At 44.6% G+C, this 115,343-nt stretch carries 92 protein-coding genes, 3 tRNA genes and 1 pseudogene (1 of these 96 running past the window's edge); 60 read left to right on the forward strand and 36 right to left on the reverse strand.

The genetic code is table 11. From position 1 onward, the window contains the following. From LU351_RS06235 to LU351_RS06250, 4 genes are all read left to right on the forward strand, one after another. The coding region (locus LU351_RS06235) for an IS256 family transposase (protein ID WP_232593202.1) at window positions 1-805 on the forward strand (805 nt) is incomplete at its 5' end. Between the two features lie 542 nt (window positions 806-1,347). Continuing rightward, on the forward strand, window positions 1,348-1,893 hold the full coding sequence (locus tag LU351_RS06240) for a GbsR/MarR family transcriptional regulator (protein WP_232593203.1): 546 nt from the start codon (window positions 1,348-1,350) through the stop codon (window positions 1,891-1,893). A gap of 1 nt (window position 1,894) precedes the next feature. Beyond that, window positions 1,895-2,428, forward strand: a complete 534-nt coding sequence (locus tag LU351_RS06245; protein WP_232593204.1) for a DUF4166 domain-containing protein — start codon at window positions 1,895-1,897, stop codon at window positions 2,426-2,428. A gap of 18 nt (window positions 2,429-2,446) precedes the next feature. Next, window positions 2,447-2,905 carry a thiol-disulfide oxidoreductase DCC family protein gene (locus LU351_RS06250; protein ID WP_232593205.1) on the forward strand — a complete coding sequence of 153 codons (459 nt, stop codon included), beginning with the start codon at window positions 2,447-2,449 and terminating at the stop codon, window positions 2,903-2,905. 77 nt (window positions 2,906-2,982) lie between these two features. Here the strand turns inward: LU351_RS06250 and rarD are convergent, their stop codons facing one another. Continuing rightward, window positions 2,983-3,888, reverse strand: coding sequence for an EamA family transporter RarD (gene rarD / locus LU351_RS06255; RefSeq protein ID WP_232593206.1), 906 nt, complete (start codon window positions 3,886-3,888; stop codon window positions 2,983-2,985). A 269-nt stretch (window positions 3,889-4,157) separates the two neighbouring features. Here rarD and LU351_RS06260 point away from each other — a divergent pair, with 269 nt between their 5' ends. Continuing rightward, on the forward strand, window positions 4,158-4,529 hold the full coding sequence (locus LU351_RS06260; RefSeq protein WP_232593207.1) for a VOC family protein: 372 nt from the start codon (window positions 4,158-4,160) through the stop codon (window positions 4,527-4,529). Between the two features lie 54 nt (window positions 4,530-4,583). On the opposite strand, the gene LU351_RS06265 is transcribed toward LU351_RS06260, so the two are convergent. The 6 genes from LU351_RS06265 to mnmC1 all read right to left on the reverse strand — a co-directional run bounded on the left by LU351_RS06265 (window position 4,584) and on the right by mnmC1 (window position 12,113). After that, window positions 4,584-4,895 carry a hypothetical protein gene (locus tag LU351_RS06265; RefSeq protein ID WP_232593208.1) on the reverse strand — a complete coding sequence of 104 codons (312 nt, stop codon included), beginning with the start codon at window positions 4,893-4,895 and terminating at the stop codon, window positions 4,584-4,586. 1 nt (window position 4,896) lies between these two features. Continuing rightward, window positions 4,897-5,442: a hypothetical protein gene (locus LU351_RS06270; protein ID WP_232593209.1), complete on the reverse strand. Its 546-nt coding sequence runs from the start codon at window positions 5,440-5,442 to the stop codon at window positions 4,897-4,899. 39 nt (window positions 5,443-5,481) lie between these two features. Beyond that, on the reverse strand, window positions 5,482-5,808 hold the full coding sequence (locus LU351_RS06275) for a hypothetical protein (protein WP_232593210.1): 327 nt from the start codon (window positions 5,806-5,808) through the stop codon (window positions 5,482-5,484). Window positions 5,809-6,038: 230 nt separating this feature from the next. Then, window positions 6,039-8,999 carry a TonB-dependent receptor domain-containing protein gene (locus LU351_RS06280; protein ID WP_232593211.1) on the reverse strand — a complete coding sequence of 987 codons (2,961 nt, stop codon included), beginning with the start codon at window positions 8,997-8,999 and terminating at the stop codon, window positions 6,039-6,041. A gap of 374 nt (window positions 9,000-9,373) precedes the next feature. Continuing rightward, on the reverse strand, window positions 9,374-9,772 hold the full coding sequence (locus tag LU351_RS06285; protein WP_232593212.1) for a late competence development ComFB family protein: 399 nt from the start codon (window positions 9,770-9,772) through the stop codon (window positions 9,374-9,376). Window positions 9,773-9,869: 97 nt separating this feature from the next. Further along, complete coding sequence (mnmC1, locus tag LU351_RS06290) at window positions 9,870-12,113, reverse strand: FAD-dependent 5-carboxymethylaminomethyl-2-thiouridine(34) oxidoreductase MnmC1 (protein WP_232593213.1); 2,244 nt, start codon at window positions 12,111-12,113, stop codon at window positions 9,870-9,872. Window positions 12,114-12,427: 314 nt separating this feature from the next. Between mnmC1 and lepB the strand changes: the two genes are divergently transcribed. From lepB to tsaA, 13 genes are all read left to right on the forward strand, one after another. Then, window positions 12,428-13,099 (forward strand): signal peptidase I, encoded by a 672-nt coding sequence (lepB, locus tag LU351_RS06295; RefSeq protein WP_232593214.1) that lies wholly within the window; start codon window positions 12,428-12,430, stop codon window positions 13,097-13,099. A gap of 251 nt (window positions 13,100-13,350) precedes the next feature. Then, window positions 13,351-14,982: a CTP synthase gene (locus tag LU351_RS06300; protein ID WP_232593215.1), complete on the forward strand. Its 1,632-nt coding sequence runs from the start codon at window positions 13,351-13,353 to the stop codon at window positions 14,980-14,982. A 120-nt stretch (window positions 14,983-15,102) separates the two neighbouring features. After that, window positions 15,103-15,957, forward strand: coding sequence for a 3-deoxy-8-phosphooctulonate synthase (gene kdsA / locus LU351_RS06305; RefSeq protein WP_232593216.1), 855 nt, complete (start codon window positions 15,103-15,105; stop codon window positions 15,955-15,957). 240 nt (window positions 15,958-16,197) lie between these two features. Beyond that, on the forward strand, window positions 16,198-17,490 hold the full coding sequence (eno, locus tag LU351_RS06310) for a phosphopyruvate hydratase (protein ID WP_232593217.1): 1,293 nt from the start codon (window positions 16,198-16,200) through the stop codon (window positions 17,488-17,490). A gap of 179 nt (window positions 17,491-17,669) precedes the next feature. Then, window positions 17,670-17,954, forward strand: coding sequence for a cell division protein FtsB (gene ftsB / locus LU351_RS06315; protein ID WP_232593218.1), 285 nt, complete (start codon window positions 17,670-17,672; stop codon window positions 17,952-17,954). Between the two features lie 198 nt (window positions 17,955-18,152). Next, on the forward strand, window positions 18,153-18,899 hold the full coding sequence (gene ispD, locus LU351_RS06320; RefSeq protein WP_232593219.1) for a 2-C-methyl-D-erythritol 4-phosphate cytidylyltransferase: 747 nt from the start codon (window positions 18,153-18,155) through the stop codon (window positions 18,897-18,899). 81 nt (window positions 18,900-18,980) lie between these two features. Continuing rightward, complete coding sequence (ispF, locus tag LU351_RS06325) at window positions 18,981-19,454, forward strand: 2-C-methyl-D-erythritol 2,4-cyclodiphosphate synthase (protein WP_232593220.1); 474 nt, start codon at window positions 18,981-18,983, stop codon at window positions 19,452-19,454. 51 nt (window positions 19,455-19,505) lie between these two features. Next, complete coding sequence (truD, locus tag LU351_RS06330; protein ID WP_232593221.1) at window positions 19,506-20,618, forward strand: tRNA pseudouridine(13) synthase TruD; 1,113 nt, start codon at window positions 19,506-19,508, stop codon at window positions 20,616-20,618. Window positions 20,619-20,740: 122 nt separating this feature from the next. Beyond that, window positions 20,741-21,382, forward strand: a complete 642-nt coding sequence (locus LU351_RS06335; RefSeq protein WP_232593222.1) for a protein-L-isoaspartate(D-aspartate) O-methyltransferase — start codon at window positions 20,741-20,743, stop codon at window positions 21,380-21,382. 161 nt (window positions 21,383-21,543) lie between these two features. Then, window positions 21,544-22,485 (forward strand): polyprenyl-phosphate transporter, encoded by a 942-nt coding sequence (locus LU351_RS06340; protein ID WP_232593223.1) that lies wholly within the window; start codon window positions 21,544-21,546, stop codon window positions 22,483-22,485. 226 nt (window positions 22,486-22,711) lie between these two features. Further along, the gene (locus LU351_RS06345) at window positions 22,712-23,563 is read left to right on the forward strand and encodes a peptidoglycan DD-metalloendopeptidase family protein (protein ID WP_269783327.1); all 852 of its coding nucleotides are present in this window, start codon (window positions 22,712-22,714) and stop codon (window positions 23,561-23,563) included. A 145-nt stretch (window positions 23,564-23,708) separates the two neighbouring features. Continuing rightward, window positions 23,709-24,740 carry an RNA polymerase sigma factor RpoS gene (gene rpoS, locus LU351_RS06350; protein ID WP_232593224.1) on the forward strand — a complete coding sequence of 344 codons (1,032 nt, stop codon included), beginning with the start codon at window positions 23,709-23,711 and terminating at the stop codon, window positions 24,738-24,740. 168 nt (window positions 24,741-24,908) lie between these two features. Next, window positions 24,909-25,646 carry a tRNA (N6-threonylcarbamoyladenosine(37)-N6)-methyltransferase TrmO gene (tsaA, locus tag LU351_RS06355; protein ID WP_232593225.1) on the forward strand — a complete coding sequence of 246 codons (738 nt, stop codon included), beginning with the start codon at window positions 24,909-24,911 and terminating at the stop codon, window positions 25,644-25,646. A gap of 141 nt (window positions 25,647-25,787) precedes the next feature. Here tsaA and fdxA read toward each other — a convergent pair whose 3' ends face one another. Both fdxA and mutS read right to left on the reverse strand, forming a co-directional pair. Then, on the reverse strand, window positions 25,788-26,111 hold the full coding sequence (fdxA, locus tag LU351_RS06360) for a ferredoxin FdxA (RefSeq protein ID WP_232593226.1): 324 nt from the start codon (window positions 26,109-26,111) through the stop codon (window positions 25,788-25,790). Between the two features lie 307 nt (window positions 26,112-26,418). Beyond that, window positions 26,419-29,103, reverse strand: coding sequence for a DNA mismatch repair protein MutS (gene mutS, locus LU351_RS06365; protein WP_232593227.1), 2,685 nt, complete (start codon window positions 29,101-29,103; stop codon window positions 26,419-26,421). Between the two features lie 336 nt (window positions 29,104-29,439). Here mutS and LU351_RS06370 point away from each other — a divergent pair, with 336 nt between their 5' ends. The 4 genes from LU351_RS06370 (at window position 29,440) to LU351_RS06385 (ending at window position 32,524) form a co-directional block, all read left to right on the forward strand. After that, complete coding sequence (locus LU351_RS06370; protein ID WP_232593228.1) at window positions 29,440-30,006, forward strand: CinA family protein; 567 nt, start codon at window positions 29,440-29,442, stop codon at window positions 30,004-30,006. A gap of 124 nt (window positions 30,007-30,130) precedes the next feature. Further along, the gene (recA, locus tag LU351_RS06375; RefSeq protein ID WP_232593229.1) at window positions 30,131-31,162 is read left to right on the forward strand and encodes a recombinase RecA; all 1,032 of its coding nucleotides are present in this window, start codon (window positions 30,131-30,133) and stop codon (window positions 31,160-31,162) included. A 152-nt stretch (window positions 31,163-31,314) separates the two neighbouring features. After that, window positions 31,315-31,911: a regulatory protein RecX gene (locus LU351_RS06380; protein WP_232593230.1), complete on the forward strand. Its 597-nt coding sequence runs from the start codon at window positions 31,315-31,317 to the stop codon at window positions 31,909-31,911. A gap of 187 nt (window positions 31,912-32,098) precedes the next feature. Continuing rightward, window positions 32,099-32,524, forward strand: coding sequence for a CBS domain-containing protein (locus tag LU351_RS06385; RefSeq protein WP_232593231.1), 426 nt, complete (start codon window positions 32,099-32,101; stop codon window positions 32,522-32,524). Between the two features lie 151 nt (window positions 32,525-32,675). On the opposite strand, the gene LU351_RS06390 is transcribed toward LU351_RS06385, so the two are convergent. Further along, window positions 32,676-33,656, reverse strand: a complete 981-nt coding sequence (locus LU351_RS06390; protein WP_232593232.1) for a YheT family hydrolase — start codon at window positions 33,654-33,656, stop codon at window positions 32,676-32,678. Window positions 33,657-33,899: 243 nt separating this feature from the next. On the opposite strand from LU351_RS06390, the gene LU351_RS06395 reads away from it, so the two are divergent. The 7 genes from LU351_RS06395 (at window position 33,900) to LU351_RS06425 (ending at window position 40,486) form a co-directional block, all read left to right on the forward strand. After that, window positions 33,900-34,784 carry a M23 family metallopeptidase gene (locus LU351_RS06395; RefSeq protein ID WP_232593233.1) on the forward strand — a complete coding sequence of 295 codons (885 nt, stop codon included), beginning with the start codon at window positions 33,900-33,902 and terminating at the stop codon, window positions 34,782-34,784. 95 nt (window positions 34,785-34,879) lie between these two features. Next, on the forward strand, window positions 34,880-35,086 hold the full coding sequence (locus tag LU351_RS06400; protein ID WP_232593234.1) for a Trm112 family protein: 207 nt from the start codon (window positions 34,880-34,882) through the stop codon (window positions 35,084-35,086). Window positions 35,087-35,158: 72 nt separating this feature from the next. Next, complete coding sequence (locus LU351_RS06405) at window positions 35,159-35,512, forward strand: histidine triad nucleotide-binding protein (protein WP_232593235.1); 354 nt, start codon at window positions 35,159-35,161, stop codon at window positions 35,510-35,512. A gap of 84 nt (window positions 35,513-35,596) precedes the next feature. Further along, entirely contained in the window at window positions 35,597-38,233 is a 2,637-nt protein-coding gene (gene alaS, locus LU351_RS06410) for an alanine--tRNA ligase (RefSeq protein WP_232593236.1), read from the forward strand. Between the two features lie 156 nt (window positions 38,234-38,389). Further along, on the forward strand, window positions 38,390-39,613 hold the full coding sequence (locus LU351_RS06415) for an aspartate kinase (RefSeq protein ID WP_232593237.1): 1,224 nt from the start codon (window positions 38,390-38,392) through the stop codon (window positions 39,611-39,613). Window positions 39,614-39,859: 246 nt separating this feature from the next. Next, window positions 39,860-40,045: a carbon storage regulator CsrA gene (gene csrA, locus LU351_RS06420; protein ID WP_232593238.1), complete on the forward strand. Its 186-nt coding sequence runs from the start codon at window positions 39,860-39,862 to the stop codon at window positions 40,043-40,045. 350 nt (window positions 40,046-40,395) lie between these two features. Continuing rightward, a tRNA-Ser gene (locus LU351_RS06425) sits at window positions 40,396-40,486 on the forward strand. A gap of 414 nt (window positions 40,487-40,900) precedes the next feature. On the opposite strand, the gene LU351_RS06430 is transcribed toward LU351_RS06425, so the two are convergent. Further along, a complete protein-coding gene (locus LU351_RS06430) occupies window positions 40,901-41,317 on the reverse strand; it encodes a hypothetical protein (RefSeq protein WP_232593239.1) in 417 nt (138 codons plus the stop codon). A 263-nt stretch (window positions 41,318-41,580) separates the two neighbouring features. Between LU351_RS06430 and LU351_RS06435 the strand changes: the two genes are divergently transcribed. The 6 genes from LU351_RS06435 (at window position 41,581) to LU351_RS06460 (ending at window position 44,895) form a co-directional block, all read left to right on the forward strand. Next, window positions 41,581-41,657, forward strand: a tRNA-Arg gene (locus LU351_RS06435). Window positions 41,658-41,727: 70 nt separating this feature from the next. Then, window positions 41,728-41,804 (forward strand) — tRNA-Arg (locus LU351_RS06440). 239 nt (window positions 41,805-42,043) lie between these two features. Then, window positions 42,044-42,673: a glutathione S-transferase family protein gene (locus LU351_RS06445; RefSeq protein WP_232593240.1), complete on the forward strand. Its 630-nt coding sequence runs from the start codon at window positions 42,044-42,046 to the stop codon at window positions 42,671-42,673. Between the two features lie 106 nt (window positions 42,674-42,779). Then, window positions 42,780-43,088: a BolA family protein gene (locus tag LU351_RS06450; RefSeq protein WP_232593241.1), complete on the forward strand. Its 309-nt coding sequence runs from the start codon at window positions 42,780-42,782 to the stop codon at window positions 43,086-43,088. A 188-nt stretch (window positions 43,089-43,276) separates the two neighbouring features. After that, window positions 43,277-44,227, forward strand: coding sequence for an oxygen-dependent tRNA uridine(34) hydroxylase TrhO (gene trhO, locus LU351_RS06455; RefSeq protein ID WP_269783329.1), 951 nt, complete (start codon window positions 43,277-43,279; stop codon window positions 44,225-44,227). A 293-nt stretch (window positions 44,228-44,520) separates the two neighbouring features. After that, a complete protein-coding gene (locus tag LU351_RS06460; protein ID WP_232593242.1) occupies window positions 44,521-44,895 on the forward strand; it encodes a hypothetical protein in 375 nt (124 codons plus the stop codon). A 95-nt stretch (window positions 44,896-44,990) separates the two neighbouring features. Here the strand turns inward: LU351_RS06460 and LU351_RS06465 are convergent, their stop codons facing one another. The 3 genes from LU351_RS06465 to LU351_RS06475 form a co-directional block, all read right to left on the reverse strand. Then, the gene (locus LU351_RS06465) at window positions 44,991-45,560 is read right to left on the reverse strand and encodes a hypothetical protein (protein ID WP_232593243.1); all 570 of its coding nucleotides are present in this window, start codon (window positions 45,558-45,560) and stop codon (window positions 44,991-44,993) included. Between the two features lie 416 nt (window positions 45,561-45,976). Then, the gene (rdgC, locus tag LU351_RS06470; protein ID WP_232593244.1) at window positions 45,977-46,891 is read right to left on the reverse strand and encodes a recombination-associated protein RdgC; all 915 of its coding nucleotides are present in this window, start codon (window positions 46,889-46,891) and stop codon (window positions 45,977-45,979) included. Between the two features lie 140 nt (window positions 46,892-47,031). Beyond that, on the reverse strand, window positions 47,032-47,622 hold the full coding sequence (locus LU351_RS06475; RefSeq protein WP_232593245.1) for a DUF4202 domain-containing protein: 591 nt from the start codon (window positions 47,620-47,622) through the stop codon (window positions 47,032-47,034). Window positions 47,623-48,263: 641 nt separating this feature from the next. On the opposite strand from LU351_RS06475, the gene LU351_RS06480 reads away from it, so the two are divergent. Then, window positions 48,264-50,255 carry a carbohydrate-binding module family 20 domain-containing protein gene (locus LU351_RS06480; protein ID WP_232593246.1) on the forward strand — a complete coding sequence of 664 codons (1,992 nt, stop codon included), beginning with the start codon at window positions 48,264-48,266 and terminating at the stop codon, window positions 50,253-50,255. Between the two features lie 54 nt (window positions 50,256-50,309). Here the strand turns inward: LU351_RS06480 and LU351_RS06485 are convergent, their stop codons facing one another. Next, window positions 50,310-51,845 carry an amidohydrolase family protein gene (locus LU351_RS06485; protein WP_232593247.1) on the reverse strand — a complete coding sequence of 512 codons (1,536 nt, stop codon included), beginning with the start codon at window positions 51,843-51,845 and terminating at the stop codon, window positions 50,310-50,312. 843 nt (window positions 51,846-52,688) lie between these two features. Here LU351_RS06485 and LU351_RS06490 point away from each other — a divergent pair. From LU351_RS06490 to LU351_RS06510, 5 genes are all read left to right on the forward strand, one after another. Beyond that, window positions 52,689-53,576 carry a hypothetical protein gene (locus LU351_RS06490; RefSeq protein WP_232593248.1) on the forward strand — a complete coding sequence of 296 codons (888 nt, stop codon included), beginning with the start codon at window positions 52,689-52,691 and terminating at the stop codon, window positions 53,574-53,576. Window positions 53,577-53,742: 166 nt separating this feature from the next. Next, window positions 53,743-54,603 (forward strand): HAD-IIB family hydrolase, encoded by an 861-nt coding sequence (locus tag LU351_RS06495; RefSeq protein ID WP_232593249.1) that lies wholly within the window; start codon window positions 53,743-53,745, stop codon window positions 54,601-54,603. A gap of 178 nt (window positions 54,604-54,781) precedes the next feature. After that, on the forward strand, window positions 54,782-56,017 hold the full coding sequence (locus tag LU351_RS06500) for a glycosyltransferase family protein (protein WP_232593250.1): 1,236 nt from the start codon (window positions 54,782-54,784) through the stop codon (window positions 56,015-56,017). Window positions 56,018-56,119: 102 nt separating this feature from the next. Next, window positions 56,120-57,880 carry a sugar phosphorylase gene (locus LU351_RS06505; RefSeq protein WP_232593251.1) on the forward strand — a complete coding sequence of 587 codons (1,761 nt, stop codon included), beginning with the start codon at window positions 56,120-56,122 and terminating at the stop codon, window positions 57,878-57,880. 230 nt (window positions 57,881-58,110) lie between these two features. Continuing rightward, the gene (locus tag LU351_RS06510) at window positions 58,111-59,889 is read left to right on the forward strand and encodes a sensor histidine kinase (protein ID WP_232593252.1); all 1,779 of its coding nucleotides are present in this window, start codon (window positions 58,111-58,113) and stop codon (window positions 59,887-59,889) included. A gap of 146 nt (window positions 59,890-60,035) precedes the next feature. On the opposite strand, the gene LU351_RS06515 is transcribed toward LU351_RS06510, so the two are convergent. Further along, complete coding sequence (locus LU351_RS06515; protein ID WP_232593253.1) at window positions 60,036-62,003, reverse strand: hypothetical protein; 1,968 nt, start codon at window positions 62,001-62,003, stop codon at window positions 60,036-60,038. A gap of 955 nt (window positions 62,004-62,958) precedes the next feature. Between LU351_RS06515 and LU351_RS06520 the strand changes: the two genes are divergently transcribed. Then, window positions 62,959-63,936, forward strand: a complete 978-nt coding sequence (locus tag LU351_RS06520; RefSeq protein WP_232593254.1) for a fasciclin domain-containing protein — start codon at window positions 62,959-62,961, stop codon at window positions 63,934-63,936. A gap of 277 nt (window positions 63,937-64,213) precedes the next feature. Further along, window positions 64,214-65,524, forward strand: coding sequence for an HD-GYP domain-containing protein (locus tag LU351_RS06525; RefSeq protein ID WP_232593255.1), 1,311 nt, complete (start codon window positions 64,214-64,216; stop codon window positions 65,522-65,524). A 173-nt stretch (window positions 65,525-65,697) separates the two neighbouring features. Here LU351_RS06525 and LU351_RS06530 read toward each other — a convergent pair whose 3' ends face one another. The 8 genes from LU351_RS06530 to gltA all read right to left on the reverse strand — a co-directional run bounded on the left by LU351_RS06530 (window position 65,698) and on the right by gltA (window position 77,525). Further along, window positions 65,698-67,002 carry a glycerophosphodiester phosphodiesterase family protein gene (locus LU351_RS06530; protein ID WP_232593256.1) on the reverse strand — a complete coding sequence of 435 codons (1,305 nt, stop codon included), beginning with the start codon at window positions 67,000-67,002 and terminating at the stop codon, window positions 65,698-65,700. 213 nt (window positions 67,003-67,215) lie between these two features. Further along, window positions 67,216-68,544: a hypothetical protein gene (locus LU351_RS06535; RefSeq protein WP_232593257.1), complete on the reverse strand. Its 1,329-nt coding sequence runs from the start codon at window positions 68,542-68,544 to the stop codon at window positions 67,216-67,218. 192 nt (window positions 68,545-68,736) lie between these two features. After that, entirely contained in the window at window positions 68,737-69,021 is a 285-nt protein-coding gene (locus LU351_RS06540) for a DUF1244 domain-containing protein (protein ID WP_232593258.1), read from the reverse strand. Window positions 69,022-69,129: 108 nt separating this feature from the next. Then, window positions 69,130-70,347 (reverse strand): molybdopterin molybdotransferase MoeA, encoded by a 1,218-nt coding sequence (locus LU351_RS06545; RefSeq protein ID WP_232593259.1) that lies wholly within the window; start codon window positions 70,345-70,347, stop codon window positions 69,130-69,132. Beyond that, the gene (gene moaB, locus LU351_RS06550) at window positions 70,344-70,868 is read right to left on the reverse strand and encodes a molybdenum cofactor biosynthesis protein B (protein WP_232593260.1); all 525 of its coding nucleotides are present in this window, start codon (window positions 70,866-70,868) and stop codon (window positions 70,344-70,346) included. Before moaB ends, LU351_RS06545 begins: the two co-directional genes overlap by 4 nt. A 259-nt stretch (window positions 70,869-71,127) precedes the next feature. After that, entirely contained in the window at window positions 71,128-72,633 is a 1,506-nt protein-coding gene (locus tag LU351_RS06555) for a hypothetical protein (protein ID WP_232593261.1), read from the reverse strand. A 74-nt stretch (window positions 72,634-72,707) separates the two neighbouring features. Beyond that, window positions 72,708-75,845, reverse strand: coding sequence for a TonB-dependent receptor (locus LU351_RS06560; RefSeq protein WP_232593262.1), 3,138 nt, complete (start codon window positions 75,843-75,845; stop codon window positions 72,708-72,710). 402 nt (window positions 75,846-76,247) lie between these two features. After that, window positions 76,248-77,525, reverse strand: a complete 1,278-nt coding sequence (gene gltA / locus LU351_RS06565; protein WP_232593263.1) for a citrate synthase — start codon at window positions 77,523-77,525, stop codon at window positions 76,248-76,250. Between the two features lie 1,054 nt (window positions 77,526-78,579). On the opposite strand from gltA, the gene sdhC reads away from it, so the two are divergent. From sdhC to sucD, 9 genes are all read left to right on the forward strand, one after another. Next, window positions 78,580-78,954, forward strand: coding sequence for a succinate dehydrogenase, cytochrome b556 subunit (gene sdhC, locus LU351_RS06570; RefSeq protein WP_232593264.1), 375 nt, complete (start codon window positions 78,580-78,582; stop codon window positions 78,952-78,954). After that, on the forward strand, window positions 78,948-79,316 hold the full coding sequence (gene sdhD, locus LU351_RS06575; RefSeq protein ID WP_232593265.1) for a succinate dehydrogenase, hydrophobic membrane anchor protein: 369 nt from the start codon (window positions 78,948-78,950) through the stop codon (window positions 79,314-79,316). Before sdhC ends, sdhD begins: the two co-directional genes overlap by 7 nt. A gap of 4 nt (window positions 79,317-79,320) precedes the next feature. Then, window positions 79,321-81,093, forward strand: coding sequence for a succinate dehydrogenase flavoprotein subunit (gene sdhA, locus LU351_RS06580; protein ID WP_232593266.1), 1,773 nt, complete (start codon window positions 79,321-79,323; stop codon window positions 81,091-81,093). 16 nt (window positions 81,094-81,109) lie between these two features. Next, entirely contained in the window at window positions 81,110-81,814 is a 705-nt protein-coding gene (locus LU351_RS06585; protein ID WP_232593267.1) for a succinate dehydrogenase iron-sulfur subunit, read from the forward strand. A 970-nt stretch (window positions 81,815-82,784) separates the two neighbouring features. Continuing rightward, window positions 82,785-85,625 carry a 2-oxoglutarate dehydrogenase E1 component gene (locus LU351_RS06590; protein ID WP_232593268.1) on the forward strand — a complete coding sequence of 947 codons (2,841 nt, stop codon included), beginning with the start codon at window positions 82,785-82,787 and terminating at the stop codon, window positions 85,623-85,625. A gap of 131 nt (window positions 85,626-85,756) precedes the next feature. Next, window positions 85,757-87,274 (forward strand): 2-oxoglutarate dehydrogenase complex dihydrolipoyllysine-residue succinyltransferase, encoded by a 1,518-nt coding sequence (gene odhB, locus LU351_RS06595; protein WP_232593269.1) that lies wholly within the window; start codon window positions 85,757-85,759, stop codon window positions 87,272-87,274. A gap of 119 nt (window positions 87,275-87,393) precedes the next feature. Next, complete coding sequence (gene lpdA / locus LU351_RS06600) at window positions 87,394-88,836, forward strand: dihydrolipoyl dehydrogenase (RefSeq protein ID WP_232593270.1); 1,443 nt, start codon at window positions 87,394-87,396, stop codon at window positions 88,834-88,836. A 249-nt stretch (window positions 88,837-89,085) separates the two neighbouring features. Then, entirely contained in the window at window positions 89,086-90,252 is a 1,167-nt protein-coding gene (gene sucC, locus LU351_RS06605) for an ADP-forming succinate--CoA ligase subunit beta (RefSeq protein ID WP_232593271.1), read from the forward strand. Beyond that, window positions 90,253-91,125, forward strand: a complete 873-nt coding sequence (gene sucD, locus LU351_RS06610; RefSeq protein WP_232593272.1) for a succinate--CoA ligase subunit alpha — start codon at window positions 90,253-90,255, stop codon at window positions 91,123-91,125. Between the two features lie 92 nt (window positions 91,126-91,217). Here sucD and LU351_RS06615 read toward each other — a convergent pair whose 3' ends face one another. Beyond that, window positions 91,218-91,838, reverse strand: a complete 621-nt coding sequence (locus tag LU351_RS06615) for a hypothetical protein (RefSeq protein ID WP_232593273.1) — start codon at window positions 91,836-91,838, stop codon at window positions 91,218-91,220. A gap of 448 nt (window positions 91,839-92,286) precedes the next feature. Here LU351_RS06615 and LU351_RS06620 point away from each other — a divergent pair, with 448 nt between their 5' ends. Together LU351_RS06620 and LU351_RS20885 are read left to right on the forward strand one after the other, a co-directional pair. After that, complete coding sequence (locus LU351_RS06620) at window positions 92,287-92,871, forward strand: chalcone isomerase family protein (protein WP_232593274.1); 585 nt, start codon at window positions 92,287-92,289, stop codon at window positions 92,869-92,871. Window positions 92,872-93,265: 394 nt separating this feature from the next. Then, window positions 93,266-93,859 (forward strand): helix-turn-helix transcriptional regulator, encoded by a 594-nt coding sequence (locus LU351_RS20885; protein WP_232593275.1) that lies wholly within the window; start codon window positions 93,266-93,268, stop codon window positions 93,857-93,859. Window positions 93,860-93,931: 72 nt separating this feature from the next. Here LU351_RS20885 and LU351_RS06630 read toward each other — a convergent pair whose 3' ends face one another. Beyond that, window positions 93,932-95,542, reverse strand: a complete 1,611-nt coding sequence (locus LU351_RS06630) for a glycoside hydrolase family 43 protein (protein WP_232593276.1) — start codon at window positions 95,540-95,542, stop codon at window positions 93,932-93,934. 241 nt (window positions 95,543-95,783) lie between these two features. Here LU351_RS06630 and LU351_RS06635 point away from each other — a divergent pair, with 241 nt between their 5' ends. The 4 genes from LU351_RS06635 (at window position 95,784) to LU351_RS06650 (ending at window position 102,195) form a co-directional block, all read left to right on the forward strand. Next, window positions 95,784-98,129, forward strand: coding sequence for a YgiQ family radical SAM protein (locus LU351_RS06635; protein WP_232593277.1), 2,346 nt, complete (start codon window positions 95,784-95,786; stop codon window positions 98,127-98,129). A 260-nt stretch (window positions 98,130-98,389) separates the two neighbouring features. Next, complete coding sequence (locus tag LU351_RS06640) at window positions 98,390-100,669, forward strand: serine/threonine-protein kinase (RefSeq protein WP_232593278.1); 2,280 nt, start codon at window positions 98,390-98,392, stop codon at window positions 100,667-100,669. A 48-nt stretch (window positions 100,670-100,717) separates the two neighbouring features. Continuing rightward, complete coding sequence (locus tag LU351_RS06645; RefSeq protein ID WP_232593279.1) at window positions 100,718-101,434, forward strand: hypothetical protein; 717 nt, start codon at window positions 100,718-100,720, stop codon at window positions 101,432-101,434. Window positions 101,435-101,655: 221 nt separating this feature from the next. Further along, window positions 101,656-102,195 carry a carboxymuconolactone decarboxylase family protein gene (locus LU351_RS06650; RefSeq protein ID WP_232593280.1) on the forward strand — a complete coding sequence of 180 codons (540 nt, stop codon included), beginning with the start codon at window positions 101,656-101,658 and terminating at the stop codon, window positions 102,193-102,195. 116 nt (window positions 102,196-102,311) lie between these two features. Here LU351_RS06650 and LU351_RS06655 read toward each other — a convergent pair whose 3' ends face one another. The 6 genes and pseudogenes from LU351_RS06655 to thiC all read right to left on the reverse strand — a co-directional run. Next, complete coding sequence (locus LU351_RS06655; RefSeq protein WP_232593281.1) at window positions 102,312-102,932, reverse strand: jacalin-like lectin; 621 nt, start codon at window positions 102,930-102,932, stop codon at window positions 102,312-102,314. A gap of 122 nt (window positions 102,933-103,054) precedes the next feature. After that, a complete protein-coding gene (gene thiE, locus LU351_RS06660; RefSeq protein WP_232593282.1) occupies window positions 103,055-104,641 on the reverse strand; it encodes a thiamine phosphate synthase in 1,587 nt (528 codons plus the stop codon). Between the two features lie 71 nt (window positions 104,642-104,712). Then, window positions 104,713-105,492 (reverse strand): thiazole synthase, encoded by a 780-nt coding sequence (locus tag LU351_RS06665; protein ID WP_232593283.1) that lies wholly within the window; start codon window positions 105,490-105,492, stop codon window positions 104,713-104,715. 1 nt (window position 105,493) lies between these two features. Then, complete coding sequence (gene thiS, locus LU351_RS06670) at window positions 105,494-105,697, reverse strand: sulfur carrier protein ThiS (RefSeq protein ID WP_232593284.1); 204 nt, start codon at window positions 105,695-105,697, stop codon at window positions 105,494-105,496. After that, complete coding sequence (gene thiO, locus LU351_RS06675; RefSeq protein WP_232593285.1) at window positions 105,697-106,896, reverse strand: glycine oxidase ThiO; 1,200 nt, start codon at window positions 106,894-106,896, stop codon at window positions 105,697-105,699. Before thiO ends, thiS begins: the two co-directional genes overlap by 1 nt. Before the next feature lie 30 nt (window positions 106,897-106,926). Continuing rightward, window positions 106,927-108,660, reverse strand: a pseudogene (gene thiC, locus LU351_RS06680) (phosphomethylpyrimidine synthase ThiC); the annotation flags it as partial. A gap of 864 nt (window positions 108,661-109,524) precedes the next feature. Between thiC and LU351_RS06685 the strand changes: the two are divergent. Both LU351_RS06685 and LU351_RS06690 read left to right on the forward strand, forming a co-directional pair. After that, entirely contained in the window at window positions 109,525-110,370 is an 846-nt protein-coding gene (locus tag LU351_RS06685) for an AAA family ATPase (protein WP_232593286.1), read from the forward strand. Window positions 110,371-110,396: 26 nt separating this feature from the next. Next, the gene (locus LU351_RS06690) at window positions 110,397-111,572 is read left to right on the forward strand and encodes a vWA domain-containing protein (RefSeq protein WP_232593287.1); all 1,176 of its coding nucleotides are present in this window, start codon (window positions 110,397-110,399) and stop codon (window positions 111,570-111,572) included. Between the two features lie 106 nt (window positions 111,573-111,678). Here the strand turns inward: LU351_RS06690 and LU351_RS06695 are convergent, their stop codons facing one another. The 4 genes from LU351_RS06695 to LU351_RS06710 all read right to left on the reverse strand — a co-directional run. Further along, complete coding sequence (locus LU351_RS06695; protein ID WP_232593288.1) at window positions 111,679-112,608, reverse strand: hypothetical protein; 930 nt, start codon at window positions 112,606-112,608, stop codon at window positions 111,679-111,681. A gap of 335 nt (window positions 112,609-112,943) precedes the next feature. Next, window positions 112,944-114,050 (reverse strand): chorismate synthase, encoded by a 1,107-nt coding sequence (gene aroC, locus LU351_RS06700; RefSeq protein WP_232593289.1) that lies wholly within the window; start codon window positions 114,048-114,050, stop codon window positions 112,944-112,946. A gap of 106 nt (window positions 114,051-114,156) precedes the next feature. After that, window positions 114,157-115,089, reverse strand: coding sequence for a 50S ribosomal protein L3 N(5)-glutamine methyltransferase (gene prmB / locus LU351_RS06705; RefSeq protein WP_232593290.1), 933 nt, complete (start codon window positions 115,087-115,089; stop codon window positions 114,157-114,159). A gap of 152 nt (window positions 115,090-115,241) precedes the next feature. Next, window positions 115,242-115,343, reverse strand: the 3' end of a protein-coding gene (locus LU351_RS06710) for a DUF4892 domain-containing protein (RefSeq protein WP_232593291.1). 894 nt of this gene lie beyond the right edge of the window; only the last 102 of its 996 coding nucleotides appear in the window; the start codon falls outside the window, past its right edge; it ends in the stop codon at window positions 115,242-115,244.

Here is a 115,343-nt window from a genome sequence, read left to right on the forward strand (position 1 = left end):
CAATGCTGTGACCGATAAACTGTTGCCGGAACTGCAAGCCTGGCGTGAACGTGACCTAGACCCTATTTACCCCATTGTTTGGCTTGATGCGATTCATTACAAAATTAAGGAAAATGGACGTTTTGTCAGTAAGGCCATTTACACGATTTTGGCCCTGAATATTGAAGGAAAAAAAGAGCTTCTCGGTCTCTATTTATCCGACGCTGAAGGTGCTCATTACTGGCTGGGAGTCCTAACAGATCTTCAAAATCGCGGCGTTAAAGATATTCTTATCGCTTGTGTGGATGGGCTGAAAGGCTTTCCTGAGGCCATTGAATCCATTTATCCTGAGACCGAAGTTCAATTGTGTGTGATTCATCAAATTCGCAACTCGATGAAGTATGTGGCGTCGAAAAATCAAAAAGCATTCATGAGCGATTTAAAAAAGGTTTACAAAGCCGCCACGAAAAATGCAGCGGAAATAGCATTGAATGACTTAGAGGCAAAATGGGGGAAGCAGTACCCTGTTGTTATTCAATCATGGCGAAACAAGTGGGACAACTTATCGGTTTACTTCAAGTATCCGGAGGATATCCGTCGAGTCATTTACACCACTAATGCGGTTGAGGCAGTGCATAGGCAATTTCGAAAATTAACCAAGACGAAAGGTGGCTTTGCAAATGAAAATAGTTTATTGAAGCTGCTGTATGCTGGCATTTTAAATGCCACTGAGAGATGGACACACCCGGTGCAAAAGTGGAACCTCGTATTGTCTCAAATGGCCATTCACTTTGAAGACCGTTTACAAGGATTTTTAGATCTGTAATGCTAAAATGTCGCTGCGATATTTTGTGCGAGCTTGACTCGCATAAAATTCGTAGCAATCAAGCGAAGCCAATCTGCTTCGCATGACACAGAATTTTGAACAGCCTCGTTTTATTCTCGCTTTTCGAAGTTATTTAATGTTCTGTGTATTTCATATTCTAGATGTTGATCATTTATTATTTTTATTTGTATTTGTATTACAAAGCTCTACTTGACGAAAAAATTATTTATGGTGTGCTAGTTTGATGAGCTATGTTTTTTATCATTAAAAATGATTTTCACGCCATTATGCTGGCAACAATATAAGTTTGATGAAAGAAGTTCAACTCTTTGAGGGCAATTTTTTGTAGAAAGTAACAGAGTATTTGCCTTCAGAATGTTCGTAGTTTCTGTTTACATCATCCTCTTGTGTTGTATCCATTATTCAGCAGAGTGACCAATAGCGTTTTTATCGAGTTCTGAAGAAATTCACTTCTGTTGACAATGATAAATGTCATCTATACAGTAATTTCTGTATTAACAGAAATTACTGAAATTAAAGATATGATAATCACACCATTGATGGAAAAATACATTCTCCACTGGGGGGAAATGGGAACTCGATGGGGGGTCAATCGGACAGTTTCGCAAATACATGCCCTACTCTACCTTTCTTCTGAGCCTTTACACGCAGAAGACATATCCTCTCTGCTGTCTGTGGCCCGCTCGAATGTCAGTACGAGCCTGAAAGAATTACAAAGTTGGAATCTGGTAGAGGTTTCTCATGTAATGGGGGATCGTCGTGATCATTTTCGAGTAAAAGGTGATACTTGGGAAATGTTGTTGACCATCATTGAGGAGCGCAAACGCAGAGAAATTGATCCAACTTTGACCATGTTACGCCAATGTGAGCTGGAAATGGACGATGACAAGGAAACGCCAAACAGTGTGAAAGAAAAAATCCGAAATATGAATCAATTTATTTCGACGCTGGCCAGTTGGTATGAACAAGTCAGTTCACTTCCCAAAAGCACCTTGATTACGTTAATGAATATGGGAGCCAAGGTAGCCAAGTTGATTCCGGGGCGATCCAAAAAGAGGAGGGAATAATGTGAACAATTTATTCAAAGATTGCCTTGGCGAACGATTTAATGAATTGGCGCCAGTGGTGCAACAAGCTCATCATGGTTCAACACGTTTGGAGGGGGAGGCGAGCGTACATCGTGGCAATAGGCTAGCTCAGTGGATTTGTCATCTATTTGGTATGCCGCCAGAAGCCAAGGCTTGTCGCTTAATCGTTACGGGCCACCATGATGCCAACATAATGTTGTGGAATCGGTATTTTGATGATTACCCGATGAATTCTTATTTCTACAAATGCGGTGACTATATCATAGAGCGCTTAGGGCCGATTCATTTATTGATGAAGTTGGATGTTAATGAGGGTGCCTTGACTTATTCCCTTGAGAAAACCCGTATTTTGGGTATACCCATTCCACGTTGGATGGCACCGCGAGTTTATGCCGTGGAGCAACAAGTGAACGATAAATATCGTTTTTCTGTGGATGTCTCGATTCCTTTGGTTGGACATTTAGTGGGTTACTTGGGGGATTTAAGTGTAGAGACATTAGCCTCTCCCTCTTGAGTATTCATAGGTGTTGAAATGACAGTCGATGATCAATCTCGTTATCTAAATGAAACGTTGAAACTTGAAATACTATCAAATTATAAACACATCATCTTATTTGATGGTTTATGTCACTTATGCTCTGGATGGGTTCAGTTTTTGATTAAAAGGGATTTTCAAAAAAAGTTTTCATTTTGTTCTGTGCAGTCTGATTTCGGGCAGAGTATTTTGAATGCCATAGGGCTCTCTTCCGAGAATATTGAAACCATGGTGTATATACGCAATGGGGATGTTTACATTTATTCAGATGCATTTTTTCAGGTGATAAAAGTATTACCTAAGCCGTGGCCTTTACTTTCTATAGGATTGATTTTTCCAAGTGGATTGCGAGATACCGTTTATCGTTTCGTTGCGAAAAACCGATATCGTATTGCAGGTAAGAGGGCTTCTTGTTTCCTGCCTTCCTCCGAGCTAAAAACTCGTTTTTTAGGTTAATCGAGTCTGAAAATTCTAAAATGATTAGCCCTAGACCGAATAGGGCTAATGCTGGTGGTTAGGTATTGGGTGTTAGCTTAATCCGAGGGTTTTCTGTGCTGTTGTTTAAGAAATTGTCTGACCGAATGGGACACCAACAACAACAGTGCAATCCAAATGATGGAAAAGGTGGTGACTTTTTCCGCAGAGAACGTTTCCCCATAGACCAATACAGCGAGAATAAACATACCTGTTGGGCCGATGTATTGGAAAAAGCCTAGCGCTCCTAAACTGATGCGATTAGCGGCGGCAGAGAAACAAAGCAGTGGCAGCATACTCACAGGGCCTGCTAAAAACAGCAACATATTCGTTTGCCACTCATTATTGATTAAGCGTGCGCTGTCGTTAGGGCTTAGTAGTATGTAGCCAATCGCCAGTGGGCATAACAGTCCGGTTTCTACGGCCATACCCACAAAGCTATCCACGCCTAGCCTTTTTCGAATAAGGCCGTACAGCCCAAAAGAAGTAGCAAGAAATAAAGCAATGTAAGGCACACTACCAAAACGCACAATTTCTAATACAACGGCGAAAAGGCAAAGAGCAATAGCGATCTTCCGAACAAGATTTAATCGCTCTCCGAGAAACATCATTCCCAAAAATACGCTAATAATCGGATTAATGTAATAGCCAAGGCTGGCACTGAGTATTCGGTTCTCTTGAATCGCCCAAATAAAGACACCCCAATTAAGCGCAATGATGGTAGTAGACGCCAATAACCCAAGAGCTGTGCGACGCTGAGAAAGGGCGCTTAAAATCGCTCTATGTTTACGTAATGCAAACAAAATAGCGAAGGTTAAGAGAAACGACCAAATCACTCGGTGTGCCAACACATCCAGTGCAGATACGTTATTGAGTGCTTTAAAGTAAATAGGGGCAAGTGCCCACATTGAGTAAGCGCTTATGGCGAATAGAACACCTTGTTGAGTGCGAGATAAACCAGTCACTGAAGAGAAGCCCTTTCTTTAAGGAGAATGGATAAATTAGTGGCCGATAACCATACTGAATTATAACAACTTTGGCACTAATATAATTTTGAGTGCACGCCTTTTGTGTTGGACGCAATCGAAGTTATCTCTGCGGCACTCAGTCACACAGAGTTCATGTTTTCAACGGTTGCTTATGTGTTCTGTTTTAATATACAGTTGTTGGCTCAGGCGTTCGAGAAGTTTTTCACTACTACTTTAACCTCATTAACAATGAAAGGAATATTGGCATGATTGGATACGCGTTGGTCGGTACGAATGATTTGGAACGCAGTGTTGCTTTTTATGACACTTTGTTGGCAGAAATGGGTGCGCAGCGATATATGGAAGTGGAGGGCTACTTTGTGGCTTGGTCAACTGGCGAAAACCAAGCCGCTTTTTGTGTCACGAAACCTTACGATGGCAACCCAGCTACAGTCGGTAACGGTGTGATGATTGCCTTATTGGCAGAGAGCCCAGAGCAGGTGAATAAATTATACGCAAAAGCCATAGAGCTTGGTGCTACCGATGAAGGTGAGCCCGGTCCAAGGAGTGAAAATTTCTATGCTGGATATTTTCGGGATTTGGATGGGAATAAATTGAATTTCTTTTGTGCGACGTAGTTGTTTTCTGTAAATAATAGTAAAAAAGCCGCAGTACAATAGCGGCTTTTTTTATTATGCCTCGTCAGAAACCTTCTCCCACTCTTCCTCGTAGCCAGAGTTTGAAAGGTATCCGCTGATTATATTAAGTAGCCTCTCCATCCAATATTGCAGCCCGATTTCACCTAAAACTTCTTTCTTCTTTTCGTAATCGTCTATGGATGCGTCAAGCATATCCCAGTAAAATTTAGCGAGTTTTATAGCGGTTTTTTTGCTATCTACGCTCCGATTATTTTTAATTATTTCAATGACTTCTACTTCGTTAAATTGATTTGCATAGTGTAATGCAATTAGTTGTGCTTTTTGATCATTTCCGCTGAAGTCCATCTTAGTTTTCTCCAAAAGTTAAATCTTTGATAATAGACATTTTATAGGCAATAAGTTGAAGGTTTTTAACTAATGTATTGATGTGCATTCTCTCTGTTACTGCTAGGAAGTAATGATGTTTATTCTTTGGGTCCTTGGTAAATGCCATGCCTTGTGGAAGATCTCTATCTTCGAGAATCCACCAAGCTATATGAGCGGGGCCAGGATTGTTTTTACCTTTTGCATGGCGACTTAGCATTTTTCTAGTGCTTTTTAGGTGTGAAAAAGTTTTAGAAAAAGAAAGCCCCATTGTTGGATCAGGTATTACCCATTCCAGTCCCGTTGATTTTTCAAATTTATAGTCACAAACCCTAACTCCTTCTGTAAGTTTATAAGGACCTTGATGGCCTTCTTGATAAGATGTTGGTTTGTTTGGTGGAACCACTACTCTAAACATTACGCCAAGCGTTCCATTTTTAGCATCTCGATGATCATTGATTAATTTGTTGACAATATCACCTAAATCTTCAATGGTCTTAAATTGACCAATATATTGTGTTTCATCCATTTATTTGTCCTTTAGATCATTGGTGTAAAATCTAGATTTTTATTTATGTTCGTATTTAAACCTATGTAATATTTCTAAGCGCTCTTCATCTGAAAGTAGGCACGCAAACGGGCTGCTTTTTCGATTGAAGTCCATTTCCTCACTTTTTTTACAAATAAGATCAGCAACCTGTGAGGCGCTTAAATCTCTTATAAGGCCTTGCCATTTTTCAGCCCAGCCTTCCGCTTGTGAGCCAGATAATGTTCTCCAATGTTCAAGTATTTCATAAATTTCTATAAGGCGGCCTGGTTCCTTTTTCAATATCTCTGCTGCTTTTTGGTGATAAGCATAAGTTCGGAGGTCGGGTATATGTGGAGGGTTAAGCATTTCTAAACCTTTTTCCGGTTGCTTGTGTTTCTTTGGGTTGCACTAACCAGTAGCAACTCTTTTTAACACTGTTATAGCATTTTGATCTTGCAACTAAAGTTAAATTTCTTCAGTTTTATACGTTTTTCTTGAGTCTAGAATAAGCTATCTTTTCCACGAAGAGAAATAAAAAAGCCCAAGCAATTGCCTGGGCTTTTTTTAACTGCGCTTAAGTGCAGGGTTTGTCAAAATTACATATCAACCGACAAACGCAAATACGCAACGGTGCCTGGTAAATCGTGTACAACTGGGCTCATGCTGGTCGAGCCGCAGGCGTCATCACAAACGGAAGGGTCGTTGTCGAAGATATTGTTTGCCCCAACGGTAATGGTGACTTCTTTCGATGAGGACAAGGTTGGGCGGTATTGTAATTGTAAGTCGGTGTAGAACTCAGATCCTAATTTCACACCTCGAGTTTGTCCTTCTCTCACAATGGGCTGCGTCATTTGGTCAACGTAACGGAAGGTAATGCCTGCAGTCCAATTTTCGTAATTCCAGTCTACGTTACTGGTGTAACGCCATTCTGGGAAAGCTCTTTGGAAGGTCTCATCTGTGATGAGACCGGTGAAATCCGTTTTACTGAAAGAACCATCGGGGTTTTCTGTTTTTTCGGTGTAGTCAGATAAGTGAGTGGCGTTAAAACGTAAGCCAAATTGGCCAAAGTCTGACATTGGGCTTAAATAACGCAATGCGATGTCATAACCAGAGGCTTCTACCGCACCGATATTATTCAGTGGTGTGTTCACAAAATTCACTACACCAGAGGCGGCACGTTCAACAGAGTTACAATAAAAAGGATCCAAGGTTTCAACACAGGCGGCAATGGTATCTCCTGGGTTTGGTGCTTGAATTGCATCGTCAATTTCCAGTTCATAAAAATCGACAGAGGCGGTTAATGATTCCATCCAGCTTACATTATCTACCCAAGAAGGACTGTAGACGATCCCGAAGGTAAAAGAATCTGAGGTTTCAGGTGAAAGCTCTTCGTTACCAAAAGAGATGGAAGACAATTGTGGGTTAGGTTGGCTCATGCCTGCAGGAACGCCCAACGCGGCACAATTATTAATAAGGTCTTCTGAGGAATCGGCGGTTAAACCAGAGCACGGATCCGTGAAGTTAAAATCTGAACGAGCATTACCGCCAAATAATTCACCAATACCCGGTGCACGAATGCCGGTAGAAACGGAGCTGCGTAAAGACACATCGGCAATCGGTCTCCACAATGCACCGACTTTATAGGTGCTTTCATTACCAAAGTTACTGTAGTCGGAATTTCGTAACGCGAGGTTTAATTCCAAATAATCCGCACCCGCAACACCGGCAAGAATAGGCACGTTTAATTCGGCGTAATATTCTGTTACATCAAAACTACCGGCGGTGGCACCTGCAGGAATACCGGCGGTTTCACCACTGGCGGCAACCGGGTCGGGCTGGAAGCTGCCTTTGTGTTTACGGAATTCAAAACCCGATGCAAACGCTAAGGGGCCTGCCGGTAAAGACGCTAATTCACCGGTAATATTGGCAGAATAATCAATTAAGGTTTGCTCACTGTAGTCACGTTGGGTGAAACCAATGAAGTCCAACATTTCTTCGGTAATGGAGCCGGTGCCGTCTGGGCCTTGGCCGCCGAATAAATTGAATGGTACACAACCTGGCACCGCTGCACAGACAGCGGGGTCACCTAATGCGATGGCAATACGTGCTGCATTGTGGGCACCGCGTTTTTGTTGGAAACCACTGTTTTCACCGTAACTGGCGGTGGCATCCCAATAAAAAGTACGCTCGGCGAATTCAAATTCGCCCTCTAAACCACTACTAATAAAATAGGTATCCACGTCTTGTTCAAAAATTCGTGGGCCGGATTCTAATGGGCGGCGTCCGAAGAAATCCAGAGTGCCGTCGGCAACCGATAGGTCGACACCGAAAGGGTTGTAAATTTGGTCAGCGTCGATGACGATATTTTCCATAATGGCGTTGCCACAACCGTTACCAAAACACAAAGGTTCTGGTGCGCCTTGGGTATTGGATTTACGGTTTGTATAAGAGGCTTTAGTACGCCAACTGAAGGTCTCTGAAAAATCGTGAGTGACTTCGGTGTAAAGGTTTATACGCTCATTGGGTGTTTGTAAGTAATTGAAGTTTTCACCGTTAAAATTAAATCGATCGGCGTTAGTGAATTCATGGAAGTCACCAGCGGTAGGATTATTGGGGTCGAAAGAAGGTATATTGCCTGCGCCGTCATTGAGTACGCCGTCATTGAGAGCTAAGTTGGCGCCACCCAATTCTGGCCCAAGAATAAATCTTCCTTGCGGCGTAAAGGAAGAGCATCCACCGGCTTCACAGCTGGTTGCAAAGGGGCTTGGAAAAGCGGATTGGTCACGATCTGAGGTGAGCACGGCTTTTTCTTCGGCGTAATTCGCACTGAAAACAAAATGTGTATCTTCGGATTTGCCACCCCATAAAAAGGAGTGTTCGCTGGTTTCACCGTCACCTTCTGATAAGTATTCACCGGTTTGTGTAGAGAAACGAACGCCTTCAAAATCAGAATGGGTAATAATATTGATGACACCACCAATGGCGTCAGACCCATAAATTGCAGAGGCGCCATCTTGTAACACTTCTACGCGCTTAATAACATTACTGGGAATGGTATTTAAGTCTACGGCATTGGGAACACCAGACGCCGACGCACCGGCAACCCAACGTTTACCGTCCACCAAAATTAGAGTGCGTTTTGCGCCCACATTTCGTAAAGAAACCTGCACGGCACCGGCGCCAATACCGGAACCATCGGCGGGAAAGCCAGAATTACCCGGTACGTTAAATTTGGCATTAATAGCGGAACCGGTCATAGGTAATTGTTGCAACATGGAACCAATATTGGTGAGGCCTGTGCGCTCTAAGTCGGTTTCGGAAATGTCCATGACCGGAGCAGGATCATTTAATGGGTTTCGTAAAATACGAGAGCCGGTCACCATGACCTCTTCCATAACTTGTTGGCCATCCTCTTGCGCCATCGCGATTTCAGAGCCGCAAAATACAGTAGAGGCCGCAGCAATGGCTATGGAAAGCCAACGGCGATTGGGTGCAGCAGAATGGGTTGCTGCACACTTTTGAGCTGTCTGTGCCGGTGGGAAAAGGTTGGTCTTCATAATGTCACCCTTAAAATTATAAAAAATCTTTTAATAAGCCGGTTGTCAGGCCCATCCTCTGTTGCCACGATTTGTTAACTGAATCAGTAAAAAAGTTGTTAATAAAAGTTTCAAATGAAACCTTGTAAATAAAACAGAATGAAAATGTTCTATTGGGGTTGGGAAAATGAATGACACAGAGGAGTGAGCGCTTTTAGGCGAGTTTTAAATAAAAACGATCGGCTAAAAGCAAAAAGTTAATTCCCACAGAAAAGACGGATGAAAAAAAAATTTCCGCCACAGGAGATGAGTTTTTTAACAAAATTGGCGAGATTTTATTTTTTGTTTTTTAAATTTTAATTTTAAATGACAAAATTCTTTTTTAAGATTTTTATTTAATCTTTTTCTTGGGTTGATTCTTCTGAGTTATTTACATCGGTGGGAGACGGATCAGAGCTGGCAGTAGAAACACTCTCTGTTGGGTGATCGCTTAACGTGGACTGGTCTCGTTCAGAGACGTATTGAATCGCGTAAGCGACGGCCTTTTTAACTTTATCGAGCATTTCTTGTTGCTCGGCGGGGGAAAGAAAGAATGTCATATCGACGTCGTGGCGAATATAACGTGGGGGTAAATGATTGAGGCTAACACAAGCCACATCTGCCAGAAATTCCAAGTCATTCATGGCGCGTGAGCTGCTTTGTCGGGCCTCTTCGATCACTAAATTTTCATAATAATTATGAATAGAGCCGATACTTTCTTCGGCTGAGGCATGGGGATGAACCGATAACAACATACTCACACTCCTAACAGTGTTTTATCAGACAGTTTTTTTGGCCAGCGTTGATAATTTATTAACCTCTTTTTTGTCAGTGTAGCAGGTTCCCTTTTTCTCAACTTTTCCGACGCTTGATGTCTCGAATGAGAAAGCGTGCGGGGTGTAGGGCATCACTGGTGGGTTTACCAATAGGGTTGGGCTCACCATTAATGTACGCCGCGATCAGTTCGGCACAAATTGGGGTGTAGGCCAGCCCTCTGGAGCCGTGGCCGACATTCATGAATAAACCTGGGTAGTAGGCGCCGGTGAGCGGGATTTCGGCACGAGCATTTTTACTCATCAGAGCAAAGCGGGTTTTGAATTCATCAGAAATGGGAGCGGGACCGACCAGTGGTAAGTAGTCGGGAGTAGTGCAACGGAAGGCGACACGGCCCTCGCCATTGCAGGTTAAGCTTTCGGCAAGCTCGGGGCTTGAGGTGTGTAAGTTGTCCCAGTTGCGTTGGTGATCTTCCGGGCGTACTTGAGGGTCGGTGCTTTTCAGGTCAAAAGTGGCTCCTAAGCAATGAATACTGTCTATTGCATCGGTGTGCTGACCGGAGGCGTTTATGGATTGAGCTGGGGCGATATAGCCATCACCGCACAATACGGTTTTCAGTGCAGCGCTGGTGGGCGAGGCATTGGCCATGCTGACTTGTCCTCGAATCGGTTTCAGTGGCAAGTCAGCGGCGAAGGGAAAGAACGGAGTCTGATTCGCCGTCGCCACAACTACGATGGCTGCAGTAGCAATAGGGTTGGTGAGTTTATCTACGATTTGCCAGTGATGGGTATGATTCGACTTTTCTTTTGTTTCGAGTCTTTGTATAGAGCGGATGTTCTGTGAATATCGGGTGCGAATATTTGGGTGGCATAAGAGGCTTTCGCACAAACGGGGAGGCGATAGCCAGCCAGCGTATGGGAAATACAATGCAGCGTGTTCTAAGGGGATACCGGCGATGCGAGAGGCTTGATTGGCATCGACCCACTCCAATAAATCTTGATGACTCCCGTAGTAGGCCGCTACTTGCTCATACAATTGATGCAGTTTGTCGGAATGGGCTAGGTGTAACACGCCGCAACGCTCTCCGAAGTATTGCTGAGTATCTGCCCAAAAGGGAGTGTAGAAGCGTTCGGCGAACTGCAATGCCTGTGTATTGAATTGAGCCAGCGTTTCTTCTTTGTGTGAGGGCTTGGTGTACAACACGCCTTGGGGGTTGCCACTGGCTTCTGCACCGGGGGCGGCGTGTTGTTCGAAGACGTCGACGTTAAATCCTCTTTCGGCTAACGCTCTGGCGGTGGTTGCACCGGCAAGCCCTGCGCCAATAATCGCGACGGTGCAGTCTTTAGGGGCGGCGTATTGGCTTGTACTTAAATGCTCAGTGCTGGTTTTATCCAAGTCCATCCAGGGGATGGGGTTGGCGCTGCTGTAGGCCGCTTGTTTGAATGTTTCCGCCGCTGGGCGGGCGGGGGGCTCTGTCATAAAGGCCGTTAGCATCTCACGCTTGCGGCCAAAACCCGGTACTTTTTTCAGGGTAAAACCGGCATCAGCCAAGCCTCTTTTGACCACTCCGGCTGCAGTAAAGGTGGCTAGTGTGGTGCCTGAATGGCTGAGGGAGGCGAGGGTAGAGAACAGTTCGGGTTGCCACATTTGCGGGTTTTTGGCAGGCGCGAACCCATCCAAAAACCACGCATCTACCGCTCGTCCAGCAAATGGCCCGATAAACGCTGGGTGTTCGTTAGCCAACAGGGCTTTCAGGCCGGAAATGGCGTCATCCACAATTAAAGTAAGGGTCACTGAGCGATGGCAATCGGAGAGGTTTAATCGATGGAAACCTTTGGCGAGGTAACGGGGGTAGTGCTGGATTAGCACTTGGCTGAACTCAGAGAGCTCAGGCCACAATGCGCAGGCTTTGAAGAGGTCTTTTTTGGGTAATGGGTATTTCTCGACACTGACAAAGTGCAAGTGTGCGTCAGCAGGTGCATGATTTTGCCAGCACTCCCAGGCCGCCAAAAAGTTCAGCCCGGAGCCAAAACCGGTTTCTCCAACCACAAACGAATCCCCCGGTGAGAGTTCGGAGAGTCGCTCGGCCAGCCGGTTGTGGTGCAAGAATACCCACCGTGTTTCTTCCAATCCCGACTCTTTCGAGAAGTACACATCATCGAAGAGAGTGGAAAGTGGCTGCCCTTGCTCGTCCCACTGGAGTTGCGCGTGGCTTGCGGTAGGGGGAAGGTGAATTTCCTCGACGCGAGCTTCAGAGGCAGTCGGTGTGGTATTGGATGTGGTATCGGATTTACTGTCAGGGGATGTTGGGTTGTTGGTCATACGAAGAGTCAGTTGTGATGAATCGTAAAAGATGGGCCTTAATCAGGCGAGCCGTAATAATAAGATGAACCCGAATAAGATGAACTCGAATAAAATGGTCGTGATGAAAGAACGATGGATAAAAAGTGTGTTTGAAAACAGTTAATCTATCTTGTTGTTGTGTTTTTTCCAGTCTCTATTCGAAAACGGTTCTTGTTGATGCCATGGAACTACGGGATTATCTGCGACTCTAGTCTTTAGGTTGCTTTACGTCTAGGGCAGTTTACGTAAGCCGAACTGACATCTTGATTTTATTAATGAACAGGCATTTATTCATGAATATAAAACTGCGTAATGTGTGGCAGGAAAATAAACAGTTTGTGTTGTTTTTAGCATTGATGTTCTTTTTTCGCAGTGCCATTGCCGATTGGAATGAAGTGCCTACAGGCTCCATGAAGCCGACAATCATTGAAGGCGATCGTATTTGGGTGGATAAGCTTGCTTACGATGTACGTGTGCCCTTTACCAATATTTCTCTGTACCACCGTGCCGACCCTGTTGTGGGGGATATCGTGATTTTTGAATCCGCAGCGGCAGGCAAGCGACTGGTGAAACGGGTGATTGGTGTGCCAGGTGATCAGATCGTCATGGTGGACAATCGCTTGGTGATTAACGGCAACCCTTTGCAATACGACGACGGCAAGGCTCCTACGCAACATACACCAGAATTGGCAGAGCACAATCGCTTATCCGAAGCACTAAAGGGTAAACCCCACGAGGTATTTGTGGCCCAGTCTCAGTCGATGATGTCAAACTTTGGGCCGGTAGAAGTGCCTAAAGGGCATTATCTGGTGTTGGGGGACAATCGTGATCACAGCGCTGATTCCAGAGTCATTGGTTTTGTACCCCGTGACGAAATTATTGGCAAAACCGAGACCGTGGTTTTATCTCTTAATTACGACAATTTCTACCTGCCACGCTGGGGACGCTTTTTGGAAACCATTTAATTTTCTCTCCTTGTTGTTTCTTTAGTCGAATCTGTTGGTCATCTATGTGTATTAGATGATCAGCCGCTATTCAAAAGTGGACTGATCTTCGTTAAACGACTTTCGCATAGGTGAGTTGATTGAGCCGTTAGGTCATTTCTGATAATCTGGCGTCCCATCTTGAGATGGGTATGCACTCCGCCAAATTCTTTCACTTTTTGGCTTTCGCTACTCTCCTTCTTAATCATTTCTTTTTATACACAAGGCATTACATGACACGTTACATATTCGTGACCGGCGGTGTGGTTTCTTCATTGGGGAAAGGCATTGCCTCTGCTTCGTTGGCGGCGGTTTTAGAATCTCGCGGCCTTAAAGTCACCATTATGAAACTGGACCCGTACATCAACGTGGACCCAGGCACCATGAGCCCTTTCCAGCATGGTGAAGTCTTTGTTACGGAAGACGGTGCAGAAACCGATTTAGATTTGGGTCACTATGAGCGTTTTGTGCGCACTAAGATGTCTCGCCGGAATAACTTTACCACGGGCCGAGTATACGAAACGGTGCTGAGAAAAGAGCGCCGAGGGGATTATCTTGGTGGTACTGTGCAAGTGATTCCTCACATCACCGACGAAATCAAACGTCGAATTTTAGAAGGTGGACATGAAGCGGATGTGGCGTTGGTGGAAATTGGCGGCACCGTGGGTGATATCGAATCTCAACCCTTCTTAGAGGCAGTTCGCCAATTGAAGGTGGAGTTAGGGTCGAGCCGTGCGCAATTGATGCATTTAACCCTCGTACCCTACATTGCCACTGCCGGTGAGACAAAAACCAAGCCCACCCAGCATTCAGTGAAAGAACTTCGTTCAATTGGTTTACAGCCTGATATCTTGCTGTGCCGTTCCGAAATTGAAGTTGACGAAGATTCCCGCCGAAAAATTGCCTTGTTTACCAATGTCGAGCAGCGCGCTGTTGTACCGCTGGCGGATGCGAAAACGATTTATTCCATTCCTAAGGTCTTGGTGGAGCATGGTTTGGATCAAATTGTTCTTGAGAAATTTGGCCTAGACACACCCGCAGCAGATTTGAGCGAATGGGATGCGGTTGTTGATGGAAAATTGAATCCAGAACATGAAGTCACCATCGCCATGGTGGGTAAGTACATGGATTTATTGGATGCCTATAAATCCCTTATCGAAGCGCTAACTCACGCGGGCATTCATACGCGTACTAAGGTCAATATTCGTTACATTAATGCTGAAGATGTCGAAGAAAAAGGCCCGGAAATGCTGGCTGGCGTGAGTGCGATATTGGTGCCTGGCGGATTTGGTGAGCGCGGCCTAGAAGGAAAATTACGCGCTGTTCAATACGCTCGTGAAAATAAAATTCCTTACTTAGGAATTTGTTTGGGAATGCAGTCGGCCGTGATTGAGTTTGCCCGAAATGTGGTCGGGTGGAGTGATGCCAACAGTTCAGAGTTTGACCGCCAAACCAAACATGCCGTCATTGGTTTGATTACGGAGTGGGTGGATGCTGAAGGTAATATTGAGACGCGAGATGAGTCTTCCGATTTAGGGGGCACCATGCGTTTGGGTGCACAAGAGTGTCGTTTAGTTCGTGGAACCCGAGCGCACGACGTTTATGGTAATGATGTCATTGTGGAGCGTCATCGTCATCGTTATGAAGTCAATAATAACTTTGTAGATCAGTTACAAAAAGCCGGTTTGAAAATCGGTGGCTGGTCGGCTGACGATACCTTGGTTGAAATGGTCGAAATTCCAGACCACCCCTGGTTTGTGGCCTGTCAATTTCACCCCGAATTTACCTCGACTCCCCGAGATGGGCACAAGTTATTTACCAGTTACATCAAAGCCGCGTTAGAATATCAACAAACACAGTCTTGATTTGTGTAAATAAGAGCACTATCTACTGGTAGTGCAAAACCGTGTGTCATACAGAACAGTGTGCAATACATAGCAGTGTAGCGAATCGTAAACCGTAAAAGAGTGTATTAAGGGTGTAGAATGGCTGAACAAAAAGTCGTCAATGTAGGAAGCATTGAAGTTGCCAACGATAAACCAATGGTCTTATTTGGTGGCATGAACGTTTTGGAGTCTCGTGATTTGGCCATGGGCGTGGCGGAAAAATACGTAGAAGTGACTCAAAAACTCGGTATTCCTTACGTTTTTAAGGCGTCTTTTGATAAAGCCAATCGCTCTTCTATCCACTCTTTTCGTGGCCCAGGCATGGAAGAAGGGTTAAAAATTTTTGAAGAGATTAAATCCACCTTCAATGTGCCTGTCATTACGGACGTACACGAAATCGAACAGTGTCAGCCTGTTGCGGATGTGGTTGATATTATCCAGCTGCCGGCATTCTTAGCCCGTCAAACCGATTTAGTGACGGCGATGGCAAAAACCGACGCCGTCATTAATATTAAAAAACCTCAATTTGTGTCTCCATCACAAATGAAAAACATCGTGGACAAATTTGCCGAAAACGGCAACACCGATGTCATTTTGTGTGAGCGTGGCAGCTGCTTTGGTTACGATAATCTCGTTGTCGACATGCTGGGCTTTCGCACAATGAAAGAGGTTTCGGGAGGAAGCCCTGTCATTTTCGATTCGACCCATGCACTTCAATGTCGCGACCCAATGGGATCCGCCAGTGGCGGCCGTCGTCATCAAGTGGCGGAATTGTCTCGTGCAGGCATTGCTATCGGCATTGCGGGTTTATTTTTGGAATCTCATCCAGACCCAGATGCGGCCAAGTGTGACGGCCCCAGCGCCCTGCCACTAGACTTGTTAGAGCCATTTTTAGCGCAAATGAAAGCCTTTGATGATTTGTGCAAGTCCCTACCTGAGTTAGACATTCGTTAACGTTTTTACTCTTGTTTTTACTCTTTTCATGGCTTCATCACGCAGTCATGAAACTTTCGAATAATCACCCAAGCGCTGTTTCCTCTTTGGCATCGAGTAAGGTTAGAGAGGAAATTTAGCAGAGCCTGATCGGATCATAGATATCCTAAAAATAACAATAGTCATCGCAATAAAAATAAGACACCGCAACGAAGCTGTTGAATGGGTGTCTTGTGTTAACTTACTTTTTGGAGCTAAACCATGACAAAAATCGCTGATATTAAAGCTTTTGAGGTGCTGGATTCTCGCGGAAATCCGACGGTGAATGCCGATGTTATTTTAGAATCCGGTGTTGTTGGCACCGCTTGTGCCCCATCCGGTGCGTCTACCGGTTCAAGAGAGGCGCTAGAGCTTCGCGATGGTGATAAATCGCGCTATTTAGGTAAAGGTGTATTAAAAGCCGTAGCGAACGTCAATGGTCCAATCCGCGATTTGTTGATTGGAAAAGACGTGATGGATCAAGCCGCGTTAGATAACGCGATGGTCGATGCTGATGGAACCGAAAACAAAGCCAACTTTGGTGCTAATGCGATTTTGGCCGTTTCTCTGGCGGCAGCGAAAGCGGCAGCAGCAGAGAAAGGAGTGCCATTGTACGAGCACATTGCTGAGTTAAACGGTACTGCCGGTCAGTTCTCTATGCCCGTGCCTATGATGAATATTATTAACGGTGGTGAGCACGCGGATAATAATGTCGATATTCAAGAGTTTATGGTTCAGCCTGTTGGCGCGAAAACCTTTGCCGAAGCGTTACAAGTCGGTGCAGAAATTTTCCATGCACTGAAAAAAGTCTTAAGTGCAAAAGGCTTAAATACCGCTGTGGGTGACGAGGGTGGATTCGCCCCTAACTTGGCTTCTAATGCGGATGCGTTGGCGGTGATCAAAGAAGCCACTGAAAAAGCCGGTTACGAATTAGGCAAAGACGTGACTTTGGCATTGGATTGCGCGTCTTCCGAATTCTACAAAGACGGTCAATATGACTTGTCTGGGGAAGGTAAAAAATATTCTTCCGAAGGTTTCAGTGACTTCTTGGCGGAATTGTGCGATCAGTACCCCATTATTTCCATCGAAGATGGTCAAGATGAATCCGATTGGGATGGCTGGAAATATCAGACGGAAAAATTGGGCGACCGTGTTCAATTGGTGGGTGACGATTTATTCGTAACCAACACCAAGATTTTGAAAGAAGGTATCGAGAAGAGCATCGGTAATTCCATTTTGATTAAATTCAATCAAATTGGTTCGTTAACGGAAACCCTAGAAGCCATTCGTATGGCCAAGGATGCCGGTTACACAGCGGTGATTTCCCACCGTTCCGGTGAAACGGAAGATACCACCATTGCAGACTTAGCCGTAGCAACCGCAGCAGGCCAAATCAAAACCGGTTCTTTGTGTCGTTCCGATCGTGTTTCAAAATACAATCGTCTATTGCGCATTGAAGCGGAGTTGGGCAATGACAAAGCCCCTTACCGTGGGATGGCTGAGTTCAAATCCTAATTAATGGATTAACGGACGCTTAAATAAAAACGCGAGCAAGACGCTCGCGTTTTTTGGCAATGGGTTTTATTCTTTTTCAGAAAGATAAAATTTGTTTGCAATCACACCACCGTGTTTTTAGTGAATGCGGCTTTTAAAAATGACATTCTGTTTCAACCATAGGTTGCGTACTGCATAAAATGAAGTGGCTTTTGAGTATTTTGGTGGTTCTGTTGATGGGGCTTCAATTTCGCCTTTGGGTGGGGGATGGCAGCTTCGCTCATGTGGATCGTTTAGCGAAACAGATCGATACTCAACAGGCCGAAAACGAACGTATGTTGAAGCGTAATCAGGATATCGCGGTGGAAGTGGATGCCCTAAAAAATGGTTTAGACAGCGTTGAAGAAAAAGCCCGTCATGAAATGGGTATGATTAAAAAGGGCGAAACATTTTATATGCTTGTCGAAAAACCACGACAACGTTAATGATCAGTACCGTTAATGATTGATTGTTAATAGTTGGTTGTTAATAGTTGGTTGTTAATGATTATTATAAGGTATCGCCGCCTTTAGCCTTGGCTCATTATTGATTTTTTATCTCCGAACATTCCAATCTCCTTTCTAGAAATACGATACCACGAGAGTTAGTTCTCCGGTGTTGTATGCCCATTAAGAGCGTACATTATGTCTGTAGATGCCGATTTTCCTTCCGTCTTATCTCCTCGTTTATCCAAAGCAAAGCTATGGGCCATTGTGCCAGCAGCGGGGGTCGGCGCGCGTATGGGGAGCGATCTGCCTAAGCAATATCTTACTATGCAAGGAAAAACCGTCATTGAGCATACGCTTGATCGTTTATTGACACTGCCGACTCTGGAAAAAGTCATTGTGGCGATTGGTAAGCATGATGGTATATGGCAGACGCTTTTGTCAGCATCGTCTCATCGAGTTTTATCTACTATCGGTGGGCGTGATCGTGCGGATTCAGTATTGGCAGGGTTAAATGCACTTAAAACGCTAGCATCCGATGACGATTGGGTGATGGTACATGATGCAGCACGCCCATGCGTTCGTCTGCCGTGTTTAGAAAAACTCATCCAGAAAGTGGTTGAACACGATTGTGGCGGTATTCTTGCTGTACCGGCCAGCGATACGCTAAAACAATCATCAGCCGATAACATTGTTAGTTGCACGATTGATCGTCAAGAAATCTGGCAAGCGCAAACGCCACAAATGTTTAAGGTGGGTCAGTTGCGAGAGGCGTTGGCTGCTGCACTAGAAGGAGGGTATCCCGTTACCGATGAAGCATCGGCGATTGAACGGGCTGGACTGCCTGTTATGTTGGTTGAAGGTCGACGCGACAACATCAAAATTACCCACCCGGAAGATTTACCTTTAGCCGAGTTTTTACTCGGTCAGCAGTGTAACGATTGAAGGCTGGGCAGTGTGCTTAACAGTTGATGTATGGTGAACACACTAGCCGTCAACATTAAATAAGGTAAGGAGAGAGGCAGTATGCGTATTGGGCATGGTTACGATGTTCATGCATTTGGCGAAGGTGATCATATTGTCATCGGTGGCACTCGCATTGATTACACTCAGGGGTTGGTCGCGCACTCCGATGGCGATGTGTTATTGCATGCGATTTGTGATGCGCTATTAGGCGCGATTGCGGCTGGGGATATCGGCAAACATTTCCCCGATACAGATGCCGCCTATGCTGGAGTGGATAGTCGAGAATTATTGCGTTCCGTTGTAGAGCGCGTGCACGAAAAGGGTTATCGAGTGGAAAATCTTGATTCGACCATCGTTGCTCAAGCCCCCAAAATGGCGACTCATATTGGCGCTATGGTGTCGTGCATTGCGCAGGATTTGCAAGTGGAGCGTGATGCTGTGAATGTGAAAGCCACCACCACAGAAAAGCTGGGTTTTGTTGGACGAAAAGAAGGCATTGAAGCGTATGCGGTGGTGTTATTGGTAAGCCGTTAATGCGTCGAGTTGTAAAGAAATAAATAGAGAGCGATAGAGAGTAGTAGCATTATGAGCCAAGACGTTTCCTCACATCAGGACACTTCTGACCAACATCAGGACACTTCTGCCCAGCCATCATTTTCCCTCGATTTTGCCTACGCCCATGGCACTCCATTGTGTGAAGGCGATTTTCGAACGGAACCGGAGGATTTTTGTGTTACGGAGCATTTGGGATTTCCCCTTCTGGGTTCAGGTGAGCATGTTTATCTAAACGTCAAAAAAGTGGGTGAAAATACCCACTGGGTCGCTCGGCGAATTGCAGAGCTGGCTGGAGTACGGGAAATGGATGTGGGCTATGGTGGTAAGAAAGATCGACATGCGGTAACCACTCAATGGTTCAGTGTGTACATGCCCAAAGCCACCTCGGTTGATTGGCAGGCATTAAACTCTTCATCTGTGACACTGCTGAATCACACGCGACACAGTGCAAAGTTACGCCGGGGTGACCACGCGGGGAATACGTTTAACATTCGATTACGCAATCTCAGCTCCATAGCAAGAGAGTCACAGTCTGATTCGAACTATCACATATCTTCAGGTGACTGGTGGCAGGCCGTTGAGTTACGAATGAACGCTATCCTAGAGCAAGGTGTGCCGAATTATTTCGGTGAACAACGCTTTGGGCGAGGAGGGGCGAATCTTGTATGGGCACAGCGCTGGCTGGTTGATGGGGAAAAAATTCGAGACCGACAAAAGCGTTCAATGACGCTGTCGGCAGCGCGTTCTTATTTGTTTAACCGAGTGTTATCTGACCGAATTGATCAGGGGACTTGGCACCAATGGTTTGAAGGAGATGTCCCTGTCGAATCGGGGAGTGGTGGTATTTCTCAAAGCCCAACCGGCCCATTGTGGGGGCGGGGTCGGCCTTTATCTTCTGGCCAGGTGGTTCAGTGGGAAAGGCAATCGTTATCCTCGTTGAAAAGTTGGTGTGATGCATTGGAACACCAAGGGTTGAGCCAAGAGCGTAGGCGACTTTGTTTGTTACCAGAGGAGTTTCAATGGCAGAGGGAAGAAAATGATCTCGTCCTTCAATTTGGGTTACTTTCAGGCGAGTATGCGACGTCAGTTCTGCGGGAAATCGCTCGGTTAAAGGAACGCTCCAAAGCGCCGCCTGTGATATAGTTGGCGGTTTTCTGGAAAAGCATTATTCGGCCATGCAGCAGGCATGGGGTCAATTAGAACAGCAAAAAAGAAAGCGTCACTGGGGGTAATGTTTGAGTCGGTTACGGTTTGAAGGTGTCGGTATGACATCGCAACGCACACGCCAACGGTTGATAGAACGTTTGGAAGCTGAGGGTGTTTCCAATCTGGAAGTGTTAGATGTCATGGCCACAACGCCGCGCCATATCTTTTTGGATGAGGCGCTCAGCCATCGAGCCTATGAAGATACCGCATTACCCATTGGGTTTGGCCAAACCCTGTCTCAACCTTATATTGTTGCTCGCATGACAGAGACTTTGTTGGGGGCAGCAGGCAAGATCGATTCGGTACTCGAAATTGGTACTGGTTCGGGTTATCAAACAGCCATCCTTGCGCAGCTAATTAAAGATGTTTATTCCGTCGAGCGCATTAAACCCCTTCAAGACAAAGCTCGCCAACGCTTACATCAACTGGGATTACGCAATGTGTTTTTGCGACATGCCGACGGCGGCTTTGGCTGGCCGGAAGAGAAACAGTTTGATGCCATCATCAGCACCGCTGCGCCTCGCACCATGCCAAAAGAGTTATTGAAACAGCTCGCCCCGAACGGAGCATTGGTGATTCCTGTGGGTGATAAAGAGCAAGTGTTGACGTTGGTCGTCAGAGAGGGGGATTCCGATGACTTTCACACCACTGAACTTGAGCCTGTTCGCTTTGTCCCATTGCTTTCTGGGGTAACTCGTTAACGGCTTCGGTTTCTAATGTTGACGCGTAATTAGGTTACGGTTCATCTGTCAGCCTTTATTCTGCCGATCTTCAATACGAAGAGGTCAATATTCATAAGGCCTCACAGTCATTTTTACACTATTAACATCATTGAATCAGAGATATACCTAAGGAGTGATCGGTGGGGGAGTCGGTTAAATATTACGTTTTATTAATTTTACGTGGTATGGCAATGGGAGCGGCGGATGTAGTACCCGGTGTTTCTGGTGGCACCATTGCTTTTATCACAGGTATCTATGAAGAACTTCTCGACTCAATTCGAAAAATTGGCCCAAATACGCTGAAGGCATTGCTTAATGAAGGTATACCCGGTGCGTGGCGTCAGTGCAATGGTGCCTTTTTGGCCTCTATTTTTGGTGGTATTGCCATCAGTATGGTGTCTTTTGCTCGAATGATCACCTGGGCTTTAGAGAATCATCCTATTTTGGTTTGGTCTTTCTTTTTTGGTTTGGTGGCGGCGTCGGTGGTGTATATCTTTCGTCAATTAACGTCGGTGAGTTGGCGAGAAATTATGGCGTTAGCTATTGGTTTAGGGCTTGCGGTATTTGTCTCTGTTGCGCGACCCGTTGCTTTACCCGATTATTGGTGGGTAGTGATGCTGAGCGGATCTGTGGCGATTTGTGCCATGATTTTACCCGGTATTTCTGGCAGTTTTATTTTGTTATTAATTGGCATTTACCCCGTCTTTATTGGGGCGATTGAGTCGTTTAATTTACCGTTAATCGCCAGTTTTCTTTTAGGCTGTGGCGTCGGCTTGTTAGCGTTTTCCCATGTATTATCCTGGTTATTAAAGCACTATCACAATGTGACCTTGGCGTTACTTACCGGATTTTTAATGGGATCGTTGAATGTGATATGGCCATGGAAACAGATTTTAGAGACCACGGTTGACAGACATGGTGAAGTCATTCCGTTGGTGCAACAAAATATTTTACCGCTGACCTATGAATCGTTAATCGGATTACCCTCTCAGTTATGGCCTGCCATCGGTGTGATGTTCTTGGGATTATTTCTGGTACTGGGGCTGGAAGCGATTTCAAATAACATGAGTCGCTGTGAGTAGATTTACGCAGGATAAATCCAGTTACTGTCTTTCGGTAATGCGGATACATTTAATGTGTATTCGCAATAAGGGCCGCTTTCTACTTTCTGCGTGTCGTCAATGTTTAACTTTTGTCTGTTTTGTGTTCAATAATTTGTTCTTTACAGGCGCTAGACAACATTTCAATAGATTCTATTCTTATTTGTTTAGACTGTTTTGTTCTAAAATATTGGGATGTGAGTCTCTTTTGGGCTATATCTTACGTTGTTTTTTACGCCATTTTTGTTCACTTAAAAGACAGCTCGTCATTCAAGGTCTTTGGCAGTGGCTAGACAAAGTGTTCAAGATCTTGATCATTTGTTGTTTTTTGTCGTCTTGTTCTTCTTCGGTGCCAAGAGCACCAGTGGCAGAATTGTCACAACCTCCGTCCTATAAAGTAACAACTCATACCGTTTCTCGTGGTGAGACGCTTTATTCTATTGCTTGGCGTTATGGTCTCGACTACAAAATATTAGCAGCTGCTAACGGTATTGACGCCAGTTACCGCATTTACCCAGGCCAAATTTTAGATTTGCGCGCCAAACCAAAATTTAAACCAAAGGTAACAAGGCCGAAACAAAACCTTGCTAAGGCACCTTCTAGGCCCGTCAAGAAAATGACAACCCCTCGTTCAAAACCTTTAACGACTAAGCAGTCACCTGCGTCAATCTCTAAGACAAAAAGTCATACTTTAAAATGGAACTGGCCTCATCGCGGAAATGTCATATCTCGATTTTCTAACCAAGGAGTTAAGAATAAGGGGATTGATATTGTCGGAAAAAAGGGTGAACCTGTGGTCTCCGCAGCAAATGGCAAAGTGGTATATGCGGGTGAGGGATTACGAGGCTATGGCAAATTACTCATAATTAAACACAATAAAGAGTATTTGAGCGCTTACGCCCATAACAACAAAATTTTGGTTAAAGAAGGCGAAAGTGTTCAAGCCGGGCAAAAAATTGCCGAATTAGGTTCGAGTGGAACAACCAGTTCAAAGCTGTACTTTGAAATTCGTAAAGGTGGCAAACCCGCTGACCCTTTGCGTTACCTACCCAAAAGGTAGTCAGAGGCTCTGAATGGATAATAAAAAAGAGTAATAAATACGATAATAACGAACTCGGTTCCGCAAGAGGGTGTACGGGGTAAAACGGTACCGCTAGTAAAGGGTCGTTTTTTGTAACTATCCGAAAACTCAAAGGGCTAAAGACATGGCAGTGCAAATTCGTGACTCGAAGGTGTTGGAAGACAAATCATTACTTGATAATGTGAATTTTGAACAAGAGGCTGAACAACAACTACAAACAGAACATACTGCTTTAGAGTTAGAGTCCCACCCAGCGACACATTCCCAACCGGCAACAAAGCGTTCCAAGTCACGAGGTATTGATGGCGAAGAACTGCCGAAAAATCTTGATGCTACGCAACTTTACCTTAATGAGATCGGGTTCTCGCCACTATTAAGTGCTGAAGAAGAGGTTTTTTTCGCCCGTAAAGCCTTACGAGGTTGTGAAGCGTCTCGTAAGCGTATGATTGAAAGTAATCTTCGCTTAGTCGTTAAAATTTCCCGCCGTTACGTTAATCGTGGTCTTGCTCTTTTGGACTTGATCGAAGAAGGCAACCTTGGACTGATTCGAGCCGTAGAAAAGTTTGATCCAGAAAGAGGCTTCCGTTTTTCAACTTACGCTACTTGGTGGATTCGCCAAACCATTGAGCGGGCCATTATGAATCAAACACGTACCATTCGTTTACCCATTCATGTGGTAAAAGAATTGAATGTGTATCTTCGTGCTGCGCGTGAGCTGGCTCAGAAATTGGATCATGAGCCAACACCAGAAGATATCGCCACGTTGTTAGATAAGCCTGTTGAAGATGTAGAGCGTATGCTGGGGTTGAATGAGCGTGTTACCTCGATGGATGTGCCTATCGGTACATCTTCGGATAAAGCGCTGGTGGATACGGTGCCTGATCAACATGTTTCCGACCCGGCCGCACTGTTGCAAGACAGTGACCTCAGTGAAAGTATTGATTGTTGGCTAGGTGAACTTACTGAAAAACAACGTGAAGTGATCTCTCGACGCTTTGGTTTGCGAGGCTTTGAGATGAGCACACTTGAAGAGGTGGGCCGTGAAATTGGGCTTACTCGTGAGCGTGATCGTCAAATTCAAGTTGAAGCGCTAAAGCGTTTGCGCGATATTCTTGAGCAGCAAGGGCTGGACGGCGAGGCATTGTTTAGCCTTTAATTTTTCAGTCATCCGCTGAAAATACTCGAAGAAAACACAGCCAATTTATGTGTGTTTTCTTCGAGCAACCTTTCTTTTACCTGTGTTTTAATCTCATATTGTCTTTTTCTCTTACTCAGCATTTTGTAACCTAGTATCTCTTTTTCAGTGAATTAAGGTATGGGTTAGATGTTGAACGATGAGTTACCAAACAGTGTACATTTTACGGTGATTGGTGTTATTCGATCGTGCTTTGGAGAAAAATTTGGTGTGCCAAGGCAGCCAGGGTTAGCCCCATCTTCTAACGCTCAACTTGAATTACTCCCTCCTTTTAACCAACCTGCTGCGGTATCAGGGCTTGAATGTGTGAGCCACGTTTGGTTGCAATTTCTTTTTCATCACAGTATCGACGTTCCTTGGCGCGCTTCCGTTCGCCCACCGCGTTTGGGGGGAAATAAAAAAATGGGCGTGTTTGCAACACGTTCTCCGGTTCGTCCCAACCCGATTGGTTTGTCGGTAGTGAAATTAGAGAGTATTGATACAGATAATGGGAGAGTGGTACTGAATTTCTCTGGTATAGATTTAGTGGATGGCACCCCTATTTTAGATATCAAACCTTATGTGCCTTATGTGGATTGCTTGCCTGATGCTAACAATGATATTGCAGCAACTCCGCCTCTTCATTTACCGGTATCGTTTGAGCGGTTTGGTAAAAATGAAGAAGGGGTTAATAGCGTCGAGCTAAGCGAGTCAGATCGTGCTTTAATTATTGAGGTATTACAGCAAGATCCACGACCGTCTTTTCAATCGTTGGATACAGAAAGAGTTTATGGAATGAAGTTGCGCAATCATGATTTACGTTGGCGTTACGGGAGTGTAGACAACGAAGTAATGATCTTTGTAGAAAAGTGGATTAAATTGAATTGAATGAACTTGAGCTATTACCCTTATATTCATTAGGGATTAGAGCGATGGGTAGGGTGGTCACTTATTAGATTTATAGAGGTAAGGTGGCCATTCATTGGATTTATGTGAGGCCACCATTTTTAGCAGAATAGGATTTTCTGATTAGCGCTCAAGCAGTTTTAATTTGCCTTCTACGCCATCCCATTCTTCATGGTCTTCTGGCGGATCTTTTTTCTCGGTAATGTTTGGCCAGGTTTCGGCAAGCTCGGCATTAAGTTCGATAAAGGCCTCTTGATCGGCGGGCACTTCATCTTCAGAGAAAATGGCATCAACCGGACATTCAGGCTCGCACAACGCACAGTCGATACATTCATCTGGGTGAATGACAAGAAAGTTTGGCCCTTCATAAAAACAATCTACAGGACATACCTCAACACAATCAGTGTGTTTGCATTTGATGCAGTTTTCGCCAACAACGAATGTCATGCTGGACTCCAAGTTTACGGTTGAACAAAAGATAGGTCGCGCATTCTATCAAGACGGTTTAGAAAAATGCAGTCATTTTCGGATAAAATCAGCGATTTTACTCTAAATGAGAATGAGTCTATTTTCTAAAGTGGGCCCCTAATTGACGACCTTTTTCATACTAGCAGTTGTTTTCAAACTTATATCGAGTAAACACTATTTGTATTCTTCCACCGCTAGTCATTAGAGCTTGCTTGGAAAAGTGAAAGAATCAAAATGAATTTATTCGATAATCTATCTCGGTTTATTTCCTATTTGAGCTTACGTTTTATTTCAGTTTGTTTTTGAGTTCATACAACAATTCCAAAGCATTACGAGGAGTTAAGTCGTCCACATCAATTTCTTCAAGCGCAGAGACGACAGGGTGCGGAGAAAGTGATGCAAAGATATCCCCTTGTAATGGGTCATTAATGGATTCTTTTTTCTTTTGCTTGGTTGCGAGAGGTTGTGCTTTCTTTTTTGTTTCCCATTCTTTTGAGCTGGGTTGGTCTTCGCTTGTTTGTGTAGTATGTGGGTGAGTACCTGATTCCAATAATTGGAGTTGGCGTTTGGCCTCACTAATTACCGAATTGGGAATGCCCGCTAATTTGGCAACCTGTAAACCGTAACTTTGGTTGGCAGGGCCTTCTTGAATATTGTGCAAAAAGACAATGTTATCGTTGTGCTCTGTGGCATCTAAGTGCACGTTTTCGATACCAGGAAGCAGCGACGGCATTGTTGTGATTTCGAAGTAGTGTGTTGCGAATAAGGTTAAAGCCTGCAAACGTTGTGCGAGATATTCGGCACAAGCCCACGCTAATGACAACCCATCAAACGTGCTGGTACCGCGACCGATTTCATCCATGAGTACTAAGCTACGAGCGGTCGCATTGTTTAATATATTGGCCGTTTCAGTCATTTCTACCATGAAGGTTGAGCGTCCACCGGCGAGATCATCGGAGGAGCCGATTCGGGTAAAAATACGATCAACAATGCCAATTTCGGCAGACTGTGCCGGAATAAAACTACCGATGTGGGCCAATAACGTAATCAATGCGGTTTGACGCATATAGGTCGATTTACCACCCATATTGGGGCCGGTGATCACGAGCATACGTCGTGTTTCATTTAACTCAACGTCATTGGCAACGAATGGGGATTCCAGTACTTGCTCTACCACAGGGTGTCGACCGGCGGTAATGTGAATGCCGGGTTTGTGAGTGAGTTGTGGGCGAGTAAAGCTCAGGCTATCGGCACGCTCTGCGAGTGTGGTTAATGCATCCAATGTGGCAATGGCATCGGCAGAGATTTGCAGAGGCAACAGCGATTCATTCAGTGTTTCTACTAACGCATCGTAAAGAGCTTTCTCTCGACTCAGTGCCCGGCTTTTGGCTGAAAGGGCTTTATCTTCAAAGGTTTTTAATTCTGGCGTAATGAAACGTTCTGCATTTTTTAATGTTTGACGGCGCACATAATCGACAGGGGCCTGTTCTGATTGTGCTCGGCTAATTTCAATATAGTAACCATGGATACGGTTGTAGCCGACTTTAAGAGTGCTTATACCTGTACGCTCGCGCTCTTTTGCTTCTAAGTCCAACAAAAATTGGCCCGCATTAGAGCTGATGTTTCGCAATTCATCCAACTCTTCATCGTAACCATCCGCAATAACGCCGCCATCACGAATAACGACAGGGGGGTTCTCGACAATGGCGCTTTCTAATAAGCCCACTAATTCTGGAAAAGTGCTGATGTCGCTGGCTAAAGTGCCGATTAACGATGTGGAATGATCTGCTAATTGTGTTTGCAGTTCAGGGTAACAAGTTAATGATGCTCCTAATCGAGATAAATCACGAGGTCGGGCAGAGCGTAAGGCTACACGTCCGAGAATTCGCTCTAGGTCACCGATATTTTTCAGCGTGTTATGAATGGGTTCAAAACGATAATCGGCTTGAAAGCTGGCAATGGCTTCTTGTCGCTGTTCCAGCGTGTTTAATGCTCTTAAAGGACGATTTAACCAGCGTCTTAGCAGTCGACCTCCCATGGCGGTCGCGGTGGTATTCAACACCGAGAATAGTGTGTGCTCCTCGCCGCCGGTTAGGTTACTGTCGAGTTCTAGATTACGACGGGTAGCGGCGTCTAGGGTGACGGCTTCGTCACGATCTTCGGGTGTGAGTGCGCGAATATGAGGAAGCGCTGTTCGTTGGGTTTCTTGTGCATACGAAAGAAGGCAGCCCGCTGCGGATATGGCAGCGGACATCTCGCCACAACCAAAGCCGCTTAAATCTTTGGTGCCAAATTGCTGTGTAAGTAGTCGCAATGCAGTCTCATAATCGAATTCCCAAACAGGTCTTCGTCGAATGCCTTTATGTGACTGTTCAAAAGATAAAGCGGTGTCGGTGTCTGGCAGCAATAATTCAGCAGGGTTTAAACGTTGAATTTCCGCTTCGGCTGAGTCCAGGCCTTCCACCTCCAATACTTGGAAGCGACCACTGCCTACGTCTAACGTTGAAATACCGAACACACTGGTATCGGCATGGCTATGGGCTTCGGTTAACGCAACTAAAAGATTATCGCGTGAAGCATCGAGTAGGGCTTCATCACTGACCGTACCGGGGGTGACGATACGCATGACTTTGCGTTCAACCGGACCTTTACTCGTCGCCGGGTCACCCACTTGTTCACAAATAGCGACTGATTCACCTAAACGAACTAATTTAGCCAGATAGCCTTCGGCTGCATGATAAGGCACGCCGGCCATAGGAATAGGATTGCCAGCCGATTTACCACGTGCGGTTAGTGTGACATCCAACAGTTGAGCGGCTTTCTTTGCATCATCAAAAAACAGTTCGTAAAAATCCCCCATGCGGTAGAACACCAACTCATTAGGGTGCTCGGTTTTAATTTTCAGATACTGTTGCATCATGGGGGTGTGTTCGGCAGAGCCTGCCTTGGATTTTGCGGTATTCTTTGTCATTAACGTACTGATTTATAAGTAAATAAAGGATGATTTTCTCTGCGCTTGGCTTTTCTGTGCAAAAGATACACAGATTGCATATTGCTATCAGTCCATTCAGTGCAAACGTGGCAGGAGCTATGGCAGGAAGGATAACAAACCTTGGTCTGTGATGGCACTGAGAGTGTTGTGAGTTAAACGTTGGTGGTGAATATAAAATTCCGCATTATTAAGTTGAAATGTATTTAAGTATTCTTTGGTCTTGATAAAGTGCGTCCAAAATTAATTTTGGGGTTAAGCAAATTTCAAGGAGGTTGCCTACTTGCGAAAAGCAAATTCGTCGCTTACCGTAAGCTGATGAAAAATTCGATCGCAACTTCGTCCCTTCATACTCTGTCTGCCGCCGTCGGTGAACTGATGGCGCAGAAAGGCCTCACGTTAACCGCTGCCGAATCTTGCACAGGTGGCGGAATTGCACACTATTTAACCGCCATTCCCGGTAGCTCTCGTTGGTTTGAAGGTAGTGTTGTCGCTTATTCAAATCAAACTAAACAGCGAATATTGGGAGTGAGCAGCCGTTTGATTCAGCGTTGCGGGGCCGTCAGCGAACCCGTCGTATTGGCAATGGCGAGGGGGGCGTTAGCGTTGAATGAAGCCGACTTTTCTATAGCCGTTAGTGGTATTGCTGGCCCCGGTGGGGGTGTGCCAGGTAAGCCTGTTGGCACCGTATGGATTGCTTGGGTAGGAGCTTATAAAGGTGAAGAGTCAAGTCAGTGTTTTCAATTCACAGGTGACCGAGAAGCGGTACGAGATAGCGCCATTGAGCAGGCATTGAAGGGTATGTTAGCAATTGTTTCTCAGCGAGAGGTTGCTACGGTTGAGAAGGGCGACATTATTGAGAAGTCTACTGTGATGAATGCCTGAGGTTATAAAATACTGTATTAAATGACATATGCTGTTTTCTTATACAGTGTTTTGGTTTATCCTATGGGTAATAAAGCTGATGAGCTATTCAAAAAATTTACGAAATTGAAGAAAGAGGTGTGGAATGGATGGGAATAAAGAAAAGGCCCTAGCGGCAGCGCTAAGCCAAATTGAGCGCCAGTTCGGTAAGGGTACCGTCATGCGCATGGGGGATCGTGAGCATGTCACTATTCCCGCGATTTCTACAGGCTCTATTGGCCTGGATGCAGCACTGGGCGTTGGTGGCTTACCTAAAGGGCGTATTGTTGAGATTTATGGGCCTGAATCTTCCGGTAAAACGACATTGACCTTACAGGTGATTGCTGAAGCGCAAAAGCAAGGCGGCACCTGTGCATTTGTGGATGCTGAGCACGCCCTAGACCCCATCTATGCAGAGAAGCTAGGCGTGAATGTCGATGACTTGATTGTGTCTCAGCCAGATACTGGCGAGCAGGCGCTAGAAGTGGCTGATATGTTGGTTCGTTCAGGCGCGATTGATGTTTTGGTGGTGGACTCAGTAGCGGCACTGACTCCGAAAGCCGAAATCGAAGGTGAGATGGGTGATCACCATGTTGGTTTGCAAGCACGCCTGATGTCTCAAGCGTTACGTAAAATCACCGGTAATATTAAAAATGCCAATTGTTTGGCCATTTTTATCAACCAGATTCGCATGAAAATTGGGGTTATGTTTGGTAATCCTGAGACCACCACAGGCGGTAATGCGTTGAAGTTCTATTCTTCTGTACGTTTGGATATTCGCAGAACCGGTTCTGTAAAAGAAGGTGAGGAAGTTGTTGGTAATGAGACTCGCGTGAAGGTGGTGAAAAACAAAGTTGCTCCACCGTTTAAACAAGCTGAATTCCAAATTCTCTATGGTGAAGGCATTAATTTAACCGGAGAGATTATCGACTATGGCGTGAAGCTTGGGTTAATTGATAAGGCAGGGGCTTGGTACAGTTATCAAGGGGATAAAATTGGCCAAGGTAAGGCGAATGTCGTGAAGTTTCTGAGAGATAACCCAGAAATTAAAAATACGATTGAAGCACAAGTGAGAGCGCAATTACTGGGTGAACAACAAACAGCAGGCTCTTCACCTGAATCAGAGCCACAAGAATAATCTTTTGCACTTGCTTGTGTAACGATAGTTGCAGTTGTTTTTTGTCACGTTGGTTATTGTGGATGGTCATTGTGACTGATGCACAAAGTGTTAGAGGATACTAATTTTTAATTAGTATTGCTTTAGATGGTTTTGCAGATGAGATGCTCCGTATGAGTGATGTTTCCACAGAGTTAAATACAGAGCTGAACAATGCAGATGTTATCAAGCAAGTGAAGTCTTGGGCATTTGATGCTTTGTCGCGGAGAGAGCACTCCGTGGCAGAGCTTCGTAGAAAGTTAGTCGGTAAAGTTCAGCAGTCACCTTTCTTTTCCTCTTCTTTTCGCTCATCACCCCAATTCATGCCGAATGATGAATCCAATATTGCCGAAGTGGTTGATAGTGTTCTTATTCATTGTCAGCAACTCGGTTATATCTGCGATGAACGTTTTGCTGAAATGTATGTAAGGGATCGGCAGCAACGGGGTTATGGCCCTCTGAGAATTCGCTTAGATTTGTATCATAAAGGCATTGATGAAGAGCTGGTTTCTGCTTTTGTTGATATTGAGGGCGATCACTGGTTTGAATTAGCGGAAGACTTGTATCAGCGACGTTTTGTTCGTGGTTATGCTATTGATCACAACGAAAATTCAGAGTATTTGCAGGCAGACACAAAAAAATTGGATCAAAAAACTCGTGCAAAGCGGTTGCGTTTTTTTCAAACTCGTGGGTTTTTACCTAAGCATATTTACCCTCTATTAGGGGGATGACGTAATAACCGCGCCTCGATGAGGTTGCATAGGGATCATGTACATCATTCATAGCTAAATGCTATTCATCTACCTGTTTTTATTAATTTTATTTTGCTTGCTAAGCAGACTACTCTTGAACTATAGGGTTTATAGGCCCGCTATGAACCGGGAAACGTTCGCATATAACGAGGAGGCTAGCGTGAGTATGAATAATAATGGTGCCTGTGTACGTGATTACATGATTGTTAATTCCCCAATGATCCGTTGCGGCACGTCCATTGACGAGGTCATTTCCGTCTTCGAGCGTTCTGGAATGGGGGGGGCGCCCGTAGTTAATGATAACAATGCCATTGTCGGTTTCGTATCTGAGCATGACTGCATTAAAAAATTGCTTCATAGCAGCTATTACTGTGATGGGATAATGCATGTGAATGATGTTATGCATAACGAAGTATTGTCAGTAAGCCCAGACATGAGTATTCAAGAATTGGCTGAGCGTATGACAAAGAAACAGCCCAAAATTTATCCGGTTGTGGAAGATGGAAAGCTGCTTGGTGTTATCACACGGGGCCGCGTTATGCAGGCATTGGCAACGACTATTGCCGATTGCGCTCAAACAGGACATGCATGATCTTGTGTCGATTTAAGACGCGTTATTGCCCGGCTTCTTGCTGCTTGGGCGTTTGCCTTAAGTGACTTCGTTTCTGTGCCACTCTTGATTGTTATTGTTATTGTTATTGTTATTGTTATTGTTATTGTTATTGTTATTGTGGGGTTACACGTTAATCATTGGTTTCGAGGATAAGCTGGGTAATGTACCTGTCCACCCAGCTTGTAAACGATAGCTTATCCAAAAAAGCGCAGTGTGCTCCGCCTCTAGTGACTACCAGCCTAACATGTTCTGGCCACCGTACTTTTTTAAGGTCTTGCAATTGGGTAATGGGGTCGTTGTCGCTTGAAATAATATGCGTTGCTCCTTGAATGTGTTTTGCTGCGTTATCCCCGATTCGGTATGCCTCGAAATAGTCTTCTACAGACGCAAAGGGAGTATGTTTAGGGATAAGATAATGATTTAGCTCTGTTAAGCGTCGGAAGCTCTGAGCCTGGTTCAGCTCTAAGTGAGGAAAAAGGGATTGTTTTATCGACAGCGATTTTTTCCATTTTTTAAGAAAATAGCGTTCGTAAATAGGATTTCCTGAATCCAGTGCCATCATCACATTGGCCGGATCTATCGCCGGGCATACGGCAAATATTTTCTCTAGCGGGACGCTCAGGCAATGCTGGCGTGCCGCTACTCTCAGTGCGAAGTTCCCGCCCAATGAAAAGCCAATAAGTACGAACTTCTGGTGTGGATGATGTTGCTGAATTTGCCTCAAAGCACCCACCACTTCATCAATAAGGGTTGAATTAAATGGGGCTGAGTTTAAATGATGAGAATCCCCGTGGTCTCTAAAATTAAGCCTTAATGTATTTACCCCATTTTGATTCAGCAAATGTCCACAAGATACAACATAACTTGAGTCACAACTGCCTTCCCACCCGTGTAGCAAAATTGCGAGAGTACTTGAAGTTGTTGAGGCTACATTTAATTTGGCAGAAAGTTGAACACCTGCATCTGCATCAATAACCATTGGTTTGGCTTGGTTCTGATAGTCTTTCGCGACATTCTTTTGTTGAAGTTTCCGATAAAGGTTGGAAAAAACGTTGTGAAAATGTGGGTTTTTAAAATACCAAGGCTCTTGATAATGTCTGCTTTTATTCATGGCTACGCTAATTTGTTTGTTGCTACTGACATGATTGTTGTGATTGAAATGTGACCGAGTGACGATAAAGGTTTGCAGTGGCCTACCTCAATCCTTTATGGTTTTCTCCTATCCTGTTTTTGGGATGGCGTACCATGCATTGTTTGAGGATGTTGAATGAAAATACAGCGTAAATCGAGCATTTTTTCAACTTTGACGTTGAGGCTTATCGTAATATCCGTTTTTTTTCTGGCATTAACCCGAATGTTGTCACAAGCTAAAATCTTGTTACGGATTACCGAGGTGCGTTTAATCGCAACCGTAATAGCCTTAGGTTTATCGCAATGGGCCGTAAGTTCATCATTTAACTTGCCTGAACTGGTTTTTGATCAGGAGGTGAAGCAAGGAGCCATACTTCGAGGGAAGGTTCCCCAAGGCACCGAATTGGAGGTAGATGACTCTATTGTTGTTCCTGTTGCGGATTCGGGCAATTTTGTTATCGGTTTAGATCGTGATGCTCCATCGGTATTAAAAATTAAAGTGCGCCCACTTGGCGGTCAAGTCTTCACCAAAGAATTCGAGGTAAAAGCGCGTGACTATAAAATTCAAAGAATTGAGGGCGTTCCTGCAAAAACCGTTAACCCAGACCCACATCAAATCGCACGCTCACGAAAAGAAGCAGCATTGGTAAGAAAAGCTAGGGCGGGAGCCTCCTCACGGCAGGATTTTACGGCAGACTTTGAATGGCCTCTATTCGGCCCAATATCAGGAGTATATGGCAGCCAACGGTATTACAATGGTGAGCCACGACGGCCCCATTATGGGGTAGATATTGCTAGGCCGACTGGAACGCCAGTGAAAGCCCCTGCTGCAGGAAAGGTCACTTTAGTGCATCCGGATATGTTTTATTCAGGGGGAACCTTGATTATTGACCATGGGCACGGACTAACGTCTACCTTTTTGCACTTAAGTAAAATTTTGGTAAAAGATGGGCAGGTGGTGCAGCAAGGTGATGAAATTGCAGAAGTGGGTTCGTCTGGAAGAGCAACAGGGCCTCATTTAGATTGGCGTATGAATTGGTTTGATCGGCGAGTGGACCCAACCACGTTGGTAGGCCCAATGCCATCTGAGAAAACGTCAACATATTAAAGAATTTTGCGTAACTTTTAGACGTGTAATGATTCGTCTAATAAATGTTCGTCTAATAAATGAATACAGTGGGTTAGTGCCCCGAAGGAATTACGATGATTGACAAAAAATTACTCAGTATTTTGGTGTGCCCAGTCAGTAAAGCACCCCTAGAGTACGATAAGGAAAATCAAGAATTGGTCTGTTGGGAGAGTGGGCTTGCTTACCCTATACGCGATGATATTCCGGTAATGCTAGAGTCTGAGGCAAGAACTCTGACCGATGAAGAAAAGCAGGTTCATTCATCTGGAAATCCAGGGTAATAAGCGTCGTAAGTCACAATGTCACTTCAGTGCCACAAGCAACATTCACTTTTATCCTTGGAGCCGGTTAGCATGAGCGAAGATACGATCTTCACCAAAATCATCAATGGTGATATTCCAGCAGACAAGTTATACGAAGATGACGATTGCATTTGCATTAAAGATATTTCGCCACAAGCGCCAACTCATGTGTTGTTGATCCCGAAGAAACCCATTCCCCGGTTGGTGGATGCGACTGATGAGGACCATGCTTTATTAGGTAAGTTAATGTTGAAGGTGGGGGATATCGCTCGTCAACTCGGCATAGATGAGGCGTTTCGTGTTGTTGTGAATAATGGGCAAGAGGCGGGGCAAACCGTCTTTCATTTACACCTCCATATTCTGGCTGGTAAGAAATACGAAGAACAAAGTGGTTTGAATATGTAGTGGGAGTGCCCGCGTCATTATCCAAACCCAGATAATTCATTGATCATTGGCCAGTGGCCATACATTTGGAAATCCGAAGTCGTTATGAAAAGCGCAGAAATTCGTCAGGCGTTCTTAAAGTTTTTTGAATCCAAGGGACACACCATTGTTCCTTCAAGTAGTCTGGTGCCTGCAGATGACCCAACATTATTGTTCACCAATGCAGGTATGAACCAGTTCAAAGACGTTTTTCTCGGAGAGGATCAGCGCGATTATTCTCGAGCGGTGAGTTCTCAGCGCTGCGTAAGAGCTGGGGGCAAGCATAATGACTTAGAAAATGTGGGTTATACCGCCCGTCACCATACATTTTTTGAAATGCTGGGTAACTTTAGCTTTGGTGACTACTTCAAAGAACATGCTATCAGCTATGCATGGGAGTTTCTCACTTCAAGCGAGTGGATGAACATTCCTACCGAAAAACTATGGGTAACCGTCTACGCAGAAGATCAGGAAGCGTTTGATATCTGGTCTCAGAAAATCGGTGTGCCTGATGATCGTATAATTCGTATCGGTGATAACAAGGGAGGCCGTTATCAGTCGGACAATTTCTGGGCAATGGGCGATACTGGGCCGTGTGGCCCATGTTCGGAAATTTTTTATGATCATGGTGAAGGTATCTGGGGGGGGCCGCCAGGGTCACCAGAGGAAGATGGCGATCGCTATATCGAAATTTGGAACAACGTTTTCATGCAATATAACCGCAGTGCGGATGGCTCGATGGAGCCTTTACCGGCGCCGAGTGTTGATACGGGCATGGGGTTAGAGCGTATTTCTGCGGTCATGCAAAGTGTTCACAGCAATTATGAGATTGACCTCTTCCAGAACCTGCTGCGTGCGGTAGCGCAAGAAACCAAAACCGAGGATCTTGAAAATACCTCACTGCGAGTGATTGCCGACCATCTTCGTTCCTGTGCTTTTTTGGTGGTTGATGGTGTCGCGCCTTCTAACGAAGGGCGTGGCTATGTACTCCGCCGAATCATGCGACGAGCGATTCGTCATGGACACAAACTGGGTCAAACACAGCCGTTTTTCCATGCTTTAGTAAAAGCGCTGGTGGATGAGATGGGGCAGGCTTACCCTGAACTGCTTTCTGCACAAGAGCATGTTGAGCGTATTTTCTTGCTGGAAGAAGAGCAGTTTGCGAAAACCCTAGATAAAGGTATGGCGGTTTTAGAATCTGAGCTGGTAGGACTTAAAAGCTCAGAGATTCCAGGGCAGTTGGTTTTCACTCTCTATGACACTTATGGTTTCCCCGTTGATTTGACGGCTGATATTGCTCGGGAGCGTCAATTAACCATTGATGAAACTGGGTATGAAGCGTTGATGGAACAGCAGCGTAAGCAATCTCGTGCGGCAGGCAAGTTTGAAGTGGATTACAACGCCTCGGTCAAGGTAGAAGGGAATACTGAGTTTGAAGGTTATTCTCATTTAGTTTCAAGCGGAACCGTTACCGCTTTATTGAATCACAATGGCGATCAGGTAGGCTCGCTATTAGAAGGACAAAAAGGCATTGTTGTTCTCGATAAAACCCCATTTTATGGCGAGTCTGGCGGACAAGTCGGAGATACTGGCTATCTATCTGAGGAAAATGGTTTACGAGTGGAGGTGAGGGATTGCACTAAACAGGGTGCGAATCATTTGCATCACGTTCAGGTGGTATCCGGTGAATTGAGTGTGGGGAGCTTGGTTGCAACAGAGGTGAACGCGTCGGTTCGGGCCTTAACCGCTAAAAACCACTCCGCCACACACTTATTGCATGCTGCATTGAGAAAAATATTGGGTGAACATGTCACACAAAAAGGATCATTGGTGGACTCAGAGCGCTTGCGTTTCGACTTTTCTCATTTTGAAGGTGTGAATCCAGATCAGCTTGAAGAAATTGAGGCGCTCGTGAATGCGCAAATCTGGGCGAACGAGGCCGTCCAGGTTGATGTAACGGATATGGAAACGGCAAAATCTAAAGGTGCTATGGCGCTGTTTGGTGAGAAGTACGGGGATGAAGTACGCGTGTTGTCCATGGGGAAAGATCGTTTTTCTGTAGAGTTGTGTGGCGGCACCCATGTTGAGCGAACCGGTGATATTGGTTTGTTTCGTATTGTGTCGGAGTCTGGCATTGCGGCCGGAGTGCGCAGAATCGAAGCTGTCACAGAAGCGAAAGCGATGGCTCATGTGCGCCTATCTGAGCAGAGCCTAGCTCAAATTTGTGATGTGATTAAAGCAAAACCTGATTCGGTTGTTGAAAAAGTGGCTCAGCTTAGACAGGACTTGAAGGTTTTAGAGAAGGAGCTTTCTCAGGCCAAAGCGAAGTTAGCGCAGGCCGCTAGCAGTGATTTGTTATCTTCAGTGAAAGAGGTAAGGGGAGTAAAGGTGCTTGCTGCTGGCCTGAGTGGTGTCGACGGAAAGTCTCTTGGTGAGATGGCAGATAAGTTGAAAGATAAACTGGGATCTGGTGTTGTTTTTCTAGCTTCTGGGGAGGAGGGCAAGGTAGTGCTTATTGCTGGTGTAACCAAAGACCTAACTCAGACTCTAAAAGCCGGAGATCTTATCAAGCATGTCGCACCTACCGTTGGAGGTAAAGGCGGTGGTCGGCCTGATATGGCCAGAGGCGGAGGTACAGACTTAAGTGCAATTGATGCCGCTGTCTCTCAAGTTTATGCTTGGGTGGAAGCGCAAAGCATTTAATGTTCTAATAAATTACAATTTATATAACTATAATCATTTTTATAGCGCTTCGGCTGGTTACCTTTCACTCCAAATTGGTGTTAAATTAGCGCCCCCGGAAAATAACGGGGGCACGCGCTAATGTTATGCGCGAGCGACGTGTGTAGAGATCGACAAATGAGTTTATACGTACAAAAATTCGGCGGTACGTCTGTCGGTACTGTCGAGAGAATACAAGTCGTGGCAGATAAAGTCGCAAAGTTCCGCAATGATGGCCATGATATGGTTATTGTGGTCTCTGCGATGAGTGGCGAAACCAATCGACTTATTGGCTTGGCCAATAGCATGCAGGAAACACCTGACCCAAGAGAGCTTGATGTTCTGGTGTCTACCGGTGAACAGGTAACCATCGCATTACTTTGTATGGCTTTAAAAGAGAGAGGCGTGGACGCTCGTTCATATACGGGTGGACAGGTAAGCATCTTAACCGATAACTCTCATAACAAGGCTCGTATTCAAGAAATCGGAGTTGAGAATATCCGTTCCGATTTGGATGCAGGCCGAGTTGTTGTCGTTGCTGGCTTTCAGGGCGTTGATGATCAAGGCAACATTACCACGTTAGGCCGTGGTGGATCCGATACCACTGGAGTGGCGTTAGCAGCTGCACTTAAAGCCGATGAATGTCAGATTTACACTGATGTTGATGGTGTCTATACCACCGATCCCAGAGTGGTAGATAGTGCCCGTCGCTTAGAAAAAGTGACTTTTGAAGAGATGCTTGAAATGGCGAGTCAGGGTTCTAAAGTACTCCAGATTCGTTCCGTAGAATTTGCAGGCAAATACAATGTTCCATTACGTGTGTTATCCAGCTTTGTGGATGGCCCTGGCACACTGATTACTTTAGATGAGGAAGGAAACGCCATGGAGCAACCAGTCGTATCCGGTATTGCTTTCAATCGTGATGAAGCCAAAGTAACCGTTGTGGGTGTACCGGATACCCCCGGAGCGGCAGCACGAGTGCTTTCTCCCATCGGTGGTGCCAATATTGAAGTGGATGTTATCGTCCAAAACATTTCGGAAGATAACACAACCGACATTACTTTCACGGTGCATCGAAATGATGTTACTAAAACACAGGCTGTTTTGCAGCCGGTATGTGAAGAGCTGGGCGTTCGCGAGCTTAAGACTGATGATAAGGTCGCTAAAATCTCAGTTGTCGGTGTGGGGATGCGTTCACATGCAGGTGTTGCCTCTACAATGTTTGAGACACTTGCGAATGAAAATATCAATATTCAGATGATCACAACATCAGAAATTAAGATTGCGGTGATTATCGATGAGCGTTACTTAGAACTCGCCGTGCGTGCACTTCACTCCGCTTTTGAGTTAAGCGACGCATAATACGGTACTAATAGCGCGTGTATTAGCTAGGTAATATCAGCTAACGGCAAACTTGAGTAACATTGAATTTGGTAACATTGTTGCGATGGTTTGAAGGAAATTTGCCAAGTGTTTTTTCTTGGCTCAGGCCTTTATAGGCGATTAAACGACACCGAATAGGTGAATCAGCGCAGACCATATTTGGTTGCGAATTGATATAACTGACAGCCATCACTGTATAATCAGGATGAGTAAGGAGATTTTCTAATGTTAATTTTGACTCGTCGCATCGGCGAAACTTTAATGGTCGGTGATGACGTTACCGTTACCGTATTGGGTGTAAAAGGTAACCAAGTTCGTATTGGGGTCAACGCGCCTAAAGAGATTGCTGTTCATCGTGAAGAGATTTATCAGCGTATTCAGCGGGAAAAAGAGCAAGAGCACAATAGCTAATCCTTATCTCTGTTTGCCCAAGCAAGAGCGTATTTTAAGTTCAGTGCTTTATTGTTTCAGTGTTAAGCGCTGTGTTTATTCATCGAGCTTTTTAAAAGTCGGTATGAATTTAAGGAAGTCTCTACCTCTTGTTTGGTGTGCCTGATCACCTTTTTCATTAGAGTTTGTTTTTAACCGTACGAAGCTTTGTTTTCTAATTCCTTCGGTGAAAATCCTGTTGTTTAAATGAAAATTGCACGATTTTATCGGGTCAGGCCGGTTTCTCTGTTATGACTAAATAAGCCTAGAGAAAATAGTGAACTTAAGTCTTTGAATTTCAAATGGTTGTGGTATTATGCCCGCCACGTTACGGAGAGGTGGCCGAGTGGCCGAAGGCGCTCCCCTGCTAAGGGAGTATACCCTAACCCGGTATCGAGGGTTCGAATCCCTCCCTCTCCGCCATTCCTGCTCATATGTGTTTTCGCATATAAAAAATATCGCTTGCTCCTTAGTGGTTAATTCTCCTTATTTCTATATCTACTCCTATCTTTTTACTGATACGCTATTTACGCCTTTTAGTTGGAAAGTTTGATTTCTATAATCCCCAGAATGTATGTTTTTATAGTAAACATCGTTAGTAAGCGTAATTGTAGGGATTATAAAAAGGAATGGGGTTGTAAGTTTCTTAAAGCTAGCGAAGATTATTAGTAAAGCGGAGCTATTAGTAAAAAAAGCGGGAAGAACCCGCCAAGTCCACTAGGGTTGAGGGCTTCCCCTCAGAAAAGCAAACCGATACAAAACTCAAAGTCGGTAATGTCATCCTAATCTTGATGCAGTGAATCGAAGCTGAATCATTTTTTGAGGGTGTATGACTTGTTAGTGAACGAGTACTCTTTCTTCATATAGTTCCGAATATTCTATGGCGGTTTTTGCATCGGTACGAAGGCCGACATTTATTTGGTGGTTAGTGGAGAGATTTTCCAGTTGTAGGATAAGCTCTTCTTCTAGAGCCGTTGCTTCTGTTGGGTAGCCAAGTAGGGACAGGGTCTGTTGAAGTTTTCGACATGCAATGACGAGCATATCTATACAGCTGTATTTATTCCATCGCAAGACTTGTGATTTTAGCATGAGGCTGGCGACTTCACTGGCCCCGCCAAGGCATTGATGTGCCTTATAATAATTCCCTTGTTTAAGGTTGTGCTCTCCTGAGTCAATGAGTTTTTGCCAGTAAAGTCCTGCTTTCACTGGATTCGATTGAATTGCCTGGGTGTGACGTGAGCAGAGGAACTTCATTGTTGCACCTAATCTAAATGATAATTAATATCATTTAGATTAGGTGCAACGGAATTCTAAGTCAATTCTTTTCGTTTTTTTGTCAATGAGTTCAACAATAGAAGGAACTTAAGGATAGGTGGTGGATGCGTGAGAAAAATAAGGTCTTGGCTAAGGTAAGTGGTTGAAATAAAAGTATCATTAGCGGTTGACCTGATCGTCCCATATCCCTAATATACGCGCCTGTTGGTTGCGGCCCGTATGGGTTGAAATCAATGTGAAGCGCACTCGTAGCTCAGCTGGATAGAGTACTCGGCTACGAACCGAGCGGTCGAAGGTTCGAATCCTTCCGAGTGCGCCATTATTTCAAATGTATGTTGAAGTTGAGATTAACATACTGTAGCTATTAAAGCTTAAAAATACCGAATTTCGCACTCGTAGCTCAGCTGGATAGAGTACTCGGCTACGAACCGAGCGGTCGAAGGTTCGAATCCTTCCGAGTGCGCCATATTAAAAGCCCCAAAGTAATGCTTTGGGGCTTTTTCGTTTCTGAATTACCTTTCCTCAGACTTTACCTACCTGTTGTTATTGAGTGTCATACTATAAGGCGAATGAATACGGGCTATGTGGCTGCTCCCTTTGTGCCTATTTGTATTCATTCAGTGAGCGGTGCGTATCAATTTGTGGTGTGTATCAATTTGAAGTGTAATAGGTGAAAGTTGTAATAAATGAAAGAGGTTGGCAAATATGCTCACGATTTATGGTTTTCCATTTTTGACCTTTAATGTATTGAAAGTCATGCTTACAGCGGAATACAGTGGTGTGATTTATCGGTATGAAAAACTCAATCCAGCTAAGAAAGAGCATAAAAGTCCCGAAAACCTCTCTCGAAGTTTGATTGGTTTGGTGCCCACTATTGAGACGGAAGAGGGGCATCTTGGCGAATCAGGCGCCATTTGTCGTTATCTTGCTAAGCGTTACCAGCCTGCTTTGTATGGTGAGTCATTAATTGATCAGGGAAAAGTGGATCAGTGGGTGGATGTTTTTGCTCAAGAATTTGGGCGCCATATTACTACCTTCTTTTATCAGGAGGTGGTTCGCTCAAAAATGATGGGGCAACCCGTAGATGCTCCCGCCATTGAGGCAGCACAAAAGAGGCTTTCTTGGCAATTGCCGATCATTGATGAGGGCTTACGAAACCATGGGCATTTGGTTGGTCAGCAGTTGACGATTGCAGATTTGGTTGCATTTGCGTATCTCTCTATCTCTGAATCCACGTCGTTTGGATTCTCAAATTTTGAGCACATAAACCGCTTTTACGGTGACATAAAAGGTGGTGAGGCTTTTCAAAAAGTGCAGTCTCAGTTTGAGCAATGAGAGGTGCTTCAAGTAAAAGAGAGTAGCTTAAATGAAGGGTGAAATATCCTATACAGAAGTATTCCACAGAGAAGAGCCTCAAAAGTGATGATCAGAAGAGGGCAGTATGAACGTTGAGCAATCTATTCAGAAAAAAATAATAGAGTCGGTTTCACCGGATTACCTTGAGGTGATTAATGAGAGTCATAATCACAATGTGCCTGAGAACTCAGAGACACATTTTAAGGTTGTTGCGGTGACAGAGCAGTTTGAAGGTCTGGCAAGGGTGCGTCGGCATCAGCTACTTTACCAAATATTATCAGAGGAGTTACAGGGAGGCGTTCATGCATTGTCATTGCACTTGTTTACTCCACTGGAGTGGCAAGAGCGTCAGAAGCAAACTGCGACTTCGCCCCTTTGTATGGGTGGGTCGTAATGTATGGGAAGATCATAATCGAGAAAGGCAAAGCAAAAGGTTAAGTACTTCGATTGTTGCTTAGTTGATTGCCGTTCATTTGATTGTGATCAGTGTGCATTTTAGGTTTCAAACGCTATAATCTCGCCGATTTTTTAGGCCTTTGCTCCGCTTACGACGGAGTTTTTGAATAGTAGAAAGGAAATATTATGAGTTTGGTGATTGCGGCGTTGTATAAATTTGTTAGCCTCCCTGATTTTGAATCTCTTCGTGAGCCGCTGTTAGCGGTGTGTAACGACAATGGTGTTAAAGGTACTTTATTATTGGCCAAAGAGGGCATCAACGGTACGGTTGCTGGCTCTCGTGAAGGCATTGATAACCTGCTTTCCTATTTAAAATCAGACCCTCGCTTGAAGGATTTGGTACACAAAGAATCGGAAGATGACGGTACGCCTTTCTATCGGATGAAAGTTAAGCTGAAGAAAGAGATCGTGACAATGGGGGTTGATGGCATAGACCCAAATAAAATAGTAGGCACTTATGTTAAGCCGCAGGACTGGAATGCCTTGATCTCTGACCCTGATGTCGTGGTAGTTGATACACGTAACGACTATGAATTTGAGATAGGTACCTTTAAGAATGCACAGAATCCTGAAACGACAACATTCCGAGAGTTTCCTGATTATGTGAAAGAGAATCTTGACCCTAAAGAAAATAAGAAAGTGGCTATGTTTTGCACCGGAGGAATTCGGTGTGAAAAATCAACAGCTTATCTAAAGGAGCAGGGGTTTGATGAGGTTTATCATCTTGAAGGTGGGATTCTAAAGTACTTAGAAGAAGTCAGTCCCGAAGACAGTTTATGGGAAGGGGAGTGTTTTGTTTTTGATAATCGGGTTTCAGTCAATCATCATCTAGAAAAAGGCTCCTACGATCAGTGTCATGGGTGTCGACACCCCATTACAGAAGAGGATAAGCAGTCTGATCAATACATAGTCGGAGTGTCTTGTCCTAAGTGTTTTGATAAACTTACAGCAGAACAGCGACTACGATTTTCGGAACGGCAAAAACAAATTGAGCTAGCGAAGCGTCGAAATCGTGCCCATATCGGTGCGCCACCACCGGCCCGACAAACCCGCAAAAAAGTGCATCAGGCTAGCTGATTTGCAGTGATGACCAAGAGTCTTTGAGGCTCCAATCAAAAGTAGTGCATAGATTTAAAAGGAATCCAGTTCAATTTATTTGATTTTTGACTGGGTTCCGTTTAATAGCACGTAAAATGACCTATCTGAATACCTACAGCTACGTGCCTATGGTACAGTGCCTACTCAATACGGGTTTCCTATTTCTGATGGATATAAATGCCAGTGCAATAGCCACTCGCTCTTTGTATGGCAGCATATTGAATACCCAACACTCAATTTTATCGGTACTGATTTAAGGAATTGATTGATAAATGACACATACCGAATGGCAAGTTGATATTGAACGCTTGCAAGCAACACACGATAGTGGTTTTACAGTCACTATTGAGGGTTCCTTACGAAGCCCCTCTACGGTTCATCCAGGTTCATTTCCCGAAGGCTTATCCGCTTTGGAGCAGGTTAAATTGTTAAGAGAGGGGATGGATGCCTTGAGTAAAGCGGCAGGCAATAGACCCCGCGACACTCACTTTACAGCTCGAAGTGGGAGTGCCAGGAGTGGTTTTTCCACTCGAAGTGAAACGCGACAGCCAACGGTGGTAAAAAAACCTTCTTCTATTGTGCTTAGTGACAGGAAGAAAAAGCCTCTTTTGTCATTGAAGAAAAAACCTGCACCTGAAAATGCTTAAGGGTGCAGGAGTTTCTTAGTGGATTTGGTTTTAAATCGGCTTAAGTTGGTATCTGAATATAGGTTTTGGGTTGTTGTCAATTTAATACGGGCTTTTTAATTGGCCACGTATTGCCCCTTAAGTTGCAGCACACTTTTGTGATCGTCCACAACTTTAATTAGGTGATCAAATTTTTCTCCGGCAATAAGAAGGCTATCTGACCCAAGCTCGGTGGAATAGGTGACGCCATCGAGAATGGCCTGAAGTTCTTTGGTAACAGAGTCCATTGCTTTAAAGATGCTGTCGGTGGTTTTGTTGTCTGAGAATAAGCGTCCACGCTCGGTTTTACGAGTGTAATCATCACACTCCGCCAGCCACTCTCTGCGTTGGCTGATAAACTTCCTCATATTGTTGATACCACCCGTGTACTTTGGGTCCATGTCTTTTTCGCGGTAGTTTGTGATACTGCGGTTATCTGATTCTAAGAAGGTATCTCTTGTTGTTTCGCAAAATTTGAACGTGAGGTAAGAGGGAAATTTGACCCCATGCTCGCGCTCTGCTTTAGACTTGATACATGCCTCGTCACATGCGCGTGCTAGTTTAGCGAGGTCATTGCTGAACGCTGTTTGGCTGATGAATGCACTGATCAAGAGTAAAAATGTGGCTACTTTTGTTCGTGTTTTCATGGGTAGTCCACCTGTTCGGTTGTTTAATGAAAAAAGGGTTTGTTCCAAATTGGGTAATACAGCAGTGCCCCTTATCCTTCTCAGTTCTAAATATATGTGTGAACTATGTCAAGAATAATTTTTCCTACAATGTAAAGATTTCCAAAGAGGGCTTCTTATATTCCGTAAAAGAATTTTAAATTCCTTTATGTTGTAAATTTTAATTTTTTATAGCGTTTTCATGCGAAAGTCTTGGTCAAAAAAAGAACTTTTTATTGCAGGGTGTAAGAGTTAAGAGTGATGAGCGTGTGATGTGATTGCGACTGTGGAATCACTGTAATTTGCTTTGGTGGTATTTATTTTGTGGTATTTAAGTAGAACGATTCGTGTTTAAGTTAGTTTTAGCGAGGGGCTGTGACCCCCTTCGCTCAGGGGCGTTAGATTGCCTCTTGTTTTATGCCGCCAAACTCTTCCAGTATATCGCTAAGCAGCTCTCTGATGGTGTTAGACATAATTGCTAGATCCGTATCGAACTGGACGATGGGGTCTCCATCACTGGCATTAGAAGATTCTTCTATCAGCTCTTCCCCAAACTTCATCCTTTTAAGGCTCAAATCGGCGTAAGCTACGAATGACACCTTATCTCTCCATGTCAGAGCGAGTTTAGAAACTTCTTTGCCGTTGTCGATGTGTGACTGAATTTCTTCGCTCAAAAGATCCTGGTTCTTACATTGCACCAAGCTACCTTCTTCGGTGCGGGTTTTCATCTCACACTCTGTGCCAAGTAATAGATAGCTGGGTATTTCAGCAGAAGATAGCCATTGGGTCATAATGATGGCTGGAGTATCCGTAGTTTGGCATGGGATGGCTGGAAAGCTGCCAATACTTTTTCTTAAATAGCTGACAAGTTCTTCTGCTTTATTGGCACTGGAAGAGTCAATTACAATCCACTGTTGCTGTAAGTCAATGTAGGCGTAGGTATCGTTGGTACGGCAAAGGGCATTGGGTAGGTTTTCCTGGATGACGTCTTCTTTGATGGCGTCTTTTTCTTTTCGATAGACTTTACGGTCTTCTTTTTGCTCGATCAGATCGACTTTCTCGTTAACGAGCTCTTTAATCGCGCTGGCCGGAAGAACCTTTTCTTGTTTTCGTGTGCACAGCAGAATACAGCCGCTGGAGGCGTGCAGCAGTCGATCACTGTGTTTGCCAAGGGGGGATATCCAGCCGTAACGAACTAAATCGTGGCGTCCGCATGGGGTAAATTTATTCTCCTCAAGGGACTTTTCGAGTTCTTCTTCTGTAAGTTGAAAGGGGGAGGCGAGTCGATAAAACTGTATATTTTTAAACCACATGTGACGCGTAATACCCGAGAACAAAAAAGTGGACGGTTTCTCTAGCGGATTGGTTTCAATCAGTTAGAGAAGAAATCAGTGATGCTGATGGTGAGGGTTGGATTATGCGTAATGACGGGAATACACACAACCCGATAGGCCTATGAAAGTGCACGGGAGATAAGTGATTGCAGTGGAGGAGAGAGGGTAGGGGCGAGAGTGAGTGCATGCTCATGACCGGTTGGCGACATTTTATTCCAGGTCTTTCTAAGTATGTCGATCACTTTCTCGTCGGTGTGCTTCTGGGCAAAAGGTTCAAAATAATGTTCCAAAAAAACGAGGCAGATTACATCCTCTAAGGCTTGTGCGTCTTCGTCTTTCTTGAGTCGCTTCTTCAGTAGTAAATCTTTTACACGAGTTTGATCACTCTCTGGATATTGATGAGCCGCCATCACCTTAGCAACCTGCTCACCATGAAATTGTGCCAGTTTTAACCGCCATTGTTTATACCCTGCTTTGGTCATTGGGTAATCACTACGAGGTGATTTCCAGCGCATGATGTGCTGTCCGTGTGCGGCGATTTGTAAAAGCTCATTTGCATCCGGTTGAAATAAGTTGAGGCGAGTGCTCATTCGTTGGCTATAGAGCCATTCCTTTGGCACCATTGTAACTCCGTCGTATTCAGAATTAGGATCTTGTGTGTTTAATTCATCAATGCGATGTTTTACGGATTCCAGTGCCGACATGCTCATCTTTGTTCTCATAGAATAATTGGATATCACTAATAGTATATCAATAATAGTATCTCGACTTTCTATGGGATTGTAGGGGGCTTTAGTGTTTATGTCTGCGTTATGGTTGTCTCATAGCCCCGTTTCCTTGATTGTTATTTCTCCATTGTGAAGGCCGTTGAGTGAGTGCTTGATTGCTCAGCCACATTGATGGAATAACCCGTTTTTCATATTTTTATGGGCTGATATGCCATCATAGAATCAAAGAATCTATTGATGCCTGTCATGAACTATGTGCTTTTTACTGTGAGATGAGTAGATTATTTTAATATGTTGATCTAAATCGGGTATCAATACCTTGGTTAAGTGAATTTTAATATGAATACGTATGCAAATAGTTTTTTCTTCTTCTAGACCCGTTTATGCTTTGTCCACAATAAAAATAAAATTATCTGATGCGCTTTATTCAGGCGTATGTCAATCATAATCCACTCTGAGTTGTGGCTTGGTAAATTACTTAGTAACGCTAATTATTTTTAATTCATTGTTTTAAATTAGTAGAAAATGATTTTGAAAATGAATGGCGTTGGCTTATGTTTTAGTGTTTCTCACCAAGAAATAACCCTAAATACTATCCAATAAAAAAATAAGGGTATGACGCTATGAAGAAAAGAACGGTGTTGTCAGTATTCGCGGCCGTCGCATTGTCGATAAGCCAAGCGAGTAATGCACAAAGCAGGACGGCTTTTGTCCATTTGTTTGAATGGAAATGGGATGATGTGGCCGCAGAATGTGAGCAGCATTTAGGTCCTAAAGGGTTTGCGGCAGTTCAAGTCTCTCCACCTCAAAAATCCATTAGTGGCGGTCAGTGGTGGACACGTTACCAGCCCGTGAGTTACGCCATTGAAGGAAGAAGTGGCAATGAATCTCAATTTAGATCTATGGTGCAGCGTTGCGCGGCAGTGGGTGTTGATATCTATGTCGATGCCGTTATTAATCATATGGCGGCATGGGATCGTTATTTTCCAGAAGTGCCTTATGGCCCTAATGATTTTAATAATTGTACGGATGACATCAATTATGGTGATCGTTGGTCAATTCAAAATTGTGATTTAGTTGGATTAAATGATTTGAATACCGCTTCTGGTTATGTCCAAGATAAAATCGCCGGTTATATGAATCATTTGATTGATTTAGGGGTCAAGGGTTTTCGTATTGATGCAGCAAAGCATATACCTTCCGGCGATATTTCTGCCATTTTATCGCGATTAAGAAAAGACGTTGTCATTTTTCAGGAAGTGATTGGTGCACCTGGTGAGCCTGTTCAACCACAAGAATACTTGGGTAATGGTTTGGTAACCGAATTTAATTTTGAGCGAACCATAGGCGATGCTTTTAAAGGGCGTCAGCCAATAAAAAATCTTCGAAATATCACCAATTGGGGCTGGCTAAATAGCAGTAGTGCGGTGGTGTTTGTGTCTAATCATGATGATCAACGCCATAACGCAGATCGAACCCTCACTTATAAAGATGTGGGAGATTTATATTATATCGGTGAGATCTTTATGTTGGCTTACCCATATGGTTACCCTAAAGTGATGTCGAGTTATTATTTTAACGACTTTGATCAAGGCCCTCCCTCTTCAGGACCGCATACGGGGGATGCCTGTAATCAAGGTTGGGTTTGTGAGCACCGTTGGCGCGGTATTGCTAACATGGTGGGGTTTCGGAACGCGACTGTGGATCGTTGGGAAATAACGGACTGGTGGGATAATGGTAATAATCAGATTGCTTTCGGTCGTGGTGGTCTTGGGTTTGTGGCAATTAACCGTGAAGATTACAACAACTTAAACCAGACGCTGCAAACGGGTATGCCTGCGGGTGAGTATTGCGACATTATCAATGGGGAATACGTGAATGGTAATTGTGATGGCCCTATTATTCGGGTGAATGGCGATGGTACGGCATATTTTAATGTAGACACGATCAGTGCTTCTGCTATTCACGTAAATGCCAAAATTGGTGGTGGATGTTCAGGTGATTGTCCTCCACCCCCTCCTGTAACGAAGACTTGGGAGAACGCCTACCTAAGAGCCACGTCTAATTCCTGGGGTACAACGCCCATGACATTTGATGAGGGTGAGTGGACAGTGACTACTACATTTGGTTCTGGTGATGGAAATGGTGGCCCTCGCTTTAAAATTAGTCGTTTTGAAGATTGGTCAGAAGCGTATCCAGCAGAAGACTATCCCATTACAGACGGTGCCGGTACTTACACGATTACCTTTAATGACCAAACAAAAAATATCTCTGTTAGAAAAGGGGGAGTAACTCCGCCGCCGCCTTCTTCTGGTACTGTAGATGTCAACTTTTCTTGTGCGAATGGACAAACGACTCCGGGTCAATCCGTTTATGTCATTGGTGATATAACTGAATTGGGGAATTGGTCATTAGGACAGGCCGTTAAGTTAGAGCCAATGAGTTATCCCACATGGACAGGAACAGTGGCTTTACCGCAAAATGCGTCGGTAGAGTGGAAATGCCTCAAGCGTAGTGAAACCAATCCTAATGATCGAGTTGAATGGCAGTCGGGTAGTAATAATTCTTTAAGTACGGGCAGCTCATCTCAAACCAGTGCTAATGCGAGTTTTTAATTAATCGCTGCCTAATTAACATCATCCACCTAGTATTACTAGGTGGATGAAATTTTAATTTTTTGTACAGAGTTGCCATTGACGACAAGAATACTTCGAATACTTGGGTTCAAAAAGTGGTTTCTTTTCTAATTTTTTTTTCATTTTTTTCTCAAAACGTTTAACTTTTTCACGATAATTTTTTAATAGTAAGGTTTTGGTTTTGTGGTCAAGAAAACTGTGCTGTAATGAATTTTCTCCCAGTGTGATTAATTCTTCCCAGGACAAATTAAACTCAGTAACGGCGGTAAAATATTCATCGGTCATATTGGAATCCCACATGCCTCTATCATCGGTTGTTAATGCTACCGGGATGCCTGTGCGTAAATATTCTGGGAAGGGGTGTTCACTATAATCGTTAATATATTCTAGTAATAAGTTACTGACTAAATTGATTTCAATGAGATAGCGACCAGATTGCATCAGTAGGAGCGTGTCTGGGTCGCCCAATAAATTGACACCATGACCAATTCGTTTGGCACCAAGTAATAAAGATTCTCGAATGTGCTGGTTTGGCTCGTCAACTTCACCTGCGTGCAGAGACAATGGTATGGTCGGTGTTGTTTTACGTAACTCTCTGAGTGTGTTTAAAAAACGCAAAGGGTGGCCTTTATCGTTATCTTCCCGACCAACTAAATTAACGCCTACGTAAATATCTCGGTTTTTATCGACAAATTGATAGGCGTCTTTCAGGTCTTCATTGGCGCTCTTGGCAAATCGTAAAATGGCATATTGTAGCCTTGCTGTTACGCCGGATGATTTTGCGTCTTTTTCTTGTAGGCGATGCCTAAAAATATCCGCCACAATGTTCGGTTGGATTGGGTTGCCACCGGGATCCATATAGCCTTTGGGGCCCATTTGAGTTTCCAGGTACATTACACCCTCTTCGCCAAAGGCTTGCATGTTTTTCACGAGCAGTTCCGACATGATAAAGGGGTTGCCTGTTAAATCCCCAAGTCGTTGCCAGTGTCTCTGAAAAAACTCTTCACGCCCTTCATAGGGTTTATCTAATCGAATGCTATTGAGCCAACCGTTTTTTTCCTCTTCGGACAACCTGGTGAGGGGTTGATACTCTGACTTACTGCATTGTGATAACTGTTCATACGTAGAGCGCTGTATGGTGTGAAACATCATTAAATAAGGCGTGCCCCCAAATTCATTTCCTCCATATGGTTGGCAGTGTTTCACTTGAGTTTTGGTGTAATACTGGTATCCACTGTTAATGGATGAGTCAGTTGCAAGCTCAAACCACCACTCAGGAAGCCCGGAACCGCTCATATGGTTGTGAATGTCGCCGCCTTTGGGTAGTGCTTGTAAGAACGCATACATTTCCTCAGTCGTTGCGCTGGTTTTGAAGGATTCGAACCAATGCACATTGGAAGCGGTCTTCGTGGGGGAGTTGTTGGTGACCGAACTATAGGCGACCGAACTATTGGTGGCTAAAGCGCAGGCAGTAACCAGAAAGAGCATCATCTCCCCCAAGCGAGGTATTGCGAGGAATCGTTTCTTTTGGTAAAGCGCTGTTTTTGGAGCCAGTGTTATTTCTGTCATTGTGTCATCGCTGTTTTTAAAAAAGTGTTTAACCACAAAAAGGATACCATGATTCGGGTTGATGCGGATTTGGCACAGCATATGCAGTAGTTTTGATGCTTTTCATTATTGGAAAAGCATTCTCTCATGAAGCTTGCTCTTGCGGGGCTACGCACTGGCCCCCCTTTTTTCTTTTCTCCTCGTGTTTATTCACCTGTTTTTTGACTTATCCCATATTTTTTATTTACCCCATACATTATTCATCCCATATAGAGTGATTTATACAAATCAATATCTGCTTGATAGTGGTCTCAAGGGCTTTATTTATCGAGTGTATAGGCCTTATTGAGCGTTATGGACAGCACTTTATGGCTTTCTTATTACCATTTTCCTTTATCTGCTTTAAGTCCTCTTATTTGTTATCAAAACGCAGGTTATTAATTGTAATTTTTCATACTCTTTTAAGAGTGGGGTATTGAGTGGAGCTGGGCCCACCCATTCTCCACCGGTTATTCATATGATGACGCTGAATTGGGTGCTCTTGTTGCACGAAAGAATCTTTTTGCACCAAGTTGGGTCGATTAAAAGCAAGCTGTTGGTAGGAAAAGATTCGCACTGACTCGGTGCGTTATGCACTAAACTGAATATGAAACTGTAATAGTTTGCATTTAAATAAGAGGGGGTCGGCATGGTTTCTGCTTTGATCTCAATACGCTAGCGGAATTTTTGATAGATGGCCTTAGTAAGTAGCCAGTAAGAAAGTAGGGGTAAACCGTAGTCTGATTAAGGCAAAATGGATTTCTGGGCCTCATAAATGACTCACATTTAGATCGCTTTTGATAATAAAAAAAAGGTATTTGGATAGTGAAATACGAACAGGTTATTGAACACTTTATTCAAAGGGAGCTATTGCCCTCAAGTTATTTGGACGCTGCAATACGCTGGTTTTTTCCGTTGGCTGAGGTACTAAAGCAGAAGCATGGGCAGTTCAAAAAGCCAATTGTGTGTGGCATTAATGGATGCCAAGGCTCCGGTAAAAGTACGGTAGCAGGGCTCTTGGTTGAATTGCTTAGAGGTTGCTTTGAGTGTAAAAGCGTAGCTATATCCATTGATGATTTTTATCTTACGGCCAGTGAAAGAGCGCAGCTTGGGAAAGACGTTCACCCGTTGCTTCAAACACGAGGTGTACCTGGTACCCATGATATGGAATTGGCAACACAGACACTCAATCAGCTGATGCGCAATGCGGGTCAAATTATGGTGCCACGTTTTGATAAAGCCATTGATGATCGTTTTCCGAACAGTGAATGGACGCCAACGGAAACGCCCATTGATATCCTCATCATTGAGGGGTGGTGTCTAGGTGCAATTCCGCAGGATGAGGGTGCGTTGATCAAACCAATCAATGAGCTTGAAGAAAAAGAAGATCCGGATGGGCAGTATCGTCGTTATGTGAATGCCCGCTTGGGTGCAGAATATGCCATGTTTTTTGGGCAAGTTGACTATTGGGTGATGTTACAAGCGCCCTCTTTTGATTGTGTGTATCAATGGCGATTGCAACAAGAAGATAAATTACGTCGCCGAGCAGGCGATACTTCAGGGAAAAAGATAATGAGTGCTGAAGAGCTCAAGCGTTTCATTCAGTTTTATCAACGTATTACGGAGCATACATTACTCACTTTACCTTCAAGGGCAGACTGGGTTTACGAGTTAGGTGAAGATCGCACTGTTCACGGTATCATGACTCGCTGAACTAAATGCTTTTTGTTGAGAGTTTTTTTGTTAAAGATCGTTCGTAAAAATACAGATTAAGGCTCGTTCGCTAAAAGCTAAGCCTAATGATTATCGCTTTATGACGAGTGGCTAAATAAATAAAATACAGTTTTGGTTTTCCATTACTGAATAACTAGGGTAACTCATGAATTCGGTTATTATTTTTACCGATATGGATGGTACTTTACTGGATCATCATAACTATTCCTTTAAACCTGCTGTCAATGTTCTTCAAAGGCTCGATACACTCGGTATACCGGTGATACCGACCACCAGTAAAACCTTCGCCGAATTGAAGGTACTAAGAGAAAGTCTTAATAATCATCACCCTTTTATTGTTGAAAATGGAGCAGCAGTATGCATCCCTTCCGATTATGTGAAAACTCTGTGTAATACCACGAGCCACGTACCAGATTATCAAGCCTTAGGCATGTATGAATATGAAGGCTTTTGGGTGAAGCCATTTGCGAAGCCCAGAAAACACTGGCAGGGCTTAATTGGCTATGTGAAAGATAAATTTCCTGATTGTTTCATTACTTATCAAGAGGCGGGTATTGACGGAATTATGGCAATGACTGGACTCTCCAGAGCGGAAGCAGAACAGTCCTCTAAACGGTTATTTGGTGAGCCCATTAAATGGGTTGGTAGTGCCAAAGCACAGGAAACGTTTATCGAGAGTATGGAATCGTTAGGAGCTCATGTGCTTAAAGGAGGGCGTTTTCTGCATGTGTCTGATTATTGTGATAAAGGTAAGGCGCTATTGTGGTTGAAAACGTTCTACCACAGTGTGTGGCAAAAACAAGAAGGGGCACTCACGACAATTGGATTGGGAGACAGCCACAATGATATTGCAATGTTAGAGGCGGTAGAGAAAGCCATTATTGTTCGCTCTCCAATCCATGAGCCGCCGTCGGTTAATGGTAATCCGACAACAACTGCGGAGTTTGGCCCCAGTGGGTGGGCCCAGGCAATAGGGGAATACTTGGATGAGAATGGTTATGTATAAACACTTAAAACATTGTTTATCCAGAATGCAATTTATCCCCTCAGAAGGGTTGATTGAAAAACCATTTGTATGAATTTTAGATTGTTTTGTCAGCTTATGATGAAGCAATACAAGAGACATGCCCTCGGGTTGAGTGGCATTGCTCATGAACACAGTTAATTATTATTAGGACAATTACATGGGTGATTTTCATCAAAACGGTATTATTACCACGTTACATAATTTATCGGATCGTCCTTTAGAGGAAATGGAAGCTGAACTCGTCCGATTTCAAAAAACTCGCCCCATGTCTCTCATTTTGCCCAGCCTGTTTTCTGAGCTAGAAGGCGAGGCAATGCCCAATATTATTTCTCATTTGACGCAAGTTCCTTATCTTTCGGAGATTGTCGTCGGCTTAGATCGAGCGGATGAATCCCAGTATCGTTTTGCATTGGAGTTCTTTTCTCAGTTACCCCAGCACCATCGTGTGTTATGGAATGATGGGCCTAGGCTGTTAGCGTTGGACAACGAGTTGAGAGAAAAAGGGCTGGCGCCACGAGAATTAGGTAAAGGGCGGAATGTATGGTACTGCATGGGCTATGTGTTGGCCTCTGGGGTAGGCGAGTCCGTTGCTTTACACGATTGTGATATTGTCACGTATGATCGAAGTTTATTGGCTCGATTAATTTACCCTGTGGCTAACCCTTTTTTCAATTATGAATTTTGTAAAGGGTATTATGCCAGAGTGGCATCGGGGAAAATTAATGGCCGAGTGTGCCGATTATTGGTTACCCCATTAGTTCGTGCTTTAAAGCGTGTGCTAGGGCCGTTGGAGTATTTGGATTATATGGACAGTTTCCGTTATCCATTAGCGGGAGAGTTTTCATTTCGACGAGATGTATTAACGGACTTACGGATTCCCAGTGACTGGGGGTTAGAAATTGGCGTACTCTCGGAAATGCATCGTAATTATGCCCACAACCGTTTGTGCCAGGTGGATATTGCTGATACCTATGATCACAAACACCAAAGCTTATCACTGGATGATCGAAATGCGGGCCTATCAAAAATGTCTATTGATATTGCTAAGGCCGTTTTTCGTAAATTGGCGACACAGGGAGAGGTGTTTACACCAGAAACATTTCGTACCATTAAAGCGACGTATTTTCGAATTGCACTCGATTTTGTCGAGACGTATCACAATGATGCCATTATGAATGGTTTATCTCATGATTTACATGAAGAAGAGGTGGCGGTGGAGATGTTTGCACAAAACATCATGGAAGCCGGACAAGCCTTTTTGGATAATCCAATGAAGACGCCGTTTATTCCGAGTTGGAACAGGGTGGCCAGTGCCATGCCAGATGTATTTGACCGATTGAGAGAAGCTGTAGAAGAAGACAATAAAGAATTTTCGGCAACAGTGCGTTCATGAAAAAGAATGTGTGCCGTTACAATAGTGGCAGAATATATTGGTCTGCACTTTGATTTAGCATGTATAAAAAACCGTATTGGATGAAAAAGGCAAAGGGGTTACATGAGTCACGCTTTTGAATTATTACAGCAGAAAGTTCATCATCATTTAGAGGTTATCTATCAAAGTGTTGATTCGGTAGATGATATTACTGGATTGGCTGATGAGCTCATTAATGTTATGCGCTTAGCCCAAGTACAGGAAGAGCCGGTTCCTCATCAGAACCATTGGAGCCAGAGTGATTGTATTTTAATTACTTACGGCGATAGCGTGAAAATGGAGGGTGAGAAGCCTTTGCATACGTTGTTAAGTTTTCTTGATCAATATTGTAATGGCTTAATTAACAGTGTGCATATTTTACCGTTTTTTCCATACACCTCTGATGATGGGTTTGCGGTCATGAATTTTTCAGCCGTAAATGAAGCATTAGGTGAATGGAGTGATATTGAAGACATCTCAAAACGATATCGCTTGATGTCTGACTTGGTGATTAATCACTGTTCTAGTCGCAGTATGTGGTTCGAAAATTATAAGGCAGGTCGCCATCCGGGACGGGATTTTTTCGTTGAAATGGAAGATCCTGATGCGGATTTGCGAGCGGTTGTTCGGCCTAGAACCAGCCCTTTGCTGCGCCCTACTGAAACGGTTGAAGGGATGAAGCATGTTTGGTGTACTTTCAGTCATGATCAAGTGGACTTAGACTTTAAAAATCCCACAGTGCTCAAAGAGTTTGTGGGTATTATTCGTCATTACTTGGATCGTGGTGTCAATATTTTTCGTTTGGATGCAGTTGCCTTTTTATGGAAAGAATTAGGAACGTCCTGTATTAATCTTTTAGAAACGCATGAAACTGTTCGGTTGTTGCGTACGTTAATTGAATATGCACAACCTGACGCTGTGATCATCACAGAAACCAATATTCCGAATCGTGAAAATTTATCTTACTTTGGTAATGCTAACGAAGCCCATTGTATTTATAATTTTTCTTTGCCCCCGTTATTGGTGAATACCTTAATTACTGGCGATTGTCGATATCTGAAGCAATGGCAGATGAGTATGCCCCCGGCGCAAAATGGTACCGCTTATTTTAATTTTATTGCCTCCCATGATGGTATTGGTCTGCGCCCTGCGGAAGGCTTGTTGCAAGATGATGAAATTGATGTCCTGATTAATACTATGCAGTCTTTTGGTGGGCGAGTGTCGTGGCGTGCCGCAGAAGGCGGAAAAAATAAGCCATATGAAATTAATATTGCTTTATTTGATGCCTTGCAAGGCACAATTAAGGGGCCTGATCGATGGGGTATAGATCGGTTTATTTGTGCTCATGCCATTATGCTCGGTTTAGAAGGTATACCGGGTATTTATATTCATAGTTTGGTGGCAACCAGCAATGATTATGAGCGTGTTAAGCATACTAACCATAATCGGGCTATTAATCGGCATCAGTGGGATTATCCAAAATTAACGGAAGCTTTAGAGCAATCTCACACCCAACATCGTAAAGTGTACGACAGGCTAAAACGATTGATTGCCATTCGATCTGTGCAGGAAGCTTTTCATCCAAACGCAACACAGTTTACCTTGCATTTGGGGTATCAATTGTTTGGTTTTTGGCGACAGAGTATTAATCGACGTCAAAGTATTTTTTGTATCAGCAATGTTTCCGACCAAGAGCAGCATATTCTTTTGTCTGAAATCAACTTAATAGGAACGGATCGCTGGATTGACTTGATTTCGAATAGTGTGTTTGAGTCTATTGAAGAGGGTTTAACGTTGCAGCCCTATCAGACGGTCTGGATTACCAATACCCCCATATCTGACTAGCTTGGCACAGGGTTACTCAGAACTTGAGGTTTAAGTGCTTGAGATTTAAGTACTTAATGTTTGATCCTCAGGTATAAGAGAGACCGAAAAAAATGTGAGGTTTGCTGAGTGTTTACTGTATAGCTACACTGAAGAGGCGGTGCATGCAAGACGGCCTCCCTGGGTTTGAAGAGGTAGGAAATTCGGGGTGGGTCGTAAATTCTGGATAGAGATAGGATCTATGCCAACGTATGATGGATAGTGATTTCATCAGAGGTGATCTTAGTAACGCTAATTCTAACAGCAGTATTTTTGTAGAAGTGGCCACCATATCCTGCAATCAGGCAGGTATTGTGTTGTCTCATTCCCAATCTTCGGCTTCTATTCTTTTTGGCTCCTCTGAACAGACCCTTCAAGGTACTGATCTTGGAGATTGTCTGCAATTGCCTTCTGGCCTGCTTTTTAATGAATATTTAAATTTAGTTTATGAAGCGGCAAAATTGGGTGCACATAGCAAATCCGTTATGGTGACATTGAAGCACTCTTCTCAAGAAGCAGAGCTGGTTATTTGGTATTTGGAGCAAAAGTCAAAGCCTTTGCATCGCGAATTTCTTTGTCATTTGGATTCTCGTAAAACAACGAAAAGTTATCCTTCCTCCGCCATTGCTGAAGTCAGTTGTGATGAGCGAGAGAATGCGGGTGTCTCTCCTATTCTCAATGATGCTCTCGTTTTAAACGTGATTAAAGAGCTTCAGCAAGACTATATTGCTGATTATGGTGGCCATTATGTCTATGGTCGTGCTTTACATGCATTATTAAATTGCACGCAGAGCGAGTATGGGTTTATTGGCGAAATTCTCAAAAAAGACGATGGTGAGTCTTACCTCCATACTCATGCGATTTCGAATATTAGTTGGGATGATGCGACTCGGGAGTTTTATAAAGTGAATGCCCCCAGTGGAATGCAGTTTATGAATAATAAAACGCTGTTTGGGGTAACAGTAACGACAGGCGAGGTGGTAATTGCAAATCATCCTGCATCACACCCTGCTGCGGGAGGATTACCGAAAGGGCATCCTCCATTATGTCGGTATTTGGGCGTTCCCATTTATTGTGGAGAAAGATTAGTGGGTATGGCAGGCATTGCCAATGCACCAATGGAGTATACACAAGCGCTAGTGGATACTTTAACGCCTTTAATGTTTACATTAGGGTTTTTAATCAAGTCTTATCAAAATGAGCGAAAACGTAAATACGCAGATGCCACTTTGGAACTTCAGGCACAAGAATTGAGTTTGGCAAATAAATCAAAAACAGAATTCTTGGCATCCATGTCCCATGAGTTTCGTACGCCATTAAACTCTATTATTGGCTTTTCCTCCAAAATAGAGCGTTACCTGCAAGGTGGAGAGATAGATCCCGAGCGATTTTTAACAGCTATCGATGCGGTGAGTCGAAATAGTAAACATCTATTATCTTTTGTTAACGATTTACTAGAATTGGCAAAGGTTGAGTCCGGTCAATATAAGATTGATCGTCATGATGTGGACTTGGAGATATTGGTAAATGAGTGCTATCAGCGTTTTATGTCTGAGATTGAAGAAAAAAATACGGTTGTCAGCTTTCAGTTAAGCCGAGCAGCAATTGTAAAAACGGATTCTTTCAAGGTCAGTAAAATTCTTTCAAAGCTATTATCAAATGCCATCAAGTATGGGCATGGTGAAATTACGTTATCCTTAAAGCGAACTGAGTTGGGAGAGTCACAATTGGGTTTTCTTCAGTCTCAGCTTTCGACTCTACATCAAGCTTATTGGATTCTTCAAGTTGCGGACAATGGTCCTGGGATTAGCGATGAAGATAAAGATCGTTTATTTCAACCCTATACCAATATGCATAACAGCCTTGCAAAGGGAGGAACTGGGCTGGGGTTAGCGATTTGCGCACAATACTCTCGGTTGTTGGGTGGGCAATTAATGGTGGAATCCAGTGATCAGGGCAGTGTGTTTTCGTTGGCCTTGCCCGTTGAATGATAGAGTGTTTGTCAGGTTTTGCTTGCTGCCCGCTTTTGTCTTGATGCTTTGACTTTATCCACTCTAAGTCATTTATCTTCGTGCTTCGTAAATTTGTGGCCATTGAGTGTTACTTCAATGGCCACAAGAGCAATGGTCAAGATTTATTATTCAGCTATTTCCAAGTTGTTCTCAGTACTTACGCGGAAGGTTTTTCCGTTAATAATTAAGCCTGGTAGTTGTGTGGAATTACCAAAGTCCCAAATGGCAGTGCTCCAATTTGAGTATAATGTCTGTTCACTGCAACTATTGTTGTTGGGGGCTTCTGGGCAGGTTAATTCTGTACTGATAACGCCATAGACACCTGCATTTTCAGGGTCTGGTGCAGAGTTTGTGTTGCCCACACCAGTGGTGATAGAGTGATCTAAAGAGTAATAATTGCCAGAGAAAGTAATTTCAAGTGCATTAATGGCACCGGCTACTTGTCCGATGCTGTTTTGCCCTGCATTTTCGGTGTTCATTACTTTGCTAACGGTGAAATTATGGTGAATATTGGAAGGGTTAAAGCCTTCACTGAAGGAATCATAAATACCGATTAAGCCTCCAACGTTGCTGGAGCCACTGACGGTTCCACTGGAAAACGTATTTTGAATAATGGTGGGGCGAGAATCATCGAATTTTATATTTACTTCACCCACTAGACCGCCAACATTATCTATGCTGTTTACATTTCCTGTGGAAAAACTTTTCTCAATGATGATTTCGCTTTGGACGAAATTACTATACGCGCCGCCCACTAGCCCCCCTGTCGTTTCCATACCAGTAACATCACCAGTGGCGTAACTCTCGTTGAGGTTGATTTCCGTATCATCACTGCCCGCTTCCACTTTTCCGACTAATCCACCTGTAAAGCGTTGCCCTTCGACTGTGCCTATGGCAGTGCTGAGCCCCATTTCGATGTTACTGATAAAATCTCCGGTTAACGCGCCAATAAGTCCCCCAGTGTAATCTTCACCGAAAACACGAGCCGAGGAATGTAATTCTGAAATGGAGATTTTACCATCGAAACTGTCAATCATTTCTCCAACTGCACCGCCGACATAATGGCCGCCGTGAATAAAACCGCTGGTGATGTTGTTATTGAACTCTTGGGAAGAGAGAAAAGGAGAATGCACTTTTCCAAATAGTCCGCCTAAGTAATCATCTGCCCAGATAATACAGCGAGCAAAATTATTCGATACTGATAAAGTGGATTCATCGACATTGGCATACCCTGATAGCCCACCAATATAGTCTCTCCCATAGAGGTTGGCGTGGACTTTGTTACCTTCAAATACTGCACTTCCATCAAAAAAGCCAATTTGTGTATACCCGATTAAGCCACCAATGTAATCGACCCCTTCGGCTGTTCCAATAACGCGATTTTTTAATAAAGAAGAAGGCATGGATTTATTGTTAATGGAGATCAGTTTTCCGGCGAGAATGCCCACATTGGTTTGGCCAAATACCCCTTCTCGATCCGTTCGAACGTCCATATTCTGTATGGAAACTGATGTGTCGCGGTCACCAATGACTCCGAATAAACCGATATTGTGTCCGTTGGTTTCCGGATCACCTGCTTGTCGATTAATGTATAAGTTTTTGATTTTAAATCGATTACCGTCAAATGTGGCGACAAAAGGGTTATTTTCAGACCCTATGGGCAGCCACCCGTTATTTTGCCCGTCTTTATCATAATCTGTGTAAGCATCTTCTTCGGTAATCAGGTTGTCCCCATTGGTATCAAAATTTAGCTCATTGATAAGTTCGTACCCAAAGCATGCAGCGGTACCACAGCCTTCGGTAAATTCAGTACCATCATGAGTAATCAGAGAAGTACCCGATAAGTTATTTCTTACCCAATCCAACTCTTCTAGTGTGCTGATTTCAATCAGCCCATCGTTGTCATCATCAATGTCTAATTCATTTGATATTCCATCATTGTCATCATCCAATAGGCTGGTCGTTACGTAAGTATTTATATTATTGCTTTGGTATGGGCTCGCACTGGCAGAAGATAAAGCTGAACTTAGCAATAAAGCGCTGCTGAGAAGGCCGATTGAAATTACTTTAATGTTATCGCTTGGTAGAATCATACTAAACTCCTTTTTTAAGGGATCATAGAGATGTAGATAGTAGGGACATAGAAAGCGAGGCCCTTGAATGCCTAATATTGTCGGATTCTAGTGCACTATTGTCCCATTTTGGTTAAATGACCAAGTTTGAATGGCCAAAATTACGGTGATTTTAATTGAATTACCATGTGGGTAATTGAAGAAAAAGCTTTTCATCATGAGAGGACGGCTTAATTAATCCTTGACAATTAACTCTTAGCAGAGAAGCTATTTTCTTTTGTAAGCTGTTTTCAAAAAAGTTGTTTTTCAATTGAACAACTTTTTATCCGTCCAATATTCCATCATTGTTGCGATTCCAGTCCTGGGGTGTTTATTAGCGCTTGTATTCAACAGTGGCTACGTTTGTTAGTGGTTATTTTTTATTATTTTTCTATGGTTTGATCATTGGGTTGAATTGTATTCTGTTGGTTCAACAATAAGTGTGATGAAATCACAGTTATGAGACGGTCGCAATTATCTTTGGTGCCAAATCCCTTGAAAAGACTTAAGTTTTGTTATGATTTGTAAGTGACCGTTAATTGCGCAGATGGAGAGAGGATTTCCATGACATGAATAATTTAAGTGTGTAATGCAACTATGGTTTTCTTCTATGGAGAAGGTCTTTTTATTGCCATTAATATGCGGTAAATAAAAGCTTTTTTTAACTTTATTATCCGCTCTTTCTGTATGGATGTTGATCTTTCGGGAAATGATTTGGATGTGTATAGACAAGTCATTTACGTACTTTAATATCTTTTTGGATTTCATCGGATGTGGTGTGCATGTCTAAAGTGGAAATAAATTTCATTTTTTGAGATAAAGCAGACGGAATTCTTATTTTACATCATCCGTTTGAAAGAGTGGTTCGTAATTGGATTCGGTTTAGGCAGTTTTTTGAAAAAAACGCCCAATGTTCCACTCTCCTAAGGAAATGATTATGTCTCTTCTTTTTAGAAAATACGTACTACAAGTTTTAGTGGTGATGTTAAGCCTTATTGGCATAGTAGGTTGTGGTAGTGATAGCGATAATAACAACAATGATGGTGATGATATTGTAAATACTCCAGTGGTTACTATCGTTGATGTAGCAACACAGGCGGGTACATTTGAAACATTAATTGCTGCGTTACAGGCGACTGGCTTAGATGCCACCCTCGGTAGTGAAGGGGAAACATTCACTGTGTTTGCTCCTACCGATGAAGCGTTTGCTAAATTAGGCGATGAAACTATTCAGGCGCTGTTAAATGATACTGATACGCTTTCGAATATTCTGCTTTACCATGTGATTGCAGGCAGTGAAGTGAATGCATCAGCGGCAATTGCTTCTGCAGGTATGACTGTCGAAATGGCAAATGAAGATAGTGTGGGGCTTTCTTTATCGGGTGAAAATCTTTTTATCAATCTTTCTCAAGTGACCTCAACTGATGTAGAGGCTGACAATGGGATTATTCATGTTATTGATACCGTTTTGTTGCCACCCGGCGAGATGACCGGTTCAACGGATAACATTGTCGAAACCGCCATTGCTAATGGAAATTTCACAACCCTTGTGACAGCGCTCCAAGCGACGGGTTTGGATAGTGTATTGTCTGATGAATCAACCGAATTTACCGTATTTGCACCCACGGATGCGGCATTCGACTTGCTGGGCGCTGAGACGATTACAGCATTGCTTTCGGACACCGATGCGTTGTCAGCCATTTTATTAGAACACGTTATTAGTGGTGCGGCAGTGAACTCTATTTCTGCCTTTGCGGCAGCGGGGCAAAGTGTAATGACGGCAGCGGATGTAAGTGTTGATCTCAGAGTTGAGAACAATACATTGATGGTCGGTAATGCGATGGTCGAAATATTTGATGTGTATGCTTCCAATGGTGTTATTCACGTAATAGATGAAGTGATTGTCAGTAATTAGTGTATTTTTGACGGAGTGTTTGGTGATGATGATGTTAAGTTGTCGCCAAATAACTCATACTTTAAAGAAAAGATGATTTAACCCCAAACTGTGTTTGGGGTTTTTTATGTGCAGTATTAAACCCTCAGTTCTGCCGGCGTAGTGGGTGTTCATTGCTAAACTGATTAGAGAGGTAATGAGTACTAAGGTTGGTTTACTGATTATTTAAGCCCATTATATAGAGCCAGATTTTTCAGTAAGCCAAATTTATCGATAATACGGCATATTGAATGAGCTTATGTTTGAGGAAAATAAATTTTATCTATCACACTTGGCCTCTATGAAGCCTGCTTACAAAGCCGTTATCCGTAGTCAAATCTGCAGTGATAAAGGTGTGGTGTTGGCAAAAAGCGGTGACGTGATTAATAGTAAAGTGGCACAAATTTTATCGAAGCATCATCTGGAAAAGCCAATATTTCAAAGTATTGATTTGAATGGTGCAATTAATTCAAATGCTTTGTATCAGTTCATGATCTATTTGGGCGAGAAGAAGAAAGGGTTGCAGCCTATTTTAGAGCAAAGTGGCTTTTTACCTATGTTATCTCAGCTCTGCTCTGTATATGGTCGCTTGCCTGAGTTAACACAGAAGTTAACAGTGTTGTCGCGAAAATTTCCTAGAGTTTATTATCAAGCTGTTTTTTCCGCCATGGCGGGAACAGCTATTGGTATGAAACTTGGCATGATTCAAAGTGAGCTTGAAGTGGTTTTCTTGGCGGGTTTATTTCATGATATCGGATATCTGGATTTAAACCCCAAGTTATTCAGTAAAGACAGTTACTCGCCTGAAGAGATACGAACTTTGCAAATGCACCCTGTATTAAGTAGACAATGCATGGATTCTATTGCCGGTATGTCTGCTGAAGTGGGTAAAGCTGTATTGGATCACCATGAGTGCACAGACGGTACGGGTTATCCCCAACATAAATTGGGTGATCAGCTATCGAAATTCAGCCAAATAGTGGCGATTACAGATCTTATTGCCGATATTTATCAGCGTTATCGTCATCATGGTGATCATGTTTATCAGTTGATTTTTACCGCATTGCAATTTAATAAAGATTTGCATATTGAAGAGGTTTATGTGGCGGCTGCGCAATTATGCAAATTAGTGCCTGAGAGTTCAGAGATCCCAAAAGGGGCGGTGAATGGCCCATTGTTGGAACGGCATAAAGCGTTGATGAAAACGTTTGTGGCGGTAAGAGATTTGGTTCATCCTCTACTAAGAGCTGCCGAACGTGAGGTGGTAGGCACGTTGGGATCAATGATTGGGCGGCTTTCTATTTCTTTGAACAGTGCAGGTTTTTTGCAAACCGAATACGAAGCGTGGTTGACGGATGTAGAAACTTATCCTCGTGATGAAGACCAGCATATCTTATTACGTGCCAGTGTTATGTACGATCAAGTAGAGAGTCAATTAATTCATATGCGAGTATTGCTTGATCGCCTAGTAAGAGAAAACCCAGAGCATGAAACAAAAATGTTGAGAGGGTTAAATTTAGCGTTTGATCAGTTGAATCAATTACCCACTACCTATGGGCGCTCTTATTAATGTTGAAAAAATGGAGTTTAAAAATAGGCGTTGATTTAACTTGCAATGACGATAAGTGTTTTTATTGGATTTGCGATAAAAAGGTAACGCCTTCCTTTGGAAGGCGTTACCCACAATTTACTGACAATGACAATGACAATGTGCCACACTCTTATTTTACTTGGCTTTTGCCGTTACAACCCCATGCAGTTTGCATAGTAGGTAACAGTGGCAGGCCAGTCAGAGAAAATACCTAAAATCTTCACGTCTTTAGCCAGTACATGCAATGCTTTGTACATGTCGCTATCAGTATTAATAGCTTGCGCATTTGGATTAACATCGAATTGGTAATACCAAGTGGCAACCGGGTTTCCGTTTTCGTCAACACCGGTGCGTGAACCATTACGAAGGTCTGAGCGTTCGAATGTCCATGTGATGATACCCAACCCAGCTTTACGTGCAGCACGAGCGTAGGCAGAAGGAACGATTTTACCGTTATCAGTGACTTTAAGTAGCATCCATAACGGCGGCGCAATAATTTCGACACCCTGATCAGCCAGTTCTTTCATTGATGGGCTGAAGGTACTTGGGTCATTCGGATTGATGCCGCTGCCATAGCGATCATCTAAATAAACGGCCTGGCGACCAAAGCTTGGCTCTTTTTCAATCCAGTATTTCACGTCTTCAAGATTAAACGACTGTAGCCAAACATTATGAGGCGATACGCCAGCTTGGCGATACTCATCAGCCAGTTTTTGAGCGTAATTGGCTTGTGAGCCAAAGACGTCTTCTACCTGCAAGCGTGCCGCGCGGTCAGGCCCTTTTAATTCAGGGGTAAACTTCGCACCGAGTTTTTGGAATAATTTAATAGATTCTGTGTGTGTTAATAATGTGCCTCGGCTTTCGTATAATCCAGTGCGCCAATCAGCAACACCGCCGACAAATTCTTCAGCAGTGGTCGCAGCTTGATTAAAAGAGTCCATTTTTCCTTCAAGAGTTTTAAACTCTGCAAGAGTGATGTCGCTCGTACAACATTTTACACTTTCAGGATTGGGCATGTCGGCATTCCAAGGAACGGAACACTGGTCGTTTAAGTCGGTTAGGATAATATTTGTAGTGGTATGTAAATCACATTGGGCGTGACGACAGACTAATTCACCATCGGATGTGAAAGAAACATCACACTCTAAAATACCCGCTCCCATTTTGGCAGCTGCTACGTAAGATTCTTTTGTGTGCTCTGGAAATTGCATTGGCGCACCACGGTGGCCAATGGAAAAGTCTGTTTTGTAAAATGGGCCGTTTTTACAAGATTCTAAACGACGCTTTAAGTGGCTTTCTTCCATGCCTTCTACTAAGAAGGTTGGGCGCGGACCAAGGTCGATGTTGTTTTTCCAATCCCATTGCCAGTCCCAGTGTTTACCGGCACACGCACTACCTGCAACAACAGTTAATACTGTTGCAGTAAGCACCTTGAGTGTTTTTACGCATAATCCCATTTTTTCTCTCCCGATGTAGTTGTTAGTGAAAGAATCGGCGGAAAAAATACTCGGGTAGTATTGAGTTTAAGTGACACTTATGTGAACACTGTATTAACTGGTTTTTAAATGTGTAGTAATGCTTTAAGGATAATTTGTTGCAGCTTTATAGGGGGTACGTGGGCTGCGTACGCAGCCTATCGCACAGATAGAAGCAAATGCAAAAAAAAGCCCCTAGCGCATAGGGTGCCTTTCAATCGGTTCGTTAATGATTGATTCAACCGGCAGGTCATTTTTATAAACATCGCTTGATTTTGATGAAGTCGTAGCGGGTGCCGTTAGGGAAAAATTATCGCAGTAGGATTCACCAATTTCAAAATTGACCGGCTCGGGTAAGTTTACGAAATATTCACTCACGTCTTGTTTATTGAGCATGTGTCTTAAAACATGTTCAACCCTTGGACGAAGAAAATCCGAGCCTATACGATTTCTTTGTCCCCATTCGACAATGTAGTGACTGCAATTTAAGTTTGGAGTATTTGAGTCGGGTTGATTGGTGTAAGCCAATACACGATCAAAACCGAAGTTTTTGTGCATCATAATTTCTTCAAAAATCATGGCGACATCTTCGAATTGCGAAGCATAAGCGTAATCATCCGAAGCGTAATCCAGCTCAAATTCAATGCCTAGGTCAGTACCGGTCAAATCAAGAATTGACTGACTGGCCTCATTTCCATAAAACAGGACTTGGGCAACATCGTAGAGTAGGTCAGAGGTTAGGGGTAAGTCGCCTCCTCGACTGAATGTTGTGGAGGCCCAGAAGGGTTCTAACTGGTCTACTGCTGTTAGTGGGTCGTCGTCTTTATCAATGGTGCCGACCATACTGGGGGGGAATACGTCATTGGCGTGTGCCAATTCGTGATACAACAGGGCAGATAAGCGTGCAGGGAGGTCTTCGATTGTTCTGGTTCTGTCGTCAGTGAGAGAAAATCGTTGCCAGCCTCTATTGCTACCATTTAGGTAGGTCCACAAAGAGATAAATTGCAGCCCATTACCAAACCCTGCGCGAAAGTCATCATCGGTAGAAATGGTATTTTTTTCAGCCACGGTCAGCCATAAATAAGCGGGGTCAATGTACATGGCCCCGGTTAATCGAGAGTAGAAGGAGGGGCGAATATCACTGCCAATGACGATAGCGGTGACACCACGAAATAACCCTCGTAAATCCTCTGGTAATAGAGGCAATACTTCGGCAAACCGTTCTGCCATCCAGTCATGACTGACAACAGTATGAGCAAGAATATCGTCGTTAGAGGGAGTACTGGAATTCATTCCAATTAAAGGGAGAGTATTGAAGCTACAGGCACTCGATTGTGCTTCTGCCACCACACACAAAGGGGCGGTATTGGCATAGGGGCTATTGGCGTCTGCGGACTTTAATCCGGTGAGATCGGGATCAATACCGGGGTTGGATGCATTGTCGCTTCCGCCGGATGAACCGCCGCAGCCACTGAGTACACTGATCATAGCGGCTGTGAACACTGGCAATAACTTTCTTATCATATCTGCCTTTAACCCTAACTGAGTGTTGTTTCCACCAGAGCGGATTGAATTTCGAATGCACTGGTGGATGAGTCCATGTTTCTGAATTCTACCTGTATCGACTCTGCGCTCCAATCCTTTCTGTGTCGCATTGATGAAAAATCCGTCACGAAAGTGTGATGTTTTTCATGCTAGTGATGAGATTTGAAGGCCTTAGCTTTTTTTAAATTGGTCAAGTTGCTCTGTTGTGGCAGGTGTTTGGTATTTCTCTTTCCACTCGGCATAGGGCATGCCGTAGATCTTCTCCCTGGCTTGGTCGTAGTCCATATCCATGTCCTTCTCATTGGCAGCAGCCAAATACCATTTGCTTAAGCAGTTTCGGCAAAAGCCAGCTAGGTTCATTAGGTCAATATTTTGTACATCCGTTCGGGATTGCAGGTGTGAAACTAAGGCACGGAAGGCGGCGGCTTCTAATTCGGTTTGGGTCGGTTTGTCCATCTGAGTTTCCCATTTTTTATGTCAATTTTTATGAAATTATTTATGTTAATAAGCAATGTTAATCGGCATACCCGTCACGTTTGCTGGTTAAGACAGGTAGAGCAGAGGTTATGAATAAATAAGTTCTTTGAGCAACAACACCTCTACTTTATCGCCAATTTGGATGGTTTGATTCACTGGAATAATGGCTAATCCATCCGCATGGGTCAGTGACGATAATACGCCAGAACTTTGGTTCGAAAACCGTTCTATGCGGCCATCATGGCGAATCGATACTCTTAAATAATCCTGGCGAATACTGGGTTTATTAACGGAAAAATTCGCAATAAAAGGCCTGGTACGATGAGTTACTTTCGAGCCAAGCATACGTTCGAGAAAGGGTTTTACTACCAGTAAAAACGTATTAAACACCGCGACGGGATTACCGGGAAGGCCAAAAAACGGGATGTTGTTGATGTTACCAAACGCTAAAGGTTTACCGGGTTTAATGGCAAGGCGCCACAGGTTTAATTTCCCTAGGGTTTCCATTGCTGCTTTGACGTGATCTTCTTCGCCAACAGAAACGCCTCCTGAAGAAATAATGCAATCATGGTGTGCGGCAGCGTCTTCCAGGGCCTTTCGAGTGCTGTCTAGGTTGTCGGGAATACGCCCAATATCCGTGACATGCATCCCCATGGTTTGCAGTAGTGCGCTTAGCGTAAAACGGTTTGAGTTGTAAATTTTACCCTCTTCAAGGGGCATACCGGGCTCCAACAGTTCGTCGCCGGTTGACAAAATAGCCACTCTAAGAGGAGGGCGAGTGCGCACAGTGGCAAGGCCAATGGAGGCGAGTAAGCCAATATCTTGAGGTTGTAATCGGTGACCAGCACGAAAGAGTATTTGCCCTTTTTGAATGTCTTGGCCTTTAGGACGAATATTGTTTCCCGCCTCAATGTTAAGTGGAATCCCGATAGATTCTGCGTGACTCACGGCGGTTTTACAGGCTTCTTGCATGACAACCGCGTTGGCCCCTTCGGGAAGGGTGGCGCCAGTAAAGATTCTTGCGGCAGTCCCTTTTACTAATGGTGCGGGTACTTGGCCTGCGGCAATGCGCTGGCTGATGGGCAGGAAGACATATTCTTTGCCGTTCTGCTCGACACTCACATCCTCAGTATGAAACGCGTAACCGTCCATAGCGCTATTGTCATGAGGGGGAACGGCGATAGTTGAGACGATATCGTTGGATAACCAAGCCCCGAGCGCATTTGAAATGGACGTTTCCTGACAAAGTGAAGGGGTGGGGGCATGAGATAAAATCTCAGCGAGTGCTTCTTCAATCGGGGTCATGCTGAGGCGTTCCCTTTGGTGAGCAGTGCAACAAAGTTGCAAGGTTTATGAGTGGCATCAAGTTGCTCTTTTAGGATGACATCCCAGCCGGTGGCGCAGGCGTTGTTAGAGCCAGGGAGGCAAAATACCAGCGTGTTGTTGGCCAGCCCGCCAAGGCAGCGCGATTGAATGGTAGAGCTGCCTACTTGCTCATAAGATACCTGTCGAAAGAGTTCGCCAAAGCCAATAATCTCTTTGTCTAATAATGGCAGAATAGCTTCTGGTGTGCTGTCTCTACCTGAAAATCCGGTGCCACCGGTGATCAAAACAACGTGCGTTGTATCATCGGCAATCCAGCGTGAGACCTCCCGACGCATGGCATACACATCGTCTTTTACCAGTGCACGCTCACTACAGTGATGCCCGGCTTCTTGAAGCTTATTCTGTAAGAGATCTCCGGAGGTATCGTTGTCGGCGGTGCGGGTATCGGAGACGGTTAATACCGCAATATTTAGGGCAGTAAAGGTATTGCCAGCGCTCATGGAGCCTCCTGTTTTCTGATTTGGTTTTGTTTATTTTTTTAGGCGTTGTTTTTATATGGTGTTTTTATGCTCAGCTTCTTGGAAATGGTTTTTGAGTATTGTTGCTAAGGCGTAGGAATAATCAAGAGGTGACTTGTCACAGGAAGCCGTTGCGGCGTGGTTTGCGTGTAAAGTGGCGGGCTTGCGAGGTTAAGTGAAAATAGAGTAGAAACAAAAAACCCGCATGAAGCGGGTTTTTTTGAAATTCAGTGTTTAAGGTTTATAGAGAGCCTTCTACAATCCAACCTTCATACCAAGGCGTTGAGCCAGGCTCGATGGCACCAATATAGGTGGTGTCATCAAAGAAAGTACCATCGGCTTTACTACCTGGGAAGGCTGTGTTGATCATATCAAAATCAATAGCGGTAAGGCCTGTTGCTTCAGTAGCTGTTGATGCATAACTGGTATCCAAAGAGGCAGCTACTCCTGTAATTAGGTTCGGTGAGGATTCCGCTGTGTCTAGGTTTGTTGCTGTAACAGGGCCTGTTTCATCTGTGATTTCGAAGTTAGTACAATCTGCAATGGTATTGTTGTAGGCAATATTACCGGTTTGTGCATTGGTCACTACGTCTTCACCATCAAGCAATACACAGTTTTCGATAGTACCGCTAGCGCCAGTCATAATTGAGTTGTGAATAAACCCACCAGATCCGGCTTTCAAGACGTGTAGAGTGTTTTTGCCTCCGTTACCCACAAAAGTGGCATTCACAATAGTGGGTGCAGATAAGATGCGATCAGAGCCAAAGGTATCAGCTTCGATGGTATTACCATTGGATTCGCTAGATTGAACAACCAATGCATATTGAATGTTGCCTACGTAGCCTTCATCCCAGTCGATACTGTCGTCTTGGTTTCCAGTAAGTACCAAGTATTTAGCGTTAACGGAACCACCGTAGAACTCGACGCCATCATCTGCATTGTTATTAACTTGGATGTTGTTTACGGTTGTGCCGTTGCCCACGCCAACAAAAGAGATGCCGTTAATCTCATTACCTACTGCGAACTCGTATCCGCCTTCGGTAACTACCACGTAACTTAAAGAACCGCTATCGTCAGTGTTGTCGTGTCCGCCAGCTAAACCAGACTCTCCTTCGGCATCTACGTTACATGCAACATCAGTTGTTGGTTCGTCGGCACCGCCATCACCAATATAACGGCACTCGTTATGAAGGCCGTATCCATGAATGATTAAACCACCCCATTCTCCAGCACCATCAAACCCAGCATCTTCAGAAGAGAAAACAATAGGAGATGAGGCTGTACCATTTGCAATAATGTTAGAGCCGCGAGTAATAGTTAGGTTGGCGAACGTGCCATTATCCGCAAGGATGCTAGTGCCAGGTTGAATGGTTAAAGTAACCTCTTCAACGGGAGTGTCGTCTTCTGCCAATGTTCCGTCGGTTGCAGACATTTGTTGGTTACCATTACCTACAACCACGGCGCCGCCCAAGAACCAAGTAATATCGCTGGTTAATGTTGCGTCTGCCATGATGCTCGCATTTAGCTGGCATACATCATTGCCATTGACATCCTGACGTAAGAATGAGAACTCGGACGGGCAATTAACCGTTGACCCGGTATCGCCACCACCACCAGTGCTAGTATTGGTGGTACTGTTGTCTTGTGCATCAATATTTACAGTTGCTCTCTCGTCACTGCCGCAGCCGTAAAGACCAGTGATCGCTGCCACAACGGTGGTGACTAGCACTAATTTTTTGAGTTCCATAACGTCTCCTAACGTGTTACGTCTTGGTGGTTATAAGGTTGTGAGAATCAACCAATTCTGTTTAAGGGTGAAAATTAAAATTGCCAATCGAATCCAGCTTCAAACTCAATACCTTGTTTGTAGCTTTGGAAAATGTTTCCGCCTTGTGTGTATTCGACTTCAGAGTCCAAGAGGTTAGAAAGTTTTGCAGTCAATCTAATTCCATCTCTAAAGGATTTTTTGTAGTTCAACTTGAGGTCAGCAAAAGGCTCTTGTAAAACATCTGGGGCACCAGATAAGCCAGTATCAACAATTGACTTACCATTTTGATTAAACAACAACGTTAATTCTTGATCATTATCAAGGTCATCCCAGCCAAGGATTAAGTTGAATGTATACTCTGGTTGACCTTGTAATTCCCTGGAAGAGCCATCGTCTAAAGAAACCTCTGATTCGATAACACTTGCATTACCGGCAAGGAAAATTAACTGTGTTAATGAATCGTTTAAATCAAAGTCAACTCTACTATCTATTTCGATACCATAAAGTTCTGCTTCAGGGGCATTTTGGAATGTTCTGGAGTTGCCTGCTGTCCCTGATGCAGTTTGTACAACACGCTCAATGGGATCCTCAAAGTCTTTATAAAAGAGGGCAATGCTTAAATTTTCAGTATCAGACCAATAATATTCCCAGCGCAAATCTGCATTTAAAATCTCAGAAACATCTAGATTTGGATTGCCTCGTACTCGAAAGTTAAACTCATTATCATAGAAGACGGCTGTGGAGCGTTCTTTAAAGTCAGGCCTACTGGCTGTTTTGGATACGGCAAAGCGCAATTGCTGATCTTCCGAATAGAGCCAATTGAACGTTAATGAAGGAAGGATTGGATTGGACTCAAGCGCAGGAACATCGGTTGCTCGTTGTGTGGCTAGGTCAAAGGTATTGGTTTCCATTTCGAATTCATCATACCTCGCACCAACAATAAATTGAAATTCGGAATTGATTAAAATGTCGTAATTAAAATAAACACTCGCAATAGATAAATCAGCAGTGTAAGAATCACTTAAGAGGGTTTTATTTTGGAAAGCAAAGCCTGTTTCACGATTTCCGGTAATTGAATCATCATTGATAACTTCTGATACGCGACGATTCGGAGCAAGTAATCCATCATTTTCTATATTGGTGTCAAATCCATAAGTAACAGAATCAGCATCTCTGTCTCGATAAATGTACTGGTAGCCAAAAGTTAAAGTTTGCTCTGGAGCAGTATCACTCGGAATAATCCAGCTGTAGTCGTTAGAAAAGTCAAAGTTTAAATCTTCCAGTTCATCATAACGTCTAATTAACTCAGACGTTTCGAGAATGAACTCACCAGAGTTTGGCGTTGGCTCGTTGAATTGAACTTCTCTGCGGTCAGGAGCATATCGATTAGCCTGGCTTGCAGTAAATTGCCATGAAGTGCTGAAATTTCCATCCTCACTTAAAAAGTGATCCCCTGTGAATTGTTGTGATAAGTATTGTCGTTCTTCCCATTGGATGGTGTAGCCAAACTCATTTTCTCTTGAGTCCCCGCCAATACCTTCTGATACTCGTGTGATATTTGAGGTTACACGTGAAGCAATTGTATTTGATTCATAAGTATTGTTCCCTGAAATAAAACCAAGAGAGAAAAGGGCGCTTACATTGACATTAAAGGAAGATTCTTCAAACTCAAAGTTATCCAATACTTCTGCGCGTTCATTAGGAGTGTAAGTTCTACTGATTCCATTTTCTCTTAAGGTCCAGCCGCTTTTGTAATTAATAGCGGCGAAATAACCCAGCTCATATTCTCCTGGATAGTAAATGTCGCCAAAGTTTGCGTTTAATGTCACATTGGGTGTTGCTTCTTTTGTTGCAAGATCTAAGTTGTCTTGTAGGAATTCCCCCGCCACTTCTCTAACAGCGATCTCAGTACTTTCATTCAATTGAAAGTACTGGTCAATTTGGCTGACTCCTTCGTTATTTTGATCGTCAATGCCTAATGCCAGAGCTGGGTCTAAAATGTATGCTAAAGCTTCTACGGCAACAGGCTCATTACGTGAGCCATCGTCAAATCCAAGATAATCGTAATCACCTCGTGCCGGGTCTGTCGCAACAGATTGTCCTGTTGCTGCGTTATAACCCATCTTGAATGTAATTTTCCCAGAGCGCTCTTCGGGGAAGGTTCGAGTGTTAATTACTAAGTTGCCACCGGTACTTTCACTGGGCATGGATGAAACAAACGTTTTTTTAACGTCCAGCTGACTTACGATATTACTCGGAAAAAGATCAAGAGGAACAGAACGTCTGGAGGGGTTGGTACTTGGCATCGTTGAGCCATTTAGCGTTGTGGTGACGTACCGGCCACCCAGTCCGCGAATAAATACAAAGCTGTCATCTTGAACGGTAACAGATGGCATGCGCACAACTGAAGCTGCAATATCGGAATCGCCAAATCGAGCAAGTTGCTCAATCCCCATGGTGTCTACTACGTTTGCAGAAAAGCGCTCACTTTCTTCAAACATGGACGGATTGTAATCGGCGAGTATAAGGACCTCTTCTATCTGAGGTGGTGCAGCCAAGATTGGAGTGATGGGTGCATTTCTTTCTTGGAGAGATAAATTTAGACCTTTGGCTGAATTTGAAACGACTCGAATATCGCCTGAATTTAAAGTCTGATAGTTCGGATGAGTAACTCTAAAGTTATATATTCCACGAGGTAAACTAATTTCGTAATTGCCTTCGGCGTCAGCAGTGAAGGTTTGACCTGTTTGTTTCACTATGATTTCTGCATTGCCGACGGGGGTTCCGGCAGAGAAGACGCCACCTTTAACAAGGCCACTTGGTGCGCTGAGTTTTTCTTGTGCGGTTTCTGTCTTGAAAAAAGACTCAATGGCAACTTGAGTTTCTTTATTAGCATCTACAGCTATACTAATATCGGTAAGTTGTCCTTGGGCGCTATCAAAGCGAAAACTATGAACTGTTTCGGTGCCATCTATTAGTTGTAAGCTGTGTGTTCCTGAGTCTAAATCAAACGTCGTTGAGCCGTTTTTTTCGATAGGCTTTTCTATTTGACCATCCAGCTTAATAGTTAAGCCTGACGCAGATGCGCCGTTTTTAAATACGGTTACAACAAGCTCATCATCGGAGACTGCTTGAGCAGCATTAAGTACGAGAGCACTTGCAGCTAACCCTCTTATTAGCGACGTTTTCATTGACACCTCATATCTGTGGGCGTTTGTATAAAAGAAACGAGACTGGCATTGGATAATGGAGAGTGACTAATGTAATTGGAGCTTTTTATATGCAAGTCACCTGAAGATGCCTGAATTTTTCGCAAAGACTAGACGAGCTTTGTTACATTAATGTTTCCAAGAGGCGCTTTTATTTGAACTTCTTGTAAAGAGGATGTTGGCGCCAACGTTTTTGATTCATTTCGAAAAATGCAGTGGGGCGCCTGTACAAAGGTTAAGGCTTTTTTAGGAGGGTTGTGAAACTTATATTAAGTTGTTAGCGACTAAAACTTATTAGATAAAGAAAAAAGTTAAATTGGAGCTTAGGCGGAAGTGTATGCAGAGTCTCATACTTGAGACTCTGCATGGATAGCTAAAATGTATTTACCCAGGGTAATCCCGCTTAGGGTAACCCGTATACAATTGGCGCGGACGACCGATTTTGTATGGCCCGCTGATCATTTCTGCCCAGTGAGCAATCCAGCCTACCGTTCGGCCTGTTGCAAAGATGACGGTGAACATCTCTGTTGGAATACCAATGGCCTTCATGATGATGCCAGAGTAGAAATCGACGTTCGGGTAGAGTTTCTTCTCAATGAAGTACTCATCCTCAAGAGCAATGGTCTCTAGACGTTTTGCAATGGCAAGCAGTGGGTCATTTTCCAAACCAAGCTCAGAAAGTACTTCGTCACAGGTTTCTTTCATGACTTTCGCGCGTGGGTCAAAGTTTTTGTAAACGCGGTGACCGAAGCCCATTAGGCGGAATGGATCGCTCTTGTCTTTCGCGCGCGCAACGTATTCGTCAATACGATCTACGCTGCCGATTTCTTCGAGCATGTTCAATACTGCCTCGTTGGCGCCGCCGTGAGCAGGGCCCCATAGTGCAGTGATGCCTGAAGCGATACACGCAAATGGGTTTGCGCCTGAAGAACCCGCAAGACGAACGGTTGATGTCGAGGCGTTTTGCTCGTGGTCGGCGTGCAATAAGAAGATCTTATCCATCGCTTTGGCAAGAACAGGATTCACCTCTGGATCGTCACAAGGGGTACCAAACATCATGTGCAGGAAGTTTTCTGCGTAACCCATTTTGTTGTTAGGGTACATGAACGGTTGGCCCAAGTGATGCTTGTAACACATCGCCGCTAAAGTAGGCATTTTGGCGATCAAACGATGGGCAGAGACTGCACGATGTTCTGGATTAGTGATGTCCAGTGAATCGTGATAAAAGGAGGCAAGAGCACCGACTGCGCCACACATCATTGCCATTGGGTGGGCATTGTGGTGGAAGCCACGGAAAAAGCGAGCCATGGACTCGTGTACCATGGTGTGATTGGTAATGATATCGACAAACTCTTGCTTTTGTTCCGGTGTAGGAAGCTCACCGTTCAGCAATAAATAGCAGGATTCCAAATAGTCTGATTTTTCAGCGAGCTGTTCGATGGGGTAGCCGCGGTGCAGTAATATGCCGTTGTCACCGTCGATGTAGGTGATTTTTGATTCGCAAGACGCGGTGGATACAAAGCCTGGGTCATAGGTAAAGTAACCCTGGGCAGTTAGCCCGCGAACATCAACAACATCGGGGCCGGTTGAGCCAGAGTAGACTGGCATTTCAATTTTTTCATCCAAACCGTCGACCGAAAGGTACGCTTTCTTATCAGTCATTACGGACTCCTGTATCTTCTGTGTGGGAAAGCCTAAAAGATTTGGCCATTCAAGCGCTAATAATAGCTGTTATGCGCAAGTTTTCGCGTAAAAACCTATTAAAGCTATCAAAAAGTAGTGCCTTAGAAATTAAGCCGAACAACTATACGGTGGCCATTTTGATTGTCAATGAATATTGCCTTAACAAAAGAAGCAATGTGTGCCACAACTTGGAATATATTTTTAATGGGTATGTTCATAGATAAATGGACACAGATAATAAATGGATATGCTCAGCGATGATCAGTCGTCGAAGCGTACATTTTTTCACCCTAGACTTAATTAAGATCCATATATACTCATTCTTTATACACATGGATTACCCATTCAGCTTGTTGCTTTTAGTTTATTGTCGCTTAGTGAAAAGGACAAATGCTATTGGACTAATGTCGTTATTGACCGCGTGGCGGATTGATCTATCGTTCATAGTCAATTCTTTGGTAGTGTTTTTAAGTGTTGAATTCGTCAATGTTGGTTCAGTGATGATAGAAAACACTGAATAAAAAGCGAGAATGCTGGATTAAAGCTAGGAGCAGTGGCATCACGTATAATTGCGACATCAGTTCTAGATAGGGTATCAGTCTAGATAGAGTATCGCCAAAAGCAGACTGCTCAAAAACGCCTTGTATGAAAAATGTTTCGTATTAAGTGTGTTCTTCACAAGCCAGCCCTAACCGTAAAGTAATCAGTATTACGGCGCGATTGGATTTCGATTGTTAAATAATAACGTCACTATCGATAAGAAAATTCGATGCAGCTGATGCTAGGGTGAAAAAGACGCTCTTTTTTTGAGCCTAAAAAGTTTATACGTGTGCAGGTTGAAGTTGGATTATGCGTCAAAATTGGTGTTATGGCGTATTTGTAATTTCAAAGTCATATATCTATAATTCCGCGCGATCTTGTACTAGGGACGCTGGCACATCTTTTGTCAACTGCCTATGCTTGGGGAACTGAATAATTCCCATACTAGAAACCTGTTTGTCTATTTGATAAACAAAAAAGGTGAAAAACAACCGTGAATAAAAACAGACCTGTCAATCTAGATATATCGACAATTAGCCTGCCTGTTACAGCCATCATTTCCATTTTACATCGCATTTCCGGGGTTATCTTATTTGCCGTCGTAGCACTTTTGCTCTGGGCACTTCATACCAGTCTTGCGTCTGAAGAAGGATTTGCTCAAGTTGGCCAAGTGTTTGGACACCCCATTGCCAAAATCGTTCTTTGGGGATCACTTGCCGCATTGGCGTATCACTTGGTGGCCGGCGTTCGCCATTTAATTATGGATGCTGGTGTAGGTGAAAGTCTTGAGGGCGGCCGTATGGGCGCTAAAATCGTTGCCGTTGTGGCAGTCATTCTGATAGCTCTTGCGGGGGTGTGGGTATGGTAACAGCAGTTACAAGTTTTGGGCGCAGTGGCCTTTATGATTGGCTGATTCAGCGTGTCTCCGCTGTTGTTTTAGCCGCTTACACTCTATTTATGGTGGCGTATTTAGTCTTAAATCCTGATTTGACCTACACCCAGTGGCAAGGGTTGTTTGATCAATTGTGGATGAGAATTTTTAGTTTCGTAACCTTAATTTCCATTGTTGCTCACGCGTGGATTGGTCTGTGGTCTGTACTGACGGATTACTTGACTAGCCGAATGATGGGTGGAAAAGCGGTGGTACTTCGTGTGTTAGCCCAAGTCTGTTTGGGTGTTGTCGCCGTAACGTACACCATCTGGGGCATTGAAATTTTGTGGGGGTTATAAGGTTATGAGTCAATTACGTACGATTTCTTTTGATGGCATTGTGATTGGTGGCGGTGGCGCAGGTATGCGTGCTGCATTGCAAATGGCATCATCCGGTTTTAAAACCGCTGTAATTACTAAAGTGTTTCCAACGCGTTCGCATACGGTTTCTGCCCAAGGGGGAATTACCTGTGCGATTGCCAGTGCCGATCCTGAAGATGATTGGCGTTGGCATATGTACGATACCATCAAAGGGTCTGATTACATTGGGGACCAAGATGCGATCGAATACATGTGTTCAGTCGGGCCAGAAGCGGTCTTTGAACTAGAACATATGGGCCTGCCTTTTTCCCGCTTTGAAAATGGTCGAATTTATCAGCGCCCATTTGGCGGTCAATCTAAAGATTTCGGTAAAGGTGGCCAAGCTGCTCGTACTTGTGCCGCTGCAGACCGCACCGGCCATGCGTTGTTACACACGCTTTATCAAAACAATGTAAAAAATAACACCGTCTTTTTAAATGAATGGTTTGCCGTTGATTTGGTGAAAAACCAAGACGGTGCTGTTGTCGGTGTGATTGCGATTTGTATTGAGACCGGTGAAACCGTCTTTGTGAAATCGAAAGCAACCGTGTTTGCCACTGGTGGCGCGGGTCGTATTTTTGCTTCTACAACCAACGCTCACATTAATACTGGCGATGGTGTTGGTATGGCATTGCGTGCAAATGCGCCGATGCAGGACATGGAAATGTGGCAGTTCCACCCCACCGGTATTCACGGTGCAGGTGTGTTAGTCACCGAAGGTTGTCGTGGTGAAGGCGGATACCTGATCAACAAAGACGGTGAGCGCTTTATGGAGCGTTATGCGCCGAATGCAAAAGACCTTGCCGGCCGTGATGTGGTTGCCCGCTCTATGGTATTAGAGATTCTAGAAGGTCGTGGATGTGGCCCTGATGGCGATCATGTGTATCTAAAATTAGATCACTTGGGTGAAGAAGTATTAGAAAGCCGCCTACCGGGCATTTGTGAGCTTTCTCGTACCTTTGCACACTCTGATCCAGTTTATACCCCGGTTCCGGTTGTACCGACTTGTCACTATATGATGGGCGGAGTTCCAACCAACGTTCATGGACAAGCTCTCACTCAGGATCAAAATGGCAATGATCATGTGATCGATGGGTTTTACGCGTGTGGTGAAATCGCTTGTGTTTCTGTACACGGCGCAAACCGTTTAGGCGGTAACTCACTTCTAGATTTGGTTGTATTTGGTCGAGCTTCGGGTTTATTTATCGAAAAATCCTTGCGTGAAGGCGTCGAAATGCGTGAAGCGTCCGAGTCTGATATTGAAGCGGCCATGTCTCGTTTGAATAAGATCAATGAGTCCACTTCAGGTGAGCGTCCGGCGGAATTACGTAAAGAGCTGCAAACAGTTATGCAAAACCACTTTGGTGTTTTCCGTCGTGGTGATTACATGCAGGAAGGCATCAAAAAACTGGCTGATCTTCGTGAACGTATTGAAAATGTGTACTTGGAAGATAAAAGTAACGCATTTAACACGGCTCGTATCGAAGCGCTTGAACTGCAAAATTTGCTTGAAACGGCGGAAGCAACCGCCATTTCAGCAGAAGTTAGGAAAGAGTCTCGCGGTGCTCATGCCCGAGAAGATTTCCAAGAGCGTGATGATGAAAATTGGTTGTGCCACTCCATGTATTTCCCTGAGGACAAACGTGTGGGTAAGCGCGCGGTGAATTTTGCACCGAAAACCATGGAGCCGTTCGAGCCTAAGGTTCGCACTTACTAATACCGGGGTGATTAGCATGTTGAAAGTTGAAGTTTATCGATACAATCCAGAGCAAGACAAAGCGCCATACATGAAAACCTACGAGTTAGATACTCAAGGTAAAGACTTGATGGTGTTGGATGTACTGGAATTGTTAAAAGCGCAAGACCCAAGTTTGGCGTTCAGACGTTCATGCCGAGAAGGGGTTTGTGGCTCGGATGGTATGAATATCAGTGGTAAAAATGGATTGGCTTGTATCAAGCCTCTTTCTGAATGTGTGAAAGGTGGCAAGTTGGTGATTCGTCCGTTGCCAGGTCTTCCTGTTGTTCGAGACTTGGTCGTGGATATGACTCAATTTTACGACCAATACAAAAAGATTGAGCCGTTTTTACAAAACGACACGCCTGCACCAGCCATTGAACGTCTTCAATCACCAGAAGATCGTGCAAAACTTGATGGGTTGTATGAGTGTATTTTGTGTGCGTGTTGTTCAACCAGCTGCCCATCCTTCTGGTGGAACCCAGATAAATTCATTGGTCCGGCAGGGTTGTTACAGGCTTATCGTTTCTTGGCTGATAGCCGTGATACCAAAGCAGATGAGCGCTTATCTAAATTAGATGATCCGTTCAGTGTTTTCCGCTGTCATGGTATTCAAAACTGTGTGCAGGTATGCCCAAAGGGTTTGAATCCGACACGTGCGATTGGCCATATCCGAAACATGTTGCTTTCTCGTGGAACATGATTTTTTTAAGCGGATGATTTTGTCGATTGTCCACTGACGTCGATTGTCCACTGACATGGTTGGTGGATTATTCTGAGCGAATGTCAGCTATTGGGTATCGGATAACCCATGTGACAAAGCCTCGCCAGCGTTGTTTGAATTTCAAACAATTGTGCTCGCGGGGCTTAATTAGGTCTAAGGGTAGTGTTTTATCGTTCGTTTTGCGCATTAACGTGGGCGGTATGCTACACATTAATAAGCGTGTTAATTGAAATGACAATGATGATGGAAAACACGAAGAAATACACAATAGCTGAGTGTTGCAGAGTAAACCGTTTTATGTGAAGTGTCGGGATCGTAACCGACTTTGCAGGCGATATTTTTTTGCCTCCAGATTTGTTTTTGTTCAGAATACTTATGGCTAGGAAGGCAGGTAATTGACCAAGATAGCCAAGCACGAAATCAGTAGTAAAAAGTTTAAGTAGTAGTAAATAAGCGTAGTGAATAAGCAGTAACCAAAAGTACAAGAAATAGAAAACATAAGGCACTTTGGTTGGTATGGTGGCCAAAGGGCAGAGACTGAGTGTGCACTTGCTAAAGAGTATAGAGCAAGCGTTCGAAAGCAGTAATTTTCACCATTTTATATTAAGTAGAATGCCGCAAATGAAATGATAGGCGGCTTCGTTAGTTGAGCAGCGGGGTGTGCCGAGATAATCGGCCTATCTGTATGGGTTAGGCGAGCTGAAACTGACGTCCTTATTATGAGCCGAGAAGTAGCAAGCTGCTAAAGCTGGTTTATTGTTAAGCTTAATAATAATCGCGTTGTGCATCAGTGCGAATTGCCAAGGTCGTTGAGCCTTTTTCTTCACATTGACCGAACTTTATATAAAGCCCATTTATGTAAAGTCCATTAAAGAAGATTTGAGGTATCTGTCCGAGACATTTTTGCGCCTCTTGCAGGTAGTATTGCCCCATTAGAAGGTGGGCACAAATGCAAGACAGCATAATGGAATTACTTTGGAGAACTTCCCATATTTCGGGTGGTAATGCCGCCTATGTGGAAGAGCTTTATGACACATATCTACATGACCCACATGCCGTTCCTGAGCAGTGGAGAGAATACTTCGATAAGCTGCCAAGAGTAGAGGGCGTTACTGCTCAAGATACCCCTCATTCTGTTATTCGTAATCAGTTTGTTGAGCTGGGTAAGCAGCGTGTCCGTCGCTCGGCGGAATTAGGCTCTGGGCCTATTAATCTTGAGCATGAAAGAAAACAAATTAAAGTTGTACAGCTAATTAATTCTTACCGTTCACGTGGTCATAGAAAGGCTGCTCTTGATCCTCTCCAAATTAGTACAGATGACCCAATCCCAGATTTAGAATTGCATTACCATGGTTTGACCAAAGCGGATCTTGATACCGTTTTTCAAACGGGTGATCTTATGATCGGTATTGAAGAAGCGCCTCTGCGAGACATCATTGATGCGCTAGAGCAAACCTACTGTGATGCTATTGGCGCAGAAATTACGCATATCAATGACGCCGCTGAGCGTATGTGGCTGTTGCAGCGTTTGGAAAGTGTTCGATCAAACCCGAAATACAGCTCCGATGTTCAAGTCCGATTACTTGATCGCTTGACTGCGGCAGAAGGTCTTGAAAGACATTTGGATGCAAAATACCCCGGTACCAAGCGCTTTGGTTTAGAAGGGGGAGAAAGCTTCATTCCTCTACTCGATACCCTTATTAAGCGCGCAGGTGGTTACGGTGCCAAAGAAATCGTATTGGGTATGGCACACCGTGGTCGTCTTAATACTTTGGTCAATATTTTGGGTAAAAATCCGGCGGATTTATTCGATGAGTTTGAAGGTAAAAAACTCGTCGATACCTCTGGTGATGTGAAATATCACCAAGGTTTTTCCTCAAATGTAATGACCTCTGGCGGTGAGGTTCATTTGGCGATGGCCTTTAACCCATCCCACTTAGAGATTGTTTCTCCTGTGGTTGAAGGGTCTGTAAGAGCCCGTCAAGACCGCAGAGAAGACTCCAGCGGGGATTTGGTGGTGCCAATTTCCGTGCATGGTGATGCGGCGTTTGCAGGGCAAGGTGTCGTCTTCGAAACCTTCCAGATGTCACAAACTCGAGCTTATCGCAATGGCGGTACGGTTCATGTTGTCATCAATAATCAGGTGGGTTTCACCACCAGTGACCCTGAAGATGCGCGCTCTACGCATTATTGTACGGATGTGGCCAAGTTCGTTGAGGCGCCGGTTTTCCACGTTAATGGTGACGATCCAGAAGCGGTGATTTTTGTTGCGCAATTGGCGATGGATTACCGCTACGAATTTAAGAAAGACGTTGTCATTGATTTAGTGTGTTATCGCCGCCGTGGTCACAATGAAACGGATGAGCCTTCTTCAACCCAACCATTGATGTACCAAAAAATTCGAAGCCTAAGAACCACACGGACACTCTATGCCGATTTGTTGGTGCAGAAAGGCGTTTTGTCTCAGGTTCAAGCGGACACCATGTCAACGGACTATCGCGCAAAATTGGATAATGGCGAGTCAGTGGCGGATGGCTTAATTTCAGAGCCTGATTCGTCTTTGTTTGTGGATTGGACGCCGTTTCTTGGTCATGACTGGTACACACCAGGGGATACGCGTTTCCCAATGAAGCGCCTGCAAGAGCTGGCACACAAAATGTGTGAGATTCCTGATGGCGTTCAAGTTCAGCGTCAGGTGGCAAAAATTTATGAAGACCGTCGTAAGATGGCAGCCGGTGCACTGCGCTTAAATTGGGGGATGGCAGAAACCCTAGCTTACGCGACCCTTTTGGATGACGGGTGCGCTGTGCGAATGACTGGGCAAGATGTGGGGCGCGGTACCTTCTCTCATCGCCATGCGGTTGTGCACGGTCAGAAAGACGGTGAGCGTTGCGTTCCGTTATCGAACATGAATTCAGAGCAACCGAGCTTTGATATTTATGATTCTTTCTTGTCCGAAGAGGCCGTACTGGCATTTGAATACGGTTATGCGACCACTCAGCCGAACAGTTTGGTGATTTGGGAGGCGCAATTCGGCGACTTTGCCAATGGTGCCCAAGTGGTTATCGATCAATTTATTACCAGTGGTGAACATAAATGGGGCCGCTTGTGCGGGCTGACCATGTTGCTGCCTCATGGTTATGAAGGCCAGGGGCCAGAGCATTCATCTGCTCGACTAGAGCGTTTTATGCAACTTTGTGCTGAACACAACATTCAAGTTTGCATTCCGACCACTCCGGCCCAAGTATTCCATATGTTACGCCGTCAGGTGGTTCGCCCGATGCGCCGACCACTGGTTGTGATGAGTCCGAAGTGGATTCTTCGACACCCTTTAGCGACGTCTTCGTTGGAAGAGTTGGCAGAAGGTTCATTTAAAAATGCGATTGGTGATGACGTCATTGATCGTGAAAAGGCCCGTCGTATCGTCATGTGCTCCGGTAAGGTTTACTACCATTTATTGGAAGCCCGAAACGAACGCGAGATTGATGATGTCGCTTTGGTGCGTATCGAGCAACTTTATCCTTTCCCAGAAGATGAGTTGGTGTCTGCGATGTCAGGCTATAGCAATATCGAAGATGTGGTTTGGTGTCAGGAAGAGCCGATGAACCAGGGGGCATGGTATAGCTGTCAGCACCGTATGCGCCGAGTCATCGACAGAATGCCTGGGGATCTAAACTTGAAATTTGCAGGTCGCGTGGCCTCGGCAGCCCCTGCTGCGGGGTATATGTCGACCCATGTGGATGAGCAAAACCGCTTGGTGGATGCAGCGTTAACGCTTGATAACGATTGATTCATCAACTTCGCGAATAATATTGGCTTCGCAAGCCCTTAATCATTGCGCAGTCCCAGCGCTGCGCCACCAAAATAAGACAACACCGCTACTACAGTTTGAAGCGTGACGCTGAAGGAAGATAAAACACAATGACTACTGAAATTAAAGCGCCAACTTTTCCAGAATCCGTTCAGGATGGTGTGATTGCCACATGGCACAAAAAACCCGGTGAAGCCGTCAGTCGCGATGAGCTACTGGTAGATATTGAGACCGACAAAGTTGTTTTAGAGGTCGTTGCTCCAGCGGATGGCGTATTGGGTGAAGTGTTGAAAGCCGAAGGAGATACCGTACTAAGCAATGAAGTCATTGCTTATGTTCAGCCTGGTGAAGGTGTCAGTAATGGTGCTCCAGTCGTGGCTGCTGCACCACAAACCGCAGCCGTTTCAGCAGAGGTCACTGATATTAAAGCACCGACCTTCCCTGAGTCGGTGCAAGATGGTGTTGTCGCTACATGGCATAAAGCGGAAGGCGAAGCGGTGTCACGTGATGAATTGTTGGTGGATATCGAAACTGACAAAGTGGTGCTCGAAGTGGTTGCGCCAACCGATGGGGTCTTGTCAAAAGTCATGGCAGCGGAAGGTGAGACCATCGCCAGTAATCAAGTGATTGGTCAGATCGGTGGTGGTGCAGCAACGGTTTCGGCGCCTGCTGCAGAATCTGCTCCAGTGGCAAATGCAAGCGGTGAAGCCGCACCAGCAAGCCCAGCGGCGCGTAAATTGGCAGAAGAAAAAGGAGTGGACCTTTCTTCCATCGCTGGTACAGGAAAAGATGGCCGCATTACTAAAGAAGATGTTGTGAATGCTGCTGCCGCTCCGAAACCCGCCGCTTCAACTGCGGCTGAATCAAAAGCGCCGGCCGCGCCTGCCGTTAAAGCACCAACGGTAGAATTGCCAGGCTCTGGTGATCGTATCGAAAAACGTGTACCGATGACCCGCTTGCGTAAGCGCATCGCCGAGCGTTTATTGAATGCCACGTCCAACACGGCCATGTTGACCACCTTTAACGAAGTCAACATGAAGCCATTGATGGATTTGCGTAAGCAATACAAAGATACCTTTGAGAAAACCCATGACGGCGCGCGTTTGGGCTTTATGGGTATGTTCACCAAGGCAGCCTGTGAAGCGTTGAAGCGTTTTCCTCAAGTCAATGCGTCTATTGATGGTGATGACATTGTTTATCATGGTTATCAAGATGTGGGCGTGGCCGTTTCTACACCAAATGGTTTAGTTGTACCGGTTCTGCGTGATGTGGATGACATGAATATTGCGCAAATTGAGTCAGGTATTCGTGACTACGGCTTGCGCGCTCGCGACGGCAAATTGGGTATCGAAGAAATGACCGGCGGAACCTTCACCATTACTAATGGTGGTGTTTTTGGTTCGCTGCTGTCTACTCCTATTCTTAACCCACCTCAGTCTGCCATTTTGGGTATGCATAAAATCCAAGATCGCCCCATGGCGGTTGATGGCAAGGTGGAAATTTTGCCAATGATGTACTTAGCACTGTCTTATGATCACCGTATTTTAGATGGTAAAGATGCCGTTCAATTCTTGGTGGCCATTAAAGAAATGATCGAGGACCCTGCACGAATCCTATTACAAGTATAAGCAGGCCTAACGCGAAGTCGTGGTTGTGTGGCGTTTTTGTAGTGAGGCTTTGTCGTCATAAAAACGTTACGGCTACGACACATACTGGGGTTTTATTTAGATTTTGGGGATAAAAAAATATGTCAGATAAGTACGACGTTGTCGTTATTGGTTCGGGTCCTGCGGGGTATGTGGCGGCTATTCGTGCGGCACAGTTGGGTTTAAAAACCGCGTGTATCGAAAAGTGGAAAGACAAAAACGGTAAGGGTGTGAATGGTGGAACCTGTCTAAATGTTGGTTGTATTCCATCAAAAGCTTTACTCGATAGCTCTCATAAGTTTCATGATGCTCATAAGGCCTTTGAGGGCCATGGTATCAGCACTGGGGGTGTCACGATTGATGTTCCCGCTATGCTGGAGCGTAAAAACAAAGTTGTTAAGCAAATGTCTGGTGGTATCGGCGGTTTATTTCAGGCCAACAAAGTGACGTCTTTGTATGGCACAGGAAAACTGCTCGCTGGTCGTAAAGTTGAGTATGTGGATAACGATGGTAACAAATCCGTTTTGGAAGCCGAAAATGTCATCCTGGCTTCCGGTTCTGTACCTGTCAATATTCCGGTAGCCCCAGTAGACAATAACATTATTGTGGATTCCACGGGCGCGCTTGAGTTTACTGAAGTGCCAAAACGCTTAGGCGTTATCGGTGCTGGGGTAATTGGCTTAGAGCTTGGCAGCGTTTGGAATCGTTTGGGTTCAGAGGTCGTTCTGCTTGAAGCGATGGATAATTTCCTGGCCATTATGGATCAGCAAATTGCCAAAGAAACTCAAAAAATCTTTAAAAAGCAAGGCTTGGATATTCGTCTAAGCTGCCGCGTGACTGGCACTGAAGTGAAAGGTGAAGAAGTGGAAGTCACCTACACCGACAAAGACGGCAATGAGCAAAAGCAAACCTTCGATAAGTTGATCGTTTGTGTTGGACGTCGTCCATTTACCGAAGGGTTGTTGTCTGGCGATAGCGGTGTAAATCTTGATGAGCGTGGTTTCATTTACGTCAATGATCTTTGTTCGACGAATGCTCCAGGTGTCTGGGCGGTGGGCGATGTGGTACGTGGCCCAATGCTCGCCCATAAAGGCTCTGAAGAAGGTGTCATGGTCGCTGAGCGTATTGCAGGCCAAAAAACATTGGTGAATTACGACATTATCCCCAATGTGATTTACACCCATCCAGAAGTGGCTTCTGTAGGTAAAACGGAAGAACAAGTTAAAGCGGATGGGGTGCCTTACAACGTGGGTACTTTCCCATTCTTGGCTATCGGCCGTGCTGTGGCCGCCGACGAGCAAGACGGTATGGTGAAAATGATTGCTCATGCTGAGACAGACCGCATTTTAGGTTGCCATATTGTTGGCCCAAGTGCATCGGATCTGGTACAGCAAGTGGCAATCGCGATGGAATTTGGTTCTACCGCTGAAGATATTGGTATGACGGTTTTTGGTCACCCAACGTTCTCTGAAGCAGTAAAAGAAGCCGCTTTGGCGGCGAATGGACACGCTATTCACATGCCAAACAGACGCAAACGCAAATAGAAATGCGTCGAACTCTGTTCGATTGCGCTAAGGTCTTAACTAAGTAAAGCAATAGCACGAAGTAAAGCTGTAGTGTGTCGAACAGAACCGCTGGTAAAAGCAGTATTGGCATTTACCGGCATGCAGTGGGGGTAGGGCAATCAAAAGCTGTCCTACTAAGGTTAATTGAGTGTCTTTTCGGCTTTTCGTTGTACTCAAAAAGTGCGAACGACCGCAATAAGTAAAGACGCGAAGTAACGGATAAATATCATGAACTTGCACGAGTATCAGGCAAAACAACTGTTTGCCGAATACGGTTTGCCGGTCTCTAAGGGTGTCGCTGCTGAGACCCCCGCTGAGGCCGTTGCTGCTGCCGATTTAATTGGTGGCGATATGTGGGTTGTTAAGGCCCAAGTACACGCTGGTGGCCGTGGTAAGGCTGGCGGCGTAAAACTGGTTAAGACCAAAGCGGAAATTGAAGAATTTTCCAAAAAGTGGCTGGGTAACAACCTGGTCACTTACCAAACAGATGAAAACGGTCAGCCAGTTAGCCGTATTTTGGTAGAAGCTTGTACCGATATCGCGCAAGAGCTGTACTTGGGCGCCGTCGTTGATCGTTCCACCCGTAAAATCGTTTTCATGGCCTCTACTGAAGGCGGTGTAGAAATCGAGAAGGTGGCGGAAGAGACGCCTGAGAAAATCTTGAAAGCGACCATTGACCCGCTTACGGGTGCACAACCTTACCAAGCCCGTGATTTGGCATTCAAATTGGGCTTGAACAGTGCTCAAGTAAAGCAGTTCACCAAAATCTTCTTGGGCTTGGCGCAAATGTTCCAAGACAAGGATTTTGCCTTGCTTGAAATCAACCCGTTAGTGATTACGGAAGAAGGCAACCTTCACTGTTTGGATGGCAAAATTAACATCGACAGTAATGCGTTGTACCGTCAACCAGCCATTAAAGAAATGCACGATCCTTCACAGGAAGACGAGCGTGAAGCCCATGCTGCAAAGTGGGAGCTTAACTACGTTGCACTAGATGGCAATATCGGGTGCATGGTAAACGGTGCGGGCCTTGCGATGGGCACCATGGACATCGTTAAGCTGCACGGTGGTCAACCTGCGAACTTCCTAGACGTTGGCGGTGGTGCAACCAAAGAGCGTGTGGTTGAAGCATTTAAAATCATCCTTTCTGACGAAAATGTTGAAGCCGTATTGATCAACATCTTCGGTGGTATTGTCCGTTGTGACTTGATTGCAGAAGGTGTTATCGGTGCAGTCGAAGAGGTGGGTGTTAAGGTGCCGGTTGTTGTGCGTTTAGAAGGTAATAACGCAGAGCTTGGTGCGAAGGTATTGGCCGAAAGCGGTTTGAATATCATTGCAGCAACCAGCCTGACCGATGCTGCACAGCAAGTGGTTAAAGCGGCGGAGGGTAAATAAATGAGTGTATTAATCAACAAAGACACTAAAGTCATCTGCCAGGGCTTCACCGGTTCTCAGGGTACGTTCCATTCGGAGCAAGCCATTGCGTACGGTACCAAAATGGTGGGCGGTGTCACGCCAGGTAAAGGCGGTCAAACTCACTTGGGTTTGCCGGTTTTCAATACGGTTGCTGAAGCTGTTGAAACGACTGGTGCGGAAGCTTCTGTTATCTACGTACCTGCGCCTTTCTGTAAAGATTCTATTTTAGAAGCAGCAAACGGCGGTATTAAACTGATCGTTTGTATCACTGAAGGTATTCCAACGCTTGATATGTTGGACGCCAAAGTAAAATGTGATGAGTTGGGCGTTCGTCTAATTGGCCCTAACTGTCCAGGTGTAATTACTCCGGGTGAATGTAAAATTGGTATCATGCCAGGTCACATTCACTTACCTGGTAAAGTGGGTATCGTTTCTCGCTCTGGTACTCTGACCTATGAAGCGGTTAAGCAAACCACTGATTTCGGTTTTGGCCAGTCTACTTGTGTTGGTATTGGTGGTGATCCAATTCCGGGTTCTAACTTCATCGATATCTTGGGCATGTTCCAAGACGATCCACAGACTGAAGCCATCGTGATGATTGGTGAAATCGGTGGTACGGCAGAAGAAGAAGCTGCAGCTTACATTAAAGCTAATGTCACCAAGCCAGTGGTTTCTTACATCGCGGGTGTGACTGCCCCTCCTGGAAAGCGTATGGGTCATGCCGGCGCGATTATATCAGGTGGTAAAGGAACAGCTGATGAAAAATTTGCTGCACTTGAAGATGCGGGTGTTAAAACCGTACGCAGTCTTGCAGATATTGGTGCAGCATTGAAAGAACTAACAGGTTGGTAATTTTCTATCATCGTGTTGAAAAAAGCGGCTTTGGCCGCTTTTTTTATATTCGAACTTTGATGAGCAAACTGTTTTGATTCAATCATCCCTTGTTAAGTCAACTCAGTTTCAAGCTCCGATAATTTCAACATATCCAAAGCTAACTCTCGTAAGCATCCAGAGGAGGGTTGCCATAAGTCAACAACGTGATAACGAGCTTGCTTTTTCCCTTCAAAAATCCATTGTGACCCGCCTGCACCCATTTGATCTTTCTTAGTGGGTTGTTGCCAAAAGCGGCATTCCTTTTCAAATTTATTGAGTAAACGGTCGCCAACTTCTGTGGGTACGGGTGCACTCTTATAGTCAATAATCTTTCCAGGCTCAAAGCCGCCATCACCATCGGTTTTTTTTCCGAGAATTTCATAATGGCCATCTTCACTGCGGGTTAACCTCAATGTAACCGGGGTTTGGGAGTTGGCCAACCAAGTGAAACGTACCACCTGGCTTTCTGAATATTGAGGAAGTGGTTTTTCATTCATACTTCTCAAATGGCCGGAATACCAGCGTGAGACAAAATTATCGAGTTCAGACTCAGGAGAAAACTGCGCGCTAGGGAAGTAATTGACTTCTGTTGTTGCGCAGGAAACTAAACTCAATAAAGTGATACTCAGTAAAACAATACCTCCTTTTATAGGCCGAATGAATAAACCGCAAAAAGTATAAAACGACGTCATTGAATGTCCTCCCCATTGAGGTGCAATAGTGGTTTTGGATTTTGCGATAGTGCTTGGCGTCCAGTCAGTTGAACTTATTAGTTGACTAAATGGACAATATTTGTGTGATTTTTGTTATATTGGAGGAAAAGTTAATCGAAATTCTCATAAGTTAATGAAGACTGCTTCGCATTTATTTTTATATGTTGTGCCATAAAAGCATTAGGCGACGCCATCCAGTGATGTATGTCACGGTGAAGCACTTTAATTCGATAAGAAAAAAAGAGCATTAATACTGACTATTAAGTCATTGATTGATGAGGTGAGTTATCGCATTGGGTGGAATTGATGCTGTACTAACCTATAAAGAGACATTACCCTTGAGTGGCTTACTCAGAGGTTGGAATAGGTTTTTCATTTTCTGTGTGGCACCGATTAACAATAAATCTAAACTCGGGAAGAGGTATCTATGAGAGTGATTGGTAAACGCTCTGTCGTTCATGCGATGTTGTTGTCTTTTATGGCCATGTGGGCTGTGGCCCCTGCGATGGCTGAAAAAATAGCCGGTGTTGACATTGCCCCCAGCTATGCACTTAATAATGCTCAATTGGTGCTCAATGGCGCCGGCATTCGGAAAAAGCTCTTTTTAAAGTTGTACGTCGGCAGTCTTTATTTACCCGAGCGTATGGACAATGCCGATAAGGTTGTGAGAGCTGATGGATTAGCGTCCATGCAATTAACCATCACCTCTGGAATGATTTCCAGTGATGCAATGAAAGACGCGATTACGGACGGTTTTGAAAAGTCATTGAAAGGCAATACTCAAGCTTTGGCCACTGAGATTGAAACCTTAATGAAGGTTTTTTCCAGTGAGATTAAAGAAGGGGATCAAATCGTCTTTAACTATACACCGAATGTGGGAACGGTCGTTTCTAAAAATGGCACGGAACAGGCAACCATTAAAGGGTTGGCTTTTAAGCAAGCGTTATGGGGTATTTGGTTAGGCCAAGAGCCGGCAGATGAAAAGTTAAAGAAGGCGTTACTGGGTTTATAGAAAAAATTGCTATTGCTCATGCTAACATAGTAAAAATCGAAAGGGGCGATGCCCCTTTTTTCATGCCTTCAAAATGGTCATTGGGATGCCTTTAAGTAATCAAATTTTGTACGAAAATGTCCGGTTGCCTAGTGGTTATAGTGCTGGCTGGCAGTATTATGATTTAGATATCGCAAGCCCGTTGACGGTTTCACCACATTTTCACAGTCATTACGAAATTCTATTTTTTGAACAGGCGGAAGGCGAAATTATTATTAACTCGCAACCTTATTCTGTTTGCGAGAATGCATTATTTTATTTTCCTGCGTTATCAATCCATTCTTTAAGCCTTAATAAAGGAGTAAAGAAATTCTATCTGATACAGTTCGAGACACGATTATTTAATGAGCTTAATGTGCCTATCTCAAAGGTTTTCCATCAAGACGGTGTTTGGCATGTGGACGATCAGGATTTATTGCTGTTTCACGGCTTGTATGGGCAATGGGAAAAGGATGTAGATAACACTCATCTCACCCTTAAAGGGCTGGCTTTGTTGAAGGTACTTCTTCTTTTTATTGAAGAAAAGTTAGAGTGGCTGGGCAGTGAACCGCTTTCTTTACGGAAACATTGGGCGAGTACGACGGAGGCAACCAGTCAGCGTAACGTATCGCGTTTGTTACCTTTATTGAAGCATATGGAGGCAACTCATTATGGTTCTATATCATTGGAAGAGGCCGCGCAGATTTGCGGCATATCAAAATTTCATTTCTCAAGAATGTTCAAATCGGTATTTCAGCAAAGTTTTCAAGATTACATGTTAAGACAGCGTATTCTCACTATTTTGCCAATACTGGGGAATAAAGATATTTCTATTGCAGAAGTGGCGTATCAAGCAGGTTTTAGTGATTCGTCTCATTTTTGTAAGCGCTTTAAATTAATTATGAATCAAACCCCAGGTGAGTTTAGAAAATTATTAAAGCGCAACAGTGAATTTTCTCGCCAAGGTTAGTTGATAACGTATCGTAAATTTATATGCATCAGCGAGCACGCGGCTCGCTGTAAGAAAGGGAGGTTGAGGTGGCTATTGGCTGTTTTCTGAATAATAAAAATAAGAGAAATCCGCGTGTTTATTCAATCCAGATACGTCGGCTGCGAAAATTCCAACAAAACTGCCGGTAAAACGAAAAATATCGTCGCCAAACTCATCGGATAAGCAGGTGGCGTTTAGCTTAGGTCCAATGGGGGACCACCCACTGTTTGTTTGCCAATAAAACTGATACCAGCACTCACCCAGTGTTACCTTAAGTTTAATGGGGCCATCAGGAACAACAACAGGTGTGCCGTATTCGTTGTATTGATCATTAATATGCCCCACAATTTGCAGAGTGCGAGCGTGATTGTCGTCAATACTGACTTTTAAGAAATAATGATTGCCTTTATCGTAATACACGACAAGCCCGGCCATTTGTTGAATGTATTCTGGTGAATAATCCAATTCTGTCTCAGCAGAAAATTCAAAATGTTGAATACGTCTTGCGATAAAGCTTTGATCGTAATTCGAGTATAAATAATCTCGTCCAGTTAAACGTAGGTAGCCTTGCCGTGCTTTCAGTGAACACCATCGCTCTTCTATTGGTTGTCTTAGAGATTGAAAATGAGGATTGAGCTGATCGCTTTCAAAGTCATCATTCAGGCTTTCTGAAGGCCAAGGGTGAGCCGGTAAGTCGGGGGCAATCACATTGAGCTCGCCGGTATTGGTGCCATTATAAAGATAAGGCCAATCATTTTCCCATTTGATTTTTTGTAAGCCGCTTTCTCTGCCTAAAATACTGAAACCGCGTGCGAACTTCGGTACAAAATTATAGCCCTCTGGGTTGTCCACAGGACGGCCTAGTAAATGCGACATGTACCATTCATTGGACTGTGTTTCTACAAAAAAACCATGGCCAGTACGTTGCAAAGGGGCATCACCTTTGAATTCTGAGGTAATAACAGGGTTATTGGGATGCACTTCGTATGGGCCTGCAATATTTCTCGAGCGGCACACGGTAACCGCATGATGAAAACCCGTTCCGCCCTCCGCTGTCACTAAATAATAGTAGCCGTCTTTCTTAAACATTTGCGGTCCTTCCGTAAAGCCGCATTCGGTGCCATGAAAAATGGTCTGTATTTCGCCGATATTTTTTTGTGCTATAGGATCATATTCTTGAAGCACAATGCCGCCAAAAAAATTCTTATTTAAACGGCCATCCCAAATCATATTCAGTATGTATTTCTTACCGTCATCATCATGAAAAATAGACGGATCAAAACCAAATGCATTAATAGATACCGGGTCTGACCAAGGGCCTTCAATAGAGTCTGCGGTAATTAAATAACAGCGGGGTGACATCCAGCTTCCACCACGGAAAGCTCTCATATTGGCATAAGTTAGCCAGAATTTGCCATCTGCGTGGGTGAGCGCCGGTGCCCAGCAGCCACCAGAATTATCGATACCGGTTAAGTCCAGTAATCGCACTTCTGATAAAGCTCGTGTGAGTAGTCGCCAGTTTACAAGGTCTTTAGAGTGATGAATTTGAATACCCGGAAACCATTCAAAGGTGGAGGTGGCAATATAGTAATCTTCCCCCACACGGCAAATAGACGGGTCTGGATTAAAGCCAGGTAGAATCGGATTTTTTATTGTGTTCATAGATATTTACTCAGGCGAAATTGAGGGCGGCTAGCCTTTTGAGCATGGCCAGTTGTTTTGTTTTTGTTCGTCGTTATTCTGATTTTTAGTGTATCGGGCTTTTTTAGAAAACGATGTAATATTTTTGATGTGTTACGGTATGATCTTGCTCTCTTTATTTGGTGCAGGTAGACAACTGGGCTCTATGACTTTGGTCTAACTTCTGGGAAAATACGTGCACTTTCAAATGAGTTGACCTGATATGCCTGTTTCTGCCCCAAATCTTTTTTCCTTCCCCAAATACTGGGCTGAGTGCTATGGCACTGCGCCGTTTTTACCGACGTCTCGTGAAGAGATGGATAGGTTGGGTTGGGACACTTGCGATGTCATCATCGTGACTGGCGATGCTTATGTTGACCACCCAAGTTTTGGTATGGCAGTGATGGGGCGATTGTTAGAAGCTCAGGGTTATCGAGTGGGGGTAATTGCTCAGCCAGATTGGCGAGATACGACGGACTTTATGCGGTTGGGGAAGCCAAATCTCTATTTTGGTATTACTGCTGGAAATATGGACTCGCTCATTAACGCCTACACCGCAGACCTGCGTATTCGTCATGATGATGCCTACACCCCAGGCGGTGAAGCGGGAAAACGCCCTAATCGCGCCGTAATTGTGTACAGTCAAAAGTGTAAAGAGGCCTGGAAAGAGGTGCCGGTGGTGATCGGTGGCATTGAGGCCAGTTTACGTCGTATTGCTCAGTACGATTATTGGAGTGATAAAGTTCGTCGTTCTGTCCTTATTGATTCTACAGCCGATATTCTTCTTTACGGTAATGCAGAACGGGCCATTGTAGACCTGACTCATCGATTGGGCGCTGGTGAGCCGGTGTCGTCCATTACTGATCTTCGGGGTACGGCGATTATTACTCAGGGGACGCCACCAGGGTTTACAGAGCTAGATTCCTCACGAGTGGATTGGCCCGGCAAGATTGATCAAATCCCGAGCCCTTATGAGTATGTCCATGATCAAAAAAACGTGGATGCCGAGGGCAATATTACCGATGAACCTCTACAAGGGGAGGTAGAGCAGGCGAGTGAGACGGTTGAGCCAATTCGCATTGTGCCTATGCCGTTGCGTCGGTGGGAAGAAGATTTAGATCCCGCTAAAACCTGTATACGCTTACCCAGTTTCGAAAAGGTCAGTAAAGACTCCGTTTTGTATGCTCATGCTTCGCGGGTACTGCACCAAGAGTCAAACCCTCATAATGCCCGCGCGTTGATTCAAAAGCACGGTAATCGTCATATCTGGGTTAACCCTCCACCGATACCTCTGGAGACCGATGAAATGGATGCGGTCTTCGGTTTACCTTATCAGCGTATTCCACACCCCTCCTATAATGGCCAGCGTATTCCGGCCTATGACATGATTAAAACTTCCGTCAATATCATGCGGGGTTGTTTCGGGGGGTGTACCTTTTGTTCTATTACTGAACATGAAGGGCGGATCATTCAAAGTCGTTCTCAAGAATCAATTTTACGAGAAATTGAAGAAATTCGGGATAAGGTTCCAGGATTTACCGGTACGATTTCGGACTTGGGCGGGCCGACTTCTAATATGTATAAGCTCAACTGTAAAGACCCGGAAATTCAAGCATCCTGTCGGCGTTTGAGTTGTGTTTACCCAAGTATTTGCCCGAATTTAAAAACCGATCATAGTGAAACGACACAGCTTTATCGTAAGGCGAGAAAAATAGAAGGGGTACACACCATTGCCATTGCCTCTGGATTACGATACGACTTGGCAGTAGAAGACCCCGAATACGTAAAAGAATTGGTAACACATCATGTGGGCGGGTATTTGAAAATTGCCCCTGAGCACAGTGAGCAAGGCACACTCAGTAAGATGATGAAACCCGGTATGGGGACGTACGAACGTTTTGAGAAAATGTTTTATCAATTTTCTGAGGAGGCGGGTAAAAAGCAATATCTTATCCCGTACTTTATTGCGGCGCACCCAGGTTGCGAAGATGAAGACATGATGAATTTAGCTCGTTGGTTAAAAGAGCATAATTTTGAAGTCGATCAAGTGCAGACGTTCTATCCATCGCCCATGTCGTTAGCGACCGCGATGTATCACTCAGAGCGTAATCCTCTGAAAAAAATCGGTTATAAAACTGAGAAAGTCTATACCCCCAAAAATTTAGAACAGCGTCGAACCCAGAAAGCGTTTCTGCGCTATCACGACCCTGAAAATTGGCCTCGATTACGTGAAGCCTTAAAGCAAATGGGGCGCGAAGATTTAATTGGTTTCGGCACGAAAGCGTTAGTTCCTCCTCCCTCAGAAGGTAGTGGCGCTCGAACTAAAAGTGGCGCTCGAACTAAAAGTGGCGGTGGCTCAGGTCGTGCTCATTCTGCTTCGACAGCAAAAATGGCCAGAGGGGATAAGCGACAGCAGGCGCTGCCCAAATCGGGTTCGCAACGAAGCAAGCAGACGTCCGAAGCTGGAAAGCAGGGGGGGCATCGTACTTCTTCCAAGCATCGGCCCACTTCCTCAGGCAGTACCAATGGAAAATCACGTTTTTCCAGGCCCAAAAACAAAAAGAGATAGTTTAATGGAGTGTGTCGCCATTAGAGTTTTATATTATTTTAAAGTGTTTTTGGCGACACATTTTATTCAAAACATTTTATTCAAAAGTCAGTTGAGTACTGAATAGATAGAATTACAGATAATATCAGTACTGATAAAGGGAAATGTGTTGGCGTTCCTCTATTGTATGTGAAATTGAGATATAATTTGCTCAATTGTGTTTGCCAAAATTCGAACCATATGAATTAAAATGAAAGCAGTGAAAAGGAGAGCATCTTTCAGTGACTGTAGAGAAAAAAAATTCATCAGAGCACCGTGATAATGCTGCTACTGAAATTGTTTCATCAAAGAAAACGACGGACTCGACTCCATCATCTTCTTCAAATAAAGAGGAGGAGTCCACTCGAATTGTTCCGTCTTTATCGAAAAAGGCTCAGGCCGTTTCGACAGATGAGGCAACCGTTTTTGTTTCAAGTTCTAATCCGCCTTCGCAGGGCTCTTCATCAAAGAAATCATCTTCGCCCCCCTCGTACTCAAAGAAATCCACCGCACAGAAACCTATCGCACAGCAAGCCCATGGTGCGCGAATGGCTGATGTTCATAATCCAGAAACAAGTTCAGCAAAGGGTGCTTCTAGCGATTACACCGAATACGTAGCCTCCACAGACAGCACGTCTAATTCCAAAGGCTTTCAGGCCGCTCGTGATTTGGCTCAAAAAGCCATGAACGTGAAAGGTAAGATGCTGAAAAAGCGTTTTGTGCTTGAAAGAGTACTAGGACGTGGTGGTATGGGGGTGGTGTATAAAGCAAAAGATTTACGCAAGGTCGAAGCGGAAGACCGGAACCCTTACGTGGCTGCTAAAGTATTGGGGCGCAGTTTTAAAGATCACCCGGATGCGTTTAAAGCCCTACAAAAAGAAACTGCCATTAGCCAAACATTGGCCCACCCTAATATTGTTACCGTTCATGACTTTGATCGTGATGGTAATACCATTTACATGACCATGGAGTTATTAGAAGGCACCCCGCTTGATAAAGTACTGAAAGAACATAAAGGGGTCGGTTTAGGCAAAAAACAGGCTCTGCATTTATTCACGGACATGTGTGCTGCCTTGGCTTACGCCCACAAGCGAGATTTAATTCACTCGGACTTTAAACCTGGTAATGTTTTCGTCACGGTCGATAATGCCGCTAAAGTATTGGATTTTGGCATTGCAAGGGCGGCGTCAGTGGGCAGTAAAACGGCGATTGCCGATGGCCAAGGTGCGGGCAGTACACAAGGTGGGAATGATTTTGACCCAGGCTCTTTAGGGGCGTTAACCCCCGGTTATGCCAGTTTGGAAATGTTCCAAGGGGAGACACCTTGTTTCTCTGATGATGTGTATGCCTTGGCATGTGTGCTGTACGAGATGCTCTGTGGTGAGCATCCTTACGATAAAACCCCCGCCAATAAAGCGATTGAAGAAGGGTTAAAACCGAAGCGCCCGGATGGCCTGACCAATCGAGAGTGGAAGGCGCTAACCAAAGGCTTGGCGTTAAAGCGGGAAGACCGCTGGAAATCCACCGAACAATTTATGTATCACCTGTTGCCCCGCAGACGATCCCCTTGGGTGCGCGGTATTGCCGCCACAACCTTTGTGGCTATCGGTTTGGCGGCCTGGTTTGGTTACGAGAGTTATCAAGCCGAATTAAGTGTGGCTAATACCATTGCCGAGAAACTCGATGTGGCCAATCAATGTTTCGAGCAGGGTAACTATCAGTGTGCGATTGATAACAGTTTGGTCGTAAAAAACTTAGCCCCTAATGATAGCAATGCAAAAGCGCTTTACGATAAATCCATTGAAGGTTTAAAAGATCAGCAATTTACCAAGGCCATCGACGACCTTCGTGCAGGAATGCGGTCGTGTTTTACCTCTGGCGATTATGATTGTGCATCTGTGAGAGCGAGAGAGTTACTGGATCAGTTGTCAGAGGATGCAGAAGCCCAACAACGTCTTGCGGAGATAGAGCAGATTAAACAATCGCAAAAAGTGACTACAGTCATTGCTCAAGCGCAGAAATGTTTAGATAACCAAGATTTAGAATGTGCTACATTATTTCTCGATGAAGCAAAGGCCATTGATTCGGCTCATCCTTCTGTTGAAGCACTATCCCAGGCGCTAATGAGCAGAAAAGAAATATTAGCTGAGCAGGCCTCTGAGCGGAGTGCAAAAATTTCGGCGCTAATGTCGTCAGCAAAAAATTGCCAACGTCAGCAAGATTACGGGTGTGTGATTGCAAAAGCTGATCAAATTCTGGCGATTGATGATGTGAACACGGAGGCAGTCAGCATCAAACAGCAAGCAATATTGGCAAAGCAACAAGCCAATGCCGATGAACGAACGGTAAGAAAAATTTTGACACAGGCCCAAGCATGTTTGGATAGGCGCAATTACAGTTGTGCAATTGCTAAATCTGAATCTGCCTTGGACATTGTGCCAAAGCACCCAAGTGCTCTGCGATTACGAAAAAAAGCAGAGGATGCTCAAGCAGCACTGAAAAAATCCATCATGATTAATTAACGGTGAAGTCATCACTTTAGTGAGTCGTAACACCAAAAAGGAGTTTATATGAAATCTTTATTATCTTTAGCCATTGCAACCGCGATGACCGTTGGTGGTTTTTCTGTAGCCACGTTATCACCTAATGTGAACGCAGGATTTTCTTTAAAAGATTTAGAAAAAGCCGTGGATAAATCTGATAAGAAATGTAAAAAGGGCGATGATTCCTGTAAGTCTCGTGAGAAATTAAAAGCGGCTGCAATCGTCGGTGCCAGTGCCGTTGCCATTAAGTTAATCGCTGATATGGTAGTTGACTATCGATCTAAACAAGTATCCACAGAAAATGATGTGGTGGCAGAGTATAAGAAAAAGCATAAAAAATTGCCTAAAACCACAGTGGCTTCGTTGTATGATGCAGAATCGGTAAATGGCGATATTATTGAGCCAGGAACAAAAGTGGTTATTGCGTCTACGGTAGAAGTGGTGCCTGGCCGTGATGATAAGAATGTACGTGTGCAAGAGCGTTTAACGATTTACGATAATGAAGACAACACCAAGCCACTTAAAGATCTTACCAAAGTGGTCAACCCGAAAAATGAAGCTGGTGGTCGTTTTCAAAATGAATTTACGTTTACTTTCCCTGAAGGTATGCCACAAGGCGTTTATCCAGTGGGTTCGACATTATTGTTGAATGGAAAAGATGCTGAGAAAGAAGACAATAAATTGCAATTGGTTTTGCATGTGGATCATTTGGGTAATGGCCAAATGGTGGCAGTGAATCAGTAATTTACATCACTTCACTTTTTTACCAGTCTAGTTTTTACCAGCCTAGGGGCGTCTGTGTTATTGAGTAGACGCCTTTTTAGTCCTCTCATTTTATACACAAAACATCTTGAGTCCGGTTTGGATGTTTTTGTAATCCCGTTTGCATAGATTTGTGATATTTTCGTATTACTATAAATTCTTTGTTGCTTGAAATTTTGATTTCTCAAACGATAAGGAGAACAATGATGAATACGACGATACATACGCTTGAATCTGCGCCAGAAGCGGCAAAACCGTTACTTGAGTCTTCTAATAAAGCATTTGGCATGATTCCAAATTTACACGGTGTTATGGCGGAGTCTCCTGAATTATTAAAAGGGTACCAAACCATAACTCAGCTATTTCAATCGTCTGATTTTTCTAATGAAGAGCTGACGGTGGTGTGGCAAACCATAAATGTGTATCACCAGTGTCACTATTGTGTACCGGGGCATACGGCTATCGCCAAGTCTATGAAGGTTGATGATGCAATTACGGCGAGAATTCGGGAACACGCTCCTTTGGATGACCCTAAGTTGCAAGTGCTGCGTGAGGTCACTGAGCATATTCTTGAGAGTAGAGGGCACTTAAGTGAAGAGTTATGGGCTCGTTTTTCAGAAGTGGGCTATTCAGATAAGCATTTATTACAAATTGTGCTTGGTATTAGTCATAAAGTGATGAGTAATTACACGAATAGTTTGTATGAGACACCCGTTGACGACGCGTTTAAAATGTTTGAGTAAGAGAGCGTTAGCTATTTTTATTTAATGTCTTAGATGTTGTGTTTTTGACATCCAATTTTTTGAGAGGCGCTGAAGGAGGTATCTTCATTCAGCGCTGAATCGTATTTAATAATGTTTTACATTCTTCGACCAATTAATCCTAATTGATCAATCAAATTACCATCCCGACCATACATGCCAGTAACTTCATAACCTTCCGGCACATACATAATACCGGTACTTCCTCCTTTACCCCCCATAAAACGAGAGCTTCGTAAATTGGTGATAAATTGGATGGCGTCGATGTACTTTCCTGCTCGATAGCGAATGCCAACAATGTATTCACCTGGGCGCAGTCGGAATTCATGATAGTCGCCACCACGGCCACCCCATTTTTTTCCTTTTCTTTCATCGTAAACAAAGCGAATCGCATCAACGTAACGCCCAGCCCACACTTGTACTTTTCGTACATGTAAATGTGCAGTGGCGTCATCGGAAAAAGCTCGCCCACCATTGCCGCCTGCAGCGCGTGACTCTACGTATTCCGATTTATTTCGGTTGTTACGTCGCCAGTGTCGAGCATGTTTTGGGTTGTCGTTTGCATCGTAGCCAGCCGTTTGAAAAGTGCCTTCAGTCAGGTGGTATTGATATGAAGGTGTTGTTTTGGTGGCGAAGCTCATGGGGCTGATTACCATCAGTACGATGGCAATCAGCATCGAAAAATGACCCCTAAAAACGGTGCGATGATTATTTTTCATTATCATTACCTCTATTGCTTTCCGCCTAATCATGTGGCGTCTTAATGATGAGGTAACCATAACGAGGTTGATCCAAACTGCACCTGAACGGTGATGTTGTTCACAGCGGTTGTGTGGCCAGGTTACAGTGTTTTTTGGTCATAGGTTTCATTCACAGCCGATTTAATGATATCCATAAAGCGTTGAGTTGTTCCTTCAGCGTCCTTGGCATGGGTAATGGCGGTGATCATGGCAATCCCATCGGCACCGGCTTCACACAGTGCTTTGAAATGAGATTCATTCAATCCGCCAATGGCCACTAGGGGGCAATCAACCAGTTTACGCCAGTAAGATACCCCATCAATTCCTTGGGGACGCCATGGCATGTCTTTAGTATTGGTGTGAAATACTGGGCCGCTGGCCACATAAGAGGGTTTTACGCTCAGCGCATGGGCAAGTTCGTAGTGGCAGTGAGTACTTAAGCCAAGTCTTAATTGATGTTTTTCCAATTGATGAAGGTCGGCGGTTTGCAAATCTTCATACCCTAAATGAACGCCATAGGCGCCGTGTTTGATTGCCAATTCCCAATAATCATTAATGAATAACCGAGTATTAAAGCGTTCGGCAATGGCGATGGCGCTTTGAATTTCTCTCTCAAGGGCTTCGCCTTTTAGGTTTTTTGCGCGCAATTGAATGGTGGTTACCCCAAGGGAAAGCAAACGTTCAATCCATTCGGCGCTATCCACAACGGGGTAAAGTCCGAGGGGGGAATCTCCGCAAGAGGGGAAATTAAAATGGTAGGGTTGAGAGGGAAAATGCACAGAGGGCAGTTTTTCTAACGGTATTTGGGCCGCTTCTGTTGAGCTTATCGTTGCTGGTTTGATGGCTTGAAAATTCGGTTTGAGAAACTCACCAAAGCTGAGGGGAGCAAACAAGGCTTCTTGCAAACGTTGTTTGGCGATCACAACGGCATCAGCGGCGCTGTAACCGAACCCCATCATACCGGCGATGAGAGATGCTAAGCTGCAACCGGTGCCTCGGCAGGGTTGATTCAGTGGTAATTTGGGTGTGCTCACCCAAAATGCTTGCGGCCCGCCAGTGCCGAGCCCGATGAAATAATCACTCACCATGTTGGAATCGGTGCTTGAGCTGTCATCACTGTGCCCGCCTTTTACCAATATTTGCTGGGCACCGGCTTTTCGCCACTGCCTTGCAAAGGTTTCAGGTTTAGATAAATCGGCGTCTTCAGTGGCTATTTGTTCTGACCATAACGCTGCTTCAAGCAGGTTGGGTGTCATGAGTGTGGTGATGGGCAGAAGTCTTTCTACAATGACTTGGGGAGGGTCAACCAATAAAGATTTGTTCAGTGTATTGGCGAACACGGGGTCATACACCACTGGAATCTCTGTTAGGTTGTGCTCACCGATCCAGTTTTTGAGAGCGATTGCTAATCCTTGGTTGGGCATAAGACCCACTTTGATCGCCGAAGGCCGTTCGTGTGAAAGACAGGCATTGAGCTGGGCAACAAACTCTTCCGTACTCACTGGGTAGACTTGAGCGGGCTCGCCTGCCTGGGCGGGCTGAGCCGTCATTGCAGTGGGAACGGTATAACAATGAGCACCGATGGAATGCAGCGCTTTAATATCGGCTTGTAGTCCGGAAAAACCAGCCGGGTCGATACCGCCAATGGCGAGGACAACTGAAGACTGCTCTGGGGTGTATTGAGTCATGGGAGTGATTTATGTGTGTTTTGTGGGAGGCGATTTGAGGCTCATTGATGAGCCTGCAAGGTGACGATAACTTATTCGTGCCAGAATGGTTTACCCAGCTCTGGGGTACTGGCTTGAGCGAAGTCTTGCTCTGGCAAAATGCCCGCTTGATAGCCGGTACGACCGGCTTCTATCGCATGTTTAAACGCCGCTGCCATGGCAACCGGATCATTGGCTTGTGCGACGGCGGTGTTCAGTAAGATGCCGTCAAACCCTAATTCCATGGCTTGGCAAGCGTGAGACGGTGCACCAATACCGGCATCGACAATTAACGGCACATTTGGAAAATGACTGCGTAAGGTTCGCAGGGCGTAAGGGTTCATTAGCCCTTTGCCACTGCCGATGGGCGCGCCCCAAGGCATGAGTACGTGACAGCCAACTTCCATGAGTTTTTCACACACAATTAAATCGTCGGTGGTGTAGGGGAAAACGGCAAATCCTTGTCGAGATAACTCCTCAGCGGCGCTCACTAGCTCGAAGGGGTTGGGCTGCAAGGTATGATCGTTTCCGATGACTTCCAGTTTGATCCAGTGTGTATCAAAGACTTCTCGTGCCATCAGCGCCGTTGTGATGGCTTCTTTGGCGCTCATACAGCCAGCGGTGTTGGGCAGAATATGTACATCGTGTTGTTTGATGTGATTCCAAAAGGCTTCACCAAACTGACCATTGCTGCTTTCGCGCCGTAACGACACTGTGATGATTTCGGTATCCGAGGCCGTAATGGCGTCACTCATGGTGGTCAAAGACGGGTAACGCGCCGTGCCCAGCAATAAGTGGCTTTCAAAGGTGTTTCCATCCAATTCCCAAGTCATATTAACCTCCCACCATGGGGGTGAGTAATTCGATGGTATCGCCGTCTTGAACGGAAGTTTCTTCGTAAAGCGATTTGGGAACGAATTGTTCGTTTACGGCAACCGCAAATTTTTGTTCTTTGGGAGCAAATTTCTCCGTTAACGTTGAGAGCGTGATGGTTTCACTCAATTGATGCTCAACGCCGTTAAAGACTATGCGAATCATTAGGCTTCCACTGGGGTTGTGAATCGCTCAGCGGATGAGCGGTTCAATGAAGTTTGAAAAGTTGATGATGACGGAGGTGGTGTTGAATGCTCAGCCACTTTGCTCATGACGGTCTGCATGACCCATGGCGTTAATAAAATACCGTGGCGATATAGGCCGTTAACGGTGAGGATACCGTCGTGCCAATCAATCATCGGCGCGTTGTTGCTCAGGGCCGGTCGGCATTGGCTGCGCATATCCAGCAGCCTGGCTTCGGCAAAACCCGAATGTAAGCTGTAGGCCGCAGACAGTAGCTCCATCGCCGAGCGCAGGGTAATCGGCCCGTCGTCTTCAGATTCGATCTCGGTCGCGCCAATTAAAAACCGCTGGCCTTTTCTCGGAATGACGTAAATAGAGTATCGAGGATGAATTAAGCGAACCAGATGATTCAATATGACTTCCGGGGCATACACTTCAATCGTTTCGCCACGCACACCACGAACCGTAGGCAAGTCGGTTTTGGCTCCGGTGCCTCGGCAATCCACCACAAGATCAAAGCCCATTTCTGCTGACAACGCCGCCTTGTTAGAAGCGCCAAAAGTGATTTTGTTTGCGGCCAATGTCTGCACACGGATGCCTTGCATCATCGTGCAACCGGCACTCAGTAACGCCTGCCTTAAGCCTGAAGTCAGTGATTCTGGGTGTATCCACGCTTCTTGGTCGAACCAAAGGCCGCCGTTAAATCGCTGGCCGAGCACCGAGTTTTTATCGGAGAGTTGTGCTCGGTTGAGCGTTGAAAAGGTGGCCGGTGAGCCTTCTCGATTTAAGTAAGCGGCTTTTTGTTCGAAAGCCAAATAGCTGCCGTGATCTTGCTGATGCGCGACCACCACACAGCCACCTCGGTGCAGCTGCACAGGGGTGGTTAGATGCTGATTCAAATGGGCAATAAAATCGGGCCAGGCTTTCAACGCTTCACGTCCTGCTCCTAATACGATGGGGCAGGCGTTAACTTCGGTATTGGGCGTGAGCATACCGCCGGCCGCCCAACTGGCACCTTTGGGAGAACCCCCTTTCGACGCCTCAAACAACGTGACAGAAATGCCACGTTGTATCAGCCCCCAGGCCGCACTCAACCCTGCAATGCCGCCACCGACCACCGCAGCGGTTTGCGGGGATTGTTTGTGAGAAGAGTCGAAGCTGGGAGCGTTTGACAGCGTCATTGCTTATGCCTCAGCGGTCGCTGGGGTTTTGTACTCTTTCACTTCTTGCGAGATTTTCATCGAACAGAATTTCGGCCCACACATTGAACAGAAGTGAGCCGACTTAGCTGACTCTTTCGGTAAGGTCTCATCGTGGAAGCTGCGAGCAGTGTCTGGGTCGAGAGACAGGTTAAATTGATCTTCCCAGCGGAATTCAAAGCGTGCCTTAGACAACATGTCATCACGGTAACGAGCACCCGGATGGCCTTTGGCCAAATCCGCAGCGTGCGCGGCGATCTTGTAGGCGATCATACCGGCTTTCACATCCTCACGATTCGGCAAACCCAAATGCTCTTTGGGTGTCACGTAGCACAACATTGCGCAGCCAAACCATCCAATCATGGCGGCACCAATACCACTGGTAATGTGGTCATAGCCTGGTGCAATATCGGTGGTCAGTGGGCCGAGGGTGTAGAACGGTGCTTCGTCACAGTGCTTAAGCTGTTCGGTCATGTTCTCTTGAATGAGGTGCATCGGTACATGGCCTGGGCCTTCAATCATCACTTGTACATCGTGTTTCCAGGCGATTTGGCCTAGCTCGCCAAGGGTTCTCAGTTCAGCAAACTGGGCTGCATCGTTAGCGTCGGCAACCGAACCTGGGCGCAAGCCATCGCCTAAAGAGAAGCTGACGTCGTAAGCTTTCATGATTTCACAGATTTCCTCAAAGTGGGTGTAGAGGAAATTTTCTTGGTTATGGGCCATGCACCATTTCGCCATGATGGAACCACCACGGGACACAATACCGGTGACACGGTCGGCGGCGAGCTCAATAAACCCTTGGCGAACACCGGCGTGAATGGTGAAGTAATCTACCCCTTGCTCGGCTTGCTCAATAAGGGTGTCGCGATAGAGTTCCCAAGTAAGGTTTTCGGCAATGCCATCGACCTTTTCCAGCGCTTGGTAAAGTGGCACGGTTCCAATTGGCACGGGTGAATTACGGATAATGTAATCACGCGTCGCATGAATGTTTTTACCGGTGGACAAGTCCATCACGGTGTCTGCACCCCAGCGGGTAGACCACACCAACTTTTCCACTTCTTCTTCAATGCTCGAACTTAACGCCGAATTGCCGATGTTAGCGTTCACTTTCACCAAGAAGTTACGGCCAATAATCATCGGCTCTAGCTCAGTGTGATTGATGTTCGCCGGGATGATGGCGCGACCGCGAGCGATTTCTTCGCGCACAAACTCCGCCGTAATCGGCTGCAAATTCGCCCCCATAGAATTGCCCGCCAAACGCTTGGTGCGCTCTTCGGTGGTGAACTCGTTGCTTAAGGCTTCTCGAAGCTGGTTTTCACGCAGTGCGATGTATTCCATCTCTGGGGTGATGATGCCTTTGCGAGCGTAATGCAGTTGCGTCACATTGCCGCCATTTTTAGCACGGCGAGGTTGGCGTTGAAGTGCTGGAGCCAGTACAGAATCGTTACCAAGGTCGGTGCGTTGACCATTATCGACAGGTTGAATTTTGCGACCTTCATAGAATTCGGTGTCTTCGCGGGCGTCAATCCAGGCAGAGCGTACGTCTGGCAAACCCTTATGCACGTCGATGTCGGCGTTAGGGTCTGTGTAAGGGCCGGAGGTGTCGTAGACGGTAATGTTGGTACCGTCAGTCAGTGAAATTTCGCGGGCAGGGACTTGAACACTGCTGTTGTCTGGGTGCGTTAGGTACACCTTCCGGCTGGCGGGCAGTGGGTCACGGGTAAGAATTTCAATGCCTTCTGGAATGTGGTGCTCACATTGCTTTGGGTCATTATTGGGGGGAGTAAAGGTATCGACGGTTGCGGAGTCGTTTGTGGTGTTCTGCGTCATGTGAAGCCCTCAAACTGTCTATTTTATTATCGAGATATTGCTATCAAGACATCTGTTATGAAGACGGAATAAGACGCAGGGAGTGGCGGTGGCAGCGTTGTTGATAACAAAACGGCTGATGTTGAGCTTGGCATTTATCACCCAAGCTGATTCATCAACCGCTACCTGTAAAAAGGCCGCTGTAGGTAGGTGGTATTGAAAGGGGCATCGCCAAATCAATACACGTTCTACGTATCATCATTACCATAACAAACCGACTGATGAGTAATTAGTCAGTTTGTCTTGCCTCTTCCCTACGCCGGCATTATCCGGGTCAGGTTCTGCGGGACCGTTTTCAGAGCAATGTTTGCCATTGCGCTCAAAAACATCTCAGCCATTTACAGCGTAGCTGCTTCTCACTAAAAACCGGATTTCTCTTGATAAAGAAAATTCCAATGGCCAAAGCCTGAGGAGGTGATAGCAAAAGTCAGTACAGTCGGCGCCCCGAGAGCGTGGGCAAAGTATACGCTTGAAACTTTTTCTCTGCCAAGCTTTTGCATTGCATCTTGAGAATTTGTTGCGCGAGATCGTCATTCAATTGGCCTAAAACGGGCATTAGCTCGACAAGGGTTTGTGTTACGCTCGAAGACGTATGATAAAGCCGTGAACAATCGTTTGAACTAAACGTCACCGTAGTGACGTAATATATCGATTAAATAAATCACGCAGTGATGCATGTTTTGAGCTATCCAATGTGGCCGATTAAATAAATGTGGCCGAATAAAGAGTAGGAGAGAAATTGTGAGTTTTAGCGGAACGGATAAGTACGTCGCCACAGACGATTTAACCATGGCAGTAAATGCGGCTGTCACGTTGCAGCGCCCACTATTGGTGAAAGGAGAGCCGGGTACTGGTAAAACCATGTTGGCCGAAGAAGTCGCAGAGAGTCTCGGAATGAAGCTCATTCAGTGGCACATCAAGTCAACCACAAAAGCCCAGCAAGGATTGTACGAATACGATGCTGTGTCTCGTCTGCGCGATTCGCAGTTGGGTAACGATAAAGTCCACGATATCGGTAATTACATAAAAAAAGGAAAGTTGTGGGAAGCTTTCGATTCTGATGAGCAAGTCGTGCTTTTAATTGATGAGGTGGATAAAGCGGATATTGAATTCCCCAATGATTTATTGGTGGAATTAGACAAAATGGAATTCTTTGTTTACGAAACCGGTGAAACGATTCGAGCCAATAAGCGCCCAATCGTGATTATTACCAGTAACAACGAAAAAGAGTTACCCGATGCGTTTTTGCGTCGTTGTTTCTTCCATTACATTAATTTCCCCGATCGCGACACCATGCAACAAATTGTCTCGGTGCACTTCCCAGAGATCAAAAAGTCTTTGGTTCAGCACGCGCTGGATGTATTTTTCGACCTCAGAAAAATTCCGGGTTTAAAGAAAAAGCCGTCCACATCTGAATTAGTTGATTGGTTAAAACTCTTATTGGCCGATGACATCCCTGAAGAAATTCTTACCAATCGTGATACCACCAAAGCGATTCCACCTCTTTATGGTGCGTTATTGAAAAATGAGCAGGATGTGCACTTGCTGGAACGTTTAGCGTTCATGACGCGTCGTGAAAAGCGTTAATTTAGACCTTTGCTTAGGCGGTATCCATGTTAATTAACTTTTTCTATGGGCTTAAAAATTCAGATATTCCGGTATCGTTAAAGGAATATCTGGTGTTGTTAGAAGCATTGGAAAAGGGATTGGCCTTTGCCAGTGTGGATGATTTCTACTTACTTTCTCGTACCTGTTTAATCAAAGACGAAAAATATTTTGATAAATTTGATCGGGCATTTGGTGCGTATTTCAAAGACATCGAAGGATTAGACGATGTGATTGAAGCGTTGATTCCAGATGACTGGATTCGAAGTGAATTTATCAAGCAGCTCACGGAGGAAGAAAAAAAGAAAATTGATTCACTGGGTGGCTTGGATGAGCTGATCAAACAATTTAAAGAGCGCTTAGAAGAGCAAAAAGGGCGGCACCAAGGCGGAAACCGTTGGATCGGAACCGGTGGTACGTCTCCTTTCGGGAATAGTGGGTATAACCCGGAAGGCATACGTGTGGGTGGTGAAAGTCGGAATAAAAGTGCAGTAAAAGTCTGGGATAAACGTGAATTTAAAAATCTGGATGATAGCGTCGAATTGGGCACTCGGAACATTAAAGTTGCTCTTCGAAAACTCCGTAAATTTGCGCGCACGGGTTCTAATGAAGAATTGGATCTCGATGACACCATCCGTTCTACAGCCAGTAATGCCGGTTTACTGGACCTGAAAATGGTTCGAGAGCGACACAATGCCGTGAAAGTATTGCTGTTTTTCGATGTGGGTGGTTCGATGGATCCGTATGTGGAAGTGTGTGAAGAATTATTCTCTGCGTGCAAAACTGAGTTTAAGCACATGGAGTATTTTTATTTTCACAACTTCATTTATCAGACGGTGTGGAAAGACAATGCGCGCCGCATGACAGAAACCACCGAACTGTTCGACATCATGCATACCTACAGCCGAGACTACAAAATCATTTTTGTCGGTGATGCCAGTATGGCGCCTTATGAAGTGGTATCGCAGTACGGCAGTGTGGAGTTTATGAATGAAGAGCCTGGGGCAACCTGGATGAAACGCTTAACCCGTACGTTTGAAAATGTGGTATGGCTAAATCCAGTTCAAGAGCAGTATTGGGATTACACCCAGAGTATCCAAATGATCAAGCAGTTAGTGGAGGATAGAATGTTTCCGCTGACATTAGATGGGTTAGATCGAGCCATTAAAAGTCTACTGCGTTAAAGCAGCTGTCTATCTTCCCCAAGTAAACGTTCTGTATCACTGGAAGTAAATGAAAAAACCGGATTGAGAGCTGCTTCTCTCAATCCGGTTTTTTTATCAGTGTTTTTTATAATTTTAGCGTTAAGTGTTTTTCAGCGTTTACCACGGCGAGGTCAACATTGGTGTTATCCCCAGCAATAGACCATTGCATGGCTGCTTGATAGAAGCGGCTGGAGGCTTGAGAACGATAAAAATTAACAACACGCTCTTCACTATCGTGTTGTGCTTTCCAATCTGCAATAAGAATAGAGGCTTTAGCGGCTTGTTCCCAAGCTTGGGCAGATTGTTCAAATTCACCGTGTGCACGGAATGCTTCGCCAGCACGTTCAAATTCTTTTCCTGCATTGCGTAGTGCCCTTAGGGCTAATACGGCGTACGCTTTTTTATTGCTTTCTGATGCGTCTTGCTTTTCTTGTAATGACTTTCCGTGTTCCAGTAGCTGAACACCGTAGGTCATCGCGTCATTTGCGGCTTGCTCCCAGATAGCATTTGCGTCGTCAAGCTCCCCGATAGTGAGCCAGCTTTCTGCCATTTGTCGATGAGTGGCAAACATCCTTTCACGGGTTTGCGCGAAGGATTTTTGCCATCCTAGTGCTTTCTTGAATTCCCCAGACGCTTCAGCATTGATCATATTGGACATGTCATCACGCAATGACCATGTCATGGTTTCGATGTTGCTTTCCAGGTTTTCGATTTGATCGTCGTTAAGAGTGATAACAGGCCCTAATACTAACTTGAGTAGTGAGGGCGTGGCACTGCGCCCTTGAATATGGCAGTAATTGGTAGGTTGTTTATTGTTATCGGCACAGGCTTCTTTGAGGCGTTTTTCTTGGGTGAAGCACTGAGTACGAAAATGATTATCACTTAATTCGGCGCAACCACAATCTACGGCAGGGCAATTATCCGCAAATACAGCATTCGTTGCTGTTATAAGTAAAAAGATTAGGGTAGTGGAAACGGCATGGCCAAGTATGGCAACCGGGCTTGTCTCTGTCATTGGAATAGTCCCTCATTTATTGTGAGAACAATTTGTTTTGATCGTTAGCAGTTCTCAATCTGTGCGCTGAAAAATGTATTGGATCACACTAAAAGAATAATCGGCGTCAGCTTTATGCTCAATAAAAAATATTAAATGTAAACGTTTACATAACTAAATAGCATATAAGGAAACTTATTCGTTTTTTTTAATTCCGATTTTTTATATTAAAAAGTGTTTTAAAAGCAAAATAGGTTAACTTTTCGGCTAATGAGGGTTGTTTGTCGATGGAGGTATGAACAGGAAGAAATTGCCTGGATGGCTCTAGCGAGAGCACATCCAGTAATGTGAGATGATTATGAAGGGTTATTGGGTGCTTCAGCAGGAATGACAGGGACATCGTGTTGAACATCCCCATTTTGACCTCGGTGGCGTAAGAGGTGATCCATCAGTGTAATGGCCATCATGGCTTCTGCAATGGGGGTTGCTCGAATACCCACACAGGGGTCGTGTCGGCCTTTGGTGACCACTTCCACAGGGTTGCCGTATCGGTCAATGCTTTTTCCTGGAATATGCAAGCTGGAGGTGGGCTTTAGGGCAATACTGGCGATGATGTCTTGCCCGGTAGAAATGCCTCCGAGTATTCCGCCAGCTTGATTGGATAAGAACCCTTCGGCGGTCATTTCATCTCGATGTTCGGTGCCAAGCTGAGAAACACACTCAAACCCTGCACCAATTTCTACGCCTTTTACTGCATTGATGCTCATTAAGCTGTGGGCGAGTTCGGCATCGAGCCTGTCGAAAATGGGTTCTCCTAATCCAGGCATGACGCCTTTGGCGACTACGGTGATTTTGGCGCCTACAGAGTTGCCCTTTAGAGCGGCCATGTAATCAGCCATGGCATCCACTTTGCTGGCGTCAGGGCAAAAGAACGGGTTGTTATCGATTTCATTGAAATCCACAGTGTCGATGGTAATCGGGCCTAATTGAGATAGATAGCCTTGTATCTCAATGCCGTAATGAACGTGCAAATATTTTTTGGCGATGGCACCGGCGGCCACCCGCATGGCGGTTTCACGGGCGGAAGATCGACCACCCCCACGGTAATCTCGGACACCGTATTTTTGCAGATAGGTGTAGTCCGCGTGCGCTGGGCGGAACTGATCTTTAATGTTGGAGTAATCTTTTGACCGTTGGTCGGTGTTTTCGATCAGTAAGCCAATGGGGGTGCCAGTCGTTTTGCCTTCAAACACCCCAGATAAGATTTTTACTTCGTCCGCTTCTCGTCGTTGAGTTGTAAACCGAGATTGGCCCGGTTTGCGGCGATCTAGGTCGTACTGCAAGTCGGCTTCTGACAGTTCCAGCCCCGGTGGGCAGCCATCGATAATGGCGCCTAAGGCAAGACCGTGACTCTCGCCAAAAGTGGTCACGGTAAATAATTTGCCAATGCTATTTCCAGACATAAATTGCATTTCCATCATACAGCTGAGCGGGCTAAGTATTGCTCACGCTCATTGGTTCATTTAATGACTTTTATTTTTGTACACACGTTTAGGTGACCGCTTCGACTTAATTGAACTCGGCGGACAGATGATCATAACATTGTTGTAGCTGGTGTCGGCTCAGAATAAAAACGCCATGTCCACCTCGGCTGAATTCTGGCCAAATAAACGGCACTTCGGGTAAGAGTGCTTCTAAGGCTGGCCAGCTGTTTCCCACCTCACACACCAATAGCCCTTCTTCGGTGAGATGATCGTGAGCTTCTTTGAGTAAACGACGGGTAAAGTCTAAGCCATCATGGCCTGAGGCAAGCGCAATTTGTGGCTCCCAGTGAAATTCTTCTGGCATATCGGCAATGTCTTCAGCGTCTACATAAGGTGGGTTAGTGACGATGAGGTCGTAACGCTGGTTTTTTAAGTGCTCGAAGAGATCAGACTCGATGGCTTGTACTCGACCATCCAGCTCATGTTGATGAATATTTTGCCAGGCAACGTCCAGTGCTTCGGCTGAAATGTCACTGAGGTCGATCCAGGCTTCTGGAAAGGCATAGGCGCAAGCAATGCCAATACAGCCACTGCCTGTACAGAGGTCTAATATGCGCTCTGGAGGGAGTCTCAACCACGGCTCAAATTGTTGGTCAATCAATTCGGCAATGGGGGAGCGAGGTACCAATACATGCTCGTTGACGGTAAAGGGCAGCCCACAAAACCAGCCAGTGCCTGTGAGGTAGGCCGCTGGCTTGCGAGTGTCGATACGATCTTGAATGAAGTTTAATGCTTGTTTGCGTTCGTCATGGGTAAGCCGAGTATCCAAAATGGTCGATACCAAGTCCCAGGGCAGAGAGGTAACATGCATCAATAACTGCAGGGCTTCATCCCAGGCATTGTCGGTGCCATGCCCGAAGAAGACTTGTTCTTGGGTAAATCGAGTGGCACCCCAGCGCACCCAGTCTTTTACGGTAATTAATTCTTCAAGAATGGCTTCTCGACGTTCTATAACCATACTTCGATTGCTCTTTGTTACTAAATACATTAAGTGAATAGTGTTGCAGTACTGAATCTGTCTCAGTTTATGGCGCGCTAGTGTAGAGGATTACACCTTGTGAAAGAACCTGAGAACGAATCAGAGTGCGAATCAAGGTACGATGTTTCAATTTACTGGATACGCAGCACCCAAAGGTTGATGTCGGGAATGGGCTCTAAATGGGTTTCGAGTTCGGCATGAATTCTGGGTTGAAGGTTACCAATGCCGTGGGC

It is taken from the genome of Marinibactrum halimedae, from assembly GCF_021234875.1.
Taxonomy (GTDB): Bacteria; Pseudomonadota; Gammaproteobacteria; order Pseudomonadales; family Cellvibrionaceae; genus Marinibactrum; species Marinibactrum halimedae.

What these genes read in the sequence shown, in the direction of transcription:
- mutS (WP_232593227.1), bottom strand. Translation starts at nt 29,103, where the DNA reads ATGACAAAGAATACCGCAAAATCCAAGGCAGGCTCTGCCGAACACACC.
- LU351_RS06460 (WP_232593242.1), top strand. Translation starts at nt 44,521, where the DNA reads ATGACACATACCGAATGGCAAGTTGATATTGAACGCTTGCAAGCAACA.
- LU351_RS06590 (WP_232593268.1), top strand. Translation starts at nt 82,785, where the DNA reads ATGCAAGACAGCATAATGGAATTACTTTGGAGAACTTCCCATATTTCG.
- LU351_RS06430 (WP_232593239.1), bottom strand. Translation starts at nt 41,317, where the DNA reads ATGAAGTTCCTCTGCTCACGTCACACCCAGGCAATTCAATCGAATCCA.
- LU351_RS06270 (WP_232593209.1), bottom strand. Translation starts at nt 5,442, where the DNA reads ATGGATGAAACACAATATATTGGTCAATTTAAGACCATTGAAGATTTA.
- gltA (WP_232593263.1), bottom strand. Translation starts at nt 77,525, where the DNA reads ATGACTGATAAGAAAGCGTACCTTTCGGTCGACGGTTTGGATGAAAAA.
- prmB (WP_232593290.1), bottom strand. Translation starts at nt 115,089, where the DNA reads ATGGTTATAGAACGTCGAGAAGCCATTCTTGAAGAATTAATTACCGTA.
- rdgC (WP_232593244.1), bottom strand. Translation starts at nt 46,891, where the DNA reads ATGTGGTTTAAAAATATACAGTTTTATCGACTCGCCTCCCCCTTTCAA.
- LU351_RS06395 (WP_232593233.1), top strand. Translation starts at nt 33,900, where the DNA reads ATGTTGTCACAAGCTAAAATCTTGTTACGGATTACCGAGGTGCGTTTA.
- truD (WP_232593221.1), top strand. Translation starts at nt 19,506, where the DNA reads ATGAGCCAAGACGTTTCCTCACATCAGGACACTTCTGACCAACATCAG.
- thiO (WP_232593285.1), bottom strand. Translation starts at nt 106,896, where the DNA reads ATGACGCTGTCAAACGCTCCCAGCTTCGACTCTTCTCACAAACAATCC.
- LU351_RS06665 (WP_232593283.1), bottom strand. Translation starts at nt 105,492, where the DNA reads ATGACTTGGGAATTGGATGGAAACACCTTTGAAAGCCACTTATTGCTG.
- LU351_RS06405 (WP_232593235.1), top strand. Translation starts at nt 35,159, where the DNA reads ATGAGCGAAGATACGATCTTCACCAAAATCATCAATGGTGATATTCCA.
- alaS (WP_232593236.1), top strand. Translation starts at nt 35,597, where the DNA reads ATGAAAAGCGCAGAAATTCGTCAGGCGTTCTTAAAGTTTTTTGAATCC.
- LU351_RS06445 (WP_232593240.1), top strand. Translation starts at nt 42,044, where the DNA reads ATGCTCACGATTTATGGTTTTCCATTTTTGACCTTTAATGTATTGAAA.
- thiE (WP_232593282.1), bottom strand. Translation starts at nt 104,641, where the DNA reads ATGACTCAATACACCCCAGAGCAGTCTTCAGTTGTCCTCGCCATTGGC.
- LU351_RS06500 (WP_232593250.1), top strand. Translation starts at nt 54,782, where the DNA reads ATGGGTGATTTTCATCAAAACGGTATTATTACCACGTTACATAATTTA.
- kdsA (WP_232593216.1), top strand. Translation starts at nt 15,103, where the DNA reads ATGGCTGAACAAAAAGTCGTCAATGTAGGAAGCATTGAAGTTGCCAAC.
- LU351_RS06280 (WP_232593211.1), bottom strand. Translation starts at nt 8,999, where the DNA reads ATGAAGACCAACCTTTTCCCACCGGCACAGACAGCTCAAAAGTGTGCA.
- aroC (WP_232593289.1), bottom strand. Translation starts at nt 114,050, where the DNA reads ATGTCTGGAAATAGCATTGGCAAATTATTTACCGTGACCACTTTTGGC.
- LU351_RS06525 (WP_232593255.1), top strand. Translation starts at nt 64,214, where the DNA reads ATGTTTGAGGAAAATAAATTTTATCTATCACACTTGGCCTCTATGAAG.
- LU351_RS06515 (WP_232593253.1), bottom strand. Translation starts at nt 62,003, where the DNA reads ATGATTCTACCAAGCGATAACATTAAAGTAATTTCAATCGGCCTTCTC.
- LU351_RS06380 (WP_232593230.1), top strand. Translation starts at nt 31,315, where the DNA reads ATGAGTGATGTTTCCACAGAGTTAAATACAGAGCTGAACAATGCAGAT.
- LU351_RS06655 (WP_232593281.1), bottom strand. Translation starts at nt 102,932, where the DNA reads ATGAAAAATAATCATCGCACCGTTTTTAGGGGTCATTTTTCGATGCTG.
- LU351_RS06630 (WP_232593276.1), bottom strand. Translation starts at nt 95,542, where the DNA reads ATGAACACAATAAAAAATCCGATTCTACCTGGCTTTAATCCAGACCCG.
- LU351_RS06475 (WP_232593245.1), bottom strand. Translation starts at nt 47,622, where the DNA reads ATGAGCATGTCGGCACTGGAATCCGTAAAACATCGCATTGATGAATTA.
- LU351_RS06585 (WP_232593267.1), top strand. Translation starts at nt 81,110, where the DNA reads ATGTTGAAAGTTGAAGTTTATCGATACAATCCAGAGCAAGACAAAGCG.
- LU351_RS06495 (WP_232593249.1), top strand. Translation starts at nt 53,743, where the DNA reads ATGAATTCGGTTATTATTTTTACCGATATGGATGGTACTTTACTGGAT.
- ftsB (WP_232593218.1), top strand. Translation starts at nt 17,670, where the DNA reads ATGAAGTGGCTTTTGAGTATTTTGGTGGTTCTGTTGATGGGGCTTCAA.
- recA (WP_232593229.1), top strand. Translation starts at nt 30,131, where the DNA reads ATGGATGGGAATAAAGAAAAGGCCCTAGCGGCAGCGCTAAGCCAAATT.
- LU351_RS06385 (WP_232593231.1), top strand. Translation starts at nt 32,099, where the DNA reads ATGAATAATAATGGTGCCTGTGTACGTGATTACATGATTGTTAATTCC.
- rpoS (WP_232593224.1), top strand. Translation starts at nt 23,709, where the DNA reads ATGGCAGTGCAAATTCGTGACTCGAAGGTGTTGGAAGACAAATCATTA.
- sdhD (WP_232593265.1), top strand. Translation starts at nt 78,948, where the DNA reads ATGGTAACAGCAGTTACAAGTTTTGGGCGCAGTGGCCTTTATGATTGG.
- csrA (WP_232593238.1), top strand. Translation starts at nt 39,860, where the DNA reads ATGTTAATTTTGACTCGTCGCATCGGCGAAACTTTAATGGTCGGTGAT.
- LU351_RS06300 (WP_232593215.1), top strand. Translation starts at nt 13,351, where the DNA reads ATGACACGTTACATATTCGTGACCGGCGGTGTGGTTTCTTCATTGGGG.
- LU351_RS06415 (WP_232593237.1), top strand. Translation starts at nt 38,390, where the DNA reads ATGAGTTTATACGTACAAAAATTCGGCGGTACGTCTGTCGGTACTGTC.
- eno (WP_232593217.1), top strand. Translation starts at nt 16,198, where the DNA reads ATGACAAAAATCGCTGATATTAAAGCTTTTGAGGTGCTGGATTCTCGC.
- LU351_RS06260 (WP_232593207.1), top strand. Translation starts at nt 4,158, where the DNA reads ATGATTGGATACGCGTTGGTCGGTACGAATGATTTGGAACGCAGTGTT.
- LU351_RS06450 (WP_232593241.1), top strand. Translation starts at nt 42,780, where the DNA reads ATGAACGTTGAGCAATCTATTCAGAAAAAAATAATAGAGTCGGTTTCA.
- ispD (WP_232593219.1), top strand. Translation starts at nt 18,153, where the DNA reads ATGTCTGTAGATGCCGATTTTCCTTCCGTCTTATCTCCTCGTTTATCC.
- lpdA (WP_232593270.1), top strand. Translation starts at nt 87,394, where the DNA reads ATGTCAGATAAGTACGACGTTGTCGTTATTGGTTCGGGTCCTGCGGGG.
- LU351_RS06485 (WP_232593247.1), bottom strand. Translation starts at nt 51,845, where the DNA reads ATGACAGAAATAACACTGGCTCCAAAAACAGCGCTTTACCAAAAGAAA.
- fdxA (WP_232593226.1), bottom strand. Translation starts at nt 26,111, where the DNA reads ATGACATTCGTTGTTGGCGAAAACTGCATCAAATGCAAACACACTGAT.
- mnmC1 (WP_232593213.1), bottom strand. Translation starts at nt 12,113, where the DNA reads ATGACCAACAACCCAACATCCCCTGACAGTAAATCCGATACCACATCC.
- LU351_RS06540 (WP_232593258.1), bottom strand. Translation starts at nt 69,021, where the DNA reads ATGGACAAACCGACCCAAACCGAATTAGAAGCCGCCGCCTTCCGTGCC.
- LU351_RS06635 (WP_232593277.1), top strand. Translation starts at nt 95,784, where the DNA reads ATGCCTGTTTCTGCCCCAAATCTTTTTTCCTTCCCCAAATACTGGGCT.
- LU351_RS06265 (WP_232593208.1), bottom strand. Translation starts at nt 4,895, where the DNA reads ATGGACTTCAGCGGAAATGATCAAAAAGCACAACTAATTGCATTACAC.
- LU351_RS06240 (WP_232593203.1), top strand. Translation starts at nt 1,348, where the DNA reads ATGATAATCACACCATTGATGGAAAAATACATTCTCCACTGGGGGGAA.
- LU351_RS06650 (WP_232593280.1), top strand. Translation starts at nt 101,656, where the DNA reads ATGATGAATACGACGATACATACGCTTGAATCTGCGCCAGAAGCGGCA.
- LU351_RS06335 (WP_232593222.1), top strand. Translation starts at nt 20,741, where the DNA reads ATGACATCGCAACGCACACGCCAACGGTTGATAGAACGTTTGGAAGCT.
- trhO (WP_269783329.1), top strand. Translation starts at nt 43,277, where the DNA reads ATGAGTTTGGTGATTGCGGCGTTGTATAAATTTGTTAGCCTCCCTGAT.
- moaB (WP_232593260.1), bottom strand. Translation starts at nt 70,868, where the DNA reads ATGAGCGCTGGCAATACCTTTACTGCCCTAAATATTGCGGTATTAACC.
- LU351_RS06545 (WP_232593259.1), bottom strand. Translation starts at nt 70,347, where the DNA reads ATGACCCCGATTGAAGAAGCACTCGCTGAGATTTTATCTCATGCCCCC.
- sucD (WP_232593272.1), top strand. Translation starts at nt 90,253, where the DNA reads ATGAGTGTATTAATCAACAAAGACACTAAAGTCATCTGCCAGGGCTTC.
- sucC (WP_232593271.1), top strand. Translation starts at nt 89,086, where the DNA reads ATGAACTTGCACGAGTATCAGGCAAAACAACTGTTTGCCGAATACGGT.
- LU351_RS06695 (WP_232593288.1), bottom strand. Translation starts at nt 112,608, where the DNA reads ATGACAGAGACAAGCCCGGTTGCCATACTTGGCCATGCCGTTTCCACT.
- LU351_RS06530 (WP_232593256.1), bottom strand. Translation starts at nt 67,002, where the DNA reads ATGGGATTATGCGTAAAAACACTCAAGGTGCTTACTGCAACAGTATTA.
- LU351_RS06615 (WP_232593273.1), bottom strand. Translation starts at nt 91,838, where the DNA reads ATGACGTCGTTTTATACTTTTTGCGGTTTATTCATTCGGCCTATAAAA.
- LU351_RS06620 (WP_232593274.1), top strand. Translation starts at nt 92,287, where the DNA reads ATGAGAGTGATTGGTAAACGCTCTGTCGTTCATGCGATGTTGTTGTCT.
- LU351_RS06250 (WP_232593205.1), top strand. Translation starts at nt 2,447, where the DNA reads ATGACAGTCGATGATCAATCTCGTTATCTAAATGAAACGTTGAAACTT.
- LU351_RS06520 (WP_232593254.1), top strand. Translation starts at nt 62,959, where the DNA reads ATGTCTCTTCTTTTTAGAAAATACGTACTACAAGTTTTAGTGGTGATG.
- LU351_RS06285 (WP_232593212.1), bottom strand. Translation starts at nt 9,772, where the DNA reads ATGTTGTTATCGGTTCATCCCCATGCCTCAGCCGAAGAAAGTATCGGC.
- LU351_RS06690 (WP_232593287.1), top strand. Translation starts at nt 110,397, where the DNA reads ATGTTAATTAACTTTTTCTATGGGCTTAAAAATTCAGATATTCCGGTA.
- sdhA (WP_232593266.1), top strand. Translation starts at nt 79,321, where the DNA reads ATGAGTCAATTACGTACGATTTCTTTTGATGGCATTGTGATTGGTGGC.
- LU351_RS06560 (WP_232593262.1), bottom strand. Translation starts at nt 75,845, where the DNA reads ATGAAAACGTCGCTAATAAGAGGGTTAGCTGCAAGTGCTCTCGTACTT.
- LU351_RS06505 (WP_232593251.1), top strand. Translation starts at nt 56,120, where the DNA reads ATGAGTCACGCTTTTGAATTATTACAGCAGAAAGTTCATCATCATTTA.
- LU351_RS06535 (WP_232593257.1), bottom strand. Translation starts at nt 68,544, where the DNA reads ATGATAAGAAAGTTATTGCCAGTGTTCACAGCCGCTATGATCAGTGTA.
- thiS (WP_232593284.1), bottom strand. Translation starts at nt 105,697, where the DNA reads ATGATTCGCATAGTCTTTAACGGCGTTGAGCATCAATTGAGTGAAACC.
- LU351_RS06465 (WP_232593243.1), bottom strand. Translation starts at nt 45,560, where the DNA reads ATGAAAACACGAACAAAAGTAGCCACATTTTTACTCTTGATCAGTGCA.
- LU351_RS06555 (WP_232593261.1), bottom strand. Translation starts at nt 72,633, where the DNA reads ATGGAACTCAAAAAATTAGTGCTAGTCACCACCGTTGTGGCAGCGATC.
- LU351_RS06370 (WP_232593228.1), top strand. Translation starts at nt 29,440, where the DNA reads ATGAAAAATTCGATCGCAACTTCGTCCCTTCATACTCTGTCTGCCGCC.
- LU351_RS06400 (WP_232593234.1), top strand. Translation starts at nt 34,880, where the DNA reads ATGATTGACAAAAAATTACTCAGTATTTTGGTGTGCCCAGTCAGTAAA.
- lepB (WP_232593214.1), top strand. Translation starts at nt 12,428, where the DNA reads ATGAATATAAAACTGCGTAATGTGTGGCAGGAAAATAAACAGTTTGTG.
- LU351_RS06390 (WP_232593232.1), bottom strand. Translation starts at nt 33,656, where the DNA reads ATGAATAAAAGCAGACATTATCAAGAGCCTTGGTATTTTAAAAACCCA.
- LU351_RS06480 (WP_232593246.1), top strand. Translation starts at nt 48,264, where the DNA reads ATGAAGAAAAGAACGGTGTTGTCAGTATTCGCGGCCGTCGCATTGTCG.
- LU351_RS06645 (WP_232593279.1), top strand. Translation starts at nt 100,718, where the DNA reads ATGAAATCTTTATTATCTTTAGCCATTGCAACCGCGATGACCGTTGGT.
- LU351_RS06275 (WP_232593210.1), bottom strand. Translation starts at nt 5,808, where the DNA reads ATGCTTAACCCTCCACATATACCCGACCTCCGAACTTATGCTTATCAC.
- LU351_RS06510 (WP_232593252.1), top strand. Translation starts at nt 58,111, where the DNA reads ATGATGGATAGTGATTTCATCAGAGGTGATCTTAGTAACGCTAATTCT.
- tsaA (WP_232593225.1), top strand. Translation starts at nt 24,909, where the DNA reads ATGTTGAACGATGAGTTACCAAACAGTGTACATTTTACGGTGATTGGT.
- ispF (WP_232593220.1), top strand. Translation starts at nt 18,981, where the DNA reads ATGCGTATTGGGCATGGTTACGATGTTCATGCATTTGGCGAAGGTGAT.
- odhB (WP_232593269.1), top strand. Translation starts at nt 85,757, where the DNA reads ATGACTACTGAAATTAAAGCGCCAACTTTTCCAGAATCCGTTCAGGAT.